At 59.9% G+C, this 114,107-nt stretch carries 105 protein-coding genes and 1 pseudogene (2 of these 106 cut by a window edge); 62 read left to right on the top strand and 44 right to left on the bottom strand.

Annotated features, from left to right (window positions below; genetic code table 11):
• On the top strand, window positions 1–162 hold the final stretch of the coding sequence (locus DWF74_RS16050) for a lysophospholipid acyltransferase family protein (protein ID WP_102862434.1). It extends 609 nt beyond the left edge of the window; the window shows 162 of its 771 coding nt (coding positions 610–771); its start codon lies beyond the left edge, outside the window; its stop codon occupies window positions 160–162.
• Window positions 163–343: 181 nt separating this feature from the next.
• Here the strand turns inward: DWF74_RS16050 and DWF74_RS16045 are convergent, their stop codons facing one another.
• From DWF74_RS16045 to DWF74_RS16035, 3 genes are all read right to left on the bottom strand, one after another.
• Window positions 344–2,662: a CHASE2 domain-containing protein gene (locus DWF74_RS16045; RefSeq protein WP_115581288.1), complete on the bottom strand. Its 2,319-nt coding sequence runs from the start codon at window positions 2,660–2,662 to the stop codon at window positions 344–346.
• Window positions 2,663–2,680: 18 nt separating this feature from the next.
• Window positions 2,681–3,679 (bottom strand): FecR family protein, encoded by a 999-nt coding sequence (locus DWF74_RS16040; protein WP_115581287.1) that lies wholly within the window; start codon window positions 3,677–3,679, stop codon window positions 2,681–2,683.
• 401 nt (window positions 3,680–4,080) lie between these two features.
• Window positions 4,081–4,371: a hypothetical protein gene (locus DWF74_RS16035; RefSeq protein WP_115581286.1), complete on the bottom strand. Its 291-nt coding sequence runs from the start codon at window positions 4,369–4,371 to the stop codon at window positions 4,081–4,083.
• Between the two features lie 230 nt (window positions 4,372–4,601).
• Here DWF74_RS16035 and DWF74_RS16030 point away from each other — a divergent pair, with 230 nt between their 5' ends.
• Window positions 4,602–5,330 (top strand): response regulator transcription factor, encoded by a 729-nt coding sequence (locus DWF74_RS16030; protein ID WP_102862430.1) that lies wholly within the window; start codon window positions 4,602–4,604, stop codon window positions 5,328–5,330.
• 27 nt (window positions 5,331–5,357) lie between these two features.
• On the opposite strand, the gene DWF74_RS16025 is transcribed toward DWF74_RS16030, so the two are convergent.
• Genes DWF74_RS16025 through DWF74_RS16015 form a run of 4 tightly spaced genes read right to left on the bottom strand, consistent with a single transcriptional unit; the run spans window position 5,358 to window position 6,888 of the window.
• Window positions 5,358–5,678: an immunity protein Imm33 domain-containing protein gene (locus DWF74_RS16025; protein WP_205413451.1), complete on the bottom strand. Its 321-nt coding sequence runs from the start codon at window positions 5,676–5,678 to the stop codon at window positions 5,358–5,360.
• Complete coding sequence (locus tag DWF74_RS16020) at window positions 5,675–6,160, bottom strand: DUF4265 domain-containing protein (RefSeq protein WP_102862428.1); 486 nt, start codon at window positions 6,158–6,160, stop codon at window positions 5,675–5,677. Before DWF74_RS16020 ends, DWF74_RS16025 begins: the two co-directional genes overlap by 4 nt.
• Before the next feature lie 25 nt (window positions 6,161–6,185).
• Window positions 6,186–6,461, bottom strand: coding sequence for a hypothetical protein (locus DWF74_RS30435; RefSeq protein ID WP_162884100.1), 276 nt, complete (start codon window positions 6,459–6,461; stop codon window positions 6,186–6,188).
• A 22-nt stretch (window positions 6,462–6,483) separates the two neighbouring features.
• Window positions 6,484–6,888, bottom strand: coding sequence for an Imm1 family immunity protein (locus tag DWF74_RS16015; RefSeq protein WP_102862426.1), 405 nt, complete (start codon window positions 6,886–6,888; stop codon window positions 6,484–6,486).
• 605 nt (window positions 6,889–7,493) lie between these two features.
• Here DWF74_RS16015 and DWF74_RS16010 point away from each other — a divergent pair.
• Genes DWF74_RS16010 through DWF74_RS16000 form a run of 3 tightly spaced genes read left to right on the top strand, consistent with a single transcriptional unit; the run spans window position 7,494 to window position 10,926 of the window.
• Window positions 7,494–9,050 (top strand): recombinase family protein, encoded by a 1,557-nt coding sequence (locus DWF74_RS16010; RefSeq protein ID WP_081602908.1) that lies wholly within the window; start codon window positions 7,494–7,496, stop codon window positions 9,048–9,050.
• Window positions 9,047–9,955 (top strand): plasmid partitioning protein RepB C-terminal domain-containing protein, encoded by a 909-nt coding sequence (locus tag DWF74_RS16005; RefSeq protein ID WP_115581284.1) that lies wholly within the window; start codon window positions 9,047–9,049, stop codon window positions 9,953–9,955. The genes DWF74_RS16010 and DWF74_RS16005 overlap by 4 nt, the downstream gene beginning before the upstream one ends.
• Complete coding sequence (locus DWF74_RS16000; RefSeq protein WP_115581283.1) at window positions 9,955–10,926, top strand: plasmid partitioning protein RepB C-terminal domain-containing protein; 972 nt, start codon at window positions 9,955–9,957, stop codon at window positions 10,924–10,926. Before DWF74_RS16005 ends, DWF74_RS16000 begins: the two co-directional genes overlap by 1 nt.
• 94 nt (window positions 10,927–11,020) lie before the next feature.
• Here DWF74_RS16000 and DWF74_RS15995 read toward each other — a convergent pair whose 3' ends face one another.
• From DWF74_RS15995 to DWF74_RS15970, 6 genes are all read right to left on the bottom strand, one after another.
• Entirely contained in the window at window positions 11,021–11,374 is a 354-nt protein-coding gene (locus DWF74_RS15995) for a hypothetical protein (protein WP_115581282.1), read from the bottom strand.
• A gap of 46 nt (window positions 11,375–11,420) precedes the next feature.
• Window positions 11,421–11,819, bottom strand: a complete 399-nt coding sequence (locus DWF74_RS15990) for a DUF6957 family protein (protein ID WP_115581281.1) — start codon at window positions 11,817–11,819, stop codon at window positions 11,421–11,423.
• Between the two features lie 85 nt (window positions 11,820–11,904).
• Window positions 11,905–13,827: a TniQ family protein gene (locus DWF74_RS15985; protein WP_115581280.1), complete on the bottom strand. Its 1,923-nt coding sequence runs from the start codon at window positions 13,825–13,827 to the stop codon at window positions 11,905–11,907.
• A gap of 12 nt (window positions 13,828–13,839) precedes the next feature.
• Window positions 13,840–14,748 (bottom strand): TniB family NTP-binding protein, encoded by a 909-nt coding sequence (locus tag DWF74_RS15980; protein WP_162884098.1) that lies wholly within the window; start codon window positions 14,746–14,748, stop codon window positions 13,840–13,842.
• The gene (locus DWF74_RS15975; protein WP_115581278.1) at window positions 14,745–16,676 is read right to left on the bottom strand and encodes a Mu transposase C-terminal domain-containing protein; all 1,932 of its coding nucleotides are present in this window, start codon (window positions 16,674–16,676) and stop codon (window positions 14,745–14,747) included. The genes DWF74_RS15980 and DWF74_RS15975 overlap by 4 nt, the downstream gene beginning before the upstream one ends.
• Window positions 16,666–17,382, bottom strand: a complete 717-nt coding sequence (locus DWF74_RS15970) for a Tn7 transposase TnsA N-terminal domain-containing protein (protein WP_240321941.1) — start codon at window positions 17,380–17,382, stop codon at window positions 16,666–16,668. The genes DWF74_RS15975 and DWF74_RS15970 overlap by 11 nt, the downstream gene beginning before the upstream one ends.
• 108 nt (window positions 17,383–17,490) lie before the next feature.
• Here DWF74_RS15970 and DWF74_RS15965 point away from each other — a divergent pair, with 108 nt between their 5' ends.
• The 3 genes from DWF74_RS15965 (at window position 17,491) to DWF74_RS15955 (ending at window position 20,169) form a co-directional block, all read left to right on the top strand.
• Window positions 17,491–18,420 carry a hypothetical protein gene (locus tag DWF74_RS15965; protein ID WP_162884097.1) on the top strand — a complete coding sequence of 310 codons (930 nt, stop codon included), beginning with the start codon at window positions 17,491–17,493 and terminating at the stop codon, window positions 18,418–18,420.
• Between the two features lie 250 nt (window positions 18,421–18,670).
• Window positions 18,671–19,252, top strand: coding sequence for a hypothetical protein (locus tag DWF74_RS15960; RefSeq protein ID WP_115581275.1), 582 nt, complete (start codon window positions 18,671–18,673; stop codon window positions 19,250–19,252).
• A 2-nt stretch (window positions 19,253–19,254) separates the two neighbouring features.
• Window positions 19,255–20,169 carry a DUF4868 domain-containing protein gene (locus DWF74_RS15955; protein ID WP_115581274.1) on the top strand — a complete coding sequence of 305 codons (915 nt, stop codon included), beginning with the start codon at window positions 19,255–19,257 and terminating at the stop codon, window positions 20,167–20,169.
• 107 nt (window positions 20,170–20,276) lie between these two features.
• Here DWF74_RS15955 and DWF74_RS15950 read toward each other — a convergent pair whose 3' ends face one another.
• Entirely contained in the window at window positions 20,277–20,465 is a 189-nt protein-coding gene (locus DWF74_RS15950; RefSeq protein ID WP_115581273.1) for a hypothetical protein, read from the bottom strand.
• Window positions 20,466–20,657: 192 nt separating this feature from the next.
• Here DWF74_RS15950 and DWF74_RS30680 point away from each other — a divergent pair, with 192 nt between their 5' ends.
• From DWF74_RS30680 to DWF74_RS15920, 5 genes are all read left to right on the top strand, one after another.
• Window positions 20,658–21,443 carry a hypothetical protein gene (locus tag DWF74_RS30680; protein WP_240321940.1) on the top strand — a complete coding sequence of 262 codons (786 nt, stop codon included), beginning with the start codon at window positions 20,658–20,660 and terminating at the stop codon, window positions 21,441–21,443.
• A 751-nt stretch (window positions 21,444–22,194) separates the two neighbouring features.
• Window positions 22,195–23,949 (top strand): type I restriction-modification system subunit M/S, encoded by a 1,755-nt coding sequence (locus DWF74_RS15935; RefSeq protein WP_115581271.1) that lies wholly within the window; start codon window positions 22,195–22,197, stop codon window positions 23,947–23,949.
• 103 nt (window positions 23,950–24,052) lie between these two features.
• On the top strand, window positions 24,053–26,446 hold the full coding sequence (locus DWF74_RS15930; RefSeq protein WP_115581270.1) for a type I restriction-modification system subunit M: 2,394 nt from the start codon (window positions 24,053–24,055) through the stop codon (window positions 26,444–26,446).
• Window positions 26,443–27,873, top strand: coding sequence for a restriction endonuclease subunit S (locus tag DWF74_RS15925; protein ID WP_205413450.1), 1,431 nt, complete (start codon window positions 26,443–26,445; stop codon window positions 27,871–27,873). Before DWF74_RS15930 ends, DWF74_RS15925 begins: the two co-directional genes overlap by 4 nt.
• Entirely contained in the window at window positions 27,860–30,865 is a 3,006-nt protein-coding gene (locus DWF74_RS15920) for a type I restriction endonuclease subunit R (protein WP_115581269.1), read from the top strand. Before DWF74_RS15925 ends, DWF74_RS15920 begins: the two co-directional genes overlap by 14 nt.
• Window positions 30,866–31,011: 146 nt before the next feature.
• Here DWF74_RS15920 and gyrB read toward each other — a convergent pair whose 3' ends face one another.
• From gyrB to dnaA, 4 genes are read right to left on the bottom strand one after another with little or no spacing between them, the layout of a single operon-like run.
• On the bottom strand, window positions 31,012–33,429 hold the full coding sequence (gene gyrB, locus DWF74_RS15915) for a DNA topoisomerase (ATP-hydrolyzing) subunit B (protein WP_102862425.1): 2,418 nt from the start codon (window positions 33,427–33,429) through the stop codon (window positions 31,012–31,014).
• A gap of 4 nt (window positions 33,430–33,433) precedes the next feature.
• A complete protein-coding gene (gene recF / locus DWF74_RS15910; protein ID WP_102862424.1) occupies window positions 33,434–34,537 on the bottom strand; it encodes a DNA replication/repair protein RecF in 1,104 nt (367 codons plus the stop codon).
• Between the two features lie 20 nt (window positions 34,538–34,557).
• Complete coding sequence (dnaN, locus tag DWF74_RS15905; RefSeq protein WP_011058392.1) at window positions 34,558–35,661, bottom strand: DNA polymerase III subunit beta; 1,104 nt, start codon at window positions 35,659–35,661, stop codon at window positions 34,558–34,560.
• A 38-nt stretch (window positions 35,662–35,699) separates the two neighbouring features.
• Window positions 35,700–37,241 (bottom strand): chromosomal replication initiator protein DnaA, encoded by a 1,542-nt coding sequence (gene dnaA, locus DWF74_RS15900; RefSeq protein ID WP_115581268.1) that lies wholly within the window; start codon window positions 37,239–37,241, stop codon window positions 35,700–35,702.
• Window positions 37,242–37,807: 566 nt separating this feature from the next.
• On the opposite strand from dnaA, the gene rpmH reads away from it, so the two are divergent.
• The 5 genes from rpmH (at window position 37,808) to mnmE (ending at window position 41,751) form a co-directional block, all read left to right on the top strand.
• Window positions 37,808–37,942: a 50S ribosomal protein L34 gene (rpmH, locus tag DWF74_RS15895; protein ID WP_003213577.1), complete on the top strand. Its 135-nt coding sequence runs from the start codon at window positions 37,808–37,810 to the stop codon at window positions 37,940–37,942.
• Between the two features lie 16 nt (window positions 37,943–37,958).
• Entirely contained in the window at window positions 37,959–38,360 is a 402-nt protein-coding gene (gene rnpA / locus DWF74_RS15890) for a ribonuclease P protein component (protein WP_197662869.1), read from the top strand.
• The gene (yidD, locus tag DWF74_RS15885) at window positions 38,353–38,598 is read left to right on the top strand and encodes a membrane protein insertion efficiency factor YidD (protein WP_003213574.1); all 246 of its coding nucleotides are present in this window, start codon (window positions 38,353–38,355) and stop codon (window positions 38,596–38,598) included. The genes rnpA and yidD overlap by 8 nt, the downstream gene beginning before the upstream one ends.
• Before the next feature lie 2 nt (window positions 38,599–38,600).
• The gene (gene yidC / locus DWF74_RS15880) at window positions 38,601–40,301 is read left to right on the top strand and encodes a membrane protein insertase YidC (protein WP_110652498.1); all 1,701 of its coding nucleotides are present in this window, start codon (window positions 38,601–38,603) and stop codon (window positions 40,299–40,301) included.
• Window positions 40,302–40,380: 79 nt separating this feature from the next.
• Window positions 40,381–41,751 carry a tRNA uridine-5-carboxymethylaminomethyl(34) synthesis GTPase MnmE gene (mnmE, locus tag DWF74_RS15875; protein ID WP_115581267.1) on the top strand — a complete coding sequence of 457 codons (1,371 nt, stop codon included), beginning with the start codon at window positions 40,381–40,383 and terminating at the stop codon, window positions 41,749–41,751.
• Window positions 41,752–41,811: 60 nt separating this feature from the next.
• Here mnmE and DWF74_RS15870 read toward each other — a convergent pair whose 3' ends face one another.
• Window positions 41,812–42,645, bottom strand: a complete 834-nt coding sequence (locus DWF74_RS15870; protein ID WP_102862420.1) for an AraC family transcriptional regulator — start codon at window positions 42,643–42,645, stop codon at window positions 41,812–41,814.
• Between the two features lie 345 nt (window positions 42,646–42,990).
• On the opposite strand from DWF74_RS15870, the gene DWF74_RS15865 reads away from it, so the two are divergent.
• The 25 genes and pseudogenes from DWF74_RS15865 (at window position 42,991) to DWF74_RS15745 (ending at window position 68,580) form a co-directional block, all read left to right on the top strand.
• Window positions 42,991–44,379, top strand: coding sequence for an amino acid permease (locus DWF74_RS15865; protein WP_115581266.1), 1,389 nt, complete (start codon window positions 42,991–42,993; stop codon window positions 44,377–44,379).
• Window positions 44,380–44,427: 48 nt separating this feature from the next.
• A complete protein-coding gene (locus DWF74_RS15860; protein ID WP_102862418.1) occupies window positions 44,428–45,249 on the top strand; it encodes a phytanoyl-CoA dioxygenase family protein in 822 nt (273 codons plus the stop codon).
• 128 nt (window positions 45,250–45,377) lie between these two features.
• Complete coding sequence (locus DWF74_RS15855) at window positions 45,378–45,710, top strand: hypothetical protein (RefSeq protein WP_115581265.1); 333 nt, start codon at window positions 45,378–45,380, stop codon at window positions 45,708–45,710.
• Between the two features lie 560 nt (window positions 45,711–46,270).
• Window positions 46,271–48,163, top strand: a complete 1,893-nt coding sequence (gene mnmG / locus DWF74_RS15850) for a tRNA uridine-5-carboxymethylaminomethyl(34) synthesis enzyme MnmG (protein ID WP_115582448.1) — start codon at window positions 46,271–46,273, stop codon at window positions 48,161–48,163.
• Between the two features lie 5 nt (window positions 48,164–48,168).
• The gene (gene rsmG / locus DWF74_RS15845; protein ID WP_170001428.1) at window positions 48,169–48,804 is read left to right on the top strand and encodes a 16S rRNA (guanine(527)-N(7))-methyltransferase RsmG; all 636 of its coding nucleotides are present in this window, start codon (window positions 48,169–48,171) and stop codon (window positions 48,802–48,804) included.
• A gap of 18 nt (window positions 48,805–48,822) precedes the next feature.
• Window positions 48,823–49,620, top strand: a complete 798-nt coding sequence (locus DWF74_RS15840) for a ParA family protein (protein WP_011064388.1) — start codon at window positions 48,823–48,825, stop codon at window positions 49,618–49,620.
• A 9-nt stretch (window positions 49,621–49,629) separates the two neighbouring features.
• Window positions 49,630–50,502: a ParB/RepB/Spo0J family partition protein gene (locus DWF74_RS15835; RefSeq protein WP_011064387.1), complete on the top strand. Its 873-nt coding sequence runs from the start codon at window positions 49,630–49,632 to the stop codon at window positions 50,500–50,502.
• A 148-nt stretch (window positions 50,503–50,650) separates the two neighbouring features.
• Window positions 50,651–51,058, top strand: a complete 408-nt coding sequence (locus DWF74_RS15830) for a F0F1 ATP synthase subunit I (protein WP_016964883.1) — start codon at window positions 50,651–50,653, stop codon at window positions 51,056–51,058.
• Window positions 51,059–51,074: 16 nt separating this feature from the next.
• On the top strand, window positions 51,075–51,947 hold the full coding sequence (atpB, locus tag DWF74_RS15825; protein ID WP_102862414.1) for a F0F1 ATP synthase subunit A: 873 nt from the start codon (window positions 51,075–51,077) through the stop codon (window positions 51,945–51,947).
• Window positions 51,948–52,080: 133 nt separating this feature from the next.
• On the top strand, window positions 52,081–52,338 hold the full coding sequence (gene atpE, locus DWF74_RS15820) for a F0F1 ATP synthase subunit C (protein WP_002555987.1): 258 nt from the start codon (window positions 52,081–52,083) through the stop codon (window positions 52,336–52,338).
• Window positions 52,339–52,395: 57 nt separating this feature from the next.
• The gene (locus DWF74_RS15815; RefSeq protein ID WP_011064385.1) at window positions 52,396–52,866 is read left to right on the top strand and encodes a F0F1 ATP synthase subunit B; all 471 of its coding nucleotides are present in this window, start codon (window positions 52,396–52,398) and stop codon (window positions 52,864–52,866) included.
• Between the two features lie 12 nt (window positions 52,867–52,878).
• Window positions 52,879–53,415, top strand: a complete 537-nt coding sequence (locus tag DWF74_RS15810; protein WP_102862413.1) for a F0F1 ATP synthase subunit delta — start codon at window positions 52,879–52,881, stop codon at window positions 53,413–53,415.
• A gap of 21 nt (window positions 53,416–53,436) precedes the next feature.
• Entirely contained in the window at window positions 53,437–54,981 is a 1,545-nt protein-coding gene (gene atpA / locus DWF74_RS15805) for a F0F1 ATP synthase subunit alpha (RefSeq protein WP_102862412.1), read from the top strand.
• Between the two features lie 50 nt (window positions 54,982–55,031).
• Window positions 55,032–55,892: a F0F1 ATP synthase subunit gamma gene (gene atpG / locus DWF74_RS15800; protein WP_011064382.1), complete on the top strand. Its 861-nt coding sequence runs from the start codon at window positions 55,032–55,034 to the stop codon at window positions 55,890–55,892.
• A 27-nt stretch (window positions 55,893–55,919) separates the two neighbouring features.
• A complete protein-coding gene (atpD, locus tag DWF74_RS15795) occupies window positions 55,920–57,296 on the top strand; it encodes a F0F1 ATP synthase subunit beta (RefSeq protein ID WP_007924510.1) in 1,377 nt (458 codons plus the stop codon).
• Between the two features lie 45 nt (window positions 57,297–57,341).
• A complete protein-coding gene (locus DWF74_RS15790; protein WP_011064380.1) occupies window positions 57,342–57,767 on the top strand; it encodes a F0F1 ATP synthase subunit epsilon in 426 nt (141 codons plus the stop codon).
• A gap of 115 nt (window positions 57,768–57,882) precedes the next feature.
• Window positions 57,883–59,250, top strand: a complete 1,368-nt coding sequence (glmU, locus tag DWF74_RS15785; RefSeq protein ID WP_102862411.1) for a bifunctional UDP-N-acetylglucosamine diphosphorylase/glucosamine-1-phosphate N-acetyltransferase GlmU — start codon at window positions 57,883–57,885, stop codon at window positions 59,248–59,250.
• Window positions 59,251–59,437: 187 nt separating this feature from the next.
• Window positions 59,438–60,205, top strand: coding sequence for a DeoR/GlpR family DNA-binding transcription regulator (locus tag DWF74_RS15780; protein ID WP_102862410.1), 768 nt, complete (start codon window positions 59,438–59,440; stop codon window positions 60,203–60,205).
• A 10-nt stretch (window positions 60,206–60,215) separates the two neighbouring features.
• Entirely contained in the window at window positions 60,216–62,048 is a 1,833-nt protein-coding gene (gene glmS, locus DWF74_RS15775; protein ID WP_102862409.1) for a glutamine--fructose-6-phosphate transaminase (isomerizing), read from the top strand.
• A 98-nt stretch (window positions 62,049–62,146) separates the two neighbouring features.
• Window positions 62,147–62,467: a hypothetical protein gene (locus DWF74_RS15770; RefSeq protein WP_102862408.1), complete on the top strand. Its 321-nt coding sequence runs from the start codon at window positions 62,147–62,149 to the stop codon at window positions 62,465–62,467.
• 70 nt (window positions 62,468–62,537) lie between these two features.
• On the top strand, window positions 62,538–63,440 hold the full coding sequence (locus DWF74_RS15765; protein WP_102862407.1) for a LysR family transcriptional regulator: 903 nt from the start codon (window positions 62,538–62,540) through the stop codon (window positions 63,438–63,440).
• Window positions 63,441–63,565: 125 nt separating this feature from the next.
• Complete coding sequence (locus DWF74_RS15760) at window positions 63,566–64,195, top strand: glutathione S-transferase family protein (protein ID WP_115581264.1); 630 nt, start codon at window positions 63,566–63,568, stop codon at window positions 64,193–64,195.
• A 25-nt stretch (window positions 64,196–64,220) separates the two neighbouring features.
• Window positions 64,221–65,096: pseudogene (locus tag DWF74_RS15755) on the top strand (pyridoxamine 5'-phosphate oxidase family protein); the annotation flags it as partial.
• 156 nt (window positions 65,097–65,252) lie between these two features.
• A complete protein-coding gene (locus tag DWF74_RS15750) occupies window positions 65,253–66,455 on the top strand; it encodes a DUF3142 domain-containing protein (protein WP_115581262.1) in 1,203 nt (400 codons plus the stop codon).
• Window positions 66,442–68,580: a hypothetical protein gene (locus tag DWF74_RS15745; protein ID WP_115581261.1), complete on the top strand. Its 2,139-nt coding sequence runs from the start codon at window positions 66,442–66,444 to the stop codon at window positions 68,578–68,580. The genes DWF74_RS15750 and DWF74_RS15745 overlap by 14 nt, the downstream gene beginning before the upstream one ends.
• Before the next feature lie 174 nt (window positions 68,581–68,754).
• Here DWF74_RS15745 and DWF74_RS15740 read toward each other — a convergent pair whose 3' ends face one another.
• Window positions 68,755–69,396 (bottom strand): LysE family translocator, encoded by a 642-nt coding sequence (locus tag DWF74_RS15740; RefSeq protein WP_430757458.1) that lies wholly within the window; start codon window positions 69,394–69,396, stop codon window positions 68,755–68,757.
• Between the two features lie 132 nt (window positions 69,397–69,528).
• On the opposite strand from DWF74_RS15740, the gene DWF74_RS15735 reads away from it, so the two are divergent.
• Entirely contained in the window at window positions 69,529–70,002 is a 474-nt protein-coding gene (locus tag DWF74_RS15735) for an Lrp/AsnC family transcriptional regulator (protein ID WP_016966246.1), read from the top strand.
• Between the two features lie 170 nt (window positions 70,003–70,172).
• On the opposite strand, the gene DWF74_RS15730 is transcribed toward DWF74_RS15735, so the two are convergent.
• From DWF74_RS15730 to DWF74_RS15705, 6 genes are read right to left on the bottom strand one after another with little or no spacing between them, the layout of a single operon-like run.
• Window positions 70,173–71,105, bottom strand: coding sequence for a phosphatidate cytidylyltransferase (locus tag DWF74_RS15730; RefSeq protein WP_102862402.1), 933 nt, complete (start codon window positions 71,103–71,105; stop codon window positions 70,173–70,175).
• Window position 71,106: 1 nt separating this feature from the next.
• Window positions 71,107–71,730 carry a lysophospholipid acyltransferase family protein gene (locus DWF74_RS15725; RefSeq protein WP_102862401.1) on the bottom strand — a complete coding sequence of 208 codons (624 nt, stop codon included), beginning with the start codon at window positions 71,728–71,730 and terminating at the stop codon, window positions 71,107–71,109.
• Between the two features lie 9 nt (window positions 71,731–71,739).
• Window positions 71,740–72,195 (bottom strand): hypothetical protein, encoded by a 456-nt coding sequence (locus DWF74_RS15720; protein ID WP_102862400.1) that lies wholly within the window; start codon window positions 72,193–72,195, stop codon window positions 71,740–71,742.
• Complete coding sequence (locus DWF74_RS15715) at window positions 72,185–73,531, bottom strand: phosphatase PAP2/dual specificity phosphatase family protein (RefSeq protein WP_115582446.1); 1,347 nt, start codon at window positions 73,529–73,531, stop codon at window positions 72,185–72,187. Before DWF74_RS15715 ends, DWF74_RS15720 begins: the two co-directional genes overlap by 11 nt.
• Entirely contained in the window at window positions 73,531–75,288 is a 1,758-nt protein-coding gene (locus tag DWF74_RS15710) for a bifunctional alpha/beta hydrolase/class I SAM-dependent methyltransferase (RefSeq protein ID WP_102862399.1), read from the bottom strand. Before DWF74_RS15710 ends, DWF74_RS15715 begins: the two co-directional genes overlap by 1 nt.
• Before the next feature lie 10 nt (window positions 75,289–75,298).
• Window positions 75,299–75,922, bottom strand: a complete 624-nt coding sequence (locus DWF74_RS15705) for a CDP-alcohol phosphatidyltransferase family protein (RefSeq protein WP_102862398.1) — start codon at window positions 75,920–75,922, stop codon at window positions 75,299–75,301.
• 645 nt (window positions 75,923–76,567) lie between these two features.
• Here DWF74_RS15705 and bufA2 point away from each other — a divergent pair.
• From bufA2 to cfaB, 4 genes are all read left to right on the top strand, one after another.
• Complete coding sequence (gene bufA2 / locus DWF74_RS15700; RefSeq protein ID WP_102862397.1) at window positions 76,568–76,819, top strand: BufA2 family periplasmic bufferin-type metallophore; 252 nt, start codon at window positions 76,568–76,570, stop codon at window positions 76,817–76,819.
• A 65-nt stretch (window positions 76,820–76,884) separates the two neighbouring features.
• Window positions 76,885–77,730 (top strand): MNIO family bufferin maturase, encoded by an 846-nt coding sequence (bufB, locus tag DWF74_RS15695; protein ID WP_102862396.1) that lies wholly within the window; start codon window positions 76,885–76,887, stop codon window positions 77,728–77,730.
• Window positions 77,721–78,539 (top strand): HvfC/BufC N-terminal domain-containing protein, encoded by an 819-nt coding sequence (locus DWF74_RS15690; RefSeq protein ID WP_115581260.1) that lies wholly within the window; start codon window positions 77,721–77,723, stop codon window positions 78,537–78,539. Before bufB ends, DWF74_RS15690 begins: the two co-directional genes overlap by 10 nt.
• Before the next feature lie 54 nt (window positions 78,540–78,593).
• The gene (cfaB, locus tag DWF74_RS15685; protein ID WP_102862394.1) at window positions 78,594–79,781 is read left to right on the top strand and encodes a C17 cyclopropane fatty acid synthase CfaB; all 1,188 of its coding nucleotides are present in this window, start codon (window positions 78,594–78,596) and stop codon (window positions 79,779–79,781) included.
• A 36-nt stretch (window positions 79,782–79,817) separates the two neighbouring features.
• Here cfaB and cls read toward each other — a convergent pair whose 3' ends face one another.
• Window positions 79,818–81,257: a cardiolipin synthase gene (gene cls, locus DWF74_RS15680; RefSeq protein ID WP_102862393.1), complete on the bottom strand. Its 1,440-nt coding sequence runs from the start codon at window positions 81,255–81,257 to the stop codon at window positions 79,818–79,820.
• 132 nt (window positions 81,258–81,389) lie between these two features.
• Between cls and DWF74_RS15675 the strand changes: the two genes are divergently transcribed.
• Window positions 81,390–81,914, top strand: a complete 525-nt coding sequence (locus DWF74_RS15675; RefSeq protein ID WP_102862392.1) for a DUF3617 domain-containing protein — start codon at window positions 81,390–81,392, stop codon at window positions 81,912–81,914.
• A 94-nt stretch (window positions 81,915–82,008) separates the two neighbouring features.
• On the opposite strand, the gene thrS is transcribed toward DWF74_RS15675, so the two are convergent.
• From thrS to folE2, 8 genes are read right to left on the bottom strand one after another with little or no spacing between them, the layout of a single operon-like run.
• Entirely contained in the window at window positions 82,009–83,898 is a 1,890-nt protein-coding gene (thrS, locus tag DWF74_RS15670) for a threonine--tRNA ligase (RefSeq protein ID WP_115581259.1), read from the bottom strand.
• Window positions 83,899–83,928: 30 nt separating this feature from the next.
• Window positions 83,929–85,263 (bottom strand): dihydroorotase, encoded by a 1,335-nt coding sequence (locus DWF74_RS15665; protein ID WP_115581258.1) that lies wholly within the window; start codon window positions 85,261–85,263, stop codon window positions 83,929–83,931.
• A gap of 2 nt (window positions 85,264–85,265) precedes the next feature.
• Entirely contained in the window at window positions 85,266–85,826 is a 561-nt protein-coding gene (locus tag DWF74_RS15660; RefSeq protein ID WP_102862389.1) for a carbonate dehydratase, read from the bottom strand.
• A complete protein-coding gene (hisI, locus tag DWF74_RS15655; RefSeq protein ID WP_102862388.1) occupies window positions 85,816–86,259 on the bottom strand; it encodes a phosphoribosyl-AMP cyclohydrolase in 444 nt (147 codons plus the stop codon). Before hisI ends, DWF74_RS15660 begins: the two co-directional genes overlap by 11 nt.
• On the bottom strand, window positions 86,256–87,140 hold the full coding sequence (locus DWF74_RS15650; RefSeq protein ID WP_115581257.1) for a metal ABC transporter substrate-binding protein: 885 nt from the start codon (window positions 87,138–87,140) through the stop codon (window positions 86,256–86,258). The genes hisI and DWF74_RS15650 overlap by 4 nt, the downstream gene beginning before the upstream one ends.
• Window positions 87,141–87,151: 11 nt before the next feature.
• Complete coding sequence (locus DWF74_RS15645; RefSeq protein WP_102862386.1) at window positions 87,152–88,018, bottom strand: metal ABC transporter permease; 867 nt, start codon at window positions 88,016–88,018, stop codon at window positions 87,152–87,154.
• Entirely contained in the window at window positions 88,018–88,686 is a 669-nt protein-coding gene (locus DWF74_RS15640) for a metal ABC transporter ATP-binding protein (protein ID WP_102862385.1), read from the bottom strand. Before DWF74_RS15640 ends, DWF74_RS15645 begins: the two co-directional genes overlap by 1 nt.
• A complete protein-coding gene (gene folE2 / locus DWF74_RS15635) occupies window positions 88,686–89,579 on the bottom strand; it encodes a GTP cyclohydrolase FolE2 (protein WP_102862384.1) in 894 nt (297 codons plus the stop codon). Before folE2 ends, DWF74_RS15640 begins: the two co-directional genes overlap by 1 nt.
• A gap of 130 nt (window positions 89,580–89,709) precedes the next feature.
• Here folE2 and DWF74_RS15630 point away from each other — a divergent pair, with 130 nt between their 5' ends.
• The gene (locus DWF74_RS15630; RefSeq protein WP_115581256.1) at window positions 89,710–90,933 is read left to right on the top strand and encodes an N-acetylmuramoyl-L-alanine amidase; all 1,224 of its coding nucleotides are present in this window, start codon (window positions 89,710–89,712) and stop codon (window positions 90,931–90,933) included.
• Between the two features lie 108 nt (window positions 90,934–91,041).
• On the opposite strand, the gene DWF74_RS15625 is transcribed toward DWF74_RS15630, so the two are convergent.
• Entirely contained in the window at window positions 91,042–91,419 is a 378-nt protein-coding gene (locus tag DWF74_RS15625; RefSeq protein WP_115581255.1) for a glutamine synthetase, read from the bottom strand.
• A 122-nt stretch (window positions 91,420–91,541) separates the two neighbouring features.
• Here DWF74_RS15625 and dksA point away from each other — a divergent pair, with 122 nt between their 5' ends.
• The 4 genes from dksA (at window position 91,542) to DWF74_RS15605 (ending at window position 95,022) form a co-directional block, all read left to right on the top strand.
• A complete protein-coding gene (gene dksA / locus DWF74_RS15620; protein ID WP_102862381.1) occupies window positions 91,542–91,946 on the top strand; it encodes an RNA polymerase-binding protein DksA in 405 nt (134 codons plus the stop codon).
• Window positions 91,947–91,975: 29 nt separating this feature from the next.
• The gene (gene zigA / locus DWF74_RS15615) at window positions 91,976–93,184 is read left to right on the top strand and encodes a zinc metallochaperone GTPase ZigA (RefSeq protein ID WP_102862380.1); all 1,209 of its coding nucleotides are present in this window, start codon (window positions 91,976–91,978) and stop codon (window positions 93,182–93,184) included.
• A complete protein-coding gene (locus DWF74_RS15610) occupies window positions 93,184–93,891 on the top strand; it encodes a DUF1826 domain-containing protein (RefSeq protein WP_115581254.1) in 708 nt (235 codons plus the stop codon). Before zigA ends, DWF74_RS15610 begins: the two co-directional genes overlap by 1 nt.
• A gap of 168 nt (window positions 93,892–94,059) precedes the next feature.
• Complete coding sequence (locus DWF74_RS15605; protein WP_115581253.1) at window positions 94,060–95,022, top strand: CobW family GTP-binding protein; 963 nt, start codon at window positions 94,060–94,062, stop codon at window positions 95,020–95,022.
• A 21-nt stretch (window positions 95,023–95,043) separates the two neighbouring features.
• On the opposite strand, the gene DWF74_RS15600 is transcribed toward DWF74_RS15605, so the two are convergent.
• On the bottom strand, window positions 95,044–95,436 hold the full coding sequence (locus tag DWF74_RS15600; protein WP_102862377.1) for a DUF3301 domain-containing protein: 393 nt from the start codon (window positions 95,434–95,436) through the stop codon (window positions 95,044–95,046).
• Window positions 95,437–95,553: 117 nt separating this feature from the next.
• On the opposite strand from DWF74_RS15600, the gene pdxY reads away from it, so the two are divergent.
• Window positions 95,554–96,426, top strand: coding sequence for a pyridoxal kinase PdxY (pdxY, locus tag DWF74_RS15595; protein ID WP_102862376.1), 873 nt, complete (start codon window positions 95,554–95,556; stop codon window positions 96,424–96,426).
• 21 nt (window positions 96,427–96,447) lie between these two features.
• On the opposite strand, the gene DWF74_RS15590 is transcribed toward pdxY, so the two are convergent.
• On the bottom strand, window positions 96,448–97,842 hold the full coding sequence (locus tag DWF74_RS15590) for an APC family permease (RefSeq protein ID WP_102862375.1): 1,395 nt from the start codon (window positions 97,840–97,842) through the stop codon (window positions 96,448–96,450).
• Between the two features lie 261 nt (window positions 97,843–98,103).
• Window positions 98,104–98,589, bottom strand: coding sequence for an acyl-CoA thioesterase (locus tag DWF74_RS15585; protein ID WP_102862374.1), 486 nt, complete (start codon window positions 98,587–98,589; stop codon window positions 98,104–98,106).
• Between the two features lie 287 nt (window positions 98,590–98,876).
• On the opposite strand from DWF74_RS15585, the gene DWF74_RS15580 reads away from it, so the two are divergent.
• The gene (locus tag DWF74_RS15580; RefSeq protein WP_102862373.1) at window positions 98,877–100,640 is read left to right on the top strand and encodes a cation:proton antiporter; all 1,764 of its coding nucleotides are present in this window, start codon (window positions 98,877–98,879) and stop codon (window positions 100,638–100,640) included.
• Window positions 100,641–100,691: 51 nt separating this feature from the next.
• On the opposite strand, the gene DWF74_RS15575 is transcribed toward DWF74_RS15580, so the two are convergent.
• The 4 genes from DWF74_RS15575 to uvrD all read right to left on the bottom strand — a co-directional run bounded on the left by DWF74_RS15575 (window position 100,692) and on the right by uvrD (window position 105,018).
• Complete coding sequence (locus DWF74_RS15575; RefSeq protein ID WP_102862372.1) at window positions 100,692–101,099, bottom strand: SMI1/KNR4 family protein; 408 nt, start codon at window positions 101,097–101,099, stop codon at window positions 100,692–100,694.
• A 136-nt stretch (window positions 101,100–101,235) separates the two neighbouring features.
• On the bottom strand, window positions 101,236–102,111 hold the full coding sequence (locus DWF74_RS15570) for a Tim44 domain-containing protein (protein ID WP_102862371.1): 876 nt from the start codon (window positions 102,109–102,111) through the stop codon (window positions 101,236–101,238).
• Window positions 102,112–102,292: 181 nt separating this feature from the next.
• The gene (locus DWF74_RS15565; protein ID WP_060841802.1) at window positions 102,293–102,733 is read right to left on the bottom strand and encodes an EamA family transporter; all 441 of its coding nucleotides are present in this window, start codon (window positions 102,731–102,733) and stop codon (window positions 102,293–102,295) included.
• Window positions 102,734–102,834: 101 nt separating this feature from the next.
• Window positions 102,835–105,018: a DNA helicase II gene (gene uvrD / locus DWF74_RS15560; protein WP_011064327.1), complete on the bottom strand. Its 2,184-nt coding sequence runs from the start codon at window positions 105,016–105,018 to the stop codon at window positions 102,835–102,837.
• 246 nt (window positions 105,019–105,264) lie between these two features.
• Between uvrD and DWF74_RS15555 the strand changes: the two genes are divergently transcribed.
• The 3 genes from DWF74_RS15555 to DWF74_RS30675 all read left to right on the top strand — a co-directional run bounded on the left by DWF74_RS15555 (window position 105,265) and on the right by DWF74_RS30675 (window position 109,482).
• On the top strand, window positions 105,265–108,129 hold the full coding sequence (locus DWF74_RS15555) for an EAL domain-containing protein (RefSeq protein ID WP_115581252.1): 2,865 nt from the start codon (window positions 105,265–105,267) through the stop codon (window positions 108,127–108,129).
• A 167-nt stretch (window positions 108,130–108,296) separates the two neighbouring features.
• On the top strand, window positions 108,297–109,163 hold the full coding sequence (hexR, locus tag DWF74_RS15550; RefSeq protein WP_011064325.1) for a transcriptional regulator HexR: 867 nt from the start codon (window positions 108,297–108,299) through the stop codon (window positions 109,161–109,163).
• Between the two features lie 106 nt (window positions 109,164–109,269).
• On the top strand, window positions 109,270–109,482 hold the full coding sequence (locus DWF74_RS30675; protein ID WP_081002137.1) for a PA3496 family putative envelope integrity protein: 213 nt from the start codon (window positions 109,270–109,272) through the stop codon (window positions 109,480–109,482).
• Here DWF74_RS30675 and DWF74_RS15540 read toward each other — a convergent pair.
• Window positions 109,424–110,386, bottom strand: a complete 963-nt coding sequence (locus tag DWF74_RS15540; RefSeq protein WP_102862367.1) for a LysR family transcriptional regulator — start codon at window positions 110,384–110,386, stop codon at window positions 109,424–109,426. The genes DWF74_RS30675 and DWF74_RS15540 overlap by 59 nt on opposite strands.
• Before the next feature lie 189 nt (window positions 110,387–110,575).
• Here DWF74_RS15540 and DWF74_RS15535 point away from each other — a divergent pair, with 189 nt between their 5' ends.
• The 3 genes from DWF74_RS15535 to DWF74_RS15525 form a co-directional block, all read left to right on the top strand.
• Window positions 110,576–111,991 carry an acetyl-CoA carboxylase biotin carboxylase subunit gene (locus tag DWF74_RS15535; RefSeq protein WP_025131542.1) on the top strand — a complete coding sequence of 472 codons (1,416 nt, stop codon included), beginning with the start codon at window positions 110,576–110,578 and terminating at the stop codon, window positions 111,989–111,991.
• Between the two features lie 11 nt (window positions 111,992–112,002).
• Complete coding sequence (oadA, locus tag DWF74_RS15530) at window positions 112,003–113,811, top strand: sodium-extruding oxaloacetate decarboxylase subunit alpha (RefSeq protein ID WP_115581251.1); 1,809 nt, start codon at window positions 112,003–112,005, stop codon at window positions 113,809–113,811.
• Between the two features lie 272 nt (window positions 113,812–114,083).
• Window positions 114,084–114,107, top strand: the 5' portion of a protein-coding gene (locus tag DWF74_RS15525) for a type II toxin-antitoxin system HipA family toxin (protein WP_115582445.1). 1,251 nt of this gene lie beyond the right edge of the window; only the first 24 of its 1,275 coding nucleotides appear in the window; its start codon is at window positions 114,084–114,086; its stop codon lies beyond the right edge, outside the window.

Here is a 114,107-nt window from a genome sequence, read left to right as displayed (position 1 = left end):
ACCATCACCGTGACCATCGGCGCGCCCATGTACGCCGAAGGCAGCGGCCCACGCGCCATCGCCGAGCTCAACGACCGGGTGGCGGCCTGGAATGAACAAGCCCAGCGAGATATGGGCTCATTGCCACCATTGGCGACTTCCACGGATAAGATTGCTGTATGAGCTTCTGTGGATAACCTGTGTACGACTATTCGTACAACGGCTGAAATCGACGCATAAATCACTGATTTATATGTATATTTCACAAGCTCATAAAATGTGGAAAAACGTGCATAAGTTTTACCGCAGCCAAAAAAACCGGCCTTGATGCCGGTTTTTTTTCGCCTGGAATATCCCCGCGCCCTTATTCCTCCAGCAAGGGCAGCTCAAGGATGAAACAGGAACCCTGGCCCACCTCGCTGCGGCAGCTGATCCGCCCTTGATGCCGGTCCACCACCGCCTTGACCATGGACAGTCCCAGGCCCAGGCCATCGATGCCCTTGGCCGAGGCAAACCGCTGGTACTGACCAAACAACAGGGGCAGTTCCTGGGCCGCAATGCCCCGGCCCTGGTCGATGATTTCGCAACGCAGCCAGCCCTCGGCACAGCTCACCCGAACATTGACGGTGGAATTCGCCGGGCTGTACTTGATGGCGTTTTCCAGCAGATTGAACAGGGCCCGGGTCAGCAGCGGCTGATCTGCCAGGACCATGCTCTCGCCTTCCTCGTCCAGATCGTGCACCAGGTGGATATGCTTCAACTGGGCCAGGGTCGTGGCCTGGTCGAAGGCGTCCAGGACCAGCATGGCAAACATGCTCGGCGCGAACTGATAGGCCTCCGACTCGGCCTTGGCCAATTGCACGAATGCCTCGGTCAGCCCCAGGGCTCGACGCACCTGCTGCTCGATCTGGCTGTAGACCTGCCTGGGTGGCGATGGCTGGCGGCTCTGCACGTCCAGCAGCGCGAGGATCGCCGAATGGGGCGCGCGCAGATCATGGGAAAGAAAACGCAGCAGTACGCCCCGTTGCTGTTCGGCGTCCCGCTCGACGCTGAGGTCGGTGAGGCTCAACAACCAACCGATGGCGTTGTCACTGTCCACCGGCAGCAACGGCGCCAGTTCCATGCGCAGGCTGCGTTGCTGAATGTCGCGAAACTCCAGCGCCGTCAGTTGCTCAAGCCTGGGATAGTGCGCAGGTTCCGTCAGGCCCGGATAGCCCAGGGCGGCCAATTGCGCGATCAAGGGCTGCCCGACCAGTGAGTGGGCGAAGACTTCCCGGGCATTGCGATTGGCCAGCAGAATCTTGCCGTCCGGGTCGCTGATCAGGGTCGCCACCGGCAGGTACTCCAAGCCGTCGGCGATAAAGCGCCGGGTATCCCGGGTCCGGCTCAGGGCCTGTTCCAGGGCGACGATCTGCCCTTGCAGCACATCACCGGCGGGGGTCTGGCTACGACGGCGCTCCGGCAACACCTTGGGCTCGTTGTCCAAGCGCTCCAGCTCCCAACCGAAATAGGCCAGGATCACGCTGAGCCGACGCCAGTTCCAGATCAGGTACGCCAGCAGCATGCCCAGCAGGCTGGCCACCGGCGACCACCAGTAGCCCAGACGCAACATCAGCACCGATCCCAAGAGCGCCAGGCCCATGCAACCCAGGGTTATCCACAAGGCGTGACGCGGTCGCCAGAGCAACAACCCGAGCAAGGCTGCGGTCAGGGCCATGGACCACAGCATCCCCGACCACTGGCCCAGGTCGACGATGCTGCGATGCTGCAACAGGCCATTGAGCAGGTTGGCCTGGATCTCCACCCCCGGGGTGGTGCCCTGGCTGCCGGATTGCGGGGTGACATAACGGTCGCCCAGCCCCGGGGCGGTGGAACCGACCAGGATCAGCCGGTCACGCAGCAACTCGGCGGGCACCTCGCCACGCAGCACGCTGACATAGGGCACGCTGGGAAAGCCCGCCGCCTTGTCGATAAAGGCAATACGTACCGGGTTGGCTCGCAGCCAACCCCTGCTGATCTGTGGAGTCGCGGGGCCCGGCATCAGCGGCGACAGCGGGTCGGCTTCGGTGAGCTGGTAGAGCAACCAGGTCAGCTGCGCCCGCGGTGCCTGCTGCGGACCTTCGCGCAGGTAGACGCTGCGCACGGTGCCGTCGGCATCCGCTTGCGCATTGATATGCCCCAGGCCCCGGGCGCAGTGGCGCAGCACCGGCACCGGTGGGATCTCCTCCAGGTCCTGGCCATAGCGAGCAACCCCCTCGCGCAGCACCGGCAGGAACACCGTGCCGGCGCGGCACAGGGCGGCGGCCAACCGGGTGTCGTTTTCCACAGAGCTGCCGGGCTCGCTGAGGATCACATCGAACAGCACGCCTTTGACCTTGGCGTCCGTCAGCCGGTCCAGCAGCTGTCCATGCATCGTCCGGGGCCAGGGCCAGCGTCCCAGTTGCTGCAGGCTGTAGTCGTCGATGGTCACCAACAGAATGCGCGGATCGACCGGCAGCGGGGTAAAGCGTCGCAGGTTGTCATAGAACAGGTTGTTCAACGCCAGGCCCTGGCTCAGGGACAGCAAGGCCGTCAGGGGCAGCAGTATCAGGCCAACCCACAGCCATTCACGTACCAGGCGGCGAAACAGACGCTGGGCCTGGGTCGGTTCACGGCCGTTGGCCCTTTGCTTCCAGAGACTCATCGACGGTCTGCCGACGGCTTATTGAACACGAGTGGTCCTGGGGTAGTAGAAGATGTCATAGACCCCGGTTTCTCCTTCCAGGCCATGCTCATCGAACGCCGAGAGCCGTACATGATAGAAAAACGCCTTCAGGCCAGTGAAGTTCACTTCCGGGGTGCTGGAGAACTGTTCCTGCTTGATGTTGAGGAAATCCTTGTCGGTGGCCACCTGGGCCCGATAGCGACGGGCACCCGGCAACGGTTGCAGGATCAGTTGCCAGACGGGCAGGGCGCCGGTTTGTCCGGCCTGCCCCAGCAGTCGGGGCGCGGCCAGCAGTTCCACCGGTTTGAGCTCGCCCTGCTTCTGAATGCGCAAACCCTGGCGCGCCATGACCTGGACTTCCCCTGGCCGCGGACCTGCAGGTTTATCCACAACGCGCTTGCCGGTACGTTGAGCAGCCTTGCTCGGCGGCTCGTCTTCGCGGCTCACCGCCACCTGGCCGTTGAGCACCTCCACCAGGGATTGCTGATCGTCATTACGCACCCGGAAGTGAGTCCCTCGTACCCCCAACACGCCCACGGGGGTCACGATCTGGAAGCGGTCGTGGTCACTGTTGCGCTTGATCACATAGGACTCGATCTGCCCCTGTTCCAGGACCACCTGAGGAATGCTGTATTGCGTATTGAGTTGCAGGGTGACCTGGGAACTGGAGGGCAACACCACTCGCGAACCATCCCCAAGGGACAGGCTGACGAAAGCCGATGGCGAGGTTTTCACCCCTTCTTTCTCATCGATGCTCATGCCTTCTTCCAGGGCCACCTCGCGGCCCTTGGCATCCAGTTTCCAGGCATCACCCGTCAGATGCTCGACGGTAGCCGGCAAGGGCTGGCCACGGCATTGCTGGTTGTCATCTATATAGGGAAGGCGTTGCGGGGCAGCCTGCACGGCGCACGATGGCAGGATCAGACCCGCTAGCAGCAATGCGGCGCACGCCACCTGCAACCGGCCAACGGACGGAGAAGGGCAGAGGTCATTCATGAATATGCTTTGAGCCTTTGGGAAAACCACGGCGAAATCCTACGCACCATACCTGAGGCAGCGCGTGGGCAGAAAGCCGGACGCTGCGCGGCGTCGCCCAGAGGAGAGAGGACGGGTCGGAACCGGGAGGGAAGCGCACAGGGAGCGAAGAAAGTGACACGTCCCTGTGTCGGAACCGAGGCGACAGGTCGCCCGGCCCAAAGTCCTGAGGAGGCACTCCCTGTATTCCCCTTCAACGACGCACGCAAGCGCGCGTTGTGCCGCCAGCCTGGCGGTTGACACTCCCTGTGTCGGAGCACTTCCAGGTGCCCCCGTGTGCCACTCAGCGAGGAGCAATGTAACGCTGGCCGAGAGGCTGCGACGGATTTGCAATATTTGTTCAGAATCATCGCCGCGTCCTCTTAGAAGACCCACCGCGGCGCGGGTTGCTGCTGAGTCGAAGGCAGGGCTATCCGCCCTATCACCGGTTCGGCGTCCAGGGTCAGGGTCGAGTCACGGCTGACGGGCAAGACCGCCGTCGGCTGGTAGCCATCGACGCTTGTTGCCTGATAGCGGGGGCAGGTCAACGAAGGCAATGCACTGGCACTTATCCCCAGATAAGCAGCCAGCATCAAGCTGAAGAGGCGCACCGGGTCGTCGCCGCTGAATATTCTGACCAGCGCGACCTGGCCTTTCCTTAGCATGTTCCCCATGGTTCTTTTCCTTGCTTGTGCGAGCCGGTATCGTGCTGCTGCAGTAGCCGGCAGGCACCCGTGCTCCGGGGGCCTTACCGGCTATTTGATATCAGCGTACCGAGGGACCGGGGGCTCAAGAGCAATTCGCCACAATTGTTCAGAATCAGCCAAGACACCTAAACTTCCCCCAGCCCCCAGCGCACAAGCGGCTGCCTCGGGCACTCTCGAACCAGAAGGAACGGCCTTGCATGCGTGTCGCAATACTGGATGACGAACCCGCAGAACTGGCACGGGTGGAACAGACACTGCGAGAAATGCCCGGCCCGGGCGAACAGTCCTGGACCCTGCACCGTTTCGAACGGGGAGAGGACCTGTTACGCCAACTGCGGCGGGAAACCTTCGACCTGCTGATTCTCGACTGGCAAGTGCCAGACCTCAGCGGCCTGTCGTTGCTGCGCTGGACCCGCGAGCACATGGACTCGCCTCCGGCGGCCATCATGCTCACCAGCCGTGATGCCGAGAGCGATATCGTCCAGGCCCTGAACACCGGCGCCGATGACTACCTGAGCAAGCCTTTTCGTCCCAACGAACTCAAGGCCCGGGTCAATGCGGTGCTGCGCCGCCACGGCCTGCAGCGCAGCAGCAGCGAGGAGGTCCTGACCTTCAATGACTTGAGTTTCGATGACGCCGAACTGACCGTCACCCGCGCCGGTGCCCCCATCAGCCTGACCGAGCGCGAGTACCGCCTGGCCCGCTGCCTGTTCGCCAACCTGGGCCGGCCGCTGTCCCGGGAGTACCTGTACGAGCGTTTCTGGACCCACGAAGAAATGGTTTCCTCACGGCCCCTGGATACCCACATCTACCGTCTGCGCAACAAGCTCGGACTGACCGCGGACCGTGGCTGGCAGTTGCTGACGATCTACGGCTACGGCTACCGGCTGGAAAGTGTCACGTCACCTGACGAGCAGGGCAACTGACTGCTTGCCGTCAAAAGCGGCTTGAAATCACTGCGGGTCCTGCCAGACATCTTCATAGCCGGCGCGATCGATGATGAAACGCGCCCCGCTCGGCAGATAGAGGTAATCGATCACCTCTGGCAACAGCTCGGGCAGGTGCTCGGCGCACAGGGGCTGGTAGAAATCCACGGCTGTGGAATGTTCGCCGCAGTGGATAAACCAACTGATCGTGCCGTTCTCCGGCAACTCGACCCGGGTGCCATAGATGGGCGACTGCGCCAGGGAACCGGTGGCCAGTGCAATCATCGGCTCCGGTGCCTGGGGGGCGAGGTCGTAGCGTTCACAGATAAGCTGCTGTCTTTCGTTCATTGCTCCAGCCACCAATTGAGCAAGGTCTCGTCATCGGTGTCATCGAGGTTTTTATAGATGTTGGCGTAGTACCACTCGATGCCCGTGGTCTCGCGGAAGCGGTTGAAGAACCGGGCGATGTTGTCCATGCCGTTTCGCGCCGGCACCGACAATGTCAGATTGCCCTTGTAGCGCCCGTCGAGCATGCCGCCCAATTCGCTCGCCACATCCGCCGCCAGGGCAACGATATGTTCTTCAGGAATGTGATCCGCATAAATGTGGATGCAGAAGTTGCCGCCTCGCTTGAGCACCACGGCGGGGGCCTGGGGGTCCTTGATTGAAATGATGTCGCCCTTGGCCAGGTTCAGCGTCAGCCCCGGTGAGTAGAGAATCTCGTAACTGTCCTCATCGAGCCGCCGTACATGCAGCGGCTCATAGACCGGGCCGTGGCTGTTCTGCCCCGCAACAACCCGGATCGATATTTCCTGGTTTTCATCATCCATAACAAATTTCCGAGCAATTGCTGTTTTAAAAAAAGGGTGAAAAGAGCCTGGCCGGGCCCAGCCGCCGCTCGAAGAACAATGACGACTCTCCGCGCTGGGCAAAATCCAGCGTGGTTTTTTCATGGCATTGAAACAGGCTGGGCACTGGAATGAACCGGTCCCACGGCACCTGTGACTCTGCCTGATCAAACCGTACAACGCGCTGTTTATCGTCAGCACTCAGACCACAATCTGCGGCATTGAAACGCCAGGCGATGGGGAAGCGTGCTTCATCGCATAGGTGGCTGCTTGTACCTGCCAAGGTCAACGTCCTTATTGTCCAGTTAGCCTTCCACTTCCCAGGCCAGATCGGGATCAGCCGAGCCATAGGCCGAGAAATAAGCCAGGGCCTGTCTCGCTCGCTCTTTAACCACACACTGATACCGAGGGTAACTGCCGGACTGGCCGCCGGCGAACAACTCAACCTGCTGATCGTCAGGACTGTCTGCGCTGAGCAGGGTCTGCAACGATTGATCGACGTCCTGGGCGATAAAGACCACATACTGATCGGCCGCACCGCCCCCGATATGCATCAGGGTCTGGTCGCTGAAGAAAAAAACCGTCGAGCTGAAGGCCTTTCCGTCCAGGCGGTTGAACGCGGACAGCACCTGCGTCGAGTCGGGGTTCAACCACTCATGGGTGTGACAACGATTACCGGCATATTCATCTTCAATGATTTTCTTGAGCATTTGCCATGACTGCCTTGTGCGGATAAAAACGCAAATCGTTATGGATGAGGGATTGAACAATCTGCCAATAAAAAAGGCCAACGCAAGCGTCGGCCTTTTTATTGTCAGCTGTGTCGCTGGTGTAGGTGGGCAAAGTTAACCGACTTTGACAGATTGAAATATCAGAGGTATACGGCACGTTTGGGCAAAGTTAATCTTCCTATTGGAAGAAGTTAAAGTGCGGAAACCTATTTTTGGCCAAAGTTAGACGCCATGGAAATGAACAACGATTTTAAAATTCGGTGAATTGACAATTTGTCAAAAGAGAATATAAATTTAAACTATATAACTCACTTGTTCAAGTACGTCTTATTGAGTTAATACAAGTCTCTTTCGGCAACTTGTAACTGTCAGCCCTCACACTCACCTCCACCCCATAACTGTACATAAATACAGCCATGTCAGCTGATCCATGACGATCTACGCTGGCCGAAAGCATAGAAGAGGAGCCGCTAGTCTGGGCAGATACTCCTGCTCCGTCACCATCACGTAATAAAGCGTCGCTAGGCTGAATCGAATGGGCCAGCCTTCTCTGGTCTAGAGGAGGCCTATTGCCCTCTCCATCCATGCGGACAAATTCAACAGACCGCTCTGATAGCTTGGTACCGGCTGCAGAGTACGTTCGCATGTCCACTGATCACCAACGGTACTCTACCGAAAACCAATCAGCAGCCATCCATGCATACGCAATGAGCCATGGCATGGAAATCATCACAACTTACCGAGACGAAGGGAAAAGCGGCCTGGACATCGGCGGTCGTGATGCTCTGCGCAGGCTGCTAGACGACGTCCAGACCGGACATACCCAATTCCAAGTCATTCTTGTCTATGACGTCAGTCGGTGGGGACGCTTTCAGAACACGGACGAAAGCGCCCACTATGAGTATCTTTGCACTAGCTCAGGCATCAAGGTTGTGTATTGCGCAGAGCCATTCGAAAACGACGGTTCGCCTTTGGCAACAATTTACAAAGGCATCAAACGATCCATGGCAGGGGAGTACAGCCGAGAGCTATCCCAAAAAGTTTTCGCTGGTCAGTGCCGCCTGGTCGAAAAGGGGTTTCACCAAGGTGGGCCAGCAGGATATGGATTACGTCGTGCATTGATCGACGAGAAAAACGAATTCAAGGCAGAACTCTCAAGGGGCCAGCAGAAGAGCATCCAGACCGACAGGGTCATTTTGATTCCTGGGCCCGAGGCGGAAATTGAGGTAGTTCAGCGCATCTACCATCAATTCGTCCACGACAAAATGAACGAACGTGAGATCGCCAACGCACTCAATGCTGAAGGGCTGATCACCGACTTTAACCGTCCTTGGAGCCGGGGCAGCATCCACCAAGTGCTGACCAACGAAAAATACATCGGTAACAATGTCTACAACAAAACGTCCTCCAAGCTACGTAACCGCATCAGTCGCAACCCACCCGACAGGTGGGTTCGCTGTGATGGAGCATTCCAGGGAATTGTCTCGCTGGAGGTGTTTGCGGTCGTTCGCGAAATAATCTTGCAGCGCTCACATCGCCTGGACGATGCGCAAATGTTGGAACTGCTTCGTACTCTGTTGAAACGGGCGGGTTTATTGTCCGGAATGCTCATCGATGAGCAGGACAACATGCCGTCTAGCACTACCTATATAAGCAGATTCGGCGGGCTTTTACGTGCATACACACTTATCGGTTATACACCCGACAGAGACTATCGATATTTGGAGATCAATCGCTCCATAAGACAGTTGCATCCGACGGTTCTTGAAGATGTTGTCAAACACCTGAAGCAAGTCGGAGCCCAGGTCGAGCCCAATCCTAAAAATGACCTACTGACCATCAACGGTGAGTGGACGGCGTCAGTGGTCATAGCGCGCTGCCAGGCGACACCTATAGGAACTCTTCGCTGGAAGCTCAGATTCGACAACAGCTTGGCGCCAGATATCACGATTGCTGTTCGCATGGAGCACACAAATCTGCAGGTGCGGGACTATTACCTGGTTCCCAGAATAGATATGGGGGCATGGCCACAAAAAATGGCCGAGGAAAATAGCCCTTTAATCGACAGCTACCGCTTCACAACGCTGGATGTTCTTGATGGGCTTGCTGCCCGTTGCTCCCTGAAGGAGGCTTGCCAATGACCGTCCCATCAACTTCACGCGAACGTGTCACATTAATTCCAATAGCACAAATTCATATCCTGAACCCTCGAACGAGGAATAAAAAGGTTCACCGTGAGCTCATCGAAAATATCAAAACGGTGGGCCTCAAACGCCCCATCACATTAAGTCGAAAAGCCTCGCCGCAAGGCGCGCTCAACTATGACCTTGTGTGCGGACAAGGCAGGCTCGAGGCGTTCCTAGCTCTGGAGGCCACAGAGATTCCAGCATTTGTGATTGATGCTGTCGAAGAAGATTGCCTTGTGATGAGTTTGGTAGAGAACGTTGCTCGAAGGCAACATCGCCCGATAGATCTCATGAACGAGGTTGGACGTTTGAAGGAAAGGGGCAAGACTGATGCAGAGATCGCAATAGTAATTGGTAGCACAGCATCATGGGTCAACATGATCGTTGGGCTACTTGAGCGAGGTGAAGAAAAACTCCTGTCAGCTGTCGAAACCGGTTTGATCCCTTTAAGCATGGCAACCGACATCGCCCGAAGCAGTGAAAGCGACATCCAGAATGTGCTCACCGATGCCTACGAGCGTGGAATAAGAGGAAAGAAAATAACCAAGCTGCGGCACATTCTAGAGCTCCGTGCCAAGAAGGACAAATTTGTGCGCGGGAGCTCATTAGGTGTCAGCCAGAATAAAAAGAAAAGACTGACGCCCGCAGACTTGAGACGACTATTCGAACAGGAAGCCGAACGACAGCGCTTAATGGTAAAAAAAGCCGCCTTTACACACGACCGCGTTGTTTTCGCCATTCAAGCTATCAAAGAACTCTTGTCCGTCAGTGACTTCGAAAAGCTGCTCTCTACAGAGCATCTGAATTTGATGCCGAAACTGATACAGACTCGGCTTCTTGGGAACGGAGGGCAGTTGTGATGTCTGAGCAAAGACTTGAGCCTACTGGCGCTCAGCAGACTCATCTTCCAAAAAAGGCTTTTTTGGATGAGTGCGTTCGAGTCGAAGTGGCCAATATCATACCCCTGAAAATCTCAAGGCCAGCGGTAAAAGAAAGCCTTAAATACCAACAAATCTCAGCATCAATCCAGGAGGTCGGCCTGGTCGAGCCACCCGCTGTAACACCAGTACCTGGACGTAGCGGGCATTACTTTCTGCTAGATGGCCATCTACGCATTGAGGCGCTGAAAGACCTAGGAGAGTTGGAAGTCGACTGCCTCGTGGCAACCGACGACGACACCTACTCTTACAACAAACGTACCAACAGATTATCAGCCGTTCAAAGCAACAAAATGATAGTGCGGGCAATGGAGCGTGGAGTCTCTGCGGAGCGGCTTGGCAAAGCGCTTGGATTATCACCGCAGACCATCAAGCAAAAATTCCGGCTACTGAATGGCATTTGCGCTGAGGCCATTTCGCTTCTGGGTGATACGGAATGCCCAGCGAATGTTTTCCATCATCTGCGTCAGATGAAACCATTGAGGCAAATTGAAGCGGCTGAATTGATGATCGGGAATAAAAATCTCTCTGTACTACTCGCTAAGGCACTTTTGGCTGCAACACCTTCAGACCAATTGGCAGTACCCAGAAAAAACCAACCTGATCAAATCTCTGCCGAATCAATTGCTCGCCTTGAGCGAGAGCTGGCCGCTCTGCAGATGCAGATCAAAACAGTGGAAGAAGACTACGGGCCTGATGTCCTTCATCTCACAGTCATTAAAGGATACCTGACCAAGCTTCTTGCTAACGCTGCCGTCGTCCGGTGGCTGGCTAGGCATCAACCTGAGTTCCTGAAAGAATTCCAATCCATCGCCGAGTTGACCGAGCTACCTTGGGGAAGTCATGAATCAGATGCTGCGCAACTAGAGCAAGCTGTCGAGACAAAAGAATAATTTCATAGGTCAAGCTGACGGTGGTTTTTTTACGTCGACATGCTGGTACAAGGTGGTGAGTGGTGATGATCGCCTATTTGCGCCAGCGCGGTTCCTATTGTAAGTGCCTGGGTGTGGGATAAAAGCCACCGCTCAGCACCTTCAAAAAGTCGCTAAGTGACTGCCGACCATTGTTACCTTTGAACGTGACGATGACATAGCAACTGCCGCTGGCGGTGAGGACTATCCAGTAAGGGCTCCTGTGGGCCATCAGGTGGATATCAGAGGTACGAATGCGACGCCCGTCTTCAAACCGTCCTGCACCCGCACGAGTGTGCTTATGCACCACACCGACCGCAGAACACGCCACAATCTCGACTTCTGTCAGGAAGGCAGTCACTGCCATACCGCTGAAATGCCGCTCTGCCGCCGCGAGCCGGAGTTCACCGAAACCTCTTGAGGTTGTCATGTCAGATTCCCTGCCAATGAGGTAGGTAGGCCAGGCAAGGCCGGGTCTAGAAAACCTTAACCACTGTCGCCAACTCTGCTGATTTACGAGTGCCAGGGCCCAGCAGAAAATACGCGGTATTGCGGGTCTGAAAGCAAAAACCATCCGAGAACGACACCATTGGAGTAGTACGCACCCAGTCTCCCGGCTTCAGCCGTCCTTGGCTGTCCATGACCACCTCGTGCGCATAGATCATGACTGGGAGACGAGCATCACGCTCCAGCGCTTCCAATAGTGATGGCGGCATCACCAGATCAATCCAGATCCATTGCCTAACTAGACAATACGGCGCATGACCGAAACGCCGCTGGGCGAGTGCTATGGCCTCTTCATCGGAAGCATTGTGGCCGAGCATAGAAATGCCCTCGCCATACAACAGCTCTGTGATCGCATCCAAGTTTTTCATGACAGCTAACCTCCGCTGAGCATGTGCATCGTCGACGCCTTGCCCGGTGCATACGTTAAGCACTCGATCTGATAGCACGACTACCTTAGCCGGGCCGATTCTCCGCCCCAAACAACCCGTCCGCGAGATCCGCCATAGTCAAACACCGAGTTGTCGCCCCCATACTCGCGTCGCTAGCTTTTCGAGGACTTTCGCCAGCAGCACGCCCCAACGCTAATTTGATCAGGGCATCTGTTGATATCAAGGCACCGCGCTGAGTACCTTCAGACGTCACGTGGCCGCCTCTTACCATGGCGCCTTTATTTGCCAAAGAGTTGGTTAGGTGTACTGACTTACTGCCCAAGCGCTCGGCAACTTCTGCGACCACAATGTGCGTGGAGAGAAACATCAGCAGATCCACTACCGAAATAAACACCCTGCGGCTTCTGCCCAAGGACTCAACACGGGCCCCCAAATGACCTTGTTCCACCCAGGCTTTGATGTTCTCGTGCTTCCAGCGAGTCATCTTGGTGAGATCCGTAATGGTCAGCTCAAACAAGGCAGAGTCTTGTCGCAGATGCCCCAGGATTTCTTCCTGATCGAATCCAAAGGCTGCTAACCCCTGTACTTCAGGAGTTCTTGATACTGGCTTGATCTGACCAGTGAAAATCAGCCGATAGACTTCACAGGCTTGGTGGTAGGAGAAGCGCTTAGCGCTGATGTCTTCAATCCCGAGGGTTGTGTGGCAAACCACAGGCACCGGCGCTTCGGCGAGCACGTCGATCAGGCGTTGGACATCCTTCTTTAGAAATTCCCCTTTAGCGAACAGGGGTCTGTCGCTTTCCGGCACTCGATTTAAGGTTCCCGATTCCAGTAGGCGCGCGCGCACCCGACGAGTGATGTTGAGGATACGGAGCAAATCTTTGCTGGTGACGAGACCTTCTGCAGCCTGCTGGAGCGCCTCAACTGCTGCGCGGTCGATTAGGCAGAAGTCGACCAACGCCCCCTGTATGACCTTCCCAGGCAACTGGCCAGTCTTCACGTACGACATGATTCGGTCGGGCGAAGAAGCAAGCAAACGGGCAGCTTCATTAGCGGTAAACGTAGCCTTTAAGCCCAATAGCTCTGCGCCGATATACTTCATTTTTCGGTTGATCGGAGTATGGGCATGGCCGAGGATGATATCGGTAACGATGGCCCGTAAGGGTGCGTAAGCTGCGGAGTTGAACGAGGCGTTCAGCTCTCTGTACCAAGCCCCCAAATGACGAATGAATTGCCTGGAGTCTGCCTGGTTCGCGGCCTGTACCTTTGCTAGCACAAATGTCCGAAATCCAGTCAATAAATCCTGAGCCATCACATAACAAGCCTGATTGATCTCAACGGCACGTTTAAAATCAATGGCCACATTTTTCCTGTGTGGCACCTTCAAGGTCAGATTGGCGAGAAACAGCAGGAATTTGTCGATGTCCTGCGGGACACCCGGCGCATGGTTCAAACCTGAAAGCACCTGCTGATTCTCACCGGTGCGCAGGAGGATCGATGAAATCAGGAGGTTGGCGGCATCGGCTGGCAGCGCGGTCGCTAGTGACAGATCGCATCCGCAACCGCATTGAGACACGGCCCCCCGATTTAATTCCAACGACGATTCACATTCCGGGCATTCGGCGATGAGCAGTACCTGATGCAGCGGACAGGCCGTAAATAGCTGATGATGCCACGCCTGGCGGATATGACCTGATAGCTGCAGGCACTCCGGACAGACGGGGACAAGCTTTCTCAGGAATAACCCAGCAGCCATCGATCCTTCTACAGCAGGAAACGCTGCCAAACGATCAAGCCATTGCGCATCTAGCCCATGGTACTGCGCTATGGCAGACCGCTCCCCATCGGTGTAACGGCTTTTTAGCCGGACACCGGGCGGTCGCAAAAGGGCATGGGTAGACCCAAGAAAGTTCTCCTCTGTCAGTCTCAACAGATAGCCGTTGAGGCTTTCGTCAGATATGTCATCGTTTGGTATGAACGCCAGCATGGTTTTTTCCCCTTAGATGCGCACGCCGGCTTCTTGCATGACCTTCGCATAAACCAAGGCCATGTGTTCAACCAATACAGGCTGCTGAATGTCGAAGGGATTGAAGTCGATCAGCCGACCCATCACGGCGCGTTGATAGGCCAAAGTAAACGCTTCATAGCCTGCTACCTTGTCGGCTTGCCCAACCAGTTGCACCTCGCCGAAAAGCTTGTGGATCAGCCCATACCGACCTGCAGAGGCCAAGTACATGCGGCGAGCAAACTCCGCATCATTAAACGCAAACGTGTCCCAGCCATTCTCAGACAGGTGCTCCAGTGCGCTGCCCAGCGCGCTGCGGAAATGCTTGTAATCTGTGCCCTGCCATTGATATGGGTAGTATTCGATGGGGCTCAGGGCTCGATCAGCCAATTGTTCATTTTCCTTGAACAGCCCGAGCAGGGTCGGTAGTCCCGCCAGCACGATGCTGGCTCGCGTCTGATCAAAAATCAGCTTGATGAAGTCAGCAGCCGCACGCACTGTCGTGCGTCCACTGCGCTCCAGCATGTGTTGCGTCTCGTCGAAAATGAGCAGCCGCGTCGACTGCTTGTTGACCGCTTTGATGAAGGCATCGGTCGCCAACACATGATTCCTGAACAGCGCGGTACTCATGCCGATGCTGACCAAACAGGCATCCGGCAAAGCCCGCCCGGTGAGATGTTTGGGACTTACCACATAGATAATTTTGCGGTGTCCCAAAGGTTCGCTGGTTGTATGGCTAGCGATGATACTTGCCAACAACTTCGACTTGCCGACGCGGGTGGGCCCGACGATGGGCAGGATCTGTGGATCACCGCTCTCCGTGCGCGCCAAGGCTGATTCAATTTCAGTCTGTACGACGTTAAAACGGTGATGACAGACTAAAGGGTTCATCACTTGGTTCATGGTTGTGCCCTGCGCGGCGCGGGTTCAAAATCATCCTCACTGGAGTCGTCCGCCTTTGGCGATACGAAAGCATCTAGTGGTTGGGACGTGTACTTTTCGAGCTGGCCTGCTATTTCGGCCTTCTCCGAGACTTTTTCGCGCTCACGCAATGCCTTGTTGTTAGCCTTGATTTTTGGACGCCGCTGGCTGTCAGCCGTGAACTGGGCGAGCATTCGGGCATACACGCGCTGATAGTCGTGTCCATTCATCTCAGCGTTGCCACCCGAATAAGCCTTCTTCAACATCTTGGCCACCACGAATGACACCTCTGGGATACCGACGGTTTTATTGTGAAGTCGGATCAGGCTGCCATCGTCAGGATGCACAGCGAAGATCGCGGTGCAATCTTCGGGGTTGTACAAGATGTCGATGGTGCTGATGGCACGCTCGCGCGCCAATGCGGCCATAGCTTGGCTATGGAATTGAAAGCCTTCAAAGTCGACGCCGTAGTGTTGAAGCTGGCGAGTATCCCTGTTCACCTCAAGAAGCAACTTCTTCAGTTGATCGAGGGAGGGTGGCGGCACTGGCAGGAAATTAGACAAGGCCTCATCCATCGCCATTTTGGGGGTCATGGGCTTGCCATATCGAAAGCCAAGCTTCTGATTTGGACGGTGGATGTAGACGTCGGCAACGAATGTCACGATGTGCCGGTAGATCTCTTCGATTGAGTAACAGGCCTCAGCCTCGGCCTTGGCATGACGATTTTTGATTCGTTTGTCTTGGCTCTGCTTAGCACCCGGCATTTTGGTGAAAACACCGTCGTCGGATGCCTTGAAGAATGACTCCACGTGCGGCTTGTCGTCGCCTCGGGCAATCCGGGCGTACTCGATCTGAATCCCCAAGCGCCGTACGATGCCCAAAGATAGGTCGGAGAAATTCTCTGACGCATTGTCGAGAACCACTGTGGAGATGCCGCAAGGCTGCACCCAGTCCGTTACGATGCCGAAACGGTCTTTGAACGCCTGGTCTTTCGGCGCCAGAAAGAACTCGAACACTTTCAACAAGGTGTATTCGCTGGGCTTACCGCCGCTTACATATACGGCGACAGGGTATGAAGCGTGTGCACAAACCATGGCGTACATGGTCAGCTCGGTATAGCGGTTACCGAATTCGTCGCGGCAATACACATCCAATGTCTTAGCGTCGATTTCAACACGCTCAAAGGGCTGCTTCACGTCATAACGCCGGACAGCCTGACGATTCCAAAGATTGAACGTGCGAGGATCAAGGCGCCCTTCTTTCACCAAAGAGCTGGGCAATTTCTGGAGAAGACGACTGATCGTCTTTCGATCAATCTGTTCTTCAGCCCCTGATTCTTGGCAGAGGTCTTTCAACTCTTGATTGATCATCGTCGTCACGGACGACAGATTCACCTTATCGTCTTTCATGAACGTCTGAATCAGGACACGTTCTGCGACCTCCTTTGCTCCGGATTTTTTCGCCCACCCGGAACCGCCCCTGCGACTGAAATTTGGGATAAGTCCTTCGAACCCATGACATTTGAATTTGCGCCGGTAATTCTGGATGCTTTTGTTCGAAGGCCTTTTGTGCTGGTGGAGTAAACAAAATGCATCCACACGCTCATTGCAGGCTTGATCATCCAGAGATTGGGCATCAAGTGATACCAGGAGCTCGATCAGTTTCTGACGAAAGTCGGCTTCCTCTTGCTCGGTTTTAGACCAAGAGCGCTTTGTAGCCTCGACTTTCCGACCAGGCAATGCAATGTCACCAGAGGCGACCTGATTATAAAAGGCTCGAATATCGACAGCGCGCTCAACACCACCCTTCGCCTCGAGAACGATGTCCCCCAAAAGTGGCTTGATGGCCTTGATAACGTAGCAGGTGTCTTGCCATACGACAGCTTGCCCTGCCTCTAAATTAGAGTTCATAACGAATCACCTCAAAGGCTTCCAACGAGCCAAATGCAGGCGCAATTTCAAAATCCATCAGCTCGAACTGGTGTATCTCAAGGTCAAATTTGACAACCCCGAGTAGCACCCCCGCTGCGAGCTGGTAGTTCGCCGGTAAGCCTGTATCCAGGATTTGGCGGACAGGGCCTTTGAGGCGGTCGGGAGTAAGTGTTTGCAAAGGAGCGGCCCACTGCGAGAGAGCAGCCGATGCTTGTGTTAAATAGGGTATGAACAGCTGAACATTTCTGAGGTAGTGACCCTTAAAGTCATCTTCAGAAATAACGATGAAGCGCATGCCTTTACTCAGCAGGGCACTTCTCACCAACCTCAGGAACTCAGTTTGCTCCTCCACAAAAAGACGAGGTTTTACTTCCACGACAACCTGTAGCTCGTCCAAGAGGACAGAAAAATCAGGCGTGTAATACATTGTGCCCTGAGGTTTGATCAGGTGCTTCTCTGATAACAGATCACCCGTTGATAAATCGAGAGTGAACGGTTGTGCCCGGTAGGAGCGAACTCGGGGATCCAGCTCGAACACCTGAGCAACAGATTGCTCAAGCCGAGACTCCACTCGGATTTCGACATTGCCATTTTTTGCCGAGCACATGACATATGCCCTGCGCGAACGCCTGACCCGTTTTGCAACGTCTCGGCTGAAAGCATGGCTTTTACTGTCAGACTTCATTGGTACACTTCACCAAATAATTGAGCTATTAGGTATAGCCCGAGGTCGATAGACTGTCAAGATTTGGTGATGTGTACTCAAAGGACACATCTGGACTACACGGTTAGCTTGGGGATTGAAATGGGTAGGCAGGCACGCCAACACTGGTACACGCTATACAAAAATGTGCAGGCGCAATTGGATGCCTACCAGGGAAACGACAGCATCAACCTGCTGATCCGAAAACTCGCAGACGAGCAGGGGTACGACGCCAAGGTCGTTTCGCGAATGCTGAAAGCCGGCAATTTCCTGGATCGTATTGCAGGGCCATGTTCCTCTGAACAGGTGGGCTGCGGTTACGCTCACATTGAACAGCTTGAACGACTACACCAGCTCAACAGTGAAGTAGCTTTGTCACTTCTGCAAAGCACGCTCGCGAACCAACAGACTTTGCTCGACCTTCGCAATATTACAGAAGGTCATGCGAAAAGCGTGGGCACGCCCACCACCACCAGTCGCGCCCGCGCTCGCTCCCGAGTCGCCGAGCACGAACGTCGGTGCGGCGAGTTGCTGGAGATATCGGGGCCAGAATTTTTCGGTTATTCCGAAGGAGAAATGATAAAGGTCGTTCATTCTGATTTATTCAATCAGTTCTTCATGATCCAAGTGGATGGGCACCCCAAGGCAGCCATATTTATAAGGGTGGGAGACACTTCGCGAAAAGAGGAGAGAGCTGCCGCAGACTTGCTCAAGCTGGCTAGCTTGGCTCGAACGTATTTTGAAAAAGTATGGTACGTATTTCCTCATGGCTCGTCCCTTGTTCACGAACTCGCTTTTTATGCGCATAGTATGGATTCTTTTAGAAAATGGCTTTTCTTGGGCACCCTCAACGAAGAAGCATCGCTGATTGAGCCATTCCATAATCTAGGAAAAACGGTTGAGCGGGAGCTTTTCGGATGGTCAGACCCATTAGGCTGGGAGGGTTTTAGCCTGCCAAGTAAACGGCGCGCAAGTGGCTCATTCCGTCCCGTCAGCAATGAAACCTCCAAAAAAGCCTAATTGTTCGGTCAGCGCGATTACCGATGGGCACCACAGGCAGACTGAAACGGCGACGATATTTTGCAGCCGTCCTGACTTCCACCAAATGGTATGGGCAACCGCCTGCCTTCTGTCACAAATTGCGGGCGTATGGAAGCAGGCCGTGATAGCTTTTAGCCATTGGCTAAAGGGAAATCACTAATGGTGGAGCAAGGAAAAGCTCAAAGTAATTTTGAAGAAGCACTAAGCACCTTAACTGGGAGGTGCTATTTTGCAATTTAGACTGATCTCTGCATTCCTAATATTTATCGGCTCTTATACGCCGCTGGCGATAATTCTAGCGATCCAAAATATTCCATTCGACTGGTGGTCTCGCTCTTTTTGCGCGCCTAGAGAACTTGTGGCACTGACCTGTGCGATCAACCCATTTAAAAATCCGATACTAGCAATAGCATTCATTATATTAACAATAAGCTCTGCTGCTTTAGCAAGTGAGCTATTCAAACGAATTAATTTCCCTCACCGCATTGAAGTAGTTTCCGTTAAAGCAGTGCCCAATGAAATTATCAACTATACATTTCCTTATGTCGTTTCGTTTATGGGCATTAACTACTCAGAGCCAGAAAAGCTTTTAGGGTTTCTCATATTTCTTTTGTGGATGTTTGCTATCACCTATAAATCTGGACAAATAATCATGAATCCTCTACTGCTGATTTTCGGTTGGAATCTCTATGAGGCCAATATCAAAATCAATGGTGTGACGCGAGTGGTGAAAATCTTAAAAAAAGATTCTTTCCCCCCAGGACATTATAAAGCACAAACTATCCAAGATTTCTATATCTGCAAGGAGTAGCCATGAAAGCGCACTTTGACAGTTTCAAAAATTTTAACTATACCGACTCTACCGTCCACCTATGGATTTTTAAGAAAAGCACCACAGATCGAAAATTCAACACTGCTTACGTTCAAACAGATGCCAAAGTAAACCACCTTCTTAAAAATGTTCTTATACGAGAAGCAAATCGAACGACCGAGTTCGCACAATACTCTTACCTTGCTCAAACTAATGAAAATAGTTGTTTAACTGCCCCGGCTCTCGCAACCAATTTTTCGCTACTAAAATTGCAGGTGGATCGCCCCGAGCCTGAGTGCGCGGTAACCTCGGTCGACGAATTAAAGGGTGCTCAAGGTTACGTAGTCAAATTTTCTCATAATGGGCAGACGATCTATGCTGTAAAGCGCTCGACCGCTTCATGGAAAACGTCATACCCCAACAAGTTCATCAATATGGTTTTCAGTAATGGTGAGCTCTCAGCAGCTGAGGACAATGGGTTCACTATAGAAAAAAACTTTGACTTTTACTGTTCAGCGGATACCTTGCTGATCACCTCTAAGCGCACATTCGAATCATTAATGCAATATAAAGAAGCTTACGAACAAGCCTTCGAGATGTTGCAGACTAATGCTGATTTCTCAAATTTATTTTCTGACATCACTCCCCTTATAGAGTACATTGGAACTAACTCCACGCAATTACGACGCATGGCCACCATTGAGCAAAAATCCCTTTATTCCAATCCTGGCTTTATAAATAGCTTAAAACAGGTTAATACGCTCAGGAACTGGGGAATGAACTTTGATCAAGTCAATGGCAAGATTGTTGTATGCAACTTAACAGCACCTACAATTCTACAAGTTCTGTTGGATCACCGTCTTATGAGTGAAGTCACGAGTAATATTTACGAAGTACCTGATGCCGTGCAAATTTAATCCTACGGAAAATCCAGGAGCACTACTTAGTAAATACCAGCCTGTCCGCTGGCGGCTCTAAAATTCGGAGGGCGTAAAACCGACTGGCGTGCCGCTTACTTTTCCGTCTACTTAACGACGAATTGCTTTAGTTGTTCTCGAGAAGCAATGATTTGCTCGCGAAGCTCTTCTGGATCGATGTACATCGCGCCTTCCTGCGTAACGTGCAAGGTTTTAAGTTTGTTCGCGGCATCAATGAACGCCTGTTCACGGCGCTCCCAGTAGGTCATTTGCCGAGGTTTTCTGAACCAGCCCATACTGAGACCCTCCGTGCGATTTCATTCACCGTAGCATTGCCAGCTCTCGGCGACACACCGGTCGTCGATTACTGGTATTCCACCAGGACAGTGAGTGCTACTCAAGCAGCCTACGGCCCCTGAATAGGAGCCGATTGAAAAGCTGAGCTTGATCAAGAAAATACCGCTGTTCGCGACCACAAGGAGGTGCTGATGTGTAATGCCTGGAATCATCCTAAAAACTGCAGTTGTGGTTGGGGCGGTGATGGACATACGGGGCGATCCATCAATACCTTTAGCGCGCCATCGGCCCCCAGCGGCTGGTTCATTTCACTTACCAATACCTACCACAGCTACGTCAATCCCAACGCCAGCTGCCCAGTGTGCGGGGCGGCGGTGTTCTTTTATCAATCGGTCAGGGGTGGCCGAGTTTTCTTCGACGAGCTGGGCCCGCCTTGGCCTAAACATCCCTGCACCGACACTAGCAGCCGACCAGGTAAAGCTCCAGCCACAGGTGAGCCAACCACCTATGCTTGGCAGCGCGCCGGCTGGCAACCGTTCATTATCGAAGCGGTCACAGGCATCGACAAAAGCTACCTCAAGCTGACCGGAACTCGTCAGGGACAGCACCTTTCCCTCTACCTGCGGCGGGTCGTGGCGCACCATCAACACCATCAGGTGCTGTCCGAGCACAACCTCGCACAGATTAAAGCTTTAAGCGACGGTCACTTTCTGCTTTCGATTCTGCTCCCGCAGGGCTCGCCGGTCACCCTCGACGCGTACAGCCTGCTTGCTCAAGCGAGAGATGGGCGAAGTACACCGGCTGAGTCGGCGAAACCCATCCCTGCAGATAAGCGAACTGCCTCGTTGATTAAGACATCCAGTCCAGGCCGGCCCAACATCCAGCGTGAACCGAAGAAACCGACTGAGCACGCTGCAGCAACCACTACCATCGCCTTAGCCTTTCGCAAGGCTCAGGAACGTCAGGGCCCTTCCTAACGTCTCTACGGTTCGAACTGCATGGAGTTGGCCACTATGGTGAATCCCCCACAGTTATCCACAGCCTGGTGAAAACCAATGATCATTCTGGTCGCCAGATTCAGCGATTGCGCTATACCAGACGCGTGGGCGTGGCCGTATGGGAGAGTGGAGGGCGACGGATGCGCACAGCCATCGAACAGGACACCTTGGCAGCCCTGGCCGAGACCGGCGCGGCGCGGAAGTTTCGCGTGCTACGCGGCGGGGTGGCCAGGTGCTCACGGTCGGGTTGTAAGGAGTGGCGTCAATGTATTTCTGACACACCGACTATTGCTGCACCTACACAACCGGTGGCTGCTTCAGCGAACGAAAACACTTTGCCATGATAATAAGCAACACAGCAGAATAAAAAGCACTGATTGCTTTATTGACAGATAAAAAACTTTTCTCTAACTTTGGCTCTTGGTCAGCGATCAGGAGCACGCAGCATATACGCCACTCACCACTGCAACGCCCGCCAAACCCAGCGCGATATCCCGCTCAAAATGATCGATTACGGCTTGCCCACGGCACTGTGGATCAAGACAAATTCATTATCGGTACCAAAGAAACCGAGCAACGCCTAGCTGATCTAGAGAGCGAAAAGCGCTTACTGATGAAGATCCAAGATGAAGGAGGCGTCGTTGTCGTGGCGGAAGGAGATGCGCTGATTACCACCTAAAACTGCACACAGCGCGCTTAAACGCCTACTCGCGCTCTTTCGGGAAGCAGTATGAACGAAAAGATTTTCACCCAGCTGATGGAATCGATACGCGGACTGGCGTTGACGTCCCATGCCTCCCTATCGCTGATTCTTCAGCTGTTGTGCTGGCAAAAGCTGTCCAAAGACCCGACTGTTCCAGTGGAACTCCGCTTCGAGACAGCGGCGGATCAAGGGCTAGTCGAACAACTCTCGGCACTACGTCAATTGCAGCCAGATGCGCCGTTTCCGTTCCTACACGAAAGTGCCTGGCAGATACATGGGGTGCGTGACATTTCCCCGCTGATACAGAAAATCCGAGCTTTGGAAGCCCAAGACTTACTCGATACCCTGATGTTAGATGACGCCTCCTACTGGGCAGTTGATATCGGGTACAGCCCCACATTGTGTGACCTGCTGGTCGATCTTCTGGAAATCAATTCCCAACAAACGGTGTACGTTCCTTGGGAAGGGTCTGGTCAAATTGCCGCGAGGGTTTTACGAAATAACGCGGAGGCTTGGGTAGAGTCCCAAGTACCCACGACGCCTGCGCAAATACTTAACCTGATCAGCACAACTGGCTGGAAGCTGTATCCTACCAATCCAGTACAAACACCTTCCGCTATTGATAAAGGCAAATTGATCCAGTTTGATGCGGCGGTCTGTGCTTCGCCCGTAGGAGTTCGCTATTCACCAGAAGTTGCAGGAAATGACCTCTGGGGACGTTTTGAAGAAAAGACACCAGTAGGTAGTGTTCTCCATATCCATCATCTTTTGGCCCAAATCAAGGGGCGTATCGTAGTCACGGTTCAAAATTCCGTTCTCTTCGGTAAAGGTGCAGAAAAACAACTGCGCGAATACCTGCTCAAGCACGGTTATTTGGAAGCGGTAATCGCTCTCCCACCTGGACTCTGTAGCAATACGGGAATTCCATTAACTATCCTTGTCATGAACAGCAGCCGTCGAGCTGACGTCATTCGCTTCGTGAACGCCGACACCGACGAGTTCCGTGAACCCTCGGCCAAAAAACGTTGTGTGCTGAAGAACATACCTGCTCTTGTTACTTTGATCGCCCACAAGGATGACTCCGATTTTGCTGCCAGCATCCCAATAGAAGTAATCGCTGAACAAGATTTTTCTCTAGAAGTAGCTCGTTATGTACTGGATGAATCTGCCCGCAAACTAGAACAGAATTTGACGCTATATGCGTTTCGAAAATTGGGCGATTTTTTCGAGATTATTCGTCCGCGCCAGCATGCCACGGCGTCAGGTAGTGCCCTGGTGTTCGAAGTACAAGCCCAAGACATCCCGCTGTACGGCTACATCCAACATGCCAGCAAAGAGGCGCGGTTTGACCTCAATTCCACTAAGGCAAACTCGTACTTCATCAGGCCCAATGATGTTTTGATGACCTTCAAGGGCACCATTGGAAAAGCCGGAATTGCTAGCGATGTTCATGCAGCTGGAGAGGCCGGATGGATCGCGGGGCAATCCCTGGCGATCTTGCGCAGCAGAAACCCTGAACTATATCCCCCTAAAGCCATTTTGGTTTACCTACGTTCGGAAATGGGACAGGCGCTTCTCAACCGCATTGCGGTGAGCGCGACAATTCCCTCCATCCAGCTTTCTGCACTCAAAGACTTGGAAATCCCTGTTCCCTCAAGGGAAGAAATGGACAGGATGATTCAAGCCTTTGAGCAGGAAGCCCGCATCGAGAGCGAAATTCAGCGTCTTCGACACAAGCAAATTGACCTTACGGCCAACTTCTGGCGACTAGGTTCAGGTTAAGCCAAGACTTCAATAAAGGCGGGAGATAGCGTCCTCTAGACGTATTTCTTCGGCCAGTTACCCGCATTGGGTAACAACTGGAAAATTATTAGGATCAGGTTCAATGAATACTCGTCACATACAAGACCAAAATCAACTGAAGTGGGTAGCCGACTTCATCTGGAACATCGCCGATGACCGCTTGCGCGACGTGTATGTGCGTGGTAAGTATCGTGACGTGATTCTCCCCTTCACCGTACTGCGGCGGCTTGATGCTGTGCTGGAGTCGACGAAGCAAGCTGTTCTTGAACGCAAGAAGTTCCTCGACACACACAAGGTGGCCGAACAGGATGGTGCACTGCGGATGGCCGCCGGGCAGGCGTTCTACAACACCTCCGATTTCACGCTCGAAAAACTTAAAGCCAGTAGCGCAGGCCAGCGTTTACGCGATGACTTTATCGACTACCTTGATGGCTTCTCGCCCAACGTCCAGGAGATTCTGACCAACTTCAACTTCCGCAATCAAATCCAGAAGTTGGTGGATGCGCACGTTCTCGGCTATTTGATCGAAGACTTCCTCGATCCCGAGATCAACCTCTCAACGCAGGCAGTCAAGGATGCTGACGGACGCATCAAGCTGCCTCCGCTGGACAACCACGGCATGGGTACCGTCTTTGAGGAGCTAATCCGTCGCTTTAACGAGGACAACAACCTTGAAGCTGGAGAGCACTACACACCGCGCGACGTAGTAAAGCTAATGGCCAAGCTTCTGTTCCTTCCCATCGCTGGCAAGATCGAGTCAAGTACCTATTCGTTATACGACGGCAGCTGCGGAACTGGTGGCATGCTGACCGTGGCAGAAGAGGCCCTGCAAGATCTAGCTGTGGAGCATGGTAAGGAAGTTTCGATCCACTTGTTTGGCCAGGAAATTTCTGACGAAACCTATGCCATCTGCAAAGCCGATATGCTGATCAAGGGCGAAGGTGGTGCAGCAGAAAACATCGTCGGCGGCGCGGATAAGTCCACGCTGTCCGCCGATCAATTTCGGTCGCGCGAGTTCGACTTCATGATCTCCAACCCGCCATACGGCAAGAGCTGGAAGACAGACCTTGAACGCATGGGTGGTAAAAAGGAGTTCAGCGATCCGCGCTTCATCGTCAATCACGGCGGCGATTCCGAGTTCAAGCTAATCACCCGTTCCAGCGACGGGCAGCTGATGTTCCTAGTGAACAAGCTGCAGAAGATGAAGCACAACACGCCTCTGGGCAGTCGCATTGCGTTGGTGCATAACGGCTCCGCGCTGTTCACTGGCGACGCGGGCCAGGGCGAGAGCAATATCCGACGATGGGTGCTGGAAAATGACTGGCTCGAATCCGTCATCGCGCTACCGTTCAACATCTTCTATAACACTGGCATTGCCACCTACATCTGGGTACTGGCCAATCGTAAGGCCGAACACCGGCGTGGCAAAGTACAGTTGATCGACGCCTCGCAGTGGTTCCTGCCTATGAGGCGCAACCTCGGCAAGAAGAACTGCGAGCTGGCGGACGCTGACATTGAACGCATCCTGAAGCATTACCTCGACCAGCCGCCCACCGATGTCGAAGCCGCGAAGGCGACGCCCGAATGCAAGTGGTTCGACAACGCCGATTTCGGATACTGGAAGATAACCATCGAACGCCCGCTGCGCCTCAAAAGTCAGCTCAAACGAAGCACCATCGAAACCCTGCGATTTGCCACGGGCGACGAGACCTTACGCAGCGAAATCTACGCCAAACACACTGACAAGCTGTACACAGAATTCAACTCCATCAAGGGTGAAATCGAAGCGTGGTTGAAGGGTGACGATGGCGACGAGGATGGCGAAGAAGAGTTGGACGAAGATGACGCCAAGACGACCAAGAAAGCAGTACCGGAAAAGCGGCGCAAGAAGCTGCTCGACCCAGCTACTTGGTTACGCGACAAGTCGCTGGTGGAGCTGGCCAGACTGGCCCAGCAGGAACTAGGCGAAGGAGTCTTCGACGACCACAACGAGTTCCGCGCGCGCTTTGATGCCGCGATGAAGGCCAACGGAAAAAAGCTGGCCACGACCGAGAAGAAGGCAATCTACAAGGCTGTAAGTTGGCGCGACGAAGCGGCACCACCAGTCATCGCCAAGCGCAGCAAGCTTAGGGCAACCGAGCATATCCAGCAGAGCAATAACGGCATCTATATTGAGACAGTAGGTAAAGACCGTTACAGCATCGAATACGAAGCCGATGCCGATTTACGCGATACCGAACAGGTACCACTCCAACAGCCCGGTGGGATTGATGCCTTTTTCGCGCAAGAGGTTTTGCCCCATGCGCGGGACGCGTGGATCGAATGGGGAGCGACCAAGATCGGTTACGAGATTTCATTTGCCCGCTATTTCTACAAGCCGACGCCGCTGCGCAGGCTAGATCAAATTCGCGCCGACATCCTGAAGCTGGAAGAGCAAACCGAAGGCTTGCTACACAAGATCGTGGGGGCTGAATGATGCCTGCGGCGTATCCAAGCTATCGGCAGCCAAAGATGCAGTGGCTGCCGCCCGTGCCTGACCATTGGGGTGAAGAGCGCGCCAAAGTATTCTTTCGTGAAGTGGATGAACGTTCTCGCACTGGTGAAGAGGAGTTGCTGTCGGTGTCGCACCTGACAGGTGTTACGCCGCGTAGTCAGAAGAAGGTAACGATGTTCAAGGCAGCAAGCTATGTCGGCCACAAGATTTGTCGTCCAGGTGATATCGTAATCAACACCCTATGGGCGTGGATGGCTGCTCTGGGTGCTGCGCGTCATACCGGCTTGGTCAGTCCTGCCTACGGCATCTACCGCCCCCACAAGGCCGACAGTTTCAATCCTGCGTATCTTGATTACCTGCTTCGCACTCGTGCCTATGTTGCTGAGTACATCGGTCGCTCGACCGGCATCCGCGCCTCGCGGCTACGCTTGTACCCGAATCAGTTTCTCGATATTTCTCTGATTCAGCCGCCCCGCACCGAACAAGACCAGATTGTCGGCTACCTCCGGGCGCAGGACGCCCACATCGCCCGGCTCATCAAAGCCAAGCGCGAATTGATGAGCCTGCTCACCGAACAGAAGCTACACATCATCGACCACGCACTGACGCGTGGCCTTGATGAGTCGGTCACTTTGACGCCTTCCGGCATCGATTGGCTAGGTGATGTCCCAGAGCATTGGGATATTTCAAGGCTTGGCGCTTGCATCAAGACCAGTCGCGCGGGTGTCTGGGGTTCTGATCCCTCAGATAAGAATCAACCTGACCAGTTGATCTGTGTTCGTGTCGCAGACTTTGATATGGATCGATTAGCCGTCGGGACAGAAAAGCTGACCGTGCGGGCAGTTACCCAAAGCGAGCGCAGTGGACGGCTTTTGTGTCCGGGCGACATCCTGCTTGAAAAGTCTGGGGGAGGGGAAAAGACCCCGGTGGGGCGAGTTGTAGCCTTCACTTTAGACAAAGTGTCCGTGTGCTCAAACTTTGTAGCACGACTCGTTCCGAATACTCAGATAGTGCTTCCCTCATTCTTGCTGACGCTAATGAATCACCTTCATGCAAGACGTATTGTCACTCCGTACATCAAGCAGACGACGGGGATTCAGAATCTGGATTCGACGGCATATTTCAAAATCGGTATCGCTCTACCTGGCTTAGAAGAGCAAGAAAAAATCATGCGTGTGCTCACGGAGCAGTGCAAACCGCTAAACGACGCCATCATGCGTTCGGAAGAAGAAATCAAGCTGATCCGCGAGTACCGCGACCGGCAGATTGCCGATGTCGTCACCGGCCAAGTAGACGTGCAGAGTTGGGTGCCGGGGCCCGACGATATGGTGGCCGACGAAGAACTAGCGGCGCTGGGCAGTGACGATGAATTGGATATTGGAGTGAAGGAAGACGATGGCGACGACTGACACTAGCGAAAAAGGCCTGGAGGCCTTGATTGTGCGCGACCTCTATACGAGCGGTGGATACGTGCATGGGCAATACACCGACTACAACCGCGACGTGGCGGTGGACGTGGTGCAGTTGCTGACTTTCCTGCAAACCACTCAGGCCAAAGCGGTTGAAAAACTGGAGCTGGCAAACGAGGGCATCAAGCGCACTCAGTTCTTGCACCGTATCCAGGGCGAGATTACCAAACGAGGTGTTGTGGATGTTCTACGTAAAGGCGTCAGCCATGGCTCAGAGCACGTCGATCTGTACAAGCTGCTGCCGACGCCGGGTAATGTCAGCGCCACCGAAAACTTCGGCAAGAACATCTTTAGCGTCACCCGGCAGCTGCGCTACAGCAATGACGAAACCCAGCGCTCGCTGGATATGGCGATTTTCGTCAACGGCTTACCAGTGATGACCTTCGAGTTGAAGAACTCGCTGACCAAGCAGACCATCGCAGACGCCATTACGCAGTACCAGACCGACCGCAACCCGAACGAGTTGCTGTTCCAGCAGGGACGCTGCGTGGCGCACATCGCGGTGGACGATGCTGAGGTGCGGTTCTGCCCTCACCTAACCGGCAAGACCTCGTGGTTTCTACCGTTCAACCAAGGTTGGAATAGCGGCGCGGGCAATCCACCCAACCCCAATGGCCTGAAAACTGATTTTTTGTGGAAGCAGGTGCTGACTCGCGACTCGCTGGCCAACATCATCGAAAACTTCACGCAAGTTGTGGAGGAAGATGACGAGAAGGGAAAGAAGCGGCGCAAACAGGTGTTCCCGCGCTTCCACCAGCTGCGCACCGTCCGGGCATTACTGCGACGCGCCCGCGAGGATGGGATCGGCAAGCGCTACCTAATCCAGCATTCGGCGGGGAGTGGCAAGAGCAATACTATTGCGTGGCTGGCCCACCAGTTGGTCGAAGTCAAAACGGCTGCCGACGCCATGCTGGGACTGTTTGACTCTGTCGTTGTGATCACCGACAGGCGCGCCCTGGATACCCAAATCGCCCGCACCATCAAAAGCTATGACCACGTTGCTTCGATCTTCGGACATTCTGAAAACGCTGACGAACTGCGCACCTTCCTGCGCAAAGGCAAAAAGATCATTGTGACTACGGTGCAGAAGTTCCCGTTCATCCTAGATGAGTTGGGCGACCTCGGCAGCAAGAAGTTCGCGCTGCTTATCGACGAGGCACATTCCAGCCAGGGCGGCAAGACAACAGCCAAAATGCACATGGCGCTATCAGCAGAAAATGGGTCTGCGGACGACGCCGAGGAAGGGGCGGTCGAGGAGACCGTGGAAGATAAGGTCAACACGCTGATCGAATCACGCAAAATGCTGCCCAACGCCAGTTACTTCGCCTTCACTGCCACGCCAAAAAACCGGACGCTGGAGTTGTTCGGTGAACGCTACGTGGAAGGGGGCGAGGTACGCTATCGCTCTCCGGAGGAGCTGATCTACACCACCAAACAGGCCATTCAGGAGGGCTTCATCCTTGACGTGATTGCGAATTTCACCTCGGTAGACAGCTTCTACCACGTCGCCAAAAATGTCGAGGATGATCCCGACTTTGATAAAGTGAAGGCACTGAAGAAGATTCGTCATTACGTCGAATCCCACGACAAGGCGATCCGAAAGAAGGCCGAGATCATGGTCGATCACTTCGTGGCACAGGTGGTGGGCAAGCAGAAGATCGGTGGCAAGGCGCGGGCCATGATCGTTTGCAATGGCATCGCACGGGCCATCGACTACTACCGCGAGGTGTCAGATTACCTAGCCTCGATCAAAAGTCCGTTCAAGGCCATCGTTGCCTATTCGGGGGAGTTTGAAATTGGTGGGGTGAAGAAGACCGAGGCCGATCTCAATGAATTCCCAAGTAGGGATATTCCCTCCAAACTCAAGCAAGACCCATATCGTTTCCTGATCGTGGCCAACAAATTCGTCACCGGCTTCGATGAGCCGCTGCTACACACAATGTACGTGGACAAACCGCTGGCGGGCGTACTGGCGGTGCAAACGCTATCGCGGCTGAACCGAGCCCACCCGCAAAAGCGCGATACCTTCGTATTAGACTTCGCGGACAACGCGGAGGCGGTGAAGGTGGCATTCCAGGACTACTACCGCGCCACAGTGCAGGTCGGCGAAACCGACCCCAACAAGTTGCACGACCTGAAGAACGATCTTGACGCCAAACAGGTATATAGCTGGCAACAAGTCGAGGACTTGGTCGCGCTCTACATCACCGGGGCTGATAGGGACAAGCTAGACCCCATTCTCGATATGTGCGTTGCCGAGTACATCGGCAACCTGGACGAAGACGGACAAGTCGAGTTCAAGGGCAAGGCCAAGGCCTTCGTGCGCAGTTATGGATTTCTCGCGGCGATCCTGACCTACGGTCACCCGGCGTGGGAAAAACTGGCGATCTTCCTGAACTTCCTGATACCAAAGCTACCGGCCCCTAAGGAGGAAGACCTGTCCAATGGCGTACTTGAAGCCATTGATATGGAGAGCTATCGGGTGGAGGCGCAGGCGTCACTGAAGATGTCGATGGACGACGCGGATGCCTTCATCGAGCCGCCCCCGCCTGGCAGTGGAGGCGTTGGTGGTACGCTCGATATCGACAAACTATCGAACATTATTAAGGCCTTCAACGACATGTTCGGCAACATCGAGTGGAAAGACGGCGACAAGATTCGCAAGGTCATCACCGAGGAGATTCCAGCCCGCGTGGCGCAGGATAAGGCCTATCAGAATGCACAGGCCCACTCCGACAAGCAGAACGCGAAGCTGGAACACGATAAGGCGCTGAATCGTGTGGTGCTTGAGCTGATATCTGATCATACGGAGCTATTCAAGCAGTTCAGCGACAACCCAAACTTCAAGCGCTGGCTGACGGACATGGTTTTCGATTCCACGTTCCATCAAGACGCTTCCAAACCATCTTCCTCTCCACAGCTTGGTGCGTAGAAAAGTCGTATTGCCTACTAATACACCTAGAAAGCCCAAATAAAAGGCCCGATAGTTTTCTATCGGGCCTTTTTGCCGCAACAACTTTGGCCGAAGCGCTTAACTTTCGCCGAAAGGGCAAATAACTTTGCCCACCTACAGCTGGATCAGAAGTCCAGGTTGGACACCGCCAGGGCGTTGCTTTCGATGAAGTCGCGACGAGGCTCGACCGCATCACCCATCAGGGTGTTGAAGATCTGGTCGGCGCCGATGGCGTCTTCGATAGTCACCTTGAGCATACGGCGCATGCTTGGGTCCATGGTGGTTTCCCACAGCTGGTCAGGGTTCATCTCGCCCAGACCTTTGTATCGCTGGATGGTGTGGCGCTTGGTGCTTTCCGCCATCAGCCAGTCCAGGGCTTCCTTGAACTCGGTGACGGCTTTCTTGCGTTCGCCGCGCTGAACATACGCGCCTTCGTCCAGCAGGGTGCTCAGTTGAGCGCCGAGGGAGACGACGGTCTTGTAGTCGTTGCTGCCGAAGAAGTCGCGGTTGAAGGTGACGTAGTTGGACAGGCCGTGGGAGATCAGCTCGACCTCTGGCAGCCACACATTGCGTTCACGGTCTTCGCGCAGGCTGGCCTTGTAGACCAGGCCCGACTTCTCGGAGGTGCGCAGGCGGGCGTCGTACTTGGCCAGCCAATCCTGCATGGCGGCGTGATCGGACAGTTGCTCCATGGTCACGGCCGGCAGGTAGATGAAGTGCTCGGTCAGTTCCTGCGGGTACAGGCGCGACAGGCGCTTGAGGGTCTTCATCACCATGCGGAAATCGTTGACCAGGCGCTCCAGCGCCTCGCCGGAGATCCCCGGAGCTTCATCGTTCAGGTGCAGGCTGGCATCTTCCAGAGCCGACTGGGTCATGTAGTCTTCCATGGCCTCGTCGTCTTTGATGTACTGCTCTTGCTTGCCTTTCTTGACCTTGTACAGCGGCGGCTGGGCGATGTAGATGTAGCCGCGCTCGATCAGCTCCGGCAACTGACGGAAGAAGAAAGTCAGCAGCAGGGTACGGATGTGCGAACCGTCAACGTCAGCATCGGTCATGATGATGATGTTGTGATAACGCAGCTTGTCGATGTTGTACTCTTCGCGGCCGATGCCGCAGCCCAGCGCGGTGATCAAGGTGCCGACCTCTTGCGAGGAGATCATCTTGTCAAAGCGCGCCTTCTCGACGTTGAGGATCTTGCCCTTGAGCGGCAGGATCGCCTGGGTCTTGCGGTTGCGTCCCTGCTTGGCGGAACCGCCAGCAGAGTCACCTTCCACCAGGTAGAGTTCGGACAGGGCAGGGTCCTTTTCCTGGCAGTCCGCCAGTTTGCCCGGCAGGCCAGCGATATCCAGCGCGCCTTTACGACGGGTCATTTCACGGGCTTTACGCGCCGCTTCACGAGCACGAGCAGCGTCGATCATCTTGCCCACCACCAACTTGGCTTCGTTGGGGTTTTCCAGCAGGAAGTCGGAGAAGTACTTGCCCATTTCCTGTTCGACAGCGGTCTTCACTTCGGAAGACACCAGCTTGTCCTTGGTCTGGGAGCTGAACTTAGGGTCCGGCACCTTCACCGAGATGATCGCGGTCAGGCCTTCACGAGCGTCGTCACCGGTGGTGGCAACCTTGTGCTTCTTGGCCAGGCCTTCGGCTTCGATGTAGGTATTCAGGTTACGCGTCAGAGCAGAACGGAAGCCCACCAAGTGGGTGCCGCCATCGCGCTGTGGAATGTTGTTGGTGAAGCACAACAGGTTCTCGTTGAAGCTGTCGTTCCACTGCAGGGCGATTTCCACGCCGATGCCGTCTTCACGCTGGATGTTGAAATGGAACACCTGGTTGACCGCTGTCTTGTTGGTGTTCAGGTATTCAACGAAGGCACGCAAGCCACCTTCGTACTTGAACAGTTCTTCCTTGCCGCTGCGCTCGTCCTTGAGGACGATGCCGACACCGGAGTTGAGGAAGGACAGTTCACGAATCCGCTTGGCCAGGACGTCCCAGCTGAAGTGGATGTTCTTGAAGGTTTCAGCCGAAGGCTTGAAGTGGATCTGGGTACCGGTGGTTTCGCTGTCGCCAACGATCTTCATCCGCTCTTGCGGAACACCGTGGACATAGGTCTGTTCCCAGATCTTGCCGCTGCGGCGCACAGTGAGGATCAGCTCTTCGGACAGGGCGTTCACTACCGATACACCTACGCCGTGCAGACCGCCGGAGACCTTGTAGGAGTTATCGTCGAACTTACCGCCGGCGTGGAGCACGGTCATGATGACCTCTGCCGCCGAGACGCCTTCTTCTTTATGCACATCCACCGGGATGCCGCGACCGTTGTCGCGAACGGTGATGGATTCGTCCGGGTGGATGATGATGCTGATGTCGTCGCAATGACCGGCCAGCGCTTCGTCGATGGAGTTGTCGACCACCTCGAACACCATGTGGTGCAGACCGCTGCCGTCATCGGTGTCGCCAATGTACATACCGGGACGTTTGCGTACGGCATCCAAACCTTTCAGCACCTTGATGCTGGTCGAGTCGTACGTATTTTCTTCGCTCATGCCTTCACTCCCGATGGTCGTGGGTCTGGGTGATACGGCCTTGTTCCACGTGGAACAAAGCGACTGGCGTTTCCGTCTGCCAGCCTTCCCTCAATAATTCGTGGTCTACACAGGTGATAAACACCTGGCAGCGTAAGTCTTCCAACAAGCGACAAAGTGCGCGGCGATGCTGCTCGTCCAACTCGGACGGCAAGTCATCCACCAGATAAATACACTGACCGCGACGGGCCTGGCTCACCAGGTGCCCCTGGGCAATGCGCAAGGCACAGACCACCAACTTCTGCTGGCCACGGGACAAGATGTCCGCGGCGTTGTGTCCGCCTAAGCGCAGACGCAAATCAGCACGTTGTGGACCGGCCTGGGTATGACCCATTTGCTGATCACGGTGCAGGGCGGCCGCGAGCACTTCACTGAGCTCTCGGTCCTTGTCCCAACCACGGTAATAGCTAAGCGTCAGGCCCTCGAGCTGCAACAACTCGCCCAAGGTCCGCTCAAAGACTGGTTTCAAGGCTTTGATGTATGCGCGGCGGTATTCATCGATTTCAGCGCTGGCCTGACACAGTTCCCGGTCCCAGGCCGCTTGCGAAGCGGCGTCAAGTGTACCATGCCGCAGCCATGAGTTCCGCTGCCGCAGGGCCTTCTGCAAGCGCTGCCAGGTGGACATGAAGCGAGGTTCCACATGGAACACTCCCCAGTCCAGGAACTGTCGGCGGATCTTTGGAGCGCCTTCCAGCAGACGAAAGCTGTCCGGATTGATCAGTTGCAGCGGCAGGATTTCCGCGAGCTGCGCCGCGCTGCGGGCATTCTGACCGTCGATGCGGATCTGGAATTCCCCCTGACGATCCCGGGATATCCCCAGGCTGCTGTGCCCACCCTGGGCCAACTCCACCTGGCCAAAGACCGTACAAGCCAGCTGTTCATACTGGATCACCGGCAGCAGGCGGGCACTGCGAAACGAGCGGGCAAGCCCCAGCAGGTGGATGGCTTCCAGCACGCTGGTCTTGCCACTGCCGTTGGCGCCGTAGAGAAGGTTGATGCGGGGAGAGGGGGAGAAGGTCACCGGGTGCAGATTGCGCACCGCGGTGACCGAGACGCGACTGAGGGACATCTAGCTTCTGCTGAGCATGTTTACAGGCGCATCGGCATGACAACGTAAGCCGAGTCGTCGTTGTCGGATTCCTGCACCAGCGCACTGCTGTTGGAATCGGACAGGATCAGGCGCACCTGTTCGGTGGTCATCACGCCCAGCACGTCCAGCAGGTAGCTGACGTTGAAGCCGATTTCCAGCGAGCCGCCGTTGTATTCAACACCCACTTCTTCTTCCGCTTCTTCCTGCTCCGGGTTGTTGGCCTGGATCTTCAACTGACCATTGGCCAGTTGCAGACGGATACCGCGGTACTTCTCGTTGGACAGGATCGCGGTACGGCTGAAAGCTTCACGCAGGGCCTGACGGTCACCCAGTACCAACTTGTCACCGCCTTTTGGCAGCACGCGCTCGTAGTCAGGGAACTTGCCGTCCACCAGCTTGGAGGTGAAGGTGAACTCGCCGGTAGTGGCGCGAATGTGGTGCTGACCCAGGACGATGCTGACGTTGCCATCGGGCTCGGTGAGCAGACGGGCCAGCTCCAGGATGCCTTTACGCGGCACGATCACCTGGTGACGATCGGGCTGGCCGATATCCGCCTGCATCGAGCACATGGCCAGACGGTGACCGTCGGTGGCCACGGCGCGGATGATCCCGGCGGACACTTCCAGCAGCATGCCGTTGAGGTAGTAGCGCACGTCCTGCTGGGCCATGGCGAAGCTGGTGCGTTCGATCAGGCGACGCAGGCGGCTCTGCTCCAGCTGACAGGTCAGCGAACCCGGGCCTTCTTCCACGGTAGGAAAATCGTTGGCCGGCAGGGTCGACAGAGTGAAGCGGCTACGACCGGCCTTCACCACCAGTTTCTGCTCGTCGACCTTGATGTCGATCAGCGCGTCGTTGGGCAGGCTCTTGCAGATGTCCATCAGCTTGCGCGCGGGAACGGTGATTTCCCCCGGCTCTGCAGGCTCTTCAAGTTGCACACGACCGACCAGCTCGACTTCCAGGTCGGTACCGGTCAGCGACAGTTGCTGGCCTTCGACAACCAGCAGCACGTTGGAAAGTACCGGCAAGGTCTGACGGCGTTCGACGACGCCGGCGACCAGTTGCAGGGGTTTCAACAGGGCTTCGCGTTGAATGGTGAAATGCATGGTCTAGTCCCTTGCCTTAATAAGCTGCGTTGGAGTCATCAAGTGGTCAGAGTACGCAGCAGGTTCTTGTAGTCCTCGCGGATGTCCGCGTCGGATTCCTTAAGTTCATTGATCTTGCGGCAGGCGTGCAGCACCGTAGTGTGGTCGCGGCCACCGAACACATCGCCGATTTCCGGCAGGCTGTGGTTGGTCAGTTCCTTGGACAGGGCCATGGCCACCTGACGGGGGCGGGCTACCGAACGCGAACGTCGCTTGGACAGCAGATCGGAAATCTTGATCTTGTAGTACTCGGCGACGGTGCGCTGGATGTTATCCACAGACACCAGCTTGTCCTGCAGCGCCAGCAGGTCCTTCAACGATTCGCGAATCAGCTCGATGGTGATGTCGCGCCCCATGAAGTGCGAGTGGGCGATGACCCGCTTGAGTGCGCCTTCCAGTTCACGGACGTTGGAACGAATTCGCTGAGCAATGAAGAACGCCGCATCGTGGGGCAGTTCGACTTTGGCCTGGTCGGCCTTCTTCATCAGGATCGCCACCCGGGTTTCCAGTTCCGGCGGTTCGACCGCTACCGTCAGGCCCCAGCCGAAGCGGGACTTGAGGCGTTCTTCCAGGCCTTCGATTTCCTTCGGATAACGGTCGCTGGTGAGAATCACCTGCTGGCCGCCTTCGAGGAGGGCATTGAAGGTGTGGAAGAACTCTTCCTGGGAACGCTCCTTGCGAGCGAAGAACTGGATATCGTCGATCAGCAATGCGTCGACCGAACGATAGAAACGCTTGAATTCGTTAATGGCGTTGAGCTGCAACGCCTTGACCATGTCGGCAACAAAACGCTCGGAATGCAGGTACACGACCTTGGCATTCGGGTTCTTCTTTAATAAGTGGTTACCCACGGCATGCATCAAGTGGGTCTTACCCAGACCGACGCCGCCATAAAGGAAGAGCGGGTTATAGCCATGCTTGGGGTTGTCCGCCACCTGCCAGGCCGCTGCCCGAGCCAGTTGGTTGGACTTACCCTCGACGAAGTTTTCAAAGGTGAAGGTGCGGTTCAGGTAGCTGGTGTGCTTGAGCGCACCTTCTACCTGGACAGTACGCTGCTCAGCGCGTACCGGTGCCTGCTGCGAGCTGGCGCCCGCCATCGGGTCGAAGCTGTCACGAGAGGGTTCTTCGCTGACCTCGGCACTCTTCTGCGCCGCGGCTTTCTTGGCCGGAGCTGAAGTGGGTACCGGAGTTGGCGCAGGAGCCGCCGCCGGGGTGGCATTGGCTGCTGCCGCTTGCAGCGCTTGCGAGGCAGCGGCGGCCAGTGGCGCATTAGGTGCAGCGCGAGGCGCCGAACTGCGTTTGCTGCCTATTAATAAGGAAAGAACCGGCGCACTGCCGTTGCCGTGTTCATCCAGCAGCTCGAGCACGCGGCCCAGGTACTTTTCGTTGACCCAATCGAGAACAAAACGATTCGGTGCGTAGACACGCAACTCGTCGCCTTCGGCTTCGACCTGTAGCGGACGGATCCAAGTGTTGAATTGCTGGGCAGGCAGCTCATCACGCAGAAGCTCCACGCACTGCTGCCAAAGTTCCACTGACACGGATATCCCCTAAGTTGAAAGCCGGTGAGGCAAAAACAAGCGGCCATTGTAGCGATCAGCCGTCCACTTATCCACATGTAGCGTGCCCTCAGGACACTAAGAATCAACGCCTTACCCCGAATAAACACGACCAGTGGTATGTGCATAAGCTCTGTGGATAACCCCACCTGAGGTCATTGCACAACTCGGGTCAAAACTCTGTGGGTAACTCGCCTGTGGATAACCTCTCGTTCCACACACAGGTTTTCCGATAGCGCAGCACAGGCAGGACACCGTTTCTCAACCGTGTTGTCATCCTCTGTACAGTACGGACTATAAGGGCTTAAGCCAGTTATCCACAGAAGGTGCCGTCCCTAGCCTTTATAAGCTTTACAGAAAAGCTTTAAATACTTTCCTTCTTTATTTTTATATCTAGCCAAGACTGACTCACAACCCAGGACCCGGACATACATAGATAAAGGAAAAGCTGGTTGGAAATTGACCTAGAGGCTTGCTTTCTCTAGAATCGCCGATCTCTTAAAACGGGGGCCATTCCGGCCCGTTGTGGACGAACCAGGTAACACGACATGAAACGTACTTTCCAACCAAGCACTATCAAACGCGCTCGTACCCACGGTTTCCGTGCTCGCATGGCTACCAAGAACGGTCGTGCCGTCCTGTCGCGTCGTCGCGCCAAAGGTCGTGCGCGTCTGGCAGTTTGATAATCCGGCACTGGAGGTGAGTCAGGACTTCAGTCGGGAAAAGCGTCTGCTTACCCCCCGGCACTTCAAGGCGGTCTTTGACTCCCCTACCGGCAAGGTTCCGGGGAAAAATCTCCTGCTCCTTGCGCGCAACAACGACCTGGATCATCCCCGTCTGGGGCTCGTGATCGGGAAAAAGAGCGTAAAGCTCTCCGTTGAGCGCAATCGCCTCAAGCGTCTGATGCGCGAATCGTTTCGTCTCCACCAGGACTCACTGGTCGGATGGGATATCGTTATCGTCGCGCGCAAAGGTTTGGGCGATGTAGAAAACCCCGAATTGATTCAGCATTTCGGCAAACTCTGGAAACGTCTGGCACGCAACAAGCCGGAACCAGCAGTCAAATCCGAAACTGTAGGGGTAGACAGTCCCGATGCGTAAACTGGCACTCGTTCCGATCCAGTTTTACCGCTATGCCATTAGTCCTCTGATGGCCAATCACTGTCGTTTCTACCCCAGTTGTTCCTGCTACGCGTTAGAAGCCATCGAAAATCATGGCCTTCTGCGCGGTGGCTGGCTGACCTTTCGTCGTTTAGGTCGCTGTCATCCGTGGAATCCCGGTGGTTATGACCCGGTTCCACCTATCCCTACCTCCCGTTCTTCTTCGATGGCCGAGTAATCATGGATATCAAACGCACGATCCTGATCGTCGCCCTGGCAATCGTGTCCTATGTCATGGTTCTTAAATGGAACCAGGATTATGGCCAGGCTGCCCTGCCGACTCAGAATGTTGCTTCCAGCACGACCGCTCCGGGCTTGCCGGATACGCCAACTGGCACTTCCGCTGCCAACGACGACATTCCACGCGCCGCAAGCGATACCACTGCACCCGCAGAAGCGCCGGTTGCTGCAAGCAAAGATCTCATTCAGATCAAAACGGATGTGCTCGACCTGGCTGTCGATCCACAAGGTGGGGATATCGCGCAACTGCGTTTGCCACTGTATCCACGTCGTCAGGACCACCCGGAAATTCCTTTCCAGCTGTTCGATAACGGCAACGAACGGACTTATCTGGCACAAAGTGGCCTGATTGGCAGCAGCGGCCCGGACGCCAACCCGGCCGGTCGCCCGATCTACTCGGCAGAGAAGAAAAGTTATCAACTGGCTGACGGTCAGGACCAATTGGTGGTCGACCTGAAGTTCAGCAAGGACGGCGTCAACTACATCAAACGCTTCACCCTGAAGCGTGGCCTGTACGACATCACCGTTTCCTACCTGATCGATAACGAAAGCGCGCAACCTTGGACCGGTGCGATGTTCGCCCAGCTCAAGCGCGACGCCAGTTCCGATCCATCCTCCAGCACCGCCACCGGCACTGCGACTTACCTGGGCGCCGCCCTGTGGACAAGTTCCGAGCCGTACAAGAAAGTGTCCATGAAAGACATGGACAAGGTGAACGAGGACAAAACCAAGGCGCCCATCACTGAAAATGTTCAGGGTGGCTGGGTAGCCTGGCTGCAGCACTACTTCGTGACCGCCTGGATTCCGCCAAAAGGCGAAAATAACCAGGTTCTGGCGCGCAAAGACAGCAAAGGCAACTACATCATCGGCTACACCGGCCCTTCGATGACCGTTGCTCCAGGCGCCAAGGCTGAAACCAGTGCCATTCTGTACGCCGGCCCGAAAAGCCAGGCGGTGCTGAAAGAGTTGTCCCCAGGTCTGGAACTGACTGTCGACTACGGCTTCCTGTGGTTCATTGCCCAGCCGATCTTCTGGCTGCTGCAACATATCCACAGCCTGGTGGGTAACTGGGGCTGGTCGATCATCTTCCTGACCATGCTGATCAAGGGGATCTTCTTCCCACTGTCGGCTGCCAGCTACAAGTCGATGGCGCGCATGCGTGCCGTGGCTCCTAAACTGGCCGCGCTGAAGGAAAAATTCGGCGACGATCGTCAGAAAATGTCCCAGGCGATGATGGAGCTATACAAGAAAGAGAAGATCAATCCGCTGGGCGGCTGCTTGCCGATCCTGGTGCAGATGCCGGTCTTCCTGTCCTTGTACTGGGTACTCCTGGAAAGCGTGGAAATGCGCCAGGCACCGTTCATGCTGTGGATTACCGACCTGTCGATCAAGGATCCGTTCTTCATCCTGCCGATCATCATGGGCGCCACCATGTTCATCCAGCAGCAGTTGAACCCGACGCCTCCGGATCCGATGCAGGCCAAGGTGATGAAAATGATGCCGATCATCTTCACCTTCTTCTTCCTGTGGTTCCCTGCAGGTCTGGTGCTGTACTGGGTAGTGAACAACTGCCTGTCGATCGCACAACAGTGGTACATCACTCGTAAGATCGAAGCGGCTACCAAGAAAGCGGAAGCCTGACCTACGCTGTGGATAACCACACAAGACGCCCCCTAGTGGGGCGTTTTGCTATCTGTCACTTTTGTCTGGATGTCGGGTTATGAATGTCCCTCGTGAAACCATCGCCGCTGTCGCCACTGCCCAAGGTCGCGGTGGCGTGGGCATCGTACGGATTTCCGGGCCCCTGGCGAGCCTGGCCGCCAAGGCCATCAGCGGCCGCGAATTGAAACCGCGGTTTGCGCATTACGGCCCCTTTCTCAGTGAACAGGGAGAGGTGCTGGATGAAGGCATTGCCCTGTATTTCCCGGGGCCGAACTCCTTCACCGGCGAAGATGTGCTGGAGCTGCAGGGCCATGGCGGCCCCATCGTCCTCGACATGTTGCTGCAGCGCTGCCTGGAGCTGGGCTGCCGGCTGGCCCGACCTGGAGAGTTCAGCGAGCGCGCCTTTCTCAATGACAAGCTCGATCTTGCACAAGCCGAAGCCATTGCCGACCTCATCGAGGCCAGTTCTGCACAGGCCGCGCGCAACGCTTTGCGCTCGCTGCAGGGGGCATTCTCCCAGCGTGTGCATAACTTGACCGAACAGCTGATTGCCCTGCGGATCTATGTCGAAGCGGCGATTGATTTTCCCGAGGAGGAAATCGACTTCCTCGCCGATGGCCATGTGTTGAGCATGCTCGATGCGGTCCGCGACGAGTTATCCACAGTACTGAGGGAGGCCGGGCAGGGCGCCTTGCTCCGTGACGGCATGACGGTGGTGATCGCTGGCCGTCCGAACGCCGGCAAGTCCAGCCTGCTCAATGCCCTGGCCGGGCGTGAGGCGGCCATCGTCACTGATATCGCCGGCACAACTCGGGACATTCTCAAGGAACATATCCACATCGACGGCATGCCGTTGCACGTGGTGGACACCGCCGGCCTCAGGGACACCGAGGATCAAGTGGAAAAAATCGGCGTCGAACGTGCGCTCAAGGCCATCAGTGAAGCCGACCGGGTATTGCTGGTGGTGGACGCCACTGCAGCAGAAGCGGCTGATCCCTTCGCCCTGTGGCCTGAATTTCTTGAGCAGCGTCCGGACCCGGCCAAGGTGACCTTGATCCGCAACAAGGCCGATCTGACTGGCGAGCCCATCGCTCTTGAAACCTGTGAGGATGGCCATGTGACCATCAGCCTCAGTGCCATGTCTGCCGGTGTCGGGCTGGATTTGCTACGTGAGCATCTCAAGGCTTGCATGGGTTATGAACAGACGTCGGAAAGCAGCTTCAGTGCCCGCCGCCGGCACCTCGAAGCGTTGCGCTACGCCAGTGCCGCACTGGAGCATGGCCGTGCCCAGCTGACCTTGGCCGGTGCCGGTGAGCTACTGGCCGAGGATCTGCGGCAGGCCCAGCAGTCCCTGGGAGAAATCACCGGGGCCTTCAGTTCCGATGACCTGTTGGGACGGATCTTTTCCAGCTTTTGCATCGGCAAGTAGAGCCGCACCCAGTGAGCTCCGGCAGAGGTTATCCACCCCCCTGCCGGTAGCGGACGGCGTTTATTCCACCGACAGGTAGATGCGCGTCTGCAACTGTGCGGGTGGGGTGACGCGTGGATCGTTCACATAGTGTTCGAACATCGGAAAATCCCCTGGTGTCAGCCCACTGTCAGGCAGCCACTCGGAGAACATCCAGGCATAGGCTTTATCCATCTCGTTGTAGGGGCCCACGTAATTCAGGATTGCGTAGCGCCCTGGAGGAATGTCGAACCTTTCCAGCTGTTCGCCCAGGTCTGCATCGGGCGCGACCGCGACTCCGGCTAGCGAGCGCAATTGCTCAGTCGGGACCTGCTCGGGGTCGTTGAAGTAGACACCGAATCCGCTGGTGTCCGAATGCATGAGCCCCCGGCTGGCGGCCAGCATGAAAGCGCGGGTGAACACCGGACCAATTTCCTGGTAGGAGCCCTGATGAGGCAGGGCTGCCAGAACAACGCCGGGGAAGGTTTCGATTGTGATGGGGTACATATTTGACACCTCAGGGTCGAAAGGACGGGAACGGGTTGCGCGATAACGCCCAGGCGGCAACCCGAAAACACCAGAGAATGCCCGGTTGAACGCCGCCCCCGACTCGTAGCCGGCACGCAAAGCCACCTCGGCCAGATCCGCGTCAGTGCCTGCCAGCGCTGCGGCTGCCAGGTGCATGCGAATGCGTTGCACCGTGGCGTTCAGCGTTTCTCCCATCATTGCACGGTAGATGCGATGAAAGTGGTAAGCCGACATACAGGCCAGGTCCGCCAGGTGGTACAGGTCCGGATCGCTGTGTGGATGGCTTGCCAGCCAACGCAGCACCGGCTCCATGCGCTGGCCGTAATGGATTCGGGTTGCAGGTTTCATAAGGCCTCCTTGGTACTCCACTGTAGCGACGGCAGATTTGCAGATTTTGCGATTTTTACCGGCCCCGGGGGACAACGACGTTACCTTTACCCCCTTTCCCGATTCCAGCCGATGAACCTGCGGTCTTGAGTAACAGGTCCATTTCGTAAATGGGCTCAAGTTTCCGCCATTTATCCGCACCATCCGACGCGTTCGGCACTTTTATTCTTCATTCCCCAAGTGGTACCTGATTTGCATCCTGACAGGTGTACAGGTTTGTACACCTGAGGAAATAGTCCGGCTATTGCCCCAGGGTCGGCCGATGGACGCCGACGGGGTCGACAGTCCGGCATTCAAGGAACAGAAATGGCTAGCACGACTGCGTTAAACCGTGGCTTGAGCACCCGGCACATCCGTTTCATTGCGCTGGGTTCAGCCATCGGCACCGGGTTGTTCTACGGTTCGGCGGCCGCCATCAAGCAGGCCGGTCCTTCGGTACTGCTGGCGTACCTGATCGGCGGAGCGGCGATCTACCTGACCATGCGCGCCTTGGGGGAAATGGCTGTCAGAAACCCGGTATCGGGTTCCTTCGGGCATTACGCCAGTTGTTATCTCGGACGCTTTCCGGGGTTTCTCACCGGCTGGAGTTATGCTTTTTCGATGCTCATGGTGTGCTTGGCGGACGTCACCGCCTTTGGTGTCTACATGAGCCTGTGGTTCCCCGATACGCCCCGCTGGATCTGGGTGCTGAGCATCGTGCTGGGGATCGGCGCCTTGAACCTGTGCAATGTGCGGATCTTTGGCGAAATGGAGTTCTGGCTATCACTGCTCAAGGTCGCGGCGATCATCGCAATGATCGGCGGAGGCTTTGCGGTACTGCTCTTCGGTATCCAGCTGGGTGACGGACAGCATTCTGTGGGCCTGAGCAACCTGTGGGCCTATGGTGGTTTTTTCCCCAATGGCCTGGAGGGCATGATCGCCTCGTTCACCATTGTCATGTTCGCCTTTGGCGGGATCGAGGTCATTGGCATCACGGCGGGCGAAGCCAAGGACCCGCAACGCATGATTCCCAAAGCGATCAACTCCGTGCCACTGCGGATTCTGATCTTCTACATCCTGACCCTGCTGGTGTTGCTGATGCTGTTTCCCTGGTCCGGTATCGGCAGCCAGGGCAGTCCCTTCGTGCAGATCTTCAGTGGCCTGGGGATAAATTCAGCGGCAACGGTACTGAACCTGGTGGTGATCTCCGCGGTGTTCTCGGCGATCAACAGCGACATTTTCAGTGCCGGCCGCATGATGTACGGCATGGCGGCGATCGGTCAGGCCCCTGCGGCGTTTGCCAGCACCTCGCGCTTCGGAGTCCCCTGGATGACGGTGCTGGTGATGTCCGTGGCTCTGCTGTTCGGTGTCTTGCTCAACTACCTGGTACCCGAGGAATTGTTCCTGGTGTTTGCTTCGCTGGTGACCTTCTCGGTGGTCTGGGTATGGCTGATGATCCTGCTCTCGCAGATGGCCATGCGCCGTAGCATGAGCCCGGAGGAAATCGCTGCCCTGGGCTTTCCCGTACCTTTCGGCGCCGCTGGCCAGGTCTGCGCGGTGCTCTTCATGCTGTTCATCTTTGTGGTGCTCGGCGCCTTTGCGCAAACCCGCCTGGCACTTTATGTCGGTGTCGGCTGGCTGGCCTTGCTGTCACTGGCCTACTGGATATGGATCAGGCCGAACACCGCCCTCACTGATGTGCCCCTCCCGGACTGAGGATCCCGGCCGTTGTGCCGCCCTCCATTGGATGAAAAGGAAAACACCATGCAAGCGTTCCACCTGCCCCCTTCAACCATCGAGGCGTTTCAGCGCGATGGTGCCGTGTGTATTCGCCAGCTGTTCAGTGCCGACGAAGTGGCGCTGCTGGAGCGGGGGATCGAACACAACCTGGCCAGCCCCAGCGAGCGGGCCAAGGTCGCTAGCCAGGCGGATGATCCTGGCTGGTTCTTCGAGGACTTCTGCAACTGGCAGGACAACCCCGACTACAGGCGCTTCATCTTCAACAGCCGGGTAGGCCATGTCGCCAGCCAGCTGATGCAAAGCGACAACGTGCGGCTCTATCACGATCACCTGCTGGTCAAGGAGCCCAACACTCGGCAAGCCACGCCCTGGCATCAGGATCAGCCGTACTACAACGTCGAGGGCCAACAAAACTGCAGCATGTGGATGCCCGTGGACCCGGTGGCGCGGGCATCCACACTGGAGTTTGTCGCCGGTTCCCATCGTGGTCCCTGGCTGATGCCGCGAACCTTCCTGGACAATCAGGCCAAATGGTTTCCCGAAGGCAGTCTGGCGGACCTGCCGGACATCGAAGCCGATCGCTCGGCCTTCACTATCCTTGGCTGGGCCCTGGAACCCGGGGACGCGGTGTTCTTCCACATGCTCACCCTGCATGCCTCTGGCGGTGTGGGGGGAGATCGCCGGCGTCGGGCATTTTCGCTGCGTTTTCTGGGAGATGACATGCGTCATGCCCCCCGACCCTGGCGCACCTCGCCCGAGTTTCCAGGGCTGGCCACGGCTCTGCCTGCCGGGGCGCCGATGGAACATGAGCTTTTCCCTTACTTGTGGACATGCCAGGGCAAATGAAGCCTGTGCAGAAACCAGCGGATCAGCGGCTTGAGGCCGTCGGAAGAATCGGAATCAGCTGATATTCATTCGTTCAAGCCCCGGCCAGCATCCGCGGTCGCTGCTATCAAATGGATGGAAGGGTGTTTATGCGCTTTTGTAGCTATCTCGCGGTACTGGTTCTGGCCCTTGTCTGCCAAGGCAGTTGGGCTCAACTTCCCTCGGATCAGGCGCCTGTGGCGGAGGGTGTCGCCGCCTTCGAGCCGTCCGCCGTTTCGGCCCAGAACTCCCCAGAGGCTGAAGCTCAAAGCTTGAACGACGGGATCTCGACTAACCCATCTCTGGCGGGCAATGACATGGCCAGCGCCTCGATACTCGATAGCGCCAAGGCTGGTTTGAAGAAATACTGGCTGGTCCTGGTCATTGTCACGCTGGCGTCGAGTTGGTGGATACAAGGTCGCCTGGTCAAGCGCCCCGAGTAACCGCTGCAATCATCACCTGGTGTTATCCACAGACAGGCTCGCGCAGCCTGTCTGTTTCTCCCTCTCCCTGATCGATCCGTTGTAGCCGTTGAGGCCACAACAAGGTCGACCTGTGCCTGAGTTTCCCTGGACGCGGATGTTTTCTGTGGATTAAGCCCTGTGAATAACTGCCCTTCAGCTCGGTTGATAACCAGGCTTCAAAACTGAGGAAAACCACGCCTGTGGATAACCACCCCATTCATCCACAGGTTTAAACCGCTTATCCAAGGGCCTCCTGGCCACCTAATCACAGAGTTTAAAACCTCTGTACATATTGAATATAAAGGTCTGTAGCAATCTATCCACAGAAAGTCGTGTGTATAAGAATAAACATAAAAACAAGGATTTAATAAATTTCTCTCTTTTAATTTCTATTGACCGTGATTCATCCACAGCTGGTTAAATTTTGTGCAAAGGGTTCTTTAGGAAGGGCTAAGTCCCTATACTTGCCGCCTTGGTCCAAAAACCAACCCGACAACTACTCCTAATTACTCCTACTTGAAGCAGGCACGAGGTGCGTGGTGGATTTCCCTTCCCGTTTTGAAGTGATCGTCATCGGCGGCGGTCATGCCGGTACCGAGGCAGCACTTGCATCAGCACGCATGGGGGCCAAAACCCTGTTGCTGACGCATAACGTGGAAACCCTCGGAGCAATGAGCTGCAACCCCGCAATTGGTGGGATCGGCAAGAGCCATCTGGTCAAGGAAATCGATGCCCTAGGTGGGGCGATGGCCATGGCGACCGATAAGGGCGGTATTCAGTTTCGTGTGTTGAACAGCCGCAAAGGCCCAGCCGTGCGCGCTACCCGCGCCCAGGCCGACCGTGTTCTGTACAAGGCGGCGGTGCGCGAGATCCTCGAGAACCAGCCGAACCTGTGGATATTTCAACAAGCCGCAGATGACCTGATCGTTGAACAGGATCAGGTACGCGGTGTCGTGACCCAGATGGGTCTGCGTTTCTTCGCGGAATCCGTGGTGCTTACCACCGGAACCTTCCTCGGTGGACTTATCCACATCGGAATGCAGAACTACTCCGGCGGTCGCGCAGGTGATCCACCTTCGATCGCCCTTGCACAACGTCTGCGGGAGTTGCCACTGCGGGTCGGCCGCCTGAAAACCGGTACTCCGCCACGCATCGATGGCCGTTCTGTGGATTTCTCGGTCATGACCGAACAGCCTGGGGATACACCGATTCCGGTGATGTCGTTCCTGGGCTCGAAAGAACAGCATCCACAACAGGTCAGTTGCTGGATTACTCACACCAACGCCCGCACCCACGAGATCATCGCCTCGAACCTCGATCGTTCGCCGATGTATTCCGGGGTGATCGAAGGCATTGGCCCACGTTACTGCCCGTCGATCGAAGACAAGATCCATCGCTTTGCCGACAAGGAAAGCCATCAGGTGTTTATCGAACCTGAAGGCCTGACCACTCACGAGCTGTACCCGAACGGGATATCCACATCCCTGCCGTTCGACGTGCAGTTGCAGATCGTGCAATCGATCCGCGGCATGGAAAACGCACACATTGTGCGCCCGGGTTATGCCATCGAGTACGACTACTTCGATCCGCGGGATTTGAAATACAGCCTGGAAACCAAGGTCATTGGCGGCCTGTTCTTCGCTGGTCAGATCAACGGCACCACCGGGTACGAAGAAGCCGGCGCCCAGGGTTTGCTGGCCGGGGCCAACGCCGCACTGCGTGCCCAGGGCAAAGACAGCTGGTGCCCGCGCCGCGATGAAGCCTATATCGGTGTGCTGGTGGATGACCTGATTACCCTGGGTACCCAGGAACCGTACCGGATGTTCACTTCCCGGGCCGAATACCGCCTGATTCTGCGCGAAGACAATGCCGACCTGCGTCTGACCGAAAAAGGTCGCGAGCTGGGTCTGGTGGATGACGTGCGCTGGGCCGCTTTCTGCAAGAAACGCGAAGGCATTGCCCAGGAAGAGCAACGCCTGAAGTCCACTTGGGTCCGTCCGGGCACCGAGCAGGGCGATGCCATTGCTCAGAAATTCGGCACACCGCTGACCCACGAGTACAACCTGCTGAACCTGCTGAGCCGTCCGGAAATCGACTACGCTGGTCTGGTCGAAGTGACCGGATACGGCGCAGAAGATCCACAGGTCGCGGAACAGGTCGAGATCAAGACCAAGTACGCCGGCTACATCGATCGCCAGCAGGACGAAATTGCCCGTCTGCGCGCCAGTGAAGACACCAAGCTGCCTGTGGATATCGATTACACCGGCATTTCTGGCCTGTCGAAGGAGATCCAGAGCAAGCTCGGCACAACCCGTCCGGAAACCCTGGGCCAGGCGTCGCGTATTCCCGGCGTGACCCCGGCGGCGATTTCCCTGTTGATGATTCATTTGAAAAAACGCGGCGCGGGCCGTCAGTTGGAGCAAAGCGCTTGAGTTCTATGGTCACCCCACAACACGCGGATGAGTTATCCACAGGCGCTCGCCAGCTCGGTGTCAATCTGAGCGCAGCCCAGCACGAATTGCTGCTGGGTTACCTGGCCCTGTTGATCAAGTGGAACAAGGCTTACAACCTGACGGCGGTGCGCGACCCGGATGAAATGGTCTCCCGCCATCTGCTCGATAGCTTGAGCGTAATGTCGTTCATCGAAAACGGCCGCTGGCTGGATGTTGGCAGTGGCGGCGGGATGCCCGGTATCCCTCTGGCAATCCTGTTTCCCGAGTCGCAAGTCACCTGCCTGGACAGCAACGGCAAGAAAACCCGCTTCCTGACACAGGTCAAACTCGAACTCAAGCTGGATAACCTGCAAGTTATCCACAGCCGGGTCGAAGCCTTCACGCCTGAACAGCCTTTCAACGGGATCATTTCCCGGGCGTTCAGCAGCATGGAGAACTTCACCAACTGGACCCGCCACCTGGGCGACCGCGATACACGCTGGCTGGCAATGAAGGGCGTCCATCCCTCGGATGAGCTGTTAGCATTGCCGGCAGACTTCCACCTCGATAGCGAACACGCCTTGGCCGTACCCGGTTGCCAAGGCCAACGCCATCTGCTGATACTGCGCCGCACGGCATGATTGGGAACACAAGCAAGAATGGCTAAGGTATTCGCGATAGCGAACCAGAAAGGTGGCGTGGGCAAGACCACCACCTGCATCAACCTCGCAGCATCCCTGGTAGCGACCAAGCGCCGGGTGCTGTTGATCGATCTCGATCCACAGGGCAACGCCACCATGGGTAGCGGTGTGGATAAACACGGTTTGGAAAACTCGGTCTATGACCTGCTGATTGGTGAATGCGACCTGGCCCAGGCCATGCACTTCTCCGAACACGGTGGTTATCAATTGCTGCCGGCCAACCGCGACCTGACGGCCGCGGAAGTGGTGCTGCTGGAAATGCAGATGAAGGAAAGCCGTCTGCGCAGCGCCCTGGCGCCGATTCGTGAAAACTACGACTACATCCTGATCGACTGCCCGCCGTCGCTGTCGATGCTCACCCTCAACGCCCTGGTGGCCGCCGATGGGGTGATTATCCCCATGCAGTGCGAGTACTACGCGCTGGAAGGCCTGAGCGACCTTGTGGATAACATCAAGCGTATCGCTGAACTGCTCAACCCCGAGCTGAAGATCGAAGGCTTGCTGCGTACCATGTTCGACCCGCGCCTGAGCCTGATGAACGATGTTTCCGCGCAGCTCAAGGAACACTTCGGCGATCAGCTGTACGACACCGTGATTCCGCGCAACATCCGTTTGGCCGAGGCGCCGAGCTACGGCATGCCGGCATTGGCGTACGACAAACAATCCCGTGGCGCGCTGGCCTACCTGGCCCTGGCGGGCGAGATGGTTCGCCGGCAACGTAAACAATCGCGCGTCGCAGCCGCCCAGCCAACTTAAGGAATCCCCATGGCCGTCAAGAAACGAGGTCTCGGACGTGGACTGGATGCACTGTTGAGTGGTCCGACTGTCAGCGCACTGGAAGAACAAGCGGTGCAGGCCGACCAGCGTGAGTTGCAACACCTGCCTCTGGACCTGATCCAGCGTGGCAAGTACCAGCCACGCCGGGACATGGACCCGCAGGCACTGGAGGAACTGGCCAACTCGATCAAGAGCCAGGGTGTGATGCAGCCGATCGTGGTCCGTCCCATTGGTGGTGGTCGTTTCGAGATCATCGCCGGTGAACGCCGCTGGCGCGCCAGCCAGCAGGCCGGCCAGGAAACCATCCCGGCGATGGTCCGCGATGTACCGGATGAAACCGCTATCGCCATGGCGCTGATCGAGAATATCCAGCGCGAAGACCTCAATCCCATCGAGGAAGCGGTGGCCCTGCAGCGCCTGCAGCAGGAATTTCAGCTGACTCAGCAACAGGTCGCCGAAGCGGTGGGCAAGTCCCGCGTCAGTGTGGCCAACCTGCTGCGCCTGATTGCCTTGCCTGAGGTAATCAAGACCATGCTGTCCCACGGCGACCTGGAAATGGGTCATGCCCGTGCCTTGCTCGGATTGCCGGAAAATCAACAGGTTGAAGGGGCGCGACACGTTGTCGCACGAGGTCTCACTGTACGTCAGACCGAGGCACTGGTTCGCCAGTGGCTGAGCGGCAAACAGGAGCCTGCTGAACCGGTCAAGCCAGACCCGGATATCGCCCGTCTCGAGCAGCGCCTGGCCGAGCGCCTAGGCTCTGCGGTGCAGATTCGTCATGGGAAGAAGGGCAAGGGACAGTTGGTGATCGGCTATAACTCCCTGGATGAGCTGCAAGGCGTCCTCGCTCACATTCGCTGAAACATTTCCTCATGTAGCGCGCAGTCGGAAATCACTACCCGGCAGTTGAATAGGGGCTGAACCGCCCCTATACTCTGCGCGCATTTTGTCGGCACAAATTATGCCAAGTTATTGAATTCTGGCGGCCGACCCTTGAGGAGCAAGAGCGATGGAAACCCGCACGCCAAACCGCTTGCCGTTTCATCGCTTGGCGGTTTTTCCGGTTTTATTGGCTCAGTTGGTCATTCTGCTGATAGCCGCTCTGGCGCTCTGGCAATGGCGTGGAGTCGTTGCCGGGTACTCAGGCCTTTGCGGAGGACTGATAGCCTTGCTACCCAATGTGTATTTCGCTCACAGGGCATTTCGGTTTTCCGGCGCTCGAGCGGCCCAAGCCATAGTCCGGTCTTTTTATGCCGGTGAGGCGGGCAAACTGATTTTGACGGCGGTGCTGTTTGCACTGACGTTCGCAGGTGTGAAGCCATTGGCGCCGCTGGCTGTATTCGGCGTCTTCGTGCTGACCCAACTGGTCAGCTGGTTCGCTCCCCTGCTAATGAGAACAAGACTTTCGAGACCTTAGGGCGTTTGAGGCAACCATGTCAGCAGAAACAACCGCTTCGGGCTATATCCAGCACCACTTGCAGAACCTGACCTTCGGTCAGCTACCCAATGGGAGCTGGGGCTTTGCCCACTCCGCAGCAGAAGCCAAGGAAATGGGCTTCTGGGCATTCCACGTCGATACCCTCGGCTGGTCTGTCGCACTGGGTGTGATCTTCATTCTTCTGTTCCGCATGGCGGCTAAGAAGGCGACTTCCGGCGTGCCGGGCGCTTTGCAGAACTTCGTTGAAGTCATGGTTGGCTTCGTCGATGGCAGCGTGAAGGACAGCTTCCACGGTCGCAGCCCGGTGATCGCACCGCTGGCGCTGACCATTTTCGTCTGGGTGTTTCTGATGAACGCCATCGACCTGGTACCGGTGGACTGGATTCCACAACTGGCCATGTTGATCTCGGGCGATCCGCACATTCCATTCCGTGCCGTATCCACCACTGACCCGAACGCCACCCTGGGCATGGCCCTGTCGGTATTCGCGCTGATCATTTTCTACAGCATCAAGATCAAGGGCATCGGCGGCTTCATCGGCGAGTTGACCCTGCATCCGTTCGGCAGCAAGAACATCTTCGTTCAAGCGCTGCTGATTCCGGTGAACTTCCTGCTGGAATTCGTGACCCTGATTGCCAAGCCGATCTCTCTGGCACTGCGTCTGTTCGGCAACATGTATGCCGGCGAACTGGTGTTCATCCTGATCGCTGTGATGTTCGGCAGTGGTCTGCTGTGGCTCAGCGGCATGGGTGTGGTTCTGCAATGGGCGTGGGCTGTGTTCCACATCCTGATCATTACCCTGCAGGCCTTTATCTTCATGATGCTGACCATCGTCTACCTGTCGATGGCGCACGAAGAGAACCATTAAGACCAGTCTCGACTAGTCTGATGTCCCTCTCGTTGCGGCGAGAGGGGGCCCGTCTCGGGCTCGATGAAACGATTTGTTTTACCGCTTTAATCTAAAAAACCTAAACCATACGACGTAAAAGTCGGGAGGAAAGATGGAAACTGTAGTTGGTCTAACCGCTATCGCTGTTGCACTGTTGATCGGCCTGGGCGCACTGGGTACCGCAATTGGTTTCGGCCTGCTGGGCGGCAAGTTCCTGGAAGGCGCTGCGCGTCAACCAGAAATGGTTCCAATGCTGCAAGTTAAAATGTTCATCGTTGCCGGTCTGCTCGACGCCGTAACCATGATCGGTGTTGGTATCGCTCTGTTCTTCACCTTCGCAAACCCCTTCGTTGGTCAACTCGCTGGCTAATCACTCGAGTATTCGAGTTGATTGGTGTGACGGACAACGAACGAGCGAGGTGTTGGCGTGAACATTAATGCAACCCTGATTGGCCAGTCCGTTGCGTTCTTAATTTTTGTATTGTTCTGCATGAAGTTCATTTGGCCTCCGGTCATTGCTGCTTTGCACGAACGTCAAAAGAAGATCGCGGATGGACTGGACGCTGCCAGCCGAGCAGCTCGTGACCTGGAACTGGCCCAAGATAAAGCGGGTCAGCAACTGCGCGAAGCTAAAGCTCAGGCAGCTGAAATCATTGAGCAAGCCAAGAAGCGCGGTTCTCAGATCGTCGACGAAGCCCGTGAACAGGCTCGTGTCGAAGCTGAACGTGTGAAGGCTCAGGCTCAGGCCGAGATCGAACAGGAACTGAACGGTGTCAAAGACGCGCTGCGTGCCCAACTGGGTAGCCTGGCCGTCAATGGCGCAGAGAAGATCCTGGGTGCCACAATCGATCAAAACGCGCACGCAGAGCTGGTTAACAAACTGGCTGCTGAAATTTAAGCGAGGGCGATCATGGCAGAACTGACCACGTTGGCCCGACCTTACGCTAAGGCGGCCTTCGAGCACGCTCAGGCCCACCAGCAGCTGGCCTCTTGGTCAGCCATGCTCGGCCTGGCTGCAGCGGTGTCACAAGATGACACCATGCAGCGCGTGCTTAAGGCCCCGCGACTGACGAGCGCAGAAAAGGCCAACACTTTTATCGAAGTGTGTGGCGACAAGTTTGATGCACAGGCACAGAATTTCATTCACGTTGCCGCCGAGAACGACCGTCTCCTGCTGTTGCCGGAGATCGCCGCTCTGTTCGACCTGTACAAGGCCGAGCAAGAGAAATCGGTGGATGTGGATGTAACCAGTGCGTTCGCATTGAACCAAGAACAGCAAGACAAACTCGCCAAGGTTCTCAGTGCACGGCTCGGCCGGGAAGTGCGACTGCACGCTGCGGAGGATGCCAGCCTTATTGGTGGCGTCGTAATCCGCGCCGGCGACCTGGTTATCGATGGCTCGATTCGCGGCAAACTCGCGAACCTTGCCGAAGCATTGAAATCTTGAGTTTGAAGGGGCAGCAGAGCAATGCAGCAACTCAATCCTTCCGAAATAAGTGAAATTATCAAGGGCCGCATCGACAAGCTCGATGTGACCTCCCAAGCCCGTAACGAAGGCACTGTCGTCAGCGTATCTGACGGCATCGTGCGGATTCACGGTCTGGCCGACGTCATGTACGGCGAGATGATCGAGTTTCCGGGCGGCGTCTACGGTATGGCCCTCAACCTGGAGCAAGACTCCGTAGGTGCCGTTGTATTGGGCGCGTACACCAGTCTGGCTGAAGGCATGAGCGCCAAGTGCACCGGCCGCATCCTCGAAGTTCCGGTTGGTAAGGAACTGCTGGGTCGCGTAGTCGACGCACTGGGTAACCCAGTTGACGGCAAAGGTCCGCTGAACAACACCGAGACCGATGCGGTCGAGAAAGTTGCTCCAGGCGTGATCTGGCGTAAGTCGGTAGACCAGCCTGTACAGACTGGCTACAAGGCTGTCGATGCCATGATCCCTGTCGGCCGTGGCCAGCGTGAGCTGATCATCGGTGACCGTCAGATCGGTAAGACCGCTCTGGCGATCGACGCGATCATCAACCAGAAAGACAGCGGCATTTTCTGCGTCTACGTAGCGATCGGTCAGAAACAATCGACCATCGCCAACGTGGTTCGCAAGCTGGAAGAAAACGGTGCCCTGGCTAACACCATCATCGTTGCTGCCAGTGCTTCCGAATCGGCTGCACTGCAGTTCCTGGCACCGTACTCCGGTTGCACCATGGGCGAATACTTCCGCGACCGCGGTGAAGACGCGCTGATCGTTTATGACGATCTGTCCAAGCAAGCAGTGGCTTACCGCCAGATTTCCCTGCTGCTTCGCCGTCCACCAGGCCGTGAAGCCTACCCAGGTGACGTGTTCTATCTCCACTCCCGTCTGCTGGAGCGCGCTTCCCGCGTTTCCGAAGAGTACGTAGAGAAGTTCACCAACGGCGCAGTGACTGGCAAGACCGGTTCCCTGACCGCTCTGCCGATCATCGAAACCCAGGCTGGCGACGTTTCCGCGTTCGTTCCGACCAACGTGATTTCCATCACCGACGGTCAGATCTTCCTGGAATCGGCCATGTTCAACTCCGGCATCCGTCCGGCTGTGAACGCCGGTGTTTCGGTATCCCGTGTGGGTGGTGCCGCTCAGACCAAGATCATCAAGAAGCTGTCCGGTGGTATCCGTACCGCTCTGGCTCAGTACCGTGAACTGGCGGCATTCGCCCAGTTCGCTTCTGACCTGGACGAAGCGACCCGTAAGCAACTTGAGCATGGTCAGCGCGTTACCGAGCTGATGAAGCAGAAGCAATATGCGCCGATGTCCATCGCCGACATGTCCTTGTCCCTGTACGCCGCTGAACGTGGCTTCCTGACGGACGTCGAGATTGCCAAAGTTGGTAGCTTCGAACAGGCCATGATTGCTTACTTCAACCGCGATCACGCCGACCTGATGGCGAAGATCAACGTGAAGGGTGACTTCAATGACGAAATCGACGCTGGCCTGAAAGCCGGTATCGAGAAGTTCAAAGCCACCCAAACCTGGTAAGCCGCAGCGGGAGCCGCAAGGCTCCCGCTTGCTAACCTGATAGGTGTTACATGGCAGGCGCAAAAGAGATTCGCAGTAAGATTGCGAGCATCAAAAGCACGCAAAAAATTACCAGCGCCATGGAAAAAGTGGCGGTCAGCAAAATGCGCAAGGCACAAATGCGCATGGCTGCTAGCCGTCCTTATGCGGAGCGCATCCGCCAGGTTATTGGTCATCTGGCCAACGCCAACCCGGAATATCGTCACCCGTTCATGATCGACCGTGCTATCAAGCGCGTCGGTTACGTTGTGGTGAGCAGTGACCGTGGTCTGTGTGGTGGCTTGAACACCAACCTGTTCAAGGCCCTGGTCAAGGACATGGCGGTAAACCGCGAACAAGGCGTCGAGATCGATCTGTGTGTGGTCGGTAGCAAGGGTGCGGCCTTCTTCCGCAACTTCGGCGGTAACGTCGTTGCAGCTATCAGCCATCTGGGTGAAGAGCCGTCGATCAATGACCTGATTGGCAGCGTCAAGGTGATGCTGGATGCGTACCTGGAAGGCCGGATTGACCGCCTGTCCGTGGTATCCAACAAGTTCATCAACACCATGACCCAGCAGCCGACCGTGGAGCAGTTGATTCCACTGGAGGCAACCCCGGATCAAGAACTCAAGCACCACTGGGACTATCTCTACGAACCGGATGCCAAGGAGCTGCTGGACGGCTTGATGGTCCGTTACGTGGAGTCGCAGGTCTACCAGGCGGTGGTCGAGAACAACGCAGCTGAACAAGCGGCGCGGATGATCGCAATGAAGAACGCTACCGACAACGCCGGTGATTTGATCAGCGATTTGCAGCTGATCTACAACAAGGCGCGTCAGGCTGCGATCACCCAAGAGATCTCGGAAATCGTCGGCGGCGCTGCCGCGGTTTAACGGTTCAAATATTCAGAGGATCCAGCTATGAGTAGCGGACGTATCGTTCAAATCATCGGCGCCGTTATCGACGTGGAATTTCCACGCGACAGCGTACCGAGCATCTACGACGCCTTGAAGGTTCAAGGCGCCGAAACCACTCTGGAAGTTCAGCAGCAGCTGGGCGACGGCGTGGTGCGTACCATTGCGATGGGCTCCACCGAAGGCTTGAAGCGCGGTCTGGACGTCAACAACACTGGCGCAGCCATCTCCGTACCGGTCGGTAAAGCGACCCTGGGCCGGATCATGGACGTACTGGGCAACCCAATCGACGAAGCCGGTCCTATCGGTGAAGAAGAGCGTTGGGGCATCCATCGTCCAGCTCCTTCCTTCGCAGAACAGGCAGGCGGCAACGACCTGCTGGAAACCGGGATCAAGGTAATTGACCTGGTTTGCCCGTTCGCCAAGGGCGGTAAAGTCGGTCTGTTCGGTGGTGCCGGTGTAGGCAAGACCGTAAACATGATGGAACTGATCCGTAACATCGCCATCGAGCACAGCGGTTATTCCGTGTTCGCCGGTGTGGGTGAGCGTACTCGTGAGGGTAACGACTTCTACCACGAGATGAAGGATTCCAACGTTCTGGACAAGGTTGCTCTGGTCTACGGCCAGATGAACGAGCCACCAGGAAACCGTCTGCGCGTAGCGCTGACCGGCCTGACCATGGCCGAGAAGTTCCGTGACGAAGGTAACGACGTTCTGCTGTTCGTCGACAACATCTATCGTTACACCCTGGCCGGTACCGAAGTATCCGCACTGCTGGGCCGTATGCCTTCCGCAGTAGGCTACCAGCCGACCCTGGCTGAAGAGATGGGCGTTCTGCAAGAACGTATCACTTCGACCAAGCAAGGCTCGATCACCTCGATCCAAGCGGTATACGTACCTGCGGACGACTTGACCGACCCGTCGCCAGCGACCACCTTCGCCCACTTGGACGCCACCGTCGTTCTGTCCCGTGACATCGCTTCCCTGGGTATCTACCCAGCGGTAGACCCACTGGACTCGACTTCCCGTCAGCTGGACCCGAACGTGATCGGCAACGAACACTACGAGACCGCTCGCGGCGTTCAGTACGTACTGCAGCGTTACAAAGAGCTGAAGGACATCATCGCGATCCTGGGTATGGACGAACTGTCGGAAGCCGACAAGCAGTTGGTATCCCGCGCTCGTAAGATCCAGCGCTTCTTGTCGCAGCCGTTCTTCGTGGCTGAAGTCTTCACTGGTTCTCCAGGCAAATACGTTTCCCTGAAAGACACCATCGCTGGCTTCAAAGGCATCCTCAACGGTGACTACGACCACCTGCCAGAACAAGCGTTCTACATGGTCGGCGGCATCGAAGAAGCGATCGAGAAAGCCAAGAAACTGTAATCCCGGCGCCCGGCAACGGGCGCTAATTTAGGTTGAGGCAAGCAGATGGCTATGACAGTCCATTGCGATATCGTCAGCGCGGAAGGGGAAATCTTCTCCGGTCTGGTGGAGATGGTGGTTGCGCACGGTGAACTGGGTGATCTTGGTATCGCTCTGGGTCACGCACCGCTGATCACCAACCTGAAGCCAGGTCCGATCCGCTTGATCAAGCAGGGCGGGGAAGCCGAGGTGTTCTACATCTCCGGTGGTTTCCTCGAGGTTCAGCCGAACATGGTCAAGGTTCTTGCCGATACCGTGCAACGCGCTGCCGACCTGGACGAAGCCTCCGCTCAGGAAGCCGTCAAGGCTGCTGAGAAGGCCCTGAATGAAAAAGGCGCAGATTTCGACTACGGTTCTGCTGCTGCACGTCTGGCCGAGGCCGCAGCTCAGCTGCGTACCGTCCAGCAGATCCGCAAGAAGTTCGGCGGCTAAGTCGCAGGCTTTCTGTGTGATTGATTAAAAAGGGTAGCCTCGGCTACCCTTTTTATTTTCCGCCATTCACCCCCCTTGGTCGCAGTCGCCGGCCCCCCAGGATTGGTAGCCAGTCATGTCTCTCGAAATCGTTATCCTCGCCGCGGGTCAAGGCACTCGTATGCGCTCGGCGCTGCCGAAGGTGCTTCACCCGGTCGCCGGCAACTCCATGCTCGGGCATGTTATCCACAGCGCCCGGCAACTCGACCCACAGCGGATCCACGTGGTGATCGGTCACGGCGCGGACGCGGTGCGTGAGCGCCTGGCGGCCGATGACCTGAATTTCGTGTTGCAGGACAAGCAACTGGGCACCGGCCACGCGGTGGCCCAGGCTGTACCTTTCATTACCGCCGACACGGTGCTGATCCTCTATGGTGATGTGCCACTGATCGAAGTCGAGACCCTGCAGCGCCTGCTCAAGCAAGCGGGACCTGAACAACTGGGCCTGCTCACCGTCGAGCTGGATGACCCGACCGGCTATGGGCGCATCGTCCGTGACGCCAGTGGCAAGGTCACCGCCATCGTCGAGCAGAAGGATGCCAATGAAGCCCAGCGCGCGATCACCGAAGGCAACACCGGGATTCTCGCGGTGCCCGGCAAGCGCCTCGGCGACTGGACCGGCCGCCTGTCCAACAACAACGCCCAGGGCGAGTACTACCTCACCGACGTGATTGCCATGGCAGTCAGCGACGGCCTGATTGTCGCCACCGAGCAGCCCCACGACGCCATGGAAGTGCAGGGCGCCAACGACCGCAAGCAACTGGCCGAGCTGGAGCGCCACTACCAGCTACGCGCCGCGCGCCGGCTGATGGCCCAGGGCGTGACCCTGCGTGACCCCGCGCGTTTCGACGTGCGCGGCGAAGTCACGGTCGGCCGCGACGTGCTGATCGACATCAACGTGATTCTCGAAGGCCGAGTGGTGATCGAGGACGACGTGGTGATCGGTCCCAACTGTGTGATCAAGGACAGTACCCTGCGCAAGGGCGTGGTGATCAAGGCCAACAGCCACCTGGATGGCGCGGTACTGGGCGAGGGCAGCGATGCCGGCCCGTTCGCTCGCCTGCGTCCCGGCACCGTGCTGGAGGCCCGTGCCCATGTGGGTAACTTTGTCGAACTGAAGAATGCCCACCTGGGCCAGGGCGCCAAGGCCGGTCACCTGACTTACCTGGGCGACGCGGTGATCGGTGCCCGCACCAACATCGGCGCTGGCACCATCACCTGCAACTATGACGGGGTGAACAAGCACAAGACTGTCATGGGCGAAGACGTGTTCATCGGGTCCAACAACTCCCTGGTGGCACCTGTGGATATCTTGTCCGGTGCTACCACGGCCGCCGGCTCCACCATCACCCAGAACGTAGCGCCAGCCCAACTGGCAGTGGGTCGGGCCCGGCAGAAGAACATCGACGGCTGGAAGCGGCCGGAGAAGATCAAGAAAGACTGAGGTTATCCACAACCGCGGCGGACCTGTTCGCCGGTCAGCCAGCTCCTATGTTCAGCGGTAGGGGCTGGCTGAATGTGGATAACTTCCCACCCAACAGCAGCGTTTTTTTCACCTCCCCCGCTTGACGAAGTTTCGATCATAGGTTTTTATTGCGCCTGTTATCTTTCGAATCGAAACTTAAGCCGCCATGTCGAAGCGCAATACCCCCCAACGCCGCCACAATATCCTTGCCTTGCTCAATGAACAGGGCGAAGTGAGCGTTGATGCTTTGGCCAAGCGTTTCGAAACCTCTGAAGTTACGATTCGAAAGGATCTGGCCGCTCTGGAAAGCAATGGCTTGCTACTGCGTCGTTACGGCGGCGCCATCACCATGCCTCAGGAACTGGTCAGCGATCTTGGCCAGCCGGTGTCCCTCTACAAGCAGGCGATTGCCCGGGCCGCGGTACAGCGCATCCGGGAACACGCACGAATCATCATCGACAGTGGCAGCACCACCGCCGCCATGATTCCCGAACTGGGCCAGCAACCCGGCCTGGTGGTGATGACCAACTCGCTGAATGTGGCCAACGCCCTGAGCGAGCTGGAGCACGAACCCGTGCTGTTGATGACTGGCGGCACCTGGGACCCCCATTCCGAATCCTTTCAGGGCCAGGTGGCTGAACAGGTTCTACGCTCATACGACTTCGACCAGCTGTTTATCGGTGCCGACGGCATCGATCTGGCCCGCGGCACCACCACCTTCAACGAATTGCTGGGGTTGAGTCGGGTCATGGCCGAAGTGGCTCGTGAAGTGGTGGTGATGGTCGAATCCGACAAGATCGGCCGCAAGATTCCCAATCTGGAGCTGCCATGGAGCAGCGTCCATACCCTTATTACCGATGATCGCCTGCCCTTTGAGGTCCGCGACCAAATCCAGGCCCGCGGCATAACTCTGATTTGCGCGGCTGTCAGCTAGGAGAAAAACCATGTGTGGAATTGTTGGCGCCGTTGCTGAACGCAATATCACCGCCATTTTGCTGGAAGGCCTCAAGCGTCTCGAATACCGCGGCTATGACAGCGCCGGTGTGGCGGTCTACACCAACGCCGGCAAGCTCGAGCGCATGCGTCGCCCGGGCAAGGTCAGCGAACTGGAACAGGCCCTGGCCAGCGAGCCGCTGGTTGGCCGCCTGGGCATCGCCCACACCCGCTGGGCCACCCACGGCGCGCCGTGCGAGCGTAATGCCCACCCGCATTTCTCCGGCGACCTGGCGATCGTGCACAACGGCATCATCGAGAACCACGAAGCCCTGCGCGCGCAGCTCAGCGCCCTGGGCTATGCGTTCACCTCGGACACTGACACCGAAGTCATCGCCCACCTGCTGAACCACAAGCTCAAGGACCTGGGCGACCTCACCGTGGCGCTCAAGGCCACCGTCAAGGAACTGCACGGTGCCTATGGCCTGGCGGTGATCAGCGCTAGCCAGCCGGACCGCCTGGTGGCAGCCCGCAGCGGCAGCCCGCTGGTGATCGGCCTGGGCCTGGGGGAAAACTTCCTCGCCTCCGACCAGTTGGCCCTGCGCCAGGTCACCGACCGCTTCATGTACCTGGAAGAAGGCGACATCGCCGAGATCCGCCGCGACAGCGTGCAGATCTGGGACATCGACGGACAGGCCGTGGAGCGCGAAGCAGTGCAGTACCGCGACGGCGCCGAAGCGGCGGAGAAGGGCGAGTTTCGTCACTTCATGCTCAAGGAAATCCACGAGCAGCCATCCGTGGTGCAGCGCACCCTGGAAGGCCGCCTGAGCGCCAATCAGGTGCTGGTCCAGGCCTTCGGTCCGCAAGCCGCCGAGCTGTTCGCCAAGGTGCGCAATGTGCAGATCGTCGCCTGTGGCACCAGCTACCACGCCGGCATGGTGGCCCGTTACTGGCTGGAAGAACTGGCCGGCATTCCGTGCCAGGTGGAAGTGGCCAGCGAGTTCCGTTACCGCAAGGTGGTGGTGCAGCCTGACACCCTGTTCGTGACCATCTCCCAGTCCGGCGAAACCGCCGATACCCTGGCGGCCTTGCGCAACGCCAAAGAGCTGGGCTTCCTGGCCAGCCTGGCCATCTGCAACGTTGGCATCAGCTCCCTGGTGCGTGAGTCCGACCTGACCCTGCTGACCCAGGCCGGTCGCGAAATCGGCGTGGCCTCGACCAAGGCCTTCACCACCCAACTGGTGGGCCTGCTATTGCTGACCCTGTCCCTGGGCCAGGTACGTGGCACCCTGGCCGCCGGCGTCGAAGCCGAGCTGGTAGAAGAACTGCGCCGCCTGCCGATCCGCCTGGGTGAAGCCCTGGCCATGGACGGCGTGGTGGAGAAGACTGCCGAACTGTTCGCCGACAAGCACCACACCCTGTTCCTCGGCCGTGGCGCCCAGTACCCGGTAGCGATGGAGGGCTCCCTCAAGCTCAAGGAGATTTCCTACATCCACGCCGAAGCCTACCCGGCCGGCGAGCTCAAGCACGGTCCCCTGGCGCTTGTGGATAACGACATGCCGGTGGTCACCGTGGCGCCGAACAACGAGCTGTTGGAAAAACTCAAATCCAACCTGCAGGAAGTGCGTGCCCGTGGCGGCGAGCTGATCGTGTTTGCCGACGAACAAGCCGGCATGACCAATGGCGAAGGCACCCACGTGATCCAGATGCCGCACATCCACGACATCCTCTCGCCGATTCTCTACACCATCCCGCTGCAACTGCTGTCCTACTACGTTGCCGTGCTCAAGGGCACCGACGTCGACCAGCCGCGCAACCTGGCCAAGTCGGTGACCGTGGAGTGAGTTATCCACAGCTGTCTGCCAGGCAGCTGTGAACCCATCACCCAGAAAGTCCCGGCTTGTGCACAGGCCGGGACTTTTTATTGAGCTGTGGAAAACCTATGAAACTGCGTTTGATTTATGGATGGACGCTGGTCCTGATGCTGGTTGTCCTGCTGCTGGGCGGGCTGACTCCGGTGCTGTCCAACAGCCTGTTGCTGCTCAAGGACCGGGCCAACTTCATTCCCGCCGAGTCCTCCATCTGGACCTTCGAGCCGACCCTGATTAATCAGGGTTCTTCTTCCTATTGGTTGTACGGGGAAGATCGGCACTACTACTTCTATTTTTCCTACGCCGAAGATCAGCCTTACCGACTGATTGCCAAGAACAACCCGTGCCCGGGATTCGATCGGCACGATGTCGGCACCTGGTGTATCCCCTGAAGCCCGGGCCCTGGATTATGCTGCTGGCTCGCGGCGTTCATCGGGCAGGCGCTGGCAGTTGAGGTAGGGCATGGACAGGTTCCAGGAAATGCAGGTGTTCGTTTGCGTCGCTCAGGAGCAAGGCTTCGCTGCTGCCGCTCGGCGCCTGAGTCTGTCGGCCGCCAGTGTGACCCGAGCCGTCGCCGCGCTGGAGCAGCGCATCGGCACTCAGTTGTTGATCCGCACCACCCGCAGTGTGCATTTGAGCGAAGCCGGGCAAGGCTACCTGGAGGATTGCCGGCGCATTCTGGCCGAGGTCCAGGACGCCGAGGCTTCGGCCGCCGGCATCCACGCCCAGCCCCGGGGTCAATTGACCCTGACTGCGCCGGTGCTGTTCGGTGACCTCTTCGTCACTCCACTGCTGGTGCGCTACCTGCAACGTTATCCACAGGTCAACGTCAACGCTCTGCTGCTGGACCGGGTGGCGAGCATGGTGGAGGAGGGCATCGACGTGGCGATACGTATCGGCGAGTTGCCCGACAGTGGCCAGCACAGCGTCCGAGTCGGCGAGGTGCGCCGCGTTGTCTGCGCCGCGCCGGAGTTTCTTGCCGTCCACGGCCGTCCCCAGCATCCCGATGACCTGCGCCAGGCGCCGGTGATCGCGCCGTCGTCCGTGGGCCAGGCGCGCAACTGGCAGTTCAACGATGCCGGTCGGCCCTTGAGCATTCGGCCCGAGCCGCGGTTGCTGGTCAGCGCCAATCAGGCGGCCATCAGTGCCGCCTGCCTGGGCTTGGGCCTGACCCGAGTGCTGTCCTATCAGGTCGCCGACCAGGTCGCGGCGGGGCAGTTGGAAATTGTCCTCCAGGCCTTCGAGCTGGCGCCCTTGCCGATCCATGTGGTGTACCAGGGCGGGCGCAAGGCGCCGGCGCGGGTGCGCAGCTTTGTCGACTTCGCCGTACAGGCTTTGCGTGAGCATCCATCGCTCAATCCTTGATCAGCGTTGTTGCGCTGGATGAAAGGATGGATTGCGATTTCTGGTGATTCTGTTGTTTTTTCCCAGGGATCAAGATGGGGCTCCCAGCGCGGCACTTCGACCGCGCCTCGTTCGCGGAGTCGACCATGTCTCAGCCACCTATCAAGTTCTACAACTTTCCCCGTTCCGGGCATGCCCATCGGGTCGAGCTGATGCTGTCCCTGCTGGACCTGCCCAGCGAAACCATCTTTGTCGACCTGGCCAAGGGCGCCCACAAGCAGGCGGACTTCCTCGCCCTCAACGTCTTTGGCCAAGTGCCGGTGATCGACGACCAGGGCGTGGTGCTGGCCGATTCCAATGCGATCCTGGTGTATCTGGCCCAGCGTTATGGTCAGGGCCGCTGGTTGCCCAGCGATCCGGTGGGCGCGGCCCAGGTGCAGCGCTGGCTGTCGGTGGCGGCGGGGCAGATCGCCTTTGGACCGGCGGCGGCGCGGTTGATCACGGTGTTTGGCGCCTCGTTCAATGCCGAGGAAGTCATCGTCCGTGCCCACGCGCTGCTCAAGATCATGGATCAGGAGCTGGCGAGCCGGCCCTTCCTGGTAGGGCAGCAGGCGACCATTGCCGATGTCGCGGGCTACAGCTACATCGCCCACGCCCCGGAAGGCAACGTGTCCCTGGACGCTTACCCCCATGTACGGGCCTGGCTGCAGCGTATTGAAGCCTTGCCCGGCTTTGTCCCCATGCCATCCACGGCGGCGGGTTTGAAAAGCGCCTGAAGAGCCACTCTGCGGAGGTCACCACATGAGCACGCATTCACCTTGGCATGCCGGCGAACGGCAATTGCAGCTCCAGGCAGGGGTGGCCGAGCGCATGGAAGCCTTCGGCGCCAAAGTCATCCGTGCGGCCATGCCCGAGCAGCACCAGCAGTTCTTCGGACAACTGCCGTTCATCCTGGTGGGCGCGGTGGATGCCCACGGCGATCCCTGGGCGAGCCTGCTTGAAGGGCCGCCCGGTTTTGCCCAGGCCCCGCAAGCCAACCTGCTGCGCCTTGCCAGCCTGCCGGCCGCCGATGATCCGCTGCAGTTGCAGGAAGGCGCGGCAGTGGGCCTGTTGGGGATCGAACTGCATACCCGGCGACGCAATCGTCTCAACGGTCGTATCGACGAGCTCGATAGCCGAGGCTTTTGCCTCAGGGTGCAGCAGTCGTTTGGCAACTGCCCGCGCTACATCCAGTTGCGCGATCTGCAGCGGGTGCCCTTGAGCGATCCGGCCAGCCGCCCGGCCCAGCACCGACAGGACCTGGACCCGGCGGCCCGGGCCCTGATCGGCGCCGCCGATACCTTCTTCGTCGCCAGCTATGTCGATGTGGAGGGCCAGCGTGCGGTAGATGTCTCCCATCGTGGCGGCCCGGCCGGGTTCGTTCGGGTCGAAGGCAACTGCCTGACCATCCCGGATTTCGCCGGCAACCTGCATTTCAATACCCTGGGCAACCTGCTGCTCAATCCCCGGGCGGGCTTGCTGTTCATCGACTTTCACAGTGGCGAGTTGCTGCAACTCAGTGGGCGTACCGAAATCATCTTAGGCGGCCCGCTGCTCAGCACCTTCCAGGGCGCCGAGCGCGTGTGGCGCTTTACCGTGGAGCGGCTGGTGCGGCGGCCGGCAGCCCTGTCCCTGCGGGGCTTGTAACGGGCCCTGGGCGCCTGCAGAAAAAAGTCTTCGCCAGCGATTGCCGCCAGCCGCGGCCCTGCGTAGGCTGGCGCGATCTCAAGGTTGATCATCTGCAGAGCGCCCGGCACGCCGGGGCTTTGTTGCGTTAAAGGGAATCAACGATTCATGCTGCCCCGGGTCTTGCTCCGCCTCTTCGCCCTATTGCTTTGCCCGGTGCTGCTCAGCGCCTGCCGCCTCGAAGACGCCCCCCCTCTGGATCAACAACTCTACATCTGGCAACGGCAGTGGACGCCTGCCCACGCCGACGCTCTGGCCGGTTCCCGGGCCGACTTTTCCACAGCCCGGGTCCTGGCCCTGCAGGCTTTTCCACAGGCTGGCTGGAGCCGTGCGCGGATCGACGCCGGCTTGCTCAAGCAGGATGCCCGGCCGTTGATCGCGGTGATCCGCCTCGACGGGCAACTGCCGTCTCTGGATCAGGACGAGATCATCCGTCAGGTCCAACAACTGCTGACGGACTGGCAGGAGCAGGGCCTGACCCTGACCGGGATCGAGATCGACCACGATGCCGGCAGCGCGCGCTTGCCCGCCTACGCCAAGCTGCTTGAGCGCTTGCGGGCTGTACTGCCGAGCCAACTGCCCCTGAGCATCACCGCCTTGCCGGCCTGGCTCGACAGTCGTGAGTTGCCGGGCCTGCTAGCCAAGGTCGACAGCAGCGTGCTGCAGGTGCACGCCGTGAGTGATCCTCTGCAGGGCCTGTTCGATCCACGACAAGCCGAGCAATGGGCCCGGCGTTGGGCGCGCATCAGCGACAAACCCTTCTATCTGGCCTTGCCCGCCTACGGCGTCGCCTTGCTCCCCGCTGCCGAAGGCGCGCCCCTGGTGGAAAGCGAGGCGCCGCTGCGACGGCGTGGTCAGCGCCAGGAACTGATGGCCGACCCCGAGCAACTGAGCCAGTTGGCCAGGACCCTGCGCAACGACCCGCCGCCGCACCTGGCCGGTCTGATCTGGTTTCGCCTGCCGCTCAAGGGCGATGTGCGGGCCTGGAGCCTGGAGACCCTGCGGGCGGTGGCCCGGGGCGACGCCCTGGCCGGCCAACTGGGCATCCGCCTGGAGGAACAGGACGGCCTGTTCGACATCCGCTTGAGCAACGCGGGCAACCTCGATCGGCCCTTGCCTGAACAACTGACCCTGGCCGTTGCCCAATGCGACGGATTCGACGGGCTGGGCGGCTATGCCGCGCAGCTGCGCGACGGCCAACTGCGGTTGACCCGCCAACAGACCGGGCGTCTGGCCGCTGGCGCCAGTCGCGCTGTGGGCTGGGCCCGCTGTACAAAAATTGACCAAGGAGCTGCGCATGTTCGTCCCTAGATCCCGTCACCTGCTGTGCCTGAGCCTGTGCCTGCCCCTGGCTCCGGCCCTGGCCTGCGGACCGACTTTCCCCATGCGCCTGCTGGACGACCGCCCACAGACGCTGGCGCAGTTGCCCGAAGGCAGTTTCCAGTTCGAGATCAGCCGCCTGGGTCAGCCCATCGTCGGGCTCATGCCGGTCGCCAAGAATGGCTTCAGTGTCGATTACAGCCTGCCTGACAGCTATTCGGTGCAAGAGCGTAACTGGGCCGAACAGCAAGGGCTGGACCAGGCTCAGCAAACCCTGGTCGGCCAGCTGCGCAAGCTCAATGACGCGCGCGTGGCGGAGCAACAAGGGGCCAGCCTGCCGCTGGAGATCAAGCTCTACACCGCGGGCGCCGTGGCCTTCAGCGTCGGGGATCATGAGTTGGCGGCGGAGTATTTCCGCAAGGTGCTGGCGCTGCCCGCCGAGCAACGCGCCCTGCGCAGTACCTGGGCGGCCTATTCCCTGGGGCGGGCCCTGTCCTTTATCAGCGAGCAAGCCAACGAGCTGGACGATCAGGGCCGGCGCGACATGCGCCAGTCGTTCGCCCAGACCCGTCAGCTGAGCATCGACGCCTTCAGCGATCCCTTGAGCCTGGGCGTCGCCAGCCTGGGGGAGGAGGCCCGCATCCTCAAGGATCAGAACGACTGGAGCCAGGCCATCGATCTGTATGCCGTCCAGAACCAGCTGGGTTCGGAGGTCGGCTACAGCTCCCTGAAGCAGGTGGTGGGCGAATTGAGCGGCCTGCCGGACGCGCAATTGCTGGAGCAGCTCAAGCATCCTTCCGTAGCCCGCTTGCTCACCGCTTCATTGATCTCCCATCAGGGCTGGTCCTTCGGCGAGCGGCCCGAGTCGGAGGTGAAACTGATCAAGCTGCTGAGCCAGGGCACTGCGGGCAGTTTCGACAACGCCGACCGGCTGGCGGCGCTGAATTACCAGAATGGCGATTTCACCACCGCCCAGCGCTTGCTCGAGCATGCCGGCGATGGCGGCCTGGCCTGGTGGCTGCGGGCCAAGATGGCCCTGCGTGATGGCGACAAGGCGGCTGCTGCCGCCGCATACGCCAAGGCCGCCGCGGCCTTCCCCCGCGACGAGAGCTGGGGCTTTCGCGGCGATTACGACGGCAATTACGAAGACCTCAAGCCCGGTTGCCGGGTCGAAGGCGAAAGCGCCCTGCTGGCCCTGGATCGTGGCGACTACGTGCAAGCCTTCGAGCTGCTCTACCGCAGCGGCGACATCTACTGGCACGACGCAGCCACGGTGGCGGAGCGGGTGCTGACCCTGGATGAACTCAAGCAGTTCGTCGATACCCAGGTACCGGCACCGCCGCCGACGCCCAAGCAGCCGGACGCCTACTACGAAACCCTGCCGATTGCCGCCCAGGTGCGCGAATTGCTCGGCCGGCGCCTGCTGCGCGAAGGCCGCTACGAAGAGGGTTGGGGCTACTTCGACAGCCCGGAGCGCCAGGCCATCGCCAAGGCTTACGGTGAGTACCGGCGCAGCGCCGAGTCGGCCTGGTTGCCCACGCGCCGGGCAGAGGCCTATTACCAGGCCGGCAAGCTGGCCCGTGCCTCGGGCATGGAGATCCTGGGTTACGAAATGGGCCCGGACTATCACAGCCTCTGGGGCAGCTACAGCCTGGAGATCCCGCCGGTGCAGGCCGGGCCCTTTGTCAGCGCCGATGAAGTGCAGCGTCAGCAAGCCACCACCGCCGCGCCCGACGTGCGTTACCACTACCGCTACCTGGCCGGGGAGCTGGGCAACCAGGCCGCGGACTTCCTGCCTCACACCAGCCAGGCCTATGCCGCGGTGCTGTGCAAGGCGGCGCGCTGGACCCGGGGTAGCGATGCGGAGATCGCCTACTACCGGCGCTACGTGGAAAACGGCCCCTTTGTGGAGTGGGCCGGCAACTTTGGCATGAACTGCCAGGAGCCGGACTTCGGCAGCGCCAACAAGCGCTACCTGACCCAGTGGCTGGACGCATCCCGTTCCGCGGTGGCCGAGCACAGGCTGGTTGCTGGCGCCGGTGCCGGCGTGCTGCTGTTGGGGGCGGCCTACCTGTTCCGACGCCGCCGCGCGGTGCCCTCGCACAAGGCGACATAAAGGCGTGCCCCGGATCCTGTAGCCGCTGCCGCAGGCTGCGAACGAGCTGGGCGGCACTCCGACGCAGCGGTCGCGGCGATCTCTGGGGCGCACATTTTGTCGAGGGATCGCCAGGCAAGGTCCTGCGGACCTTCGCGCAGCTTCGCCGAGGCTCAGCAGCGGCTACAGATGCCGTCAGGCCTGCTGGACGAAGGTCAGGCGCAAGGCAAAGCCGATCAGCAGGCTGCCGAACAGCCATTGCTGCACGCGCTGGGCCGAAGGGCTGCGCTGCATCCAGCGGCCCAGCCCGGCGCCGGCCAGGGCGTAGCAGCAGTCGAATAGTCCGCCCACCGCCACCAGCAACACACCCAGGGTGACGAATTGGGGGGCTACCGCGCTGGCCTGGGGATCGATGAACTGCGGCAGCAGCACCGAGCAGAACAGCAGCGCCTTGGGGTTCAGCAGGTTGGTCAGCAGGCCGCGCTGGATCGCCTGGCGCCAGCGCAGGGGCGTGGCCACCACGCCGGCGCTGTCGAGGTTGGGCAGCAGGTTGGCGCGCAGGCACTGGATACCGATCCACAGCAGGTAGGCGGCGCCCGCCAGGCGTACCACGTCGAAGGTCCAGGGGGCGGCCTTGAACAGCGCCGCCAGGCCCAGGGCGGCCAGGGCGACGTGGCAGCCGCGGGAGATCGCCAGCCCCAGGGCCGTGGCCAGTGCCTGGGCCTTGCCCTGGCGGGCACCGGTCTGCAGCAGCAGGATCATGTCGGGGCCGGGCAGCAGGTAGACCACCGCCAGAGCCAGGAAATACATCCACAGTTGCGCCACCTTGCACCCCATTCGTTGTCGACTCGGTGCGCCCAGTTTAGGGCCACAGGGGCGGGCAGGTGCTTGCGTAATCAACCAGCAAGACTGTGAAAATTGGCATAATCTTCCAGCTTTCAATGGAGCGGCCATCCGGATATGCCAAACATGAAACTCGATGCCTACGACCGCAAGATCCTTGCTGCCCTGCAGCGCGACGGCCGCCTGAGCAATGTGCAACTGGCCGAGGAGATCGGCCTGTCGCCGTCACCCTGTTTGCGTCGGGTGCGCATGCTGGAGGAGGCGGGGGTGATCCGTGGTTACCAGGCGACCCTGGACCGGGATGAAGTGGGGCTGGGGCTGACGGTGTTCGTCGGGGTCAAGGTGGAGCGGCACAACGACGCCGAGGCCGAAGCCTTCCGCCAGGCGGTGTTGCAGTTGCCGGAGGTGATCTCGGCGTTCCTGGTGTCCGGCGAGTCGGACTTCCTGCTGCAGGTGGTGGTCCCGGACCTGCGCGGTTACGACCGGTTTCTCACCGGCTGCCTGCTGAAGATCCCCGGGGTCAGCGACATCCGCAGCAACTTCGCCATTCACACGGTGAAAACCCCGGGGCCCTTGCCATTGGGGCACTTGCCCGGCTGATGACCCTGGCCAGCCGGGTCAGCGCCTCACCGGCTTGCTCTAGCTACTGTGGCGAGGAAGCTTGCTCCCGCTCGGTCGCGCAGCGGCCGCAGAATCTGGCTACGCGGGGTGTCAGGTGCTTTGCGTTGGCCGGGCCTGGGGCCGCGTTGCAGCCCAGCGCGAGCAAGGGCTCAGGTCCACCAGTAGCGCACCAGGTGGAAGAAGATCGGTGCAGCGAAGCACACCGAGTCCAGGCGATCGAGCATGCCGCCGTGGCCTTCGATCATGTGGCCCCAGTCCTTGACCCCGCGGTCGCGCTTGATCGCCGACATGACGATGCCGCCGGCAAAGCCCAGCAGGTTGATCAGCAGGGCGATCAGGAACGACTGCCAGACATTGAACGGGGTGATCCAGAACAGCGCGCCGCCGATCAAGGACGCCAGGAGGATGCCACCGACAAAGCCCTCGACGGTCTTGGACGGCGACAGGTTGGGGGCGATCTTGCGCTTGCCGAAGAGTTTTCCACAGACGTACTGCAGCACATCCGAGAGCTGCACCACGATCACCAGATAGGCGATCAGCAGCAGGTTGCGGCCTTCGTAGCCGGCGATGTCCAGGGTCAGCAGGGCCGGCACGAAGGACACGCAGAACACCGCGATCATCAGCCCCCACTGAACCTTGGAGGCGCGTTCCAGAAAGTGCGTGCTGTCGCCCCCCAGGGACGCCAGGATTGGCAGCAGCAGGAACACGTAGACCGGGATGAAGATCGAGAACAATCCGTACCAGTCGGAGTAGATCAGCAGGTACTGCAGGGGCAGGGCCAGATAGAAGGCCGCCACCAGGGCCGGGTAATCGCTGCGCCGGGTCGGGGTCAGGGTGAGGAACTCGCGCAGGGCGTAGAACGACACCGCGTAGAACAGCAGGATCACCGCCGCCGTGCCGAGCCAGAAGGCGATGCCGATCACCAGCACCATCACCCACCAGGCATTGATCCGCGCATTGAGGTTGTCGATCACCGGGTTGGGTGTGCCGCGGGTGCGCCACTTGAGGATGAAACCGATCAGCGAGGCCAGCACCAGAATGGCGCCGATGCCGCCGAACAACATCAGGGTCTGCTTATCCATTTCAGCTGTGCTCCGGGGCCAGGGCCAGCAGCGCGGCGCGGCTGCGTTCGAGGAAGTGTTCCTTGCTTTCATCCTCTTCCAGGGTCAGTGGCGCACCGAAGCTGGTGGTGCACAGCAGGGGCAGGGGCAGGAAGCGGCCCTTGGGCATGACCCGGTTGAGGTTGGCGATCCACACCGGAATCACCTCTACCTGTGGATAACGTTTGGCCAGGTGGTAGATCCCGCTCTTGAACGGCAGCAGGCCGTCTTCCAGGTTGCGCGTGCCCTCCGGAAAGATGATCAGCGAGTCACCCTGGTCCAGGGCATCGAGCATCGGCTGCATGGGATTGTTATCCACAGCCTCCTTGCGCTCGCGGTCGATCAGCACGCCGTTGAACACCCGGTTGATGATGTAGCGGCGCAGGGGGCTTTTGTGCCAGTAGTCGGCACCGGCCACGGGCCGGGTCAGCTTGCGCAGGGCCGGCGGCAGCGAGGCCCAGAGCAGCACGAAGTCGCCGTGGCTGCTGTGGTTGGCGAAGTAGATCCGCTGCACCGGCTGCGGCGCGGAGCCGAGCCACAGGCTGCGGGCCCCGGTGATGCTGCGGGCGGCGGAGGTGATGAGGTTGGCAACCAGGGGTTCGAACATGGGCATTCCTTATCCGGCGAAGGTCAGCCAGGGGCTGGCCAGGATCAAGCTCAACAGCACCAGCACTTGTGCCGCCAGCAGCAACGCCTGGCGGCGCAGCAGGCCAAGGGCTCCGCGGCTGCGTTGGTCCCAGGGCCGGCCGCCTTTTTCCACAGGCTGCAGGCCGAGGGCGCCCAGGGCCTGATCCAGGGCCTGGGTGCTGTGTTCGAGGGACGCGGGACTATCGGCCACGCGCTGAAACAGGTCGGCGTCGAAGGCCACGCGCAGCGCCAGGTACTTTTCCACCAGCCCCAGCAGCACCAGGGCCAGGCTGACGATCAGGCCTCCCAGGCTGACACTGGCCAGCAGGTACTGGCCCAGGCCATACAGGGCGCCCAGTAGGGTCAGGCCTGTGGATAACTGATCCAGGGCCCGGCCCCGGCGCAGCAGGCTGGCGACGCTGTAGAGCTGCATCTCACTGGACATGGGCCGCTCTCTTGGTACTGATCAGGGTTTCCAGCGCCTGCCGATGGGCCGCTTGCAGGACGATCTGCGGGCGTGCCCGCTGGATCTGCACGATGGCCGCATCCACGGTGGCGGCGCGGCCGCTGTGCAGTAGCCAGGCGGCAATGGCCGTGGCACTGCGCGAATAACCCAGGGCGCAGCACACCAGCAGCGGGCCTTGCTGGCGCAGGCGTTCAACGGCTTGCGCCGCAGCCAGGCACTGCTCGGGGCTGAGGGCACACAGGTCCAGTACCGGCAGGCTCTGGTAGGCCTGCAAGCCACGGCGGTCCAGGGACAGCTCGGCGCACAGGTCGAGCACCGCGACAAAGGGGCTGTCCTTGAGCTCGGCTGGGGTGGGCAGGCGGCCGAGCCAGACGTTATCCACAACCTGATCCGGCTGTGGATGTTTTTTTGTCCACAGCCGCGAGTTGATCCAGGCCGCTGCCAGATAGGGCGCCAGCAACCAGCGGGCGGCGGGGCTCAGGCGTCCGTCCTCGCGTTTCTGGAACCCTGCGGCGCCGAGCAGCGCGTAGTTCAGGGCCACCAGCAACAGCGCCACGGCGGGCCAGATCAACCACAGCCCGGTGCCGCCCCAGGTGAAGGCGGCCACCGCCAATAGCGCCGCGCCCAGGGCGTAGCGCCAGGCCAGTTGGCGGCGCCGCGGGTCTTGGGTCCGTTGTGCGCTGAACAGCGGGCTGGGGCGATCCAGCGGCCACAGCCAGACACACAGCCAGCCGGCCAGGGCGCCGGTAGGCACGTCGACAAAGTGGTGTTGATAAGTGGTGAGCACCGATACCCCGATCAAGCCGAACCAGCCATGCACCAGCCAGCGCCAGAAGCCCTGGCTATGCCGGGCGTAGCAGACCCACAGCACCACCAGCAGCGCGATGTGCAGGGAAGGGGCCTGGTTGAAGGGCTTGTCGAAGCCGGCCAGCACCTCGAACAGCCAGCCGAAGACCCCGTCCAGCTCTGGCCGGGCAAAGGTGAAGCGCAGCGGCCAGAGCAGGAAGCAACTGACCGCGATCACCTGGGCGGTGAGCAGGCGCAGGGCGTGGCGCTTGAGCTCGTCCCGGCTGCGCGGCAGCAGCAGGGAGAAGCCGTAGAGCAGGTCGATGGACCAGTAGGGCACGATGGTCCAGGCCCAGAACGGCATATGCCGCTCCCAGTCGAAGACCAGACTGCCGACGTCGTCGCGCTGGGCCGTGACCCAGGTGGCGAAGCCGTAGGTGCTGAAGAACAGCGGTGCCAAGAGCAGCAGCCAGAGCACCGCCGGTTTCAGCAGGCCTGGCTCCCGCGCTGGCAAGGCGCCTGCGCTCATCATTGCACCCGTTGCGCCAGGGACACGCTGAAGATCCCCCACTCATCCACGCGCATGGTGATCTTGCGAAAGCCTGCGGCTTCCACCAACTGATCCATTTCCGCCTGGGTGCGGCGGCGCATGACCCAGGCCTGGCCTTCGCGGTGGCTGGTCAGGGCGCGGGCGATCAGTTCCAGTTGCGGGTGCCACGGCTGGCCGGTGTACACCAGGTAGCCGCCGGGTTCCACGGCGCTGGCCAGCCCCGCCAGGGAACCGCCGACCATCTGGTTGTCGGCGAACAGTTCATAGAGCCCGGAGACCACCGCCAGGGTCGGCTTGGGATCAAGGGCCGCCAGGTCCTCGCGATCGAAGGCGTTGCCTTTGACGAAGCGCGCGATGTCACCCAGGCCCTTTTCCTGGATCAGGGCACTGCCGTCGCGCACGTTGATGTCGCTGTAGTCGCGCAGCAGGATCGATTCCGGCAGCGGGCTGACCCCTTGCAGGGCTTCGAGGATGTAGCGGCCGTGGCCGGCGGCGATGTCGACGATGCGCACTTCGCTGTCCTGCTCACGGAGCTTTTCCATGGCCAGGCGCAGCAGCTCCTCCACGTGCAGCTTGCGCTGGCGAATGCCGCGCCAGCCGATGGAGTTCAGGTAGTTCTGGTCGATCAGCCGGCCCAGGGCGGAATGCCCGGTGGGCTGGTTGCGGTAGACGTAGTCCAGGGTGCTGCCGGAGTCGAAGCCGGTGTCGAAGCCCAGCTTGACCCCCGCCGACAGCTGGCTGCCCAGGCGCATGCTGGCGCGGGTCGCACGCCAGTACAGGTCGCGCAGGGAGTTGTGCGGCAGCGGCGCGGCCAGGGCTTCAGACTCGGCGCAGGTCACGCCCAGGCGGTCGGCGTCCAGCAGGGCAGGGCGGTTCAGCGGGCGGGCGAAGTTCTGCAGGATGAAGCGGCGGATGCTGGCCATGGCCGGCGCGCGGTTCTTTTCTCCCAGGGTGTCGTGGAAGAAGCCCGGGAGGATGTGTTTTTCCTTGTGCAGGCTGCCCAGGCGTTCGAAGAACTGCTCCTGGGGCTTGCGGTGCACCACGAAGTCCGAGCCGGAGATCAGCAGTTGGGTCGGCACCTGAATGGCCTGGGCATCGGCCACCACCCGGTCGGCTGCTTCATACAGGCCCAGCAGCACGTTGACCGAGATCGCCTTGGTGATCAGCGGGTCGGCGTCGTAGCTGCGCACCCGTTCCGGGTCGTGGCTCAAGAAGCGCGCCTTGACGTAGCTGTTGACGAAGAAGTTGCCGCGAAAGCGCCGCATCAGGGCCAGGCCGGGGCGGGCGAAAGGCACGTACAGCTTGACCTTGAACGCCGGCGAGGCCAGCACCAGGGAGCGAATCCGTGGGGCGTAGTCGTGGACCCAGGTGGAGGCGATCACCGCACCGACGCTCTGGGCCACCACGGCGATGTTTTCTTCATCGATGCCGTGGGCGCTGCCCAGGTGGTCGCAGAAGGTCTGCACGTCGCGCACGCTGGTGGCGAAGCTCGGGCTGTCGCCCCGGGCCCCCGGCGATTGGCCGTGGCCACGGGCGTCCCAGGCGAAGAAGTCGACCTGCGGCAGGTTCAGCTCGTCCACCAGATGGGCAATGCGCCCGGAGTGTTCGTGACCGCGATGAAACAGCATCACCGCCTGCCGCGGTTCGCCGGGGGCCACTTCAGTGGCCGGCCAGTGGCGGTAAAACAGTTCGACGCCGTCATGGGTCCGGAACGTCTGGTGTTGAGCGTCGCGCATTACCATTTCCTTATGCAGAGGGAGCGTTGTGCTGAACTTCTTTGAGGCCCTGGCGGACCCGATTGATCAGGGTGTAGACCAGCAAAGCGGCGACCAGTGCCAACACGCCGTTGATCCACAGGGCGCCGAGCCAGCCCAGGGCGATGCCGGTGGCCAGCACGCCGAGGATGAAGGCGCGGTCGCTTTTGCCCATGGGCCCGTCGTAGCGCCGTGAGGCGCCGACCATCGGCCCGAGCACTCCGGCGTATTCGCTGAACAGCGCCAATAGGGTCACGGCCAGCACCAGCAGCAGGCTGACGCCCGGGAGCAGGGCGAAGGGCAGGATCAGGGCGCTGTCGGCGACCACGTCGCACAGTTCATTGAGGTAGGCGCCCAGGCGCGATTGCTGGCCGAATTCCCGGGCCAGCATGCCGTCGATGGCATTGAGCGCCATGCGCAGGATCATCCACAGCGGAATCAGGGCGAACAGCCAGGTGTGGCTGGCGAACAGGGCGATGACGGTGCCGACCAGGAGTGAGACGACGGCGGCCAGGACGGTGATCTGGTTGGCCGTGGTGCCGTTGTCGTACAGGCGCTGCACCAACGGCCGCAGCAAGTTCTGAAAGCGCGGTTTGAGCTGGTAAATCGAGAGCATGATGGGACGGTTCCTTGTCGCACGCGGTGAGCAGGGCTGGATTATTGCCTTAAATGCCAGGGCTGACATCAGAAGTTTCTGCTTGAGCAACTGGCTGCCAGTTGTGTCTAGTCTCTGTACGGAAAGCCTGGATACTCGGTGATGCTGTGTTGAAAACGGTCTCGTGCGCGAGTCTGATCGGGATGCTCATTTACAACCCGTAAAGTCGAACGCGACTCAGGCCGTTCCTCGATCGTTTTCGCTTTGCCTGATCTTCGTCTCAAAACTTTTCGTATAGAGACTACGACGCACGCCGTAGCTGAAAAGGCATGGCGTGCGACAAAAAATTCACTCGATGGCTAATACAGCAACGCATTGTCCCAGCGTTATCCGCAGCGCCGGCGCGCCTGGCAGTATTGATCGGCGCGCAATTCCGGGTACTGGTGGATGGTCCGCCGAGCCTGCCGAGCAAAGCATCCGGATCGCAGTCATGAGTAAGGTTCCACGTGGAACACATGAACTGGGTAGCCCGTGGATTCCCACCGCAAGGCCGCCGCGCAGAATATTTTCATCCCGGCTGTAACGCCGGGGGGCTTCCTCTCTCTAGTGCTATGACGGGATTGCACACGCCTCCCGTCGTCCCCTGCGATTATTGAGGAACAAAAAATGAACATGAAGAAAACCGCTGCTGGTGCTGCCCTGGCTTTCGCTGCCGCCACCCTGTTTGCCGGTGTTGCCACTCAGGCGTCGGCAGCTGATGCCCAGGTTCATTGTTATGGCGTCAACGGCTGCAAAGGCCAGAACGACTGCAAGACCAAAGACCACGCCTGCAAAGGCATGGGCGCTTGCAAAGGCCAGGGCTTCAAGGCGATGACCCAGTCGGAGTGCGAAAAAGCCGGCGGCAAAGTCGGCGAGTAAGCGGCGAATCCGTGCAGCCGCAGTGGGACTGACGACCACTGCGGCCACCTTGCGAGGAGTTCGCTATGTCTGACCTTTCTTCCTGCCTGGGCTATGGCCTGGGTTTGCGCAGCGCCTACTACCAGCAGATTCTCGATGAAGCACCGGACGTCGACTGGTTTGAAGTGGTGTCCGAGAACTTCATGGTCGAGGGCGGCAAGGCTCTCTATTACCTGGACGCCATTGCCGAGCGTTACCCCATCGTGATGCATGGGGTGTCGTTGTCCATTGGCGGTCCCCATGCCCTGGACCTGGACTACCTCAAGCAACTCAAGCAACTGGCCCGGCGGGTTGAGCCGGCCTGGATTTCCGATCACCTGTGCTGGAGCCGCGGCAACGCTCATCAACTGCACGATCTGCTGCCCTTGCCCTATACCGAGGAAAGCCTGGAATACGTGGCGGGCCGGGTGCGCCAGGTGCAAGAGGTGCTGGAGCGTCCCCTGGTGCTGGAGAACGTCTCCAGCTATGTGCGCGCCGCCGCCGATCAGTTCAGCGAGTGGGAGTTTCTGGCCGCCTTGAGCCAGCTCAGTGGCTGCGAGCTGTTGCTGGACGTGAACAACGTCTACGTCAGTTCACGCAATCACGGTTTCGATCCCTGGCAGTTCATCCAGGGGCTGCCGGCGCAACGGGTGCGGCAATTGCATCTGGCCGGGCATCAGGATCATGGCGACTACGTGATCGACACCCATGACCAGCCGGTGTGCGATCCGGTCTGGGCGCTGTATCAGCGCACCCTGCAACACCTTGGACCGGTCGCGACCCTGCTGGAGCGTGACGATCATTTTCCGCCATTGAGCGAACTGCTCGGCGAACTGCACAAGGCTCGCGCGCTGGGGCAACGGGCGCTGTCCGGGAGGCTTGAATGCGCCTGAACGAATGGCAACTGGCCTTTGAACGCTACCTGCTGGCCGAGCAGTCCCAGGCGGACAGCCTGCTGGGCAACAGCCTGATCGGCGGACCGACCCTGAATGTCGCCACCGGTCTGGCGATTTACCACAACGCCTACCAGGCGCGGCTGCTGGAAGTCATGGTGGCGGACTTTCCGACGATCCTGCAGTGGCTCGGCGATGAGGAGTTCGCGTCACTGGCCGGCGCTTATATACGCCAATCGCCCTCCCGGCATTTCAGCCTGCGCTGGTTGGGGCAGGGCTTCGCCGAGTTCATCCAGGGCCATCTGGTGCCGGAGCAGGGCCTGCCCCTGGCGGAACTGGCGCGCCTGGAGTGGGCGTTCACCCTGGCCTTCGACGCCGCCGAGGCCCAGGTGCTGACGGTGGCGGACATGGCGGCCCTGGACGCCGAAGAGTGGCCGTTGCTGCAACTGCAACTGGCGCCTTGTGTGCAGTGGCTGGACTGCCGCTACAACAGCGTCGCCCAGTGGCGCGCGGTCAAGGATCAGGCGGATTTCCCCGAAAGTGCTTTACTCGAACAAGAGCAGCCTTGCCTGGTATGGCGGGTGGATCGGGTCTGCCGCTATCGCAGCTTGTCGTCAGCAGAAGCCCAAGGGTTGCGAGGCATGATCGAGGCGCAGTGGAGTTTCGCGGAACTCTGTGCCGAGCTGGCCGTCACTTACCTTGAGGGGGCCCCGTTGCAGGCTGCTACCTGGCTCAAACAGTGGGTCGAAGATGGCCTGGTGGTACGCCGCGAGTCCTGGAAAACGGCTGGAAATTCGATAGCCAGCTAATTTCCCAAGATGGTCTACCCTCATTTCAGACGTCTGAAACAGGGGGGATTTTTCATGCTCGCGCAACTTCCACCGGCCTTACAGAATCTGCAATTACCCTTGCGCCTGCGGCTCTGGGATGGCCATGAATTCAATCTTGGGCCGGAGCCCAGCGTCACCATCGTGGTCAAGGACCCGCAGCTGGTTGCGCAATTTACCCATCCCAGCCTGGACGCACTGGGGGGCGCCTTTGTCGAGGGCAAGCTGGAACTCGAAGGCTCCATCAGTGAAGTCATCCGGGTGTGCGATGAGCTGAGCCAGGCCTTGCTGGACGAGGATGACGACGATCAGCCGGTGCGCACACAGCACGACAAGGCCACGGACGCGGCGGCCATTTCCTACCATTACGACCTTTCCAACGCCTTCTATCAGCTCTGGCTCGACAGTGACATGGCCTATTCCTGCGCCTACTTCGAGACCGGCAGCGAGTCCCTGGAGCAGGCCCAGCAAGCCAAATTCCGCCACCTGTGCCGCAAGCTGCGCCTGCAACCGGGGGATTACCTGCTGGATGTCGGTTGCGGTTGGGGCGGGCTGGCCCGTTACGCTGCCCGCGAGTTCGGCGCCAAGGTCTTTGGCATCACCTTGAGCAAGGAGCAACTGGCCCTGGCCCGTGAACGGGTCAGTGCCGAAGGCCTGGACGATCTGGTGGAGCTGCAGCTGCTGGACTATCGCGACCTGCCTCAGGATGGCCGCTTCGACAAGGTGGTGAGCGTCGGCATGTTCGAACATGTGGGCCATGCCAATCTGCCGGAATACTGCCGGACCCTGTTCAACGCGGTGCGCGAGGGCGGCCTGGTGATGAACCACGGCATCACCGCCAAGCACACCGACGGACGTCCCGTGGGCCGGGGCGCCGGGGATTTCATCGAGCGGTATGTATTCCCCAATGGCGAGCTGCCGCACCTGGCGATGATCTCGGCGCAAATCAGCGAGGCCGGGCTGGAAATCGTCGATGTCGAAAGCCTGCGCCTGCATTACGCCCGCACCCTGGATCACTGGAGCGAGCGCCTGGAAGACAACCTGGAGGCGGCCGGCCAGCAGGTGCCGCCGCAAGCGCTACGGATCTGGCGGCTGTACCTGGCGGGTTGCGCCTATGCGTTTGCCAAGGGCTGGATCAATCTGCACCAGATCCTCGCGGTCAAGACCCATGCCGATGGCAGTCATGAGTTGCCCTGGACCCGGGACGACCTCTATTACCCCTAGGCCCGGCAGCGTTTGCTGCAGACCTTGAGTGGCTCCCTAGAGGATCGGTGAAATCAGCCGCGCGACCCGCATGCCCAGTTGTTGCAGGCGGTGAGTCTGGCGGCTTTCTTCCCGGGCGATTTCCCGGGCCTTGGCGAAGTCGGCGTCCAGCATCTGCTCCACCTCGGTGGCGAAGTCGTCGTCCACGGTCAGCAGCATCACTTCGAAATTCAAGCGGAACGAACGGTTGTCCAGGTTGGCGCTGCCAATGGCGCTGATCTCGTTGTCGATTAACACCACTTTTTGATGCAGGAACCCTGGCTGATAACGGAAAACCCGGACCCCGGCGCGCACCGCCTCGAAGGCGTAGAGGCTGGAGGCGGCGTAGACGATGCGATGGTCCGGGCGCGAGGGCAGCAGGATGCGCACGTCCACATCCCGCAACACGGCCAGGCGCAGGGCGGCGAAGACCGCTTCATCGGGAATGAAATACGGGCTGGTGATCCATACCCGTTCGGTGGCGGCATGGATCGCCTCGACGAAGAACAGCGAGCATGTTTCGTAGGCATCGGCGGGGCCGCTGGCGAGCAATTGGCAGAGCACGCCGTCATCCGGGTAGGTGTCCGGAAGGATCAGCGGCGGCAGTTCCCGGGCCGCCCAGAACCAGTCTTCGGCAAAGGACTCCTGCAGGCAGGCCACCACCGGGCCGCTGACCTGCACGTGGGTATCGCGCCAGGGCGCCAGGGGCGGTTTCTTGCCCAGGTATTCGTCACCGACGTTGTGTCCGCCGACAAAACCCAGCAAGCCGTCCACCACCACAATCTTGCGGTGATTGCGGAAGTTCACCTGGAAGCGGTTGAGCCAGCCACTGCGGGTGGCGAAGGCATGCACCTGGACCCCGGCGTCACGCAGGGTCTGCACATAAGCGGCGGGCAGGGAATGGCTGCCGATGCGGTCGTAGAGCAAGTGGATGGAGACGCCTTCGGCGGCCTTTTCCAGCAGCAGGCGTTGCAGGCGCCGGCCCAGCTCGTCGTCGTGAATGATGAAGAACTGGATCAGCACCGCCTTGTGGGAGCGGCGGATGGCATTGAAGATCGCTTCGAAGGTGGCGTCGCCGTTGACCAGCAGGCGCACCTGATTATTGGCCAGGCACGGCATGCGCCCCAGCTTGGGCATGGCCCGCAGCGTGGCGTAGGCCTGGGAGGCGCGGGCGGTGAGCGCCTCTTCGACCCAGGGTCGCCAGTTCAGCTCATTGATGGCCTTGTGCATTTCCACGTTGGCCTGGCGCCGGGCCTGGATGTAGGCATCGAAGGTGCTGCGGCCGAACACCAGGTAGGGAATCAGGGTCAGGTAGGGCATGAACATCAGTGACAGGGCCCAGGCAATGGCGCCTTGGGCGGTCCTGACGGTGAGCACCGCGTGGATCGCGGCGATCAGCCCGAGAAAATGCAACAGTGCGATGAGATAGCCGAAGAGGTGCGGGCCAAAATAATCCATGGGGCAACCTTTGCTCCTGAAGATTCAATGCCTAACAGACCATGTTCCACAGCGAATGTCGCTATTTTATTCTGCATGCAACGCCGTGCCTTGGCCGAAGTCTAACGGCCACTACTGTCTAGGAGTCATTCGATGAAACTTCGTTTACTGGGTTGGGCCTTGGCGGCGGGATTGGCGCTGCCACTGGCTGCGCAGGCGCAGATGCTGCAACCGGGCTTATGGGAGCTGACCAGCAGCAACATGAAGGTCGATGACCAGAACTTGCCGGACTTGTCGCTGATTCTTGGCCAGTTGCAGCAACAGATGACCCCGGAACAACGGGCGATGCTGGAGAAACAGGGCGTGACCATGGGTGGCAAGGGTATTCGGGTGTGCTTGACGCCGGACCAGGTGAAATCCGACACCATTCCGCTGCAGGACCCGCAATCGGGTTGCCAGCAGCAGGTCACCGAGCGCAATGGCAATCAATGGAAGTTTCGCTTCAGTTGTCCCAAGGCTCAGGGCAACGGGGTGGCCAAGTTCATCAGTGATCGCGAGTTCACCACTAACGTGATCGGCACCTTCAATGCCACCGGCCTGCAGCAAAAGGGCAGCATGGACACCCGTGCCGTATGGCTGGGCCAGGACTGCGGCACGGTCAAACCCCGCGCCTCCTGACCGACCCTGTAGCAGTGACGGCCGCTGCGCTTGTCGGCGAAGCGGCCCTCCAGGCACCTGGACCAGGGCCTTCGCCGACAGGCCCGGGCACCGGCTAGCCCATCCGTTCCACTACCTGTTCCAGCGTCAGCTGTCCCAGATCCTCGCCATCTCTGCTGCGCAGGTTGACGTAGCCTCCGGCTTTCTCCTTGTCCCCGATCACCAGCAGGTAGGGCACTTTCTGCAGGCTGTGCTCACGGATCTTGTAGCCGATCTTTTCGTTGCGCAGGTCGGCACTGGACCGCAGCCCCTCTCGGCGCAGGCGTTCGCTGATTTCCCAGGCATAGTCCGCCTGAGCTTCGCTGATGTTGAGCACCACCACCTGCTGCGGCGCCAGCCACAAGGGCAGGGCGCCGCCATAGTGCTCGATGAGAATGCCGATGAAACGTTCCAGGGAGCCGAACAGCGCGCGGTGCAGCATCACCGGTTGCCGGCGTTCGCCGTTGTCGGCGATGTAGCTGATGGCGAAGCGCTCGGGGAGGTTGAGATCCACTTGCAGGGTGCCGCACTGCCAGTCGCGGCCGATGGCGTCGCGCAGCACGAATTCCAGTTTCGGGCCGTAGAAGGCGCCTTCTCCCGGGTTGAGCCGATAGTCGATCTGCATGCTTTGCAGGGCGCCGACCAGGGCGCTTTCCAGCTGATCCCAGACCTCGTCGCTGCCGATGCGGTTGGCCGGGCGCGTAGAGAGCTTCACCGCCACGTCGTCAAAGCCGAACTCCTTATAGATGTCGAACACCAGGGCGATGGTGCGGGCGCATTCGTCCTGCATCTGTTCCGGGGTGCAGAAGATGTGGGCGTCGTCCTGGGTGAAGTGGCGGACCCGCAGCAAGCCGTGCAGTGCCCCTGAAGGTTCATAGCGATGGACCTTGCCGAATTCGGCGATGCGCAGGGGCAGGTCGCGGTAGCTCTTCAAGCCGTGGCCGAAGATCGCCACCGCGCCGGGGCAGTTCATGGGCTTGAGGGCGAAGGTGCGCTGGTCCTCGGTGCTGGTGGTGAACATGTGGTCGCGGTAGTTCTGCCAGTGCCCGGAGGTTTCCCAGAGGCTGCGGTCCATCACGTCCGGGGTGTTCACTTCCTGGTAGCCGGCCTGTTCCTGGCGCTGGCGCATGTAGCCGATCAACAGCTTGAACAGGGTCCAGCCCTTGGCGTGCCAGAACACTGAGCCCGGCGCGCAATCGTCGAAGTGGAACAGGTCCAGTTGCTGGCCCAGCTTGCGGTGGTCGCGCTTGGCGGCCTGTTCCTGACGCAGCAGATAGGCGTCCAGATCCTGGCGGGTGGCCCAGCAGGTGCCGTAGATCCGTTGCAACGGCGCGTTGCTGGCATCGCCGCGCCAATAGGCGCCGGCCACCTTGGTCAGCTTGAAGGCCCGCAACTGGCCGGTGGTACGCACGTGGGGGCCGCGGCACAGGTCTTCGAAATTGCCCTGGCGGTACAGCGACAGTACGGCCTCCGGGGGCAGGTCGCGGATCAGCTCGACCTTGTAGTGCTCGCCCTGGTCGGCGAAGTGTTGCAGCGCCTGCTCCCGGGACAGCTCGCGGCGGCGCAAGGTGTGGTTGGTGGCGGCAAGGCTGTGCATGCGCGCCTCGATCAGTTCCAGATCCTCGGGGGTGAAAGGGCGCTCATAGGCGAAGTCGTAGAAGAAGCCGTCCTCGATCACCGGGCCGATGGTGACCTGGGCCGAGGGATACAGCTGCTTCACCGCCATGGCCAGCAGGTGGGCGCAGGAGTGACGCAGGACTTCCAGGCCATCGGCATCGGTCGCGGTGACGATGCTCAGGCGGGTGTCGGTGTCCAACAGGTAGTCACAGTCCACCAGCCGGCCATCGACCCGTCCGGCCACGGCGGCTTTGGCCAGGCCGCTGCCAATGCTGGCGGCCACTTCGAACACGGACAACGGCTGGTCGTACTCACGGCACGCGCCATCAGGCAGGGTGATGCGGATCATCTTCGGTGGTCCTTGGTCAGGCTTGGGGGATTAGCGGATGAAGCGCAGGGGCAGGCCCTGACAGTGGTCATACAGACGCCCCTGGTGCCAGGCGAGCTGACCCGAGACCAGGGTGGTGGCGACGCTATGGCGAAAGCGTTGGCCGGCAAACGGCGTCCAGCCGCATTGGGCAAGAATTGGCTGGCGGTCCACAGCCAGGCCCTCGGGCTCGGCGCGGATCAGCACCAAGTCGGCCCAGTAGCCTTCGCGCAGGTAGCCACGGTCGGGGATGGCGAACAGGTCGGCTACCCGGTGGCTGGTCTTGGCCACCAGGGTGGTCAGGGGCAGGACCTGGTCCGCCACCAGTTCCAGCAAGGCCGGCAAGGCGTGCTGCACCAGAGGCAGTCCGGCGGGCGCACGGGTGTAGGGCTGCTGTTTCTGCTCCCAGGTGTGGGGCGCGTGGTCACTGCCGATGATGTCCAGGCGGTGGCTGTTGAGGGCCTGACGCAAGGCGTCGCGATCGGCCTGGGTCTTGATCGCCGGGTTGCATTTGATCAGGTGGCCAAGACGCGAGTAGTCGCGGTCATCGAACAGCAGGTGATGCAGGCAGACTTCGGCGGTGATGCGCTTTTCGGCCAGGGGCCGGTCCTCGAACAGGGCCAGTTCCCGGGCGCAGGTCAAGTGCAGGACGTGCAGGCGGGTGCCGTGTTTTTTCGCCAGTTCCACCGCCAGGGACGAGGAGCGGTAGCAGGCCTCGGCGTCGCGAATGCGCGGGTGAGCGGCAGCGGGAATCTGCTCGCCATAGAGTTGCTGCCAGCGTTGTTGCTTGAGCTGGATGCTCGGGGTGTGTTCGCAGTGCGCCAGGAGGAGGGTCGGTACCTGGCGAAACAGCCGGTCCAGCACGTGCGGATCGTCCACCAGCATGTTGCCGGTGGAGGCGCCCATGAACACCTTGACCCCGGCGACCTCGGTGGGATCGAGGGCGGCGACGGTGTCGAGGTTGTCGTTGCTGACACCGAAGTGAAAGCCGTAGTTGGCCACTGAAGCGACCGCTGCGCGGCGTTTCTTGTCGGCCAGGGCGTCCAGGGTCAAGGTCGCCGGCGAGGTGTTGGGCATGTCCATGAAGCTGGTGATGCCACCGGCCACTGCGGCGCGCGACTCGCTATGGATGCTGCCTTTTTCCGGGGCGCCGGGATCGCGAAAGTGCACCTGGTCGTCGATCATCCCTGGCAGCAGCCATTGGCCCTGGGCGTCGATTTCCAGTTCGGCGCTGAGGTGGTCGAGGCTGCCGATGGTCTCGATGCGTCCATGATTGACCAGCAGGTCGGCGTCGAACTCCCGTCCTTCGTTCACCAGGCGGGCATTGCGGATAAGGATTCGGCTCATGCTCAAAACTCGTTCTGCAGGGCCTTGTAGCCGCGGACCAGATCGACGTTGGTACGGGCCACGTCCTCGGAAAACTCCGAGGCGCTGATGCTCACCGGAGGGAATTGCGCCAGGTCGGTCTTGGGGCCGATGCGGGTGGTGGAGGGCACGTAGAAGCCTGGGGGCAGGTCGCGACCGTCCACCACCGAGTTGTGGCGGACCACGCTGCCGTCGCCCACCACGCAGTTGAACAGCACGCTGTTGAAACCGATGAACACCCGGTCGCCGACCACGCAGGGGCCGTGGACGATGGAGCGGTGGGCGATGGAGGTGTGCTGGCCGATGGTGACGGCGGCGCCGGATTTGGAGTGGATCACCACGCCGTCCTGGATGTTCGAATTGGCGCCGATGGTGATGGCTTCCATCTGGCCGCTGGCGTCGACCTCGTCGGCGCGGATCACCGCGTAGGGGCCGACGAACACGTTGTCACCGATCACCACCTTGCCGCAGATGATGGCGGTCTTGTCCACGTAGGCGGATTCAGCGATCACCGGCAGATCGCCGGAAGGGTTTTTACGAATCATGGCGCGAGTCCTTCAAGGGGGAACTGATGACTTCCACCGCGCCATCGCGAATGGCGTTGTAGAAACAGTTGGGGCGGCCGGTGTGGCAGGCGGGGCCTTGTTGCTCCACTTGCAGCAACACGGCGTCGCCATCGCAGTCCAGGCGCGCTTCGATCAGGCGCTGGCGGTGGCCCGAGCTTTCGCCCTTGCGCCACAGGCACTGGCGCGAGCGCGACCAGTAGCAGACCTGGCCGCTGGCCAGGGTTTCGGCCAGGGCCCGGCGGTTCATCCAGGCCAGCATCAGCACCTCGCCGCTGTCGTGTTGCTGGGCGATGGCGGCGATCAGTCCGTCGCTGTTCCAGGGCAGGGCATCGAGCACCGCGGTCAGCGGCCAACGACTGCCCTGGGCAGCGCTTTCCAGGTCCAGCAGTGTCAGCGGCGGGCGTTGGATCATGGTCGGCTCAGGGCGTCGTACAGGGTGTTGAGGTTGTATTCGAACAGCCCGATGAAGGTGCTGGCCGGGCCGCTGGCGGAGAGGGCGTCGGAGTACAGGGTGCCGCCGATATGGGCGCCGCTTTCGTCGGCGATCTGCTTGAGCAGGCGGGCGTCCTTGATGTTCTCCATGAACACCGCCTTGACCTTGGCGTTGCGGATCTGGGTGATCAGCGCCGCGACTTCGGCGGCCGAGGGTTCGCGTTCGGTGGACAGACCCTGGGGCGCCATGAAGTCGATACCGTAGGCCTGGCCCAGATAGCCGAAGGCGTCGTGGGAGGTGACGATCTTGCGGTTGCCCGGGGGCAGGGCGCCGAGTTTGGTCTTGGCCTCGGCCAGCAGGCGGTAGATCTGTTGCAGGTAGGCCTGGCTGTTGCGCTGATAGTCGGCCTGGTGGGCCGGGTCGGCGGTGATCAGTGCCTGGGTGATGGTGTTCACATAGAGTTCGCTGTTGGCCAGGTTGTGCCAGGCGTGCGGGTCGGGCACCTGTTCGCCGTCCTCGTCCAGGGTCCGTGGAATCACCCCGCGACTGGCGGTGATCACCGCAGTCTTGGTAGCCGAGCTGGCCACCAGGCGATCCAGCCAGGGTTCGAAGCCCAGGCCGTTCTTGATGATCAGCCGGGCTTTGAGCAGGGCCTTGGCATCGTCCGGCGTGGGTTCGTAGGTGTGGGCGTCTTCATCGGCGCCTACCAGGTTGGTGATCTGTACATGCTCGCCGCCGACCTGGCGGGTGATGTCGGCGAGGATGCTGAAGCTGGTGACCACGGCCAGCTTGTCCGCGGCCTGGGCGGTGGACCACGACAGTGGCAGCAGCAGGCTGAACAGCACGAGTAGAGCGCGCATCGGGAAACACCTCATGGGGATGTGAGCAACGGCGGGCGGTGCAACAGGCCGTGTACCGGACCGAACACCACGGACAGCAGGTACAGGCTGCCCGCCACCAGCACGATGGCCGGTCCGCTGGGCAGCGAGTAATGGAATGACAGCAACAGGCCGAGCCACACCGAGAGACAACCCAGCAGCGCGGCGATGCCCATCAACAGCGGCAGCCGCCGGCTCCAGAAGCGCGAGGCGGCGGCCGGCAGCATCATCAGCCCCACCACCATCAGGGCGCCGATGGCCTGGAAACCGATCACCAGATTGAGCACCACCAGGGTCAGGAACAGGCCGTGAGCCAGGGGACCCAGGCGACTGACGCTGTGCAGGAACAGTGGGTCGAGGGTGTCCAGCAGCAGGGGTTTGTAGATCAGGGCCATGGCCAGCAGGCTGACGGCCGAGACCAGGAGCATGCCGTTGAGGGTCGGGCCGTCCACCGCCAGGGCCGAGCCGAACAGCAGGTGCAACAGGTCCAGGCGTTTGCCCGCCAACCCGAGGATCAGTACGCCGCTGGCCAGGGAGATGGGATAGATAGCCGCGATGCTGGCGTCTTCCCGCAGGCCGGTGCGGCGGGTGATCCAGGCCGCGAGGCCGGCCATGCCCAAGCCGGCGCCCAGGCCGCCGAAGGTCAGGGCCGGCAAGCTGAGACCGGCGAACCAGAAGCCCAGGGCGGCGCCAGGGAGGATGCCGTGGGCCACCGCATCGCCGATCAGGCTCATGCGCCGCAGGATCAGGAAGACGCCCAGAGGGGCGGTGCTGCAGGCCAGGACCAGGCCGCCGAGCAAGGCCCGGCGCATGAACACGAATTCGCTGAAGGGTTGCCAGAACTGTGCGGCGAACTGCATCACGCCACCTGCGTCTGGAAGGGCGGGGCAATCAGTTCTTGGCTCGGGCCCAAGACACAGCCGCTGCTTTTAACCCACAAGGTCTGAGGGATGTGCTGGCGCACGGCGGCCAGGTCATGACAAACCACCACCAGCGTCCGGCCCTGGGCGTGCCAGCTGTGCAGGTGTTGCCAGAGCAAGGTCTGGCCCGCTTCGTCGAGGGCGGCGTGGGGTTCGTCCAGGAGCAGCAGAGGCGCTTCGGTCAGGCTCAGTCTGGCCAGCAGCGCGCGCTGTAATTCCCCACCGGAAAGGGCCATCAACGGGCGACTTTCCAGACCACTCAAATGCCAGTCTTCGAGCACCGCCTGCAGTTTTTCTGCCCTGGCCCTGGCGGGTTCACGCTTGCCCCAGAAGCCTGCGGCCACCAGCGCTTCGAGGCTGATGGGGAACTGGCGATCGAGGTGTTGCTGTTGCGGCAGAAACGAAAAGCCGCCCCGTTTGGGCGCCGCCAGATCGACCTTGCCGGCCAAGGGCTTTTGCAGCCCGGCCAGGACTTTCAGCAGGCTGCTCTTGCCCGAACCGTTGGCGCCGATGATGGCGCTCAGGCTGCCGCTGGGCAGGTGCAGGTCCAGGGCTGGAGTCAGGGGTTGGCCCGGCGCGCCCCAGCGCAAACCTCGGCAGCGGATCATCAGGCCTCCCAGTTCCAGCGGCTTTGCGCCACGGCGTCGTGGGCGTGCAGGCTTTCCGCATGCACGACCCGCAGTTGGAAGGCGTTGACCCCGGGGGAGCGGCGCAGGGCCAGATTCAACCGGCGGGCGGCGTCTTCACAGAACATCAGGTTTTGTCCGTTGGCCAGGGCGAAGGCCTGTTCATCGGCGCGTTTGACCGCCGTTTGCACGGCGGTGCCCAGGGCGTTTTCCGCGTCGTTGATCAGTGCAATCAACGGCAGTTCGTCGAGGAAGTCGTCCAGGCGCAGATGCAGTTCGGCGTTGCTGCGTTGGCTATGGGGCGTGGCGACTATGCCTTGGGTCGAGCCCAGCCAGGCCAGGATCTCGGCGTGCTGCAATGGCCGGTTGGCGAAATCGTCGACGAATTGCTGTTGGATCAACTGACGGGACAGGGCGGCCGAGCAAGGACAGGTGGAGGAATAAGGCACGACGATTTTTAGTTCCACGTGGAACATCGCGTTTTTCAGCCGTGCTTCGATGCTCAACGGATAGCTCTTCCAACCGGCCAAAGGGCTGACCAAGGCCGGGCGTTTGAGCAGCAGATCGAAGTGCAGGCGCAGGTAGGCGCTGTTGGCCAGGCCTTCGTGACTGTCGAGAAAGCGCTGTAGCACTTGGCGCAGTAGAGCAGGCGTGAGGTTGTCCTGTTCGAGCATTTCCAGGGCCAGGTACAGCCGCGACATATGAATGCCTCGCGCCTCGCCGTCGTCGAGGCTGACTCCGGCGTCCGCTTTGGCAGCGATCCGTTGGCTGTCCATCAGTACAGGTAAGGCAATGCCGCACATGCCCACCCATTCCAGGGGCAAGGCTTGGCGTGAGGCCTGCGCGGCGATATCCGGCAGAGTCAGCGCGTTCATGAACAGGTCCGTCGTTAGGAATATTTCTGCATGTTATATTATAACAATACATCCGATGAAACATTTTTCCTCGGCGGTTCTCTGGCCTGTTCTTGTGAGTACGGACACTCCCTCATCTGCGGTATTTGTCATGCACAGACGTCAATTGCTCAACCTGCTGTTGGCCGGCACGGCCCTGATGTTGCCCTGGGCTGTTTCTGCCGCGCAGATCCGTAATGCGCGGCTGTGGAAAGACGCCGACAAGCTGCGGCTGGTGCTCGATCTGAGTGGCCCGGTGCAGTACAAGACCTTCACTCTGAGCGCACCGGAGCGCTTGATCATCGATTTGAACGGCGCTCGCCTGAGTGGCGATTTCAGTCAGTTGCCCCTGGCCCGTACGGTGATCCGCGCGATCCGCTCCGGGCATTTTGGCCAGGGCGATACACGGATCGTCCTCGACCTGAATGAGCCGGTGCAGCTCAACAGCTTTCTCCTGCCGCCCCAGGATGGGCAGGGCCACCGACTGGTGCTGGACCTGTCTGCGGCCGGCAAGGTGCCGTTGCAGATCGCCGCGGCCGCTGCGCCCCTGGCCCAGCCCGAGGCGTCGCCGGGCAAGCCTCATCCCAAGCGCGACATCATCGTGGTGGTGGACCCTGGCCACGGTGGCAAGGACCCCGGCGCCGTGGGGGCCAAGGGTGAGCGAGAGAAGGATGTGGTGCTGTCCATCGCCCGGTTGCTGGCCAAGCGGCTCAAGCGCGAGAAGGGCTTTGCCGTGAAGCTGGTGCGCAACGACGACTTCTTCGTGCCGCTGCGCAAGCGGGTGGAGATCGCCCGCAAGCACAAGGCCGACATGTTCATCTCGGTGCACGCCGATGCGGCGCCGCGCCTTAGCGCCTCCGGTGCCTCGGTGTATGCCTTGTCCGAAGGCGGGGCGACTTCGGCCACTGCGCGCTTCATGGCCCAGCGGGAAAACGATGCCGACCTGCTGGGGGCCAGCAGCCTGCTCAATCTCAAGGACAAGGACCCGATGCTGGCAGGGGTGATTCTCGACATGTCGATGAACGCCACTATTGCCGCCAGCCTGCAGCTAGGGGGCACGGTGCTGGACAGCCTGTCGGGGATTACCACCCTGCACCAAAAGCGCGTGGAACAGGCCGGCTTCGCGGTGCTCAAGTCGCCGGACGTGCCATCGATCCTGGTGGAAACCGGCTTCATCTCCAATCGCCGCGACAGCCAGCAACTGGTCACCACGCGGCATCAGCAGGCGATTGCCGACGGCCTGTTCCAGGGTTTGCAGCGCTACTTCGAAAAGAACCCGCCGGCCAACAGCTATCTGGCCTGGCTCCAGGAAACAAAGAACAGCCGCACCGTGTAGGAGCCGGCTAAGAGGCCGTTGGATTGTGCGTCGCCCTGACGGTCGCGTTCGCTGGCAAGCCAGCTCCTACAGTCACCAGCGCCTGCACCTGGCGCGCTGTGGGTGCGGCTAGCAACCGCTGATGCGGCTGCAGGTGAACTTGGCGCTGCTGCCGCCAGAACTGGAGAAGCGATTGCGGGTGGTCCAACCCACGCGCTGGCTGTAGCCCACCCAGGCTTCACCATCGGAGGCCAGGCCGGTGAAGAAGGTCAGTTGCCCGTAGCGACTGTTGGTCTGCGCCCAGTAGCGTTTGCCGATCACCTCGAACCCGCGCAAGTAAGTGGTGCTGCCCGCCGTGGCGACGCTGTAGGCGTTGCCCAAGGGATCGACGCAGGCCAGCAGGGTGGCGCTGCGGGTGCAGGTGGCCAAGGTACTGGGCACGGCGGCTGTGGCGTGGCCGGCCAGCAGCATCAGGCTTGAAACCAGGGTGGGCAGGACAAGGCGCATGGCAGTTCTCGTGGCGGCAGGGGCGCAGCATTGCGCCCTTCGTCGTGGTCGGCAAGGGAGTATTGGCTAATCTGCATTGTTATAATATAACATAAAATAAAGCCTGACCCGTGACCCCCGCCATGACTGAACAAGAGCTCCTCGCCGAACCCTCGGCGCATTACATGAACGACGCCCAGCAGGGCTTCTTCCGCGATCTGCTGCTGGCCCAGCGCAGCGAATTGCAGGAGCGCATTGCCGCTGAGTTCGACCAACTGCGCGAGCAGGAACCCCACAGCGACCCCGCCGATATCGGCAGCGCCGAAGAGCAGCGGCAATGGCAACTGCGCCTGCTGGAGCGGGAAAAGAAGCTCCTGGACAAGATCGACGAGGCCCTTGAGCGCCTGGCCCGCGGCGAGTACGGCTGGTGCCGCGACACCGGCGAGCCCATCGGCCTGCAGCGCCTGCTGCTGCGGCCCACCGCCACCTTGTGTATCGAAGCCAAAGAACGCCAAGAGCTGCGCGAACGCCACCAGCGGGCGCTTTGACCCAGCCGCGAACCTGATGAGGAACCCCCATGACCGAGCGTCTTCCCGTTACCGTGCTGTCCGGCTTTCTTGGCGCGGGCAAAAGCACCCTGCTCAATCACGTCCTGCGCAACCGCGACAACCTGCGGGTAGCGGTGATCGTCAACGACATGAGCGAAATCAACATCGACGGCAGCGAGGTGCAGCGCGATGTCAGCCTCAACCGCGCTGAAGAGAAGCTGGTGGAGATGAGCAACGGCTGCATCTGCTGCACCCTGCGCGAAGACCTGCTGGAGGAAGTGGGCAAGCTGGCCCGCGACGGGCGCTTCGACTACCTGCTGATCGAGTCCACCGGGATCTCCGAGCCGCTGCCGGTGGCAGAAACCTTCACCTTTCGCGATGAGGCCGGGCAGAGCCTGGCGGACATCGCCCGCCTCGACACCATGGTGACTGTGGTCGATGGCATGAACTTCCTGCTGGATTACCAGGCGGCGGAAAGCCTCGCCAGTCGCGGTGAAACCCTGGGCGAGGAAGACGAGCGTTCGATCACCGACCTGCTGATCGAGCAGGTGGAGTTTGCCGACGTGATCCTGGTCAGCAAGATCGACCTGATCAGCAGCGCCGAGCGCCAGGAGCTGATGGCGATCCTGGCGCGGCTCAACGCCCAGGCAGAGATCATCCCCATGGTCATGGGCCAGGTGCCCTTGGCCAAGATCCTCAATACCGGGCGCTTCGACTTTGAGCGCGCGGCCCAGGCGCCGGGCTGGCTGCAGGAGTTGCGCGGCGAGCACGTACCGGAAACCCAGGAGTACGGAATTGCTTCAACCGCCTATCGGGCGCGGCGCCCCTTTCATCCGCAGCGCTTCTTCAACTTCATCAACCGGCCCTGGGTCAACGGCAAGCTGCTGCGCTCCAAAGGCTTCTTCTGGCTGGCCAGCAAGTACCAGGAAGCGGGCAGCTGGTCCCAGGCCGGTGGCTTGATGCGCCACGGTTTTGCCGGGCGCTGGTGGCGCTTCGTGCCCAAGCAGCAATGGCCCCAGGACGAGGAAAGCATGGCGGCGATCCTGCACAACTGGACCCCGGCCACGGGCGACTGTCGCCAGGAGCTGGTGTTCATCGGCCAGAACATCGACTTCACCCGGCTCTGTGCCGAGCTCGACCTGTGTCTGCTGGATGACGATGAAATGGCCCTGGGTGTCGAGGGCTGGAGCCTGATGACCGACCCTTTCGGTGCCTGGCATGAAGAGGAGGCGGCCTGATGCTGACCCTGAGTTCTCCGGTGACTCCACTGAGCATTCCATTGGCGGCCAGGAGCTTGCTGCTGCCTTGTGCGGTGCCGCTGGTTTCCCGGCGCGCGGCCATTGGCCCGACCCCGGCGGTCCTGGCCGAGGTGCTGGACGATGAGGTCAACCTCGGCCTCTGGCAGCGCCAGTTGCCGGCGCACATCGAGGACTTCGGCCCGTTGCTGTTGTCCCTCAACGAGCCCTTGGCCGAGTCCCTGTCCCTGGAACTGCCGGATGAGGATTGCCCACCGAACCTGCGGGGCCTGGCCTCGCGCTTCAGCGACTTGCACGGTTATGACGGCTTTATCGCCGACGTTTCCTGGCTGGTCAGCGCCTTTGCCTGCCTGTTGGGCGCCAAGCGCGTGGGCTTGCGCTTGCGGGTGCTGGACAAGGCCATGTGCCCGCGCTTTCACGTCGACCATGTGCCCGTGCGCCTGATCACCACCTATGCCGGGATTGGCAGCCAGTGGTTGCGCGAGGGGGCGATGGACCGTCGACAACTGGGACAGGCCAGTGCTGAACCCCGAGACCCGGCGCTGATCCAGCAGATCGGCAGCGGTGAAGTGGCGCTGTTCAAGGGCGAGAAGTGGCACGGCAACGAAGGTTTCGGCCTGATCCACCGCTCGCCGCAACTGGCGTCGGGGGAGCGCCGGCTGATCCTTACCCTTGATTGGCTGGGTTGAGCCAGGCGTGTAGCCGCTGCCGAGCCTGCGAGGCTGCGCCAAGGTCCGCAGAACCTTCAGTGCGCTCAAGAACGGCGTCTGCTGCGGCGTCGTTCTTGAGCGCGCGGATTTTCGCCCTGCACGGGAAGGGCGTAGCATCACCTCACAGGCTTTCCGGACCCCCTTCCCATGCTCCAGAACATTCCTACCCATGTGATCGCCGGCCCCCTGGGGGCCGGCAAGACCAGCCTGATCCGTCATCTGCTGAGCCAGCGCCCGGCCCATGAGCGCTGGGCGGTGCTGATCAACGAGTTCGGCCAGATCGGCCTGGATGCGGCCTTGCTGACTCGGGATGACGATGGCATCGCCCTCGGCGAAGTGGCCGGCGGCTGTCTGTGCTGCGTCAACGGCGCACCGTTTCAGGTGGGCTTGGGGCGCCTGCTGCGCAAGGCCAAGCCGGATCGTCTGTTCATCGAGCCTTCCGGCCTCGGTCACCCGGCGCAATTGCTCAAGCAACTGAGCGTCGCGCCCTGGCAAGGGGTGATGGCGTTGCAGCCCTGTGTGCTGGTGCTCGACGCCCAGGCCCTGGCGGCCGGCAAGCCGCTGCCCCAGGCCCAGCAGGACGCCCTGTCCAGCGCTGGCCTGTTGGTGTTGAACAAGGACGAACTGCTCAGCGACAGCGATCGGCTGCGGGTGCTGGAGCAGTTGCCGGACCTGCCCTTGTTCTGGACGCGCCACGCCGCCTTGCCCCTGGCCGAGCTACCGGGCCTGGGGGTCAGCGCCGGGGCGACGCTGGAGCACCTGGATGTTCCCCAGGGCCTGGCACAGTTACCGGCGGTGTGGAGCGATCCGGCGTTGCCGATCTGCCTCAGTCAGTCTCAGGAGGAGGGCTGGAGCATCGGCTGGCGCTGGCACCCGAGCCAGCAGTTCGACCTGACCCGAGTCGATCACTGGCTGCAGAACCTCGACTGGCGTCGGGCCAAACTGGTGATCCACAGCGATGAAGGCTGGCGCTCGGGCAATGGCTTGGATAATTCACCGCTGAACTGGCTGCCCAGCGAATGGCGACGGGATTCGCGCCTGGAGTTGATTTTCAGTGCCCCTCAGGACATGGCCGCCCTGCAAGCCAGCCTCAGCGCTTGCCGCCTGTAGGCGCAGGCTTGCCTGCACCTCTCACGGCTTGAACTTGCGATGCTCTTCGCGCCACTGACTCAGCTCGATCACCTCGGCGCTGGGCAACGGCTCTTTCACTTCGAATGGATAGGGTGCCAGCTCGATGTGCGCGCTGTGGGCTCCGAACTGAGTGATGGTTCCGGCGTGGCGGGTTTCGCCAGTCACGGTGAATTCGAAGTTGTAGATTCGCGCCAGGCGCCGACGACCGTTGGCGTCCTTGACCAAACCGATGCGCTTGAGTGCGACGTTGCCGTCCAGCAGCTCGATGTCGAGCCGTGCACAGTGCTGCTTGACCCGCGCCAGCGCCCGTTCCCGCAGGCCGTGGTTGTGCCATAGCCAGGCGGCGCCGGTCGCCAGCAGCATCAGCACAAAAATGTTTCCAAGGGTCAGCATGAAGGTTTGCTCCAACGAAGTGGCGTCAGCTTAACTGCGTCTCCGGTCTGTCGTACAGGCTGCGTTTAGTCGCATACTGCGCGGCTTGAATTCCACCGGTTTTATGGAAAATCCTGCATGAAACGTACGCCCCACCTGCTTGCGATCCAGTCCCATGTGGTTTTCGGCCACGCCGGTAACAGTGCTGCGGTGTTTCCCATGCAGCGGGTCGGGGTGAATGTCTGGCCCCTGAATACCGTACAGTTCTCCAACCACACTCAGTATGGTCACTGGGCCGGAGAAGTGTTGGCGCCCCAGCAGATTCCCGAGCTGGTGGAAGGTATCGCCGCCATCGGCGAGTTGGGCAACTGCGATGCGATTCTCTCCGGTTACCTGGGCAGCGCGGCCCAGGGCCGGGCGATTCTCAGTGGCGTGGCGCGGATCAAGGCGACCAACCCCAAGGCCTTGTACCTGTGCGACCCGGTGATGGGCCATCCGGAGAAGGGCTGCAGCGTGCCGGCGGAAGTCAGCGACTTTCTGCTGGATGAAGCGGTGGCCATGGCGGATTTTCTCTGCCCCAACCAGCTGGAACTGGACAGCTTCTGCGGGCGCAAGCCGCAATCGTTGTTCGATTGCCTGGGCATGGCCCGCTCGCTGCTGGAGAAGGGCCCCAAGGCGGTGCTGGTCAAGCACCTGGACTACCCGGGCAAGTTGGCGGAAGGCTTCGAGATGCTGCTGGTGACCGCCGAGGGCAGCTGGCACCTGCGGCGTCCGCTGCTGGCGTTCCCGCGCCAACCGGTGGGAGTGGGCGACCTGACGTCGGGTCTGTTCCTGGCCCGGGTGCTGTTGGGTGACAGCCTGGTGGCAGCGTTCGAATTCACCGCCGCGGCGGTGCATGAAGTGCTGCTGGAAACCCAGGCCTGCGCCAGCTACGAGCTGGAGCTGGTGCGGGCCCAGGATCGCATTGCCCATCCGCGGGTGCGGTTCGAGGCCACGCCGATCGGCTTCTGATGGCGACCGGCGTTCAGTGACTCAGGCCTGCTCGGAGAATTGCACCGTCGGCGCCGGCTGACGGAAGCCCCGGGTGTGTACGCCCAGGTACGCCAGGCCCAAGGCGAACCAGGCCAGGCCAATCCCCAGGGTCAGGGCCGAGAGGCTGGTCCACAGCCAGACGATCAGGCCGAAGCCGATCAACGGCAGCAGGCCGTACTGCAGCAGTCGCGCCCCCGTGCGCGGCTGCCCCTGTCCCAGGTGACTCTTGATCACCGCCAGGTTGACCACCGAGAACGCCACCAGCGCGCCGAAGCTGATCATCGACGCCAGGGTGGTGAGGTCGATGACTACTGCCAGCAAGGACACCAGCGACACCAGGACAATGGCGATCACCGGGGTCTTGTAGCGCTCGGACAGGGTGCCGAACACTCGCCGTGGCAAGATGCCGTCGCGGCCCATGCTGAACAGGATGCGCGACACCGAGGCCTGTGACGCCAGGGCCGAACCGGCAGCGCCAGCGACATAGGTGGCAGTGAAGAACATCTCCAGGAAACGTCCGCCGGCGTGCAGCATCACCTCGCTGGCTGCCGAATCGGCGTCCTTGAAGCTGCTGCCGGGGAAGGCCAGCTGGCTGGTCATGGCCAACAGGATGAACAGCAGGCCCGCGCCCAGGGTGGTGATGACAATGGCCCGGGGAATGTCCCGGCGTGGGTCGCGGGTTTCCTCGGCCAGGGTCGATACCGCGTCAAAGCCGAGGAACGACAGGCACAGCACCGCCGCTCCGGCCATTAATGGCAACAGTCCGCTCTGGCTGCCGTCGCCGACCCAGGGCGCGCTCAGGTCCAGGCTCTCGGCCCCGGCCAACTGGCGAATCACCAGGGCCACGAACACCACCACGAACACCATCTGCGCGCAGACGATCAGGTTGCTCATGCTCGATACCGAACCGATGCCGCGAATGTTCAGCAGCGTCACCAGGCTGATGGTCGCCACCACAAAGACCCAGGCTGGCACGGCGGGAAAGGCCAGGTTGAGAAACAGGCCGATCACCAGGTAGTTGATCATTGGTAGAAACAGGTAATCCAGCAGCAGCGACCAGCCGGCAAGAAAGCCGATGCCCGGTCCGAAACTGAGGCTGGCGTAGGAATAGGCCGAGCCGGCAATCGGGTACTTCCTGACCATGACGCTGTAGGACAGGGCGGTGAAGAGCATGGCCAACAGGGTGATCACGTACGCGGCGGCGGTACGCCCGCCGGTGATCTGGGTGACCACGCCGTAGGTGGTGAAGACGGTCAGCGGGACCATGTACACCAGGCCGAAGAACACCAGGGCCGGCAGCCCGAGGATGCGGCGCAGGGAGGTGCCCTGGGCACTGTGGGTGAAATCGCTGGGGGCGAGGGTGGGATTGTCGGAGAGAGTATTGGCGCTGGGCATTGTTATTGTTCTCACGCGTTCGTGGGTTCGAAGGCTCCCCAAACGGGGAGTGCGCTTGTGCCTTGCCCAACGATTCTGGCAGCGGTGCCCCTGGGGCATAACTCTCTATGTGGTCAAAAAGGGATGGATGTGGCCATTCGGGATGACCGCAGAAGACTGCCTGGAGCAGCGGAGGGAGAGGGGGCGAGTGCGCAAGGCTTTGCAGGGGCGTGGCGAGGGGACCGTCCGTGGTCCTGCTGAATCAGCGTATCTGTCTGAGAATCAAGGGCCGTCGGCCTTGATTTCCTGGTAGCGCTTTTCCAGCTCCTGGCGGATCTGCCGACGCTGCTGGGCCTGGATATAGCGGCGCTTGCCGTCGGCGGTCTCGGGCTGCAGCGGTGGCACCTGGGCCGGTTTGCGTTGGTCGTCCACCGCCACCATGGTGAAGAAGCAGCTGTTGGTGTGGCGCACCGAGCGCTCGCGGATGTTCTCGGTCACCACCTTGATACCCACCTCCATGGAGGTGTTGCCGGTGTAGTTGACCGAGGCCAGGAAGGTCACCAGTTCGCCGACATGCACCGGCTCGCGGAAGATCACCTGGTCCACCGACAAGGTCACTACGTAGCGGCCGGCATAACGGCTGGCGCAGGCATAGGCGACTTCGTCGAGGTACTTGAGCAGGGTGCCGCCGTGGACATTGCCAGAGAAATTGGCCATGTCAGGGGTCATCAATACCGTCATCGACAGCTGGGCGTTTCCGGGTTCCATAACACACTCACGGTTCAAGGCAGGGGTTGCTGGAGCACCTCTGCGGGTGCTGGTTTCAAGGATTTTCAAACCATCGATAACGGGACGCCGGGCCGCGTCGTGCCGTCACGCTCCGGTGGATCTGTTTCCTAATATTGCATCGCCTTTCTGCCAGAAGTCCCGGTGTTAACCTGAAAAACACCCGTTCCAGGGCTTTTTCCGCTCATATTTTGGATATTTCTTTGTACTGATCAGATTTTTCTTTTTAGGCGATCTGCGCCGCCCAGCGTTCAAGGAGAACCCCGTCCATGCATGCCATCAGCTTCATTCAGGACTTGGCCGTGATCATGCTGGTCGCAGGTGTAGTGACCATTCTCTTTCATCGATTCAAGCAACCGGTGGTGCTGGGCTACATCGTCGCTGGCTTCATCATCGGTCCCCACACACCGCCGTTCGGCCTGATCCACGACGAACAGACCATCAAGACCCTGGCCGAGCTTGGGGTGATTTTCCTGATGTTCTGCCTGGGGCTGGAATTCAGCCTGCGCAAGCTGTTCAAGGTGGGCGCCACGGCGTTTATCGCGGCGTTCCTGGAAATCGTCCTGATGATCTGGATCGGCTACGAGATCGGTCGCTGGTTCGATTGGAGCACCATGGATTCGCTGTTCCTCGGAGCGATCCTGGCCATTTCCTCCACCACCATCATCGTCAAGGCGCTCAACGACCTGAAGATGAAGAACGAGCGCTTCGCCCAGCTGATCTTCGGTGTATTGATCGTCGAAGATATTCTCGGCATCGGCATCATCGCCTTGCTGTCGAGTATTGCGGTCAGTGGCACCGTGAGTTCCGGCGATGTGTTCTCCACCGTCGGCAAGCTTTCGCTGTTCATGATCGTGGCGCTGGTGATCGGCATTCTGCTGGTGCCGCGCCTCTTGGCCTACGTGGCCAGGTTCGACAGCAACGAGATGCTGCTGATCACGGTGCTGGGGCTGTGTTTCGGCTTCTGCCTGCTGGTGGTGAAGCTGGAGTACAGCATGGTCCTGGGCGCCTTCCTGATCGGCGCGATCATGGCCGAGTCCCGTCAGTTGCTGAAGATCGAACGGCTGATCGAGCCGGTTCGTGACCTGTTCAGTGCCATCTTCTTTGTCGCCATCGGTCTGATGATCGACCCGCAGATCCTTCTGCAATACGCCTGGCCCATCGCCGTGATCAGCGTGGCAGTGGTGCTGGGCAAGATGCTGTCCTGCGGCATGGGCGCCTTTATCGCGGGTAACGATGGACGGACCTCGTTGCGAGTCGGGATGGGCCTGTCACAGATTGGCGAATTTTCGTTCATCATCGCCGCCCTGGGCATGACCCTGCAGGTCACCAGCGATTTTCTCTATCCGGTCGCGGTTGCCGTGTCGGCGATCACCACCTTGCTCACGCCTTATCTGATTCGCGCGGCCGATCCTTTGTCGCACAAGCTGGCTGGAGTCCTGCCTCAACGCCTGAGCCGGGTGCTGGGCATGTATGGGGAGTGGTTGCGCAGTATCCAGCCTCAGGGTGAGGGCGCATTGCTGGCGTCGATGATCCGCAAGATCCTGCTGCAAGTGGGGGTGAATCTGGCGCTGGTGGTGGCGATCTTCTTTTCCGGCGGCTATTTCGCCAAGCGCATCGGCACTTATCTGGAGGAATGGGTCAGTGATCCTAGCTGGCAGAAGGCGCTGATCTGGGGCGCAGCGTTGCTGCTGTCCCTGCCATTCCTGATTGCCGCCTACCGCAAGCTCAAGGCGCTGTCGATGCTGCTGGCGGAGATGGGGGTCAAGGCGGAAATGGCCGGGCGTCATACCCAGCGAGTGCGTCGGGTGATCGCCGAGGTGATTCCGATCCTGTCGCTACTGGTGATCTTTCTGCTGTTGGCGGCGCTGTCGTCGAGCATCCTGCCGACCCTGGAGCTGCTGGTACTGATTGCCGTGGTGGCGGCGGTGGTGGCCGCGGTGTTGTGGCGCTGGTTCATCCGCGTGCACACGCGGATGCAGGTGGCGCTGATCGAAACCCTCGATCACAGCAAGGACAACGGCGGACATTGACCTTGCCGCTCGCCAGCAGGGCGCTGGCGAGCCGGTTGCAACGGCGGGGGCTCAGCTTTCCAGCCAAACGTCCCGCGCCCAGTGCCACACCGATTCCCAGGACTCTTCGGTGATCAGCTCTTCTTCGCCGGACCACAGCACCACGGTGCCGTCTTCTTCGACGCAGTAGTAGTCGTCGCCGTCCTGGCAGATCGGGATCAGCTCACGAGGCACGCCCAGGTCCCAGGCGGTCGCGGCCACTTCCGGCAGGTAGGTGTGGGATTGCGGGTCGGTGACGGTGACCGGTTCCAGGCTGCCGTAAACCACGTCGCTGACCGTCAACAGGAACTCTTTGAAGACGAACGGGATATTGATGAACAGCTGTTCTTCAATTTCCACCAGTTGGTCTTCGTCCGGCAGTTCCAGGGGGACGGGTACCGGTTCGTTGGCTTCTCGGAGTTGTTCGATGACTTCTTCCACGGCCTGGGTCCTCTTTGCTCTATGGCGCGGTTGTTTGACGGCGGTTTATACAGTAGCTCGCTATAAGTGCAATCGTGAAATGCAAAACCCCGACCTGAGTCGGGGTTTTGCCTTACAGCTGTGACAGCAGAATGAATCAGCCGTTCTGGCGGATACCTGCCACCAGCCATGGCTGGTTGTCGCCCTGGGCGCGTTCCATGTTCCAGCTTTCGCTGAACACTTCGCCCTGGTCGAAGCGCGAGGTCTTCGATACACCGCTGAAGGTCAGGGTGGCGATGGTCTTGTCGGCACGGTCATCCACGCCTTCCAGCTGCACTTGCAGGTTGTCGATGTAGGTGGACTGGAAGCCGTCGCCCAGATCGGCACGTTCCTGTTTCAGGAACTGCAGCATTTGCGGGGTAACGAACTCGGCAATCTTGTCCATTTCGTTGGCGTCCCAGTGTTGCTGCAGGGACTGGAAGTGATTGCGCGCCGCTTCAATGAAGCGCTCTTCGTTGAACCAGGCCGGAGCGTTGATCACCGGACGCGCGGCAGGTGCTGCCGAGCCACCGAAGATCGAACCGCCAGCCGGTTGCTGAGGCTCGAACGCTTCACGCTGCATCGGTGCGTGACCCGCTGGAGCGAACTGCTCCTGCTGCTTGCGACGGCGAGCGGCGATAAAGCGGAAGATCACAAAGGCGATGACCGCCATGATCAGGATGTCGAAGATCTGCATGCCCTGGAAGCCGTCACCCATGAACATGGAGGCCAGCAGGCCACCGGCTGCGATGCCGGCCAGAGGGCCGAGCCAGCGCGAAGCACCACCGGCCTTGGCCGCGGCACCTGCAGCTCCGGCTGCGCCAGCGGTGGCGGCAGCGGCAGGCGCGCCCGGAGTGGTTGGCGCCGCCTGGCGAGTCTGGTGGGTCGGGGCAGCGCCGGCGCTTTTGCCGCCGCCGAAGCGCTTGGCGTTGGCGTCGAGGCTCATCGTCAGGCCGATGCACAGCGCCATGGCGATGCTAAGAAAACGTTTCATAAAGGGGGTTCCCATTTGTGGATGGCACGCGCGCCATATTGCACAGGTGAAGTGTCAGTAGCGAGCGGCATAATGTTTCGGGCTTTTGCCTGACAGGCTCGGTTCAGCTCCGTTCGCCGGCATGCTCGCCGATAGGTTTTTTGTCCTCAAGGACGTGGCTTTGGTTCAATTGCGTCGCCGTTCAGCGACGCAGTGCCAGGAGCACGACGCCGGCGGTGATCAGGCCGATTCCGCCCCACTGGCGCAGATCGAGTTTCTCGCCCAGCAGGGCCACGCCGATGACTGCGACCAACACCACGCTGAGCTTGTCCACCGGCGCCACCAGAGAGGCCGGGCCGAGTTTCAGGGCGCGGAAATAGCACAGCCAGGAGGCCCCGGTGGCCAGTCCCGACAGCAGCAGGAAAAGATAGCTCCTGGTGGAAATCGATCCCAGGGACTGATATTGGCCCGTTGCGTACAAAATCAAGGCCAGGCTGACCAGGACCACCACGGTGCGCAGCAGGGTGGCGAAGTCTGAATTGACGTTTTCTATCCCGACTTTGGCGAAGATCGCCGTCAAAGCGGCGAAAGTTGCCGAGAGCAGCGCCCAGAATGTCCACGAGGAAAAAAAGCCTGAACCCATGTTCGCGCTGCCTTTTCTGCACTGACCTGGCGGAGCCGGCTTGCTGGCGAAGAGGTGGTGCGCCAGTGAGCTTCACCGGCAAGCCGGCGCCTAGGGTCGGGTTAGATGGCTTCCAGCTTGGCGTAGCCGAGCATCAGCCATTTGCTGCCTTCGCTGAAGTTGACCTGGACCCGGGCCTGGGCACCGGCGCCTTCGAAGTTGAGGATCACCCCGTCGCCGAACACCGAGTGCCGCACCGCCTGGCCCAGGCTCAAGCCGGTGTCCGGAATCTCGCTGCCGCCGAACAGGCTGCTGGTGCTCTGCGACTGGCCACCGCCGAAAGGCCGGCTGACGCTGTTGGACAGGCGCACTTCCTGAATCAGCCCCTTGGGCACTTCGCGGACGAAGCGCGACACCTTGTTGTAGGTTTCGCTGCCGTACAGGCGACGGGTTTCCGCATAGGTCATCACCAGGTTCTGCATCGCCCGGGTGATGCCGACGTAGGCCAGGCGGCGTTCTTCCTCAAGGCGGCCGGGTTCTTCCAGGCTCATCTTGTGCGGGAACAGGCCTTCTTCCATGCCCACCAGGAACACGTAGGGGAACTCCAGGCCCTTGGCGCTGTGCAGGGTCATCAGTTGCACGCTGTCTTCGTGCTCGTCGGCCTGGGTATCGCCGGCTTCCAGGGACGCGTGGCCGAGGAAGGCCGCCAGCGGCGTCAGGTCCTCGTCTTCTTCGGTGTTCTCGAAGTTGCGCGCGGCGCTCACCAGTTCCTCAAGGTTTTCCACCCGGGCCTGGCCTTTCTCGCCTTTTTCCGCTTCGTGGTAGGCGATCAGCCCGGACTGCTCGATCACCGTCTGGGTCATCAGGTGCAGGGGCATTTCCAGGGTCTTGGCGGCGAGGTTCTCGATCAGTTCGATAAAGGCCCCGAGGGCGCCTGCGGCGCGACCGGTGAGGCCTTTATTGGCCACCAGCTGGCGCATGGCTTCCCACATCGACACATCGCTGTGGCGCGCGTGTTCGCGGATGGCTTCGACGGTCTTTTCGCCGATGCCCCGGGCTGGAACGTTGATCACCCGTTCCAGGGCTGCGTCGTTGCCCCGGCCTTCCAGCAAGCGCAGGTAAGCCATGGCGTTCTTGATCTCGGCCCGTTCGAAGAAGCGCTGACCGCCATAGATGCGGTACGGAATGCGCTCGCGCAGCAGGGCTTCTTCCAGCACCCGGGACTGGGCGTTGGAGCGGTAGAGAATGGCGATGTCGCTGCGGGCCAGGCCGGTTTTCAGCGCGCTCTCGATGGTTTCCACGACATAGCGGGCTTCATCGTGCTCGTTGAAGGCGGCGTACAGGTTGATGGCTTCGCCGTCGCCGCCGTCGGTCCACAGTTCCTTGCCCAGGCGTCCGGTGTTGTTGGCGATCAGGGCGTTGGCGGCCTTGAGGATGCCGGCGGTGGAGCGGTAGTTCTGCTCCAGGCGGATCACTTCGGTGTCCGGGAAGTCGGCGGAATACTGATGGATGTTCTCGATCTTCGCTCCACGCCAGCCGTAGATCGACTGGTCGTCGTCGCCCACCACCATCAGGCTGTCGCCACCTTGGGCCAGCAGTCGCAGCCAGGCGTACTGCACGGCGTTGGTGTCCTGGAACTCGTCCACCAGCACGTGGCGGAAGCGCTTCTGGTAGTGCGCCAGCAGGCCGGGATGGTCGCGCCACAGGTCCAGGGCGCGCAGCAGCAGCTCGGAGAAATCGATGACTCCGGCGCGCTGGCAGGCGGCCTCATAGGCCTCATAGATGCCGCGCATGGTGGCCAGGAAAAGATCGCCGCTGGCCTGGATGTGTTGCGGGCGCAGGCCTTCGTCTTTCTGTCCGTTGATGAACCACTGGGCCTGACGGGCCGGCCAGCGCTGCTCATCCAGGCCCAGCTCGCGGATCACCCGCTTGACCAGGCGTTGCTGGTCGTCGCTGTCGAGGATCTGGAAGGTCTGGCTCAGGCCGGCTTCCTGCCAGTGGGCCCGCAGCAGGCGGTGCGCCAGGCCGTGGAAGGTGCCGACCCACATGCCCGCCGGGTTGATGCCCAGCAATTGTTCGATGCGGTGGCGCATCTCGGCGGCGGCCTTGTTGGTGAAGGTCACCGACAGGATCGAGTGGGGCGAGGCGTTCTCGACCTGGATCAACCAGGCGATACGGTGCACCAGCACTCGGGTTTTGCCGGAGCCAGCACCGGCCAGGACCAACTGACGACCCACGGAGGCAGCTACGGCCTGGCGTTGGGCATCGTTGAGGGAGTTCAACAGGAGGGAGAGATCATCGCGCATCGGGGCATTCTAGGGGGCCGCGTCACCCCGGGCAAACCCGGCATTGCATTAGCCGATAAAACAACGGCCGGGGACGACCGGTTGGTCACAGGCCGCAGCCATTGGTGTCTCGCGCGCGCGCACTTGCACGACGGATTACGGCGGGATTTGTTTTATCGATTTTATGATCCAGAGCAGTTTGGCTCGAGCTTGTGCTTGTGTATGCTCCGCCGACGTTTCGGGCTCTACATTATAAGAATACTGCCTATGACACTTAACCCCGACCCGTCCGGGCCCTTCATGGCGCCGGGGGGCATCCGCCAGCATTACGCCGTCGAGATGGCAGTGGAGCGTACGCGCCTGCTGTATCAGGGCTCGCTGCTGCCGACCCTTTTCATGCTGCTCAACGGTCTGGTGTGCACCTGGTTGCTCTGGAGTCCGGCGCGCTATCTGTTGCTCAGCGTGTGGATGGTCTGGCTGCTGGCCCTGGTGGCCTTGCGGGTGATCCAGGTGGCGGCGTTCGACTCGGCGATTCCCAGTCGCCAGGCGCAGCCCATCTGGCAGCGCATGTTTCTTCTGGGGTCGGCGGTCAGTGGCCTGACCCTGGCCTGCGCCGGCATCGCCCTGGTGCCCACCGACAGCTTTTTGCAGCAGGCCTGGGTTTTCGGCCTGATCGGCGCGGCGATTCTTTCCGCCAGCGTGGCCTACGCGGTCAGCCTGCAGGCCTTTCTTTCCTTCACATTGCCCTGCCTGTTGCCGGCCATCGCCTATCTGTTCTGGGGCGGAGACGATCAGCAGCGCGGCTGGGGCTGGCTTGGGCTGATTCTCCTGGTATCCCTGAGCGTGGTGGCCTGGCAGGTCAACCGCCTGATTCAGCGAGGCCTGTTGCGGCGCTTTCAGAATCAGGCGCTGATCGAGCATCTGCAGGATGCCCAGAGCCGCGGCAGCCAGCTCAACCGCGAGCTGGCCCGTGAGATCGAACAGCGCCGACGGGCCGAAGAACAATTGCGTGAAGCCCAGGCGGGACTGGAGCAGCGGGTGGCCCAGCGCAGCCTGGAACTGGACCAGGCCAACCAGGCCCTGAGCAAGAGCGAGGCGCGCCTGGCCCTGGCCCTGAATGCCAGCGAGCTGGGACTTTGGGACTGGAACCTGCAGACCGACGAAATCCATCACACCCAGATCAAGGAACTGTTTGGCCTGGAACCCGAAGACGTCACCGCGATGCTCAGCCATCTCAAGCCGCGCCTGCACCCCGAGGATTTGCCGCTGCTCAAACGTGCCCTGGTGGAGCATCTCAAGGGCCGCAGCGAGGATTACCAGGTGGAGTACCGGGTGCGTCATGGCGATGGCCATTGGGTGTGGATCGAGGACCGGGGCAGGGCGGTGGAGCGTAGTCCTGGTGGAAGGGTGTTGCGCATGGTGGGCACGCGGCGGGATATCAGCGCCGACAAGGAAGTGGAGGTGCAGCGCAATCTGGCGGCGACAGTGTTCGAGGCGGCCAGTGAAGGCATCGTCATCCTCGACCCCGAGTACGCCCTGATCGCTGCCAATCAGGCCTTCAGCCAGGTCACGGGCTATCAGATCGAGGACATGCTCGGGCGCAATGTGGTGGAACTGTCCTGTAGCCGCGATGCCCGCCGGCATTACCCGTTGATTCATCAGGCCCTGGAGCAACACGGCAGTTGGCAGGGCGAGCTGGTGGAGACCCGCAAGAACGGCGAGCTCTATCCGCAATGGCTGCAATTGAATGTCGTGCGGGATAAACGAGGGAAAATCCGCCACATCGTGGGCTTCTTCGCCGATCTATCGGCTCGGCGCGAGTCCGAGGAGCGCATGCGCTACCTCACTCACTACGATGAACTCACCGGGCTGGCCAACCGTTCCCTGTTTCGCGAGCGCCTGGGCGAGGCCCACCAACGGGTACGCCAGGGCGGCCGCAGCCTGGCCTTGCTGCACATCAATCTGGATCGCTTCAAGTTGCTCAACGACAGCCTCGGCCATGAAGTGGCCGACCAGTTGCTGCAGAAGATGTCCAGACGACTGGTCAATGCCCTGCCGGAGGCCGACACCATCGCCCGGCTGTCCGGGGATGAGTTCGCTGTGTTGTTCGACGCCTACGGCAGCCTGTCGAGCCTGACGCGGGTGGCGACCCGGCTGCTGAGCAAGCTGCGCCTGCCGATCACCGTCGATGGCCATGAATTGGTGGTCAGCGCCTCCATGGGCATCAGCATGCTGCCGGACAGCGCCCGGGAGATTGCGGCTTTGGTCAGTCAGGCGAACATGGCCATGGCCCACGCCAAGCACCTGGGCGGCAACAACTTCCAGTTCTACACCGAGAGCCTGCAGGCCAGCACTCTGGAGCGTCTGCAACTGGAGAACCAGCTGCGCAAGGCCATCGAAGAAGGCCAGTTGATGGTGTTCTACCAACCCAAGCTGTGCCTGGCCACGGGCCGGCTGAATGCTGCCGAAGCCCTGGTGCGCTGGGATCACCCGACCATGGGCCGGGTGCCGCCGGGGGACTTCATCGGCCTGGCGGAAGAGACCGGGCTGATCGGGCCCATCGGCGAATTTGTGTTGCGTCAGGCCTGCCGCCAAGCCTGCGACTGGCAGCGCCAGGGGCTGGAGCCGATTCGGGTGTCGGTCAACCTGTCGGTGTATCAACTGCGCCAAGGCAAGCTGGTGAGCCTGGTGCGCCAGGTATTGGAAGAAACCGGCCTGGAGCCGCATTTCCTCGAGCTGGAACTGACTGAAAGCCAGCTCCTGGACAGCGTCGAGCACATCATCGCGACCTTCCAGCAACTGCGTGATCTGGGAGTGAAGCTGGCCATCGATGACTTCGGCACGGGTTACTCGTCCCTGAGCTACCTCAAGCGCATTCCGGTGGACTACGTGAAGATCGACCAGGCCTTTATCCGTGGCCTTGCCGAAGGTGGCGAGGATGCGGCGATTACCCGGGCAATCATTGCCATGGCGCACGGGCTGTCGCTGAAAGTGGTGGCCGAGGGGGTCGAGGACCCGGCGCAGTTGACCTTCCTGCGGGCCGAACACTGCGATGAAGTGCAGGGCTACCTGATCAGTCGTCCGGTGAATGCCGAAGCGCTCGCGCAGCTGTTGCAGGCCCAGTCTCGCTAGTGGGCGGCGACGCCAGCCACAACGGCTACATAAGTCGTACCCGGCTGAAAATGGGGGGCAGGCCGGCAAATTGATGATGCATTGAACAGGCAAAAAGACGATTCCTGTAGTATAACTACAAGCTTGCTACATCCCCGGCGTCAGCCAATAACAATGAGTCCAGCCCTTTGAACCTGTTGCAGCACATCGCCCAGTCACGTCATTTGTTACGCAAATCGGAACTCAAGGTCGCCGATCACGTGCTCCTTGATCCTGCGGCCGTGATGCACAGTTCCATGGCGGACCTGGCCCACAGCGTGGGCATCAGCGAACCGACCATCGTGCGTTTCTGCCGGGCCATCGGTTGCTCCGGTTTTCAGGACCTGAAGCTCAAGTTGGCTCAGAGCCTCGCCGCCGGTGCCAGCTTTGGCCAGTTCGCGATCCATGAAGACGATTCTGTCGCTGACTACAGCCTGAAGATCTTCGACACCACCCTGCACACCCTGATGGAAGTGCGCGAGAAGCTCGATCCGGTGGCCCTGCAGCAGGCGGTGACTGCCATGTCCCAGGCCCAGCGCGTGGAGTTCTACGGCTTTGGCGCGTCTGGCGCGGTGGCGGCGGATGCCCAGCACAAGTTCTTTCGCCTGCTGCTGACTGCGGCGGCCTATTCCGACCCGCACATGCAGGCGATGTCGGCGGTGACCTTGAAGCCTACCGACGTGGCCATCTGTATTTCTCAGTCCGGGCGCTCCAAAGACCTGCTGATCACCGCCAACCTGGTGCGTGAAAGCGGCGCCTCGCTGATCACCCTGTGCCCGAGCCAGACGCCGTTGGCCGAGCTGTCCACGGTCAACCTGGCCATCGATGTCCACGAAGACACCGAGATCTACACCCCGCTGACCTCGCGTATCGCCCACCTGGTGGTGATCGACGTGCTGGCCATGGGCGTGGCCATGGCCCGCGGGCCGAGCCTGGTGAACCACCTCAAGAGCGTCAAGCGCAGCCTTCGCAGCCTGCGTCTGTCGCCCAAGTCGGTCAAAGCCCTGGACGACTGATTCCTGGAGAGGGGCGAATGTTCATCGTCCTGTAACCGACCCGCCGCCAAACCGTAACCGCCGACGTCCATCGTGAAGCTTCCGTACTCGCATTGGGAGACTCGAAATGGCCCGGCCTTACGAAGAGAGCAACAGCGCAGTCAAGACCCGTCGTCAGCAGGAAGACCAGCGCCGCATGGAATTTCGTCGTGCGATCGAACACCGCTTCGAGCTGCGTCAGTTGCAGCAGCAAATCAACGATTACCCCGAGCTTGAGGCCGTCAATTACTGGCAGGCGGCACCCGCGGCTTCCCGTCGAAGCGTTCAACCAGCCCGCTGATCTGCACGCGTTCGCTGCGGATGAATCCCAGGAACGCATGCGCTACCGGTGACAGGCGTTTGGCTTTGGCCTGCACCAGGCACCAGCTGCGAAGCAATGGCAGCTCTTCGACCGGCAACTCGATCAAGCCGCCGGTCGCCAACTCAAGGTTCAGGGCGTGGCGCGTCAGCAAGGCCACGCCCAGACCCGCCCGCACGCACTCGCGCTGAGCTTCCGCCGACGACACTTCGAGGATCTGGGTGAAGTGCACGCGCTTCTCCTTGAAGTACTCCTCGCAGGCCAGGCGGGTGCCCGAGCCGGGCTCGCGCAGCACCAGGGTGTAGGGCTCCAGGTCCTGCAGGCGCAGCGGACCCATGTGGCTCAGGGGATGATCCGGCGGCGCCACGGCGACGATGGGGTTGTTGAGGAAGGGCAGGAACTCCAGCTCCATGTCCTGGGGCACCATGGACATGATCACCAGGTCATCGCGGTTGTCCGAGAGGCGGCGGATCACCTGGGAGCGGTTGACCACCGTCAGTTGCAGGTGGACTTCCGGATGCTGGCGCTTGAAGGCGGCGAACAGGTGCGGGACGAAGTATTTGGCGCTGGATTCCACCGCCAGCTTGAGCTGGCCCTGCAGTGAGCCCTGCATGTCCGAGAGCTGCATGTCGAGGTTTTCCAGGCGCCCGAAGATGTCCCGGCTGGCCCGTTGCAGGGCCTCGGCGGCTTCGGTCATGTAGAGCTTCTTGCCGACGTAATCGAACAGCGGCTGGCCGATCAGCTCCTCCAACTGACGGATCTGCAGGCTGACCGCGGGCTGGGTGAGATTCATTTCATCGGCGGCGCGGCTGTAGGAGCGTAGATCGCAGACTTCATTGAAAATCTGCAACTGACGTAATGTCAGTCTCATCAAGGACTTACGCATTTTTCAGTGCTCGCGCCAAGGGCTGGTAGCACAACTATAAGTCTTTACTTATGCCCAACCCAATAATTATTGATTTTTGTTAATCCCTCTGCAGAGCTAGTGTGACGCGGCGACTGACTTGAAACATTTGGTCACGCGCCGACTCGGTCTAGCGGGTCGTTTGTTTCAACGGCTCAAGGGAACCTCCAAGTGATAAAAAAGATCCTGATCGCCAACCGTGGTGAGATCGCCGTACGAATCGTGCGTGCCTGCGCCGAGATGGGCATCCGTTCGGTAGCGATCTTCTCCGACGCTGATCGCCATGCCCTGCATGTAAAGCGTGCGGATGAGGCCCACAGCATTGGCGCCGAGCCGCTGGCCGGCTACCTGAACCCCCGCAAGCTGGTGAACCTGGCGGTGGAAACCGGCTGTGATGCCTTGCATCCCGGCTATGGTTTTCTTTCGGAAAACGCCGAACTGGCGGACATCTGCGCCGAACGTGGCATCAAATTCATCGGCCCGTCGGCGGAAGTCATCCGCCGCATGGGCGACAAGACTGAAGCCCGTCGCAGCATGATCAAGGCCGGCGTGCCGGTGACCCCGGGTACCGAAGGCAACGTCGCGGATATCCATGAAGCCCTGACTGAAGGCGACCGCATCGGCTACCCGGTGATGCTCAAGGCCACCTCCGGTGGTGGCGGCCGCGGCATTCGTCGCTGCAACAGCCGTGAAGAGCTGGAGCAGGCGTTCCCCCGAGTGATTTCCGAAGCCACCAAGGCGTTCGGTTCGGCGGAAGTGTTCCTGGAAAAATGCATCGTCAATCCCAAGCACATCGAAGCGCAGATCCTCGGCGACAGCTTTGGCAACGTGGTGCACCTGTTCGAGCGCGACTGCTCGATCCAGCGCCGTAACCAGAAGCTCATCGAGATCGCCCCGAGCCCGCAGTTGACCCCGGAACAGCGCGCCTACATCGGCGACCTGTCGGTGCGCGCGGCCAAGGCCGTGGGCTACGAGAACGCCGGCACCGTGGAGTTCCTGCTCGCCGAGGGCGAGGTGTACTTCATGGAGATGAACACCCGGGTGCAGGTGGAGCACACCATCACCGAGGAGATCACCGGCATCGACATCGTTCGCGAGCAGATCCGCATCGCCTCGGGCCTGCCACTGTCGGTGAAGCAGGAAGACATCCACCACCGTGGTTTTGCCCTGCAGTTCCGGATCAACGCCGAGGACCCGAAGAACAACTTCCTGCCCAGCTTCGGCAAGATCACCCGTTACTACGCCCCTGGCGGACCCGGCGTGCGCACCGACACGGCGATCTACACCGGCTACACCATTCCGCCGTTCTATGACTCCATGTGCCTGAAGCTGGTGGTCTGGGCGCTGACCTGGGAAGAGGCGATGGACCGTGGCCTGCGCGCCCTCGACGACATGCGTCTGCAAGGGGTCAAGACCACCGCCGCCTACTACCAGGAAATCCTGCGTAACCCGGAATTCCGTAGCGGTCAGTTCAATACCAGCTTCGTTGAAAGCCATCCGGAACTGACCAACTACTCGATCAAGCGCAAACCCGAAGAGCTGGCCCTGGCCATCGCCGCCGCCATCGCCGCCCACGCAGGCCTGTGAGGAATAAAACAATGTCCAAGAAGATTCATGTAACCGACACCATCCTGCGCGACGCCCACCAATCGCTGCTGGCGACTCGCATGCGCACCGAAGACATGCTGCCGATCTGCGACAAGCTCGACAAAGTCGGCTACTGGTCCCTGGAAGTCTGGGGCGGCGCGACCTTCGACGCCTGCGTGCGCTTCCTCAAGGAAGACCCCTGGGAGCGCCTGCGCCAATTGCGCGCGGCGCTGCCCAACACCCGTCTGCAGATGCTCCTGCGTGGCCAGAACCTGCTGGGCTACCGCCACTACAGCGACGACGTGGTCAAAGCCTTCGTGGCCAAGGCCGCGGTCAATGGCATCGACGTGTTCCGCATCTTCGACGCCATGAACGACGTGCGTAACCTGCGGGTCGCCATCGAGGCGGTGAAGGCCGCCGGCAAGCACGCCCAGGGCACCATCGCCTACACCACCAGCCCGGTGCACACCATCGAGGCCTTCGTGGCCCAGGCCAAGCAGATGGAAGCCATGGGCTGCGACTCCATCGCCATCAAGGACATGGCCGGCCTGCTGACCCCTTACGCCACCGGCGAGCTGGTCAAGGCGCTGAAGGCCGAGCTGTCGCTGCCGGTGTTCATCCACTCCCACGACACCGCCGGCCTGGCTGCCATGTGCCAGCTCAAGGCCATCGAGAACGGCGCCGACCATATCGACACCGCCATCTCCAGCTTCGCCTGGGGCACCAGCCACCCGGGCACCGAGTCCATGGTCGCGGCCCTTAAAGGCAGCGAGTTCGACACCGGCCTGGACCTGGAGCTGCTGCAAGAGATCGGCCTGTACTTCTACGCCGTGCGCAAGAAGTACCACCAGTTCGAAAGCGAATTCACCGCGGTCGATACCCGGGTGCAAGTCAACCAGGTGCCGGGCGGGATGATTTCCAACCTGGCCAACCAGTTGAAAGAGCAGGGCGCGCTGAACCGCATGGGCGAAGTGCTGGCCGAGATCCCGCGGGTGCGTCACGACCTGGGCTACCCGCCGCTGGTGACCCCGACCTCGCAGATCGTCGGCACCCAGGCGTTCTTCAACGTCCTGGCCGGCGAGCGCTACAAGACCATCACCAACGAAGTGAAGCTCTACCTGCAGGGCGGCTACGGCAAGGCCCCGGGTCAGGTGGACGAAAACCTGCGGCGCCAGGCCATCGGCAGCGAGGACGTGATCGATGTGCGTCCGGCCGACCTGCTGAAACCGGAAATGACCAAGCTGCGCGGCGAAATCGGTGCCCTGGCGCATTCCGAGGAAGACGTGCTGACCTACGCCATGTTCCCGGACATCGGGCGCAAGTTCCTCGAAGAGCGTGAGGCCGGCACCCTGGTTCCGGAAGCGTTGCTGCCGATCCCTGAAGCCGGTGGCGTCAGCAGGCCGGGCGGTGAAGGCGTGCCTACCGAGTTCGTCATCGATGTCCACGGCGAAACCTACCGCGTCGACATCACTGGCGTCGGGGTCAAGGCCGAAGGCAAGCGCCACTTCTACCTGTCCATCGACGGCATGCCGGAAGAAGTGGTGTTCGAGCCACTCAACGAGTTCGTCGGCGGCGGCACCAGCAAGCGCAAACAGGCCAGCGCCCCGGGCCATGTCAGCACCACCATGCCGGGCAACATCGTCGATGTGCTGGTCAAGGAAGGCGACGTGGTCAAGGAAGGTCAGGCGGTGCTGATCACCGAGGCCATGAAGATGGAAACCGAAGTCCAGGCGGCCGTCGCCGGCAAGGTCGTAGCGATCCACGTGGCCAAGGGCGACCGGGTCAACCCGGGCGAAATCCTCATCGAAATCGAGGGCTGAGTTCAGGCCCTCATCTGCAACGGTTTACCTCGGGGGAGCTACGGCTCCCCTTTTTTTGGCTTTTTTTTGAAGTGTCATTTAATGCATTTTATGCAGCCAATAGTTCATTGAAATGTATTTAGATGCACTTATTGGCTCGGAGGCTTGGAATAACTGCAATATAATGCACGGATGATTGAGGCGGAGTCTCTATACACGTGCAGCAAATGACAGGTACCCCAATGCTCCGGCTGACGTTGCAGCTCTACGGCGCAGGGGCGTGGACCGATGCCATGACCCTGAGTTTCGACAACCCC

It is taken from the genome of Pseudomonas protegens (assembly GCF_003363755.1).
Classification (GTDB): Bacteria; Pseudomonadota; Gammaproteobacteria; order Pseudomonadales; family Pseudomonadaceae; genus Aquipseudomonas; species Aquipseudomonas danubii.
This window is presented reverse-complemented; position numbering and strand designations above follow the sequence as displayed.

Bases quoted from the DNA above. Each gene is read 5' to 3' on its own strand.
- DWF74_RS16045 (WP_115581288.1), bottom strand. From the start codon at position 2,662: ATGAGTCTCTGGAAGCAAAGGGCCAACGGCCGTGAACCGACCCAGGCC.
- DWF74_RS16040 (WP_115581287.1), bottom strand. From the start codon at position 3,679: ATGAATGACCTCTGCCCTTCTCCGTCCGTTGGCCGGTTGCAGGTGGCG.
- DWF74_RS16035 (WP_115581286.1), bottom strand. From the start codon at position 4,371: ATGGGGAACATGCTAAGGAAAGGCCAGGTCGCGCTGGTCAGAATATTC.
- DWF74_RS16030 (WP_102862430.1), top strand. From the start codon at position 4,602: ATGCGTGTCGCAATACTGGATGACGAACCCGCAGAACTGGCACGGGTG.
- DWF74_RS16025 (WP_205413451.1), bottom strand. From the start codon at position 5,678: ATGAACGAAAGACAGCAGCTTATCTGTGAACGCTACGACCTCGCCCCC.
- DWF74_RS16020 (WP_102862428.1), bottom strand. From the start codon at position 6,160: ATGGATGATGAAAACCAGGAAATATCGATCCGGGTTGTTGCGGGGCAG.
- DWF74_RS16015 (WP_102862426.1), bottom strand. From the start codon at position 6,888: ATGCTCAAGAAAATCATTGAAGATGAATATGCCGGTAATCGTTGTCAC.
- DWF74_RS16010 (WP_081602908.1), top strand. From the start codon at position 7,494: ATGCGGACAAATTCAACAGACCGCTCTGATAGCTTGGTACCGGCTGCA.
- DWF74_RS16005 (WP_115581284.1), top strand. From the start codon at position 9,047: ATGACCGTCCCATCAACTTCACGCGAACGTGTCACATTAATTCCAATA.
- DWF74_RS16000 (WP_115581283.1), top strand. From the start codon at position 9,955: ATGTCTGAGCAAAGACTTGAGCCTACTGGCGCTCAGCAGACTCATCTT.
- DWF74_RS15995 (WP_115581282.1), bottom strand. From the start codon at position 11,374: ATGACAACCTCAAGAGGTTTCGGTGAACTCCGGCTCGCGGCGGCAGAG.
- DWF74_RS15990 (WP_115581281.1), bottom strand. From the start codon at position 11,819: ATGAAAAACTTGGATGCGATCACAGAGCTGTTGTATGGCGAGGGCATT.
- DWF74_RS15985 (WP_115581280.1), bottom strand. From the start codon at position 13,827: ATGCTGGCGTTCATACCAAACGATGACATATCTGACGAAAGCCTCAAC.
- DWF74_RS15980 (WP_162884098.1), bottom strand. From the start codon at position 14,748: ATGAACCAAGTGATGAACCCTTTAGTCTGTCATCACCGTTTTAACGTC.
- DWF74_RS15975 (WP_115581278.1), bottom strand. From the start codon at position 16,676: ATGAACTCTAATTTAGAGGCAGGGCAAGCTGTCGTATGGCAAGACACC.
- DWF74_RS15970 (WP_240321941.1), bottom strand. From the start codon at position 17,382: ATGAAGTCTGACAGTAAAAGCCATGCTTTCAGCCGAGACGTTGCAAAA.
- DWF74_RS15955 (WP_115581274.1), top strand. From the start codon at position 19,255: ATGAAAGCGCACTTTGACAGTTTCAAAAATTTTAACTATACCGACTCT.
- DWF74_RS15950 (WP_115581273.1), bottom strand. From the start codon at position 20,465: ATGGGCTGGTTCAGAAAACCTCGGCAAATGACCTACTGGGAGCGCCGT.
- DWF74_RS30680 (WP_240321940.1), top strand. From the start codon at position 20,658: ATGTGTAATGCCTGGAATCATCCTAAAAACTGCAGTTGTGGTTGGGGC.
- DWF74_RS15935 (WP_115581271.1), top strand. From the start codon at position 22,195: ATGAACGAAAAGATTTTCACCCAGCTGATGGAATCGATACGCGGACTG.
- DWF74_RS15930 (WP_115581270.1), top strand. From the start codon at position 24,053: ATGAATACTCGTCACATACAAGACCAAAATCAACTGAAGTGGGTAGCC.
- DWF74_RS15925 (WP_205413450.1), top strand. From the start codon at position 26,443: ATGATGCCTGCGGCGTATCCAAGCTATCGGCAGCCAAAGATGCAGTGG.
- DWF74_RS15920 (WP_115581269.1), top strand. From the start codon at position 27,860: ATGGCGACGACTGACACTAGCGAAAAAGGCCTGGAGGCCTTGATTGTG.
- gyrB (WP_102862425.1), bottom strand. From the start codon at position 33,429: ATGAGCGAAGAAAATACGTACGACTCGACCAGCATCAAGGTGCTGAAA.
- recF (WP_102862424.1), bottom strand. From the start codon at position 34,537: ATGTCCCTCAGTCGCGTCTCGGTCACCGCGGTGCGCAATCTGCACCCG.
- dnaN (WP_011058392.1), bottom strand. From the start codon at position 35,661: ATGCATTTCACCATTCAACGCGAAGCCCTGTTGAAACCCCTGCAACTG.
- rpmH (WP_003213577.1), top strand. From the start codon at position 37,808: ATGAAACGTACTTTCCAACCAAGCACTATCAAACGCGCTCGTACCCAC.
- yidD (WP_003213574.1), top strand. From the start codon at position 38,353: ATGCGTAAACTGGCACTCGTTCCGATCCAGTTTTACCGCTATGCCATT.
- yidC (WP_110652498.1), top strand. From the start codon at position 38,601: ATGGATATCAAACGCACGATCCTGATCGTCGCCCTGGCAATCGTGTCC.
- mnmE (WP_115581267.1), top strand. From the start codon at position 40,381: ATGAATGTCCCTCGTGAAACCATCGCCGCTGTCGCCACTGCCCAAGGT.
- DWF74_RS15870 (WP_102862420.1), bottom strand. From the start codon at position 42,645: ATGAAACCTGCAACCCGAATCCATTACGGCCAGCGCATGGAGCCGGTG.
- DWF74_RS15865 (WP_115581266.1), top strand. From the start codon at position 42,991: ATGGCTAGCACGACTGCGTTAAACCGTGGCTTGAGCACCCGGCACATC.
- DWF74_RS15860 (WP_102862418.1), top strand. From the start codon at position 44,428: ATGCAAGCGTTCCACCTGCCCCCTTCAACCATCGAGGCGTTTCAGCGC.
- DWF74_RS15855 (WP_115581265.1), top strand. From the start codon at position 45,378: ATGCGCTTTTGTAGCTATCTCGCGGTACTGGTTCTGGCCCTTGTCTGC.
- rsmG (WP_170001428.1), top strand. From the start codon at position 48,169: ATGGTCACCCCACAACACGCGGATGAGTTATCCACAGGCGCTCGCCAG.
- DWF74_RS15840 (WP_011064388.1), top strand. From the start codon at position 48,823: ATGGCTAAGGTATTCGCGATAGCGAACCAGAAAGGTGGCGTGGGCAAG.
- DWF74_RS15835 (WP_011064387.1), top strand. From the start codon at position 49,630: ATGGCCGTCAAGAAACGAGGTCTCGGACGTGGACTGGATGCACTGTTG.
- DWF74_RS15830 (WP_016964883.1), top strand. From the start codon at position 50,651: ATGGAAACCCGCACGCCAAACCGCTTGCCGTTTCATCGCTTGGCGGTT.
- atpB (WP_102862414.1), top strand. From the start codon at position 51,075: ATGTCAGCAGAAACAACCGCTTCGGGCTATATCCAGCACCACTTGCAG.
- atpE (WP_002555987.1), top strand. From the start codon at position 52,081: ATGGAAACTGTAGTTGGTCTAACCGCTATCGCTGTTGCACTGTTGATC.
- DWF74_RS15810 (WP_102862413.1), top strand. From the start codon at position 52,879: ATGGCAGAACTGACCACGTTGGCCCGACCTTACGCTAAGGCGGCCTTC.
- atpA (WP_102862412.1), top strand. From the start codon at position 53,437: ATGCAGCAACTCAATCCTTCCGAAATAAGTGAAATTATCAAGGGCCGC.
- atpG (WP_011064382.1), top strand. From the start codon at position 55,032: ATGGCAGGCGCAAAAGAGATTCGCAGTAAGATTGCGAGCATCAAAAGC.
- atpD (WP_007924510.1), top strand. From the start codon at position 55,920: ATGAGTAGCGGACGTATCGTTCAAATCATCGGCGCCGTTATCGACGTG.
- DWF74_RS15790 (WP_011064380.1), top strand. From the start codon at position 57,342: ATGGCTATGACAGTCCATTGCGATATCGTCAGCGCGGAAGGGGAAATC.
- glmU (WP_102862411.1), top strand. From the start codon at position 57,883: ATGTCTCTCGAAATCGTTATCCTCGCCGCGGGTCAAGGCACTCGTATG.
- DWF74_RS15780 (WP_102862410.1), top strand. From the start codon at position 59,438: ATGTCGAAGCGCAATACCCCCCAACGCCGCCACAATATCCTTGCCTTG.
- glmS (WP_102862409.1), top strand. From the start codon at position 60,216: ATGTGTGGAATTGTTGGCGCCGTTGCTGAACGCAATATCACCGCCATT.
- DWF74_RS15770 (WP_102862408.1), top strand. From the start codon at position 62,147: ATGAAACTGCGTTTGATTTATGGATGGACGCTGGTCCTGATGCTGGTT.
- DWF74_RS15765 (WP_102862407.1), top strand. From the start codon at position 62,538: ATGGACAGGTTCCAGGAAATGCAGGTGTTCGTTTGCGTCGCTCAGGAG.
- DWF74_RS15760 (WP_115581264.1), top strand. From the start codon at position 63,566: ATGTCTCAGCCACCTATCAAGTTCTACAACTTTCCCCGTTCCGGGCAT.
- DWF74_RS15750 (WP_115581262.1), top strand. From the start codon at position 65,253: ATGCTGCCCCGGGTCTTGCTCCGCCTCTTCGCCCTATTGCTTTGCCCG.
- DWF74_RS15745 (WP_115581261.1), top strand. From the start codon at position 66,442: ATGTTCGTCCCTAGATCCCGTCACCTGCTGTGCCTGAGCCTGTGCCTG.
- DWF74_RS15740 (WP_430757458.1), bottom strand. From the start codon at position 69,396: ATGGGGTGCAAGGTGGCGCAACTGTGGATGTATTTCCTGGCTCTGGCG.
- DWF74_RS15735 (WP_016966246.1), top strand. From the start codon at position 69,529: ATGAAACTCGATGCCTACGACCGCAAGATCCTTGCTGCCCTGCAGCGC.
- DWF74_RS15730 (WP_102862402.1), bottom strand. From the start codon at position 71,105: ATGGATAAGCAGACCCTGATGTTGTTCGGCGGCATCGGCGCCATTCTG.
- DWF74_RS15725 (WP_102862401.1), bottom strand. From the start codon at position 71,730: ATGTTCGAACCCCTGGTTGCCAACCTCATCACCTCCGCCGCCCGCAGC.
- DWF74_RS15720 (WP_102862400.1), bottom strand. From the start codon at position 72,195: ATGTCCAGTGAGATGCAGCTCTACAGCGTCGCCAGCCTGCTGCGCCGG.
- DWF74_RS15715 (WP_115582446.1), bottom strand. From the start codon at position 73,531: ATGAGCGCAGGCGCCTTGCCAGCGCGGGAGCCAGGCCTGCTGAAACCG.
- DWF74_RS15710 (WP_102862399.1), bottom strand. From the start codon at position 75,288: ATGCGCGACGCTCAACACCAGACGTTCCGGACCCATGACGGCGTCGAA.
- DWF74_RS15705 (WP_102862398.1), bottom strand. From the start codon at position 75,922: ATGCTCTCGATTTACCAGCTCAAACCGCGCTTTCAGAACTTGCTGCGG.
- bufA2 (WP_102862397.1), top strand. From the start codon at position 76,568: ATGAACATGAAGAAAACCGCTGCTGGTGCTGCCCTGGCTTTCGCTGCC.
- bufB (WP_102862396.1), top strand. From the start codon at position 76,885: ATGTCTGACCTTTCTTCCTGCCTGGGCTATGGCCTGGGTTTGCGCAGC.
- DWF74_RS15690 (WP_115581260.1), top strand. From the start codon at position 77,721: ATGCGCCTGAACGAATGGCAACTGGCCTTTGAACGCTACCTGCTGGCC.
- cfaB (WP_102862394.1), top strand. From the start codon at position 78,594: ATGCTCGCGCAACTTCCACCGGCCTTACAGAATCTGCAATTACCCTTG.
- cls (WP_102862393.1), bottom strand. From the start codon at position 81,257: ATGGATTATTTTGGCCCGCACCTCTTCGGCTATCTCATCGCACTGTTG.
- DWF74_RS15675 (WP_102862392.1), top strand. From the start codon at position 81,390: ATGAAACTTCGTTTACTGGGTTGGGCCTTGGCGGCGGGATTGGCGCTG.
- thrS (WP_115581259.1), bottom strand. From the start codon at position 83,898: ATGATCCGCATCACCCTGCCTGATGGCGCGTGCCGTGAGTACGACCAG.
- DWF74_RS15665 (WP_115581258.1), bottom strand. From the start codon at position 85,263: ATGAGCCGAATCCTTATCCGCAATGCCCGCCTGGTGAACGAAGGACGG.
- DWF74_RS15660 (WP_102862389.1), bottom strand. From the start codon at position 85,826: ATGATTCGTAAAAACCCTTCCGGCGATCTGCCGGTGATCGCTGAATCC.
- hisI (WP_102862388.1), bottom strand. From the start codon at position 86,259: ATGATCCAACGCCCGCCGCTGACACTGCTGGACCTGGAAAGCGCTGCC.
- DWF74_RS15650 (WP_115581257.1), bottom strand. From the start codon at position 87,140: ATGCGCGCTCTACTCGTGCTGTTCAGCCTGCTGCTGCCACTGTCGTGG.
- DWF74_RS15645 (WP_102862386.1), bottom strand. From the start codon at position 88,018: ATGCAGTTCGCCGCACAGTTCTGGCAACCCTTCAGCGAATTCGTGTTC.
- DWF74_RS15640 (WP_102862385.1), bottom strand. From the start codon at position 88,686: ATGATCCGCTGCCGAGGTTTGCGCTGGGGCGCGCCGGGCCAACCCCTG.
- folE2 (WP_102862384.1), bottom strand. From the start codon at position 89,579: ATGAACGCGCTGACTCTGCCGGATATCGCCGCGCAGGCCTCACGCCAA.
- DWF74_RS15630 (WP_115581256.1), top strand. From the start codon at position 89,710: ATGCACAGACGTCAATTGCTCAACCTGCTGTTGGCCGGCACGGCCCTG.
- DWF74_RS15625 (WP_115581255.1), bottom strand. From the start codon at position 91,419: ATGCGCCTTGTCCTGCCCACCCTGGTTTCAAGCCTGATGCTGCTGGCC.
- dksA (WP_102862381.1), top strand. From the start codon at position 91,542: ATGACTGAACAAGAGCTCCTCGCCGAACCCTCGGCGCATTACATGAAC.
- zigA (WP_102862380.1), top strand. From the start codon at position 91,976: ATGACCGAGCGTCTTCCCGTTACCGTGCTGTCCGGCTTTCTTGGCGCG.
- DWF74_RS15610 (WP_115581254.1), top strand. From the start codon at position 93,184: ATGCTGACCCTGAGTTCTCCGGTGACTCCACTGAGCATTCCATTGGCG.
- DWF74_RS15605 (WP_115581253.1), top strand. From the start codon at position 94,060: ATGCTCCAGAACATTCCTACCCATGTGATCGCCGGCCCCCTGGGGGCC.
- DWF74_RS15600 (WP_102862377.1), bottom strand. From the start codon at position 95,436: ATGCTGACCCTTGGAAACATTTTTGTGCTGATGCTGCTGGCGACCGGC.
- pdxY (WP_102862376.1), top strand. From the start codon at position 95,554: ATGAAACGTACGCCCCACCTGCTTGCGATCCAGTCCCATGTGGTTTTC.
- DWF74_RS15590 (WP_102862375.1), bottom strand. From the start codon at position 97,842: ATGCCCAGCGCCAATACTCTCTCCGACAATCCCACCCTCGCCCCCAGC.
- DWF74_RS15585 (WP_102862374.1), bottom strand. From the start codon at position 98,589: ATGGAACCCGGAAACGCCCAGCTGTCGATGACGGTATTGATGACCCCT.
- DWF74_RS15580 (WP_102862373.1), top strand. From the start codon at position 98,877: ATGCATGCCATCAGCTTCATTCAGGACTTGGCCGTGATCATGCTGGTC.
- DWF74_RS15570 (WP_102862371.1), bottom strand. From the start codon at position 102,111: ATGAAACGTTTTCTTAGCATCGCCATGGCGCTGTGCATCGGCCTGACG.
- DWF74_RS15565 (WP_060841802.1), bottom strand. From the start codon at position 102,733: ATGGGTTCAGGCTTTTTTTCCTCGTGGACATTCTGGGCGCTGCTCTCG.
- uvrD (WP_011064327.1), bottom strand. From the start codon at position 105,018: ATGCGCGATGATCTCTCCCTCCTGTTGAACTCCCTCAACGATGCCCAA.
- DWF74_RS15555 (WP_115581252.1), top strand. From the start codon at position 105,265: ATGACACTTAACCCCGACCCGTCCGGGCCCTTCATGGCGCCGGGGGGC.
- DWF74_RS30675 (WP_081002137.1), top strand. From the start codon at position 109,270: ATGGCCCGGCCTTACGAAGAGAGCAACAGCGCAGTCAAGACCCGTCGT.
- DWF74_RS15540 (WP_102862367.1), bottom strand. From the start codon at position 110,386: ATGCGTAAGTCCTTGATGAGACTGACATTACGTCAGTTGCAGATTTTC.
- oadA (WP_115581251.1), top strand. From the start codon at position 112,003: ATGTCCAAGAAGATTCATGTAACCGACACCATCCTGCGCGACGCCCAC.